Genomic DNA, 113762 nt, shown 5'->3' with positions numbered 1-113762 from the left:
CTGGGTGAGGCGGTCCAGGTCCTCGTCGACCGGGGGCGCGTCCGTCGAGGCGAAGGCGTCGAGCACGAAGCCCGCCAGCCGCGGGGAGAACACCGCGTCCCCCTCCTGCACCCGGAAGACCGAGTTCACCAGGTCGGTCCCGGTGATGGTCTTGGTGACGTACCCGCGCGCACCGCCCCGGATGACGCCGATGACGTCCTCGGCGGCGTCCGACACCGACAGGGCCAGGAACCGCACCGGGTTCTCGGCGGCCGCCATCAGCGGGGCGCAGCGCCGCAGCACCTCGACCCCGCCGCCGCCGGGCAGGTGCACGTCGAGCAGGACCACCTCGGGCCGGGTGGCGGTGATCACGGTGACGGCCTGGTCCACATCGGCGGCCTCGCCGACGACCTCGACCCCGGTCCGGGCGGTCTCGCCGATCTCGGCCTGCACGCCTGTGCGGAACATCCGGTGGTCGTCGACGAGCACCACCCGGACGTGCCTGCCCACTGCCGCGCTGCCGGTCGTCTCCTCGGTCATGCTGCGTTCGCCGCCCTCTCCATCTCCAGCTCGACTTCCGTGCCGCCGTCGGGCGCGGACCGCAGCCGTGCGGTCCCGCCGTTGCGCTGCATCCGGCCGATGATCGATTCTCGTACGCCCATGCGGTCGTCCGGTACCGCGTCGATGTCGAAGCCCGGCCCACGGTCCCGTACGGACACGAACACCGTCTGCCCCTCCACCTCGGCGTACACCTGCACCGGCCCGCCCTCGCCACCGTACTTGGCGGCGTTGACCATCGCTTCGCGCGCGGCCTGGATCTGTGCGCCCAGCCTTTCGTCGAGCGGGCAGTCCCCGACCACGACGACCTCGATCGGGACCCCGTGGTGGTCCTCGACCTCGGCGGCCGTCTTCTTGACGGCCTCCGCGAGGGTGGTGGGCTCCTCGGCCTCGTCCTTGCCGGTGCCCTCAGGCTTGTAGAGCCAGTTCCGCAGCTCCCGCTCCTGTGCGCGGGCGAGGCGGCGGACCTCGCCGACGTCCTCCGCGTTGCGCTGGATCAGGGTCAGGGTGTGCAGCACCGAATCGTGCACGTGGGCGGCGACCTCGGCGCGCTCCTGGGCGCGGATGCGCATCAGGCGCTCCTCGGAGAGGTCCTGGGTCATCCGGATCAGCCAGGGGCCGGCGAGCAGGGCTATGCCGACGAGGACGGCGAGGGCGGCGGTCAGCACGTTGCCGAGCTGGGCCGCCGAGCCGCGCACGACGATGAAGACGGTCAGGCCCACGCCGACCAGGGCGACCCCGGCGAAGCCGCGGGCGATCTGGAGCAGGCGCGCGTTGCGCCCGGCGGCGGCGCCCCAGTGGGCGCGGCGGGCATTGTCGGCCTGGCGCCATACGAGGACCACACCGGCGCCGACCAGCAGCGTCGGCCACACGTACCGGCCGGAGGTGCCGCCGAGCTGGACCTTGGAGATGAAGATGCCGGCGCCGATGCACAGGGCGATGAGGGCGGTGATCTGCCCCCGGTCCGGTTTGCGCAGGCGGCGGCTGCCATCGGCGAATGTCTCGAAGAAGGAGCGGTGTCCGGTGCGGCCGCCGATGCCCAGCGGTACGAAGACCCAGAACGCGGCATACAGCAGTACGCCCAGCCCGTCGCCCCACATGAACAGGCCGAGGAAGGCGAGCCGGACCCAGACGACCGGCAGCCCGAGGTGCCCTGCGAGACCGCGCGCGACACCGCCGAGCATCCGTCCGTCGGCGCTGCGGTAGAGCTTGCGCTGCGGCGGTTCGTCGGCGTCTGTCGTGTGCGGGGGACGGGGGGCGGTGGAGACGGGCATGCCATTGATGGTCACATGCGGGCCGGGTACGGGACATCAGGGCAGCCCCCCAGTTCCGTCGGGGGGATATCAGGGTTGCGCCAGGGTCGGGCCCGGTGCCGCGGGGCGCGGCGGGTTGTCACCATGGAGCCATGACCAAGCACGACTCCCCGCCTTCGCCGGCCGGTGCCACCGCGGCGCCGCCGCCCGGCGACCGGCCCGCAGACCGCGCCGCCGACCGGCCGCCGCTGCGCCGCAGCAAGCGCGACAAGGTCCTCGCGGGCGTGTGCGGCGGCCTCGGCCGGTACTTCGACCTGGACCCGGTGATCTTCCGGATCGTGCTCGGCGTCCTCGCGGGCACCGGCGGGGTCGGCCTGATCTTCTACGGCTTCGCGTGGCTGCTGCTGCCGGTGGAGGGCGAGGAGGACAGCGAGGCCAAGAAGCTGCTGACCGGCCGGGTCGAGGGGGCCACCCTCGCCGCGGTGTTCGCGGCCCTGGTGGGCTGCGCGCTGTTCCTGTCGATGCTGGACAACGGCGGGCTGGCCGTGTTCTCCGTCCTGGTCATCCTGGCCCTCGGCGGGGCCGGGTACTGGTCGCAGCGCCGCCGGAAGGCCGCCGCCCCCGAGGCCGAGCCGCAGGCGGTGCACCGGCCGGCCCCCGCCCCGCCGGAGACCCAGGCTCCGCCCGTGCCCGGCAGCCCGTCCTGGTGGCGGGACCCGCTGGTCAAGGACGGTACGACCGGCCCCGTGGGATCCACCGGGTACCTGTGGGGGCCGGACGATTCGGCCGATGCGAACGCCGCCCGGAACATCGGGGGCGGCCGCGGCGAGGACGCCCCCGAGCGGGCCGCAGCCCCGAGGCTCCCGCGCGGCGGCATCGGCGGCCGGGTGTTCGTCCTGGCCCTGCTGGCCGGGGGCGGCGTCACCGCCGCGGTCTGGCAGGGCAGCACCCTCTCGCACGCGCTGCAGTTGGGCCTGGCCTCGGCGCTCGCCGTGTTCGGGCTCGGCCTCGCGGTCAGCTCGGTCAAGGGCCGTACCGGCTTCGGCACCATCCTGCTGGCGGTGGTCACGGCCGGGCTGCTGGCCGGCGCCTCCGCGCTGCCGCGTGAGATCGGCACCGACTGGAAGTCCGTGGAGTGGCGGCCGGCCGCGGTGGCCGATGTCAGGCCCGTCTACGCGGCGGGCACCGGGCTGGCCACGCTGGACCTGAGCCGGCTGGACGTGCCGAAGGGCACCACGCTGTCCGTCCGGGCCTCCGTGGAGGCCGGCCGGCTCAAGGTGATCGTGCCCCGCGAGGTCACCGCGCAGGCCGACGTCTCGGTGAAGCTGGGCGACATCCACATGCCCGGGGAGACCAGCCAGGACGTACGGGTCAAGAGCGGCGGGGAAACCCGGCAGGCGACCTTGAAGCCGTCCGCCGGCACCGAGGCCGGGGGAACGATCGAGCTGGACCTGAGCGCAGGTTACGGACAGGTGGAGGTGGCACGTGCCGCGTCATGAGTTCCAGCCCGGACGGCTGCTGGCCGGCCTGATCCTGGTGGCCGCGGGCGTGCTGTATCTGCTCGACGCGACCGGGGAGGCGGACCTGCCCTGGTTCCTGGTCATCCCGATGACCATGGGCGGGCTGTGCCTGGCCGCGCTGGTGGGGATCGTGACCTATGCGATCCGGCGGGACCGGCGGGACCGGATCAGCGAGTCCAGCGAGAGATAGGGCGCCCCGGCCATGATCATCGGGATCCAGGCCATCAGGTACACCAGGTCGTTGCCGTAGTAGTACGGGCTCACCGGCCAGGACACCGTGAGCCACAGGCTGAGCGAGATCAGCGCTCCGCCGGCGGCCGCGACCCGGGTCAGCAGACCGGCCAGAACGCCGAGTCCCACCAGGAGCTCCCCGATGGCCAGCAACGCCCCGAAGCCGACGGGCGAGAGCAGCGCCCAGTCCACCAGGGCGGGGATCGCGGAGGTGTCGCGCACGCCGTGCATCTGCTCGCCGATGGAGCCGGTGCCGGAGGCGTGCAGGAACGCGGAGTCGGTCAGCTTGTCCAGGCCCGCGTAGGTGAAGGTCACGCCGAGGAAGATCCGCAGCGGCAGCAGGGCGTACCGGGCGGCCTGCTCCCGCAATCCGGACGGGCCGGAAGGACCGGCGGAACCGGAAGCGCCGGAAGAGCCGGCGGAAGGGACGTCAGTTCGGGTCACGTCCCATGTGTACCCCGGTTCACTCGGCCACGTCGATGGTGCAGCGGTTGGATTCCACTCCGGCGGCTGTCACCACCTGCACCTCGATGCGCCCGGGTTCCACTTCCGCCGGGACCGGCACGGTCAGGGTCGCGTCCGAGGGGTTGGTGAACCCGCCCGCGACCGGCACCAGCGGCACGTGCACGTGGACGGCCCCGACCCGTACGACCAGCCGGGCGAGCATCTCGGGGGTCTGCGCCCCGGGCGGCACGAAGCCCACCCCGCGGATCTCGATGTCGTCGCCGGGCCGGACGGCCGCGTCGAGGTCGCCCGGCTCCCGTCTGCGCACCACCGACAGGATCAGCGGACGGGTGACCTCCGCGTACTTCGCCGCCAGGTACACCGCCGCCGACAGGGCCACGAGCAGGGACAGTGCCCACGGCAGCCGCGGCAGCCGGTCCGGGAACCGGGCCATCGACACCGCCGCGAAGGCCAGCACCACCGTGGAGACCAGCACGTACTGCGCGTCCGGGAAGCTCCCCCGGCCCGCGTCGTCCGTCAGCAGGTCCACCCCGCGCGGCCGGTCCGCCGGCAGCTTCTGCATCCGCTGGCCCATGATCCGTACGGTGACCACCCGGCGCACCAGCACCGCCACGGCCGAGGTCAGCGCGACCACCGCCAGCAGCGGAAGCGCCCGTCCGAGCGCGAGCCCCGCGTACAGGGCCTGCCGCTCGGCGCCGGGCGGCGAGGCGGCGAGGCGCAGCGCGGGCAGCAGCGCGGCGAACGCCGTCAGCACCACCCAGGCGCTCGGCACCGCCTTCGAGGTGGACAGCCGGTTGTCCTCGCCGACCAGCGGGGCGAGCAGCCCGCCGCGCAGCGACTGGGCGCGGGCGGCGACCGTGAGCAGCCCGGCCAGGACCACCGCCGCGAGCAGCCCGGCGGTCCGCGCCGTGGACCAGCCGGTGCCGAGCGCGGTGCCGACCTGCACCAGCAGCAGCATCCCGGCGGCGATCCACACGGCGAGCACGGCCCGCCGCGAGAACAGGTACAGCCAGGAGTTGCCGGCTTCCCGGCCCCGGTCGGCGACCGTACGGGCCGACAGGGTCAGCTCGTCTGAGACCCACTGCCGGGACGCCCCTGCGGAGCGGGCCACCGCGGCCGGCAGCCCCTGGCCGGCGGCGAACTCGTCGCGCTTCTCGGTGAACGCGGCGACGGCGCGCCGGTGCCCCTCCTGCGCGCCGTGCGGGCAGTCGTCGCAGGTGCAGGCGCCGCCGTGGGTGCTTCGGGACATCTCTTGGACAGCCACGTGCGTGCCGCCTCTCTGAACTACGGTGCAATGCCAGCGAATTGTGCACCACTGCGGCAGTGCTCCGGATTGCGCACGATGTCAGAGCAGGTGATAAACCGTTCATGATGTTGACGCCACCCGCCCGGCCCGGTGTTTTCAGGGTGCGACGGTCTGCCAGAGCGGCTGGTAGCTGACCCAGGCGGCGAGATCCGAGCCGAAACGCTCCCGCGCGGCGAGGGCGGCGCGGTGGTCGATCGGCGCCGGCTTCCCGGCGGCCCGCGCGATCAGCTGCACCTGCGCCGCGCGCTCCGCCGCGATGAACCACCAGGCCGCCGCGTCCACCGAGTCGCCGACCGTCAGCAGCCCCCGGTTGCGCAGGACGAGCGCCTTGTACGCGCCCAGGGCGCGGGCGATCCGCACGGTGTCCTGCGGCCCGGCGAACCCGTCCAGGAGCGCGTGGTCCTCGTAGAAGGCGCAGGCCTCCTCGCTGATCGGGGCGAGCAGCTCGCCGAGCGCGGCCAGCGCCCTGCCGTACGGGGCGTGCGCGTGCACCACCGCCACCGCGTCGGGGCGGGCCCGGTGCACGGCCGCGTGCACGGCGAGGGCCAGCTCGTTGACCCGGCGCGCGCCCCGGCGCACACACCCGTCCCCGTCGACGAGCAGCAGGTCGTCGGCGCCGAGTGCGGACAGGGCCTGCCCGAACGGGTTCACCCAGTGGCAGTCCGCGAACTCCGGGTCCCGCACCGTGATGTGCCCGGCGACCCCGTCCTCGTACCCGAGGCGGCCGAACAGCCGCAGCGCCCCGGCGAGCCGCTCCTTGCGGTACGCGCGCTCCTCGGCCGGGTCGGTGTGGACGGGCGGCAGCGCGAACCGCAGCCGGTCCACCGGTACGGGCGCGGGCGCGGGCTGATCCGGCATGACCCCTCCTTCGGCTCGCCGCGCAAGGTACCGGCGGCCGCGCCAAGTGGCCATACACGCGGCGAAGCCGCCGCTCCCCGGGGGAACGGCGGCTTCGGCCACATGCGTGCGAAGGGTGGGGACTACTCCCACTCGATGGTGCCCGGGGGCTTGCTCGTGCAGTCGAGGACGACGCGGTTCACGTCCGGCACCTCGTTGGTGATGCGGGTGGAGATCCGCGCGAGCACCTCGTACGGCATGCGCGTCCAGTCCGCGGTCATCGCGTCCTCGGACGAGACGGGGCGCAGCACGATCGGGTGGCCGTAGGTGCGGCCGTCGCCCTGGACGCCGACGCTGCGGACGTCCGCGAGCAGGACGACCGGGCACTGCCAGATCTCGCGGTCCAGGCCGGCCGCGGTCAGCTCGTGGCGGGCGATGGCGTCGGCCTCGCGGAGCAGGTCCAGGCGCTCCTTGGTGACCTCGCCGACGATGCGGATGCCCAGGCCGGGACCCGGGAAGGGCTGGCGCTGGACGATCTCGTCGGGCAGGCCGAGCTCCTGGCCGACCATCCGGACCTCGTCCTTGAACAGCTGGCGCAGCGGCTCGACGAGCTCGAACTCGATGTCGTCGGGCAGGCCGCCCACGTTGTGGTGGGACTTGATGTTCGCGGTACCGGTGCCGCCGCCGGACTCGACGACGTCCGGGTACAGGGTGCCCTGGACCAGGAAGGCGACCGCGGGGCCGTCCTCCTGGAGGATCTCCAGCTGGGCCTGCTCGAAGACGCGGATGAACTCGCGGCCGATGATCTTCCGCTTGGTCTCCGGGTCGGAGACGCCGGCGAGCGCGTTCAGGAAGCGCTCCTGCGCGTCGACGACCTTCAGCCGCGCGCCGGTGGCTGCGACGAAGTCCTTCTCGACCTGCTCGGTCTCACCCTTGCGCATCAGACCGTGGTCGACGTAGACGCAGGTCAGCTGCGAGCCGATGGCCTTCTGGACGAGGGCCGCGGCGACCGCGGAGTCCACGCCGCCGGAGAGGCCGCAGATGGCGCGCTTGTCGCCGACCTGCTCGCGGATGGCCGCGACCTGCTCCTCGACGATGTTGCCGGTGGTCCAGGTGGGCTCCAGGCCGGCGCCGCGGTAGAGGAAGTGCTCCAGGACCTGCTGGCCGTGCGTGGAGTGCATCACCTCGGGGTGGTACTGCACGCCGTACAGCTTCTTCTCGTCGTTCTCGAAGGCCGCGACCGGGACGACGTTCGTCGACGCGGTGACGCTGAAGCCCTCGGGGGCGGCGGAGCAGGCATCGCCGTGGGACATCCACACCGACTGGTTCTCGGGGGTGCCCTCGAAGAGGGTGGAGCCGGCCTTGGAGACGGCGAGCGGCGTACGGCCGTACTCGCGGGCGCCGGTGTTGTCGACGGTGCCGCCGAGGGTGGTCGCCATCAGCTGGAAGCCGTAGCACATGCCGAAGACGGGGACCCCGGCACCGAAGAGCGCCTCGGCGTCGTCCAGGCGCGGGGCACCCTCCTCGTACACGGAGGACGGGCCGCCGGAGAGGATGATCGCCTTCGGGTCCTTGGCGAGCATCTCGGCCACCGGCATCGTGCTGGGGACGATCTCGCTGTAGACCCGTGCCTCGCGGACGCGGCGGGCGATGAGCTGGGCGTACTGGGCGCCGAAGTCGACGACGAGAACCGTGTCCGGGGCGCTGTCGTGGGCGGCGGAGGGTGCTTCTGGCACGGGGCGGCCTTCCGGCGGAAGAGGGTGGCTGTTCTGTCGATTCTACCGGTGGCGCCGGCTGCCACTTTGTCGCACCATCCGAGGCCCACGTCACGCGGGCGGCGGACGGGGCGTCTCACGATCCGGGCCGGGTTGGTCCGGATCGGGCCGGGGGGCCATAATCCGGTTCATGCGCAAGCAGCTGAGCTTCCTCTTTACCTATGGCACCGGCCGGTCCGGTCGCCATGGGTCCGTGTGATGCTCGCTTGAGCCGCTGACTTCCCAGAGCGCCCCGGTCCGACAGGACCGGGGCGCTCTGGCGTTTCCGCTCCTGCCGGTACGAACCACAGGAGTAAGAACATGACCGTGACCACCACCCCCGCGCAGCTGATCGCCGAGTCCCGCGAGCGGATCGACGCCATCGACGACCGGATCATCGGACTGATCCAGGAGCGGATGGCCGTCTCGACCGTCATCCAGGAGGCCCGGATCTCCTCGGGCGGCCGCCGGGTGCACCTCTCGCGCGAGATGGAGGTGCTCGGGCACTGGAGCGACGCCCTCGGCAAGCCGGGGACCACCCTCGCGATGACCCTGCTGGAGCTGTGCCGCGGCCGGGTCTGAGGACCGTGCCGGGCCTTACGCCTGTTCGTCACTCGTCCGGACCGTGACCGGCCCCGGCGCCCTTCGTTGGTGTGGATGGCCGCGTCAGCCAGGCGCGGGACCGCAGCACCACGCGTGGCTCTTCAGGAGCGATGAGACGTACGGCCCTTCGGGAGGTACGTCGTGGGACCTCGCTCCTTCGCGTGACCGGACGGCAGGGGACAGCAGCCCGGTCACCCCAAAAAAACGGCCGGCCCGGGGGACGCCCCGGACCGGCCGTTCCGTGTCTTCACCCCTCTACGCGGCCACGCGCTTACGCGTGCCCGCCGGAGCGGCGGCGCACCCCCACGTACAGCGCACCGCCGACTGCCACCGCACCCAGCGCGCCCAGCGCGATCGGGCCGACGGAGCTGCCGGTCGAGGCCAGGTTGCCGCCCGTACCGCCGGCGGCGGACACGGACGTGCTCGGCGAGGCCGACGCCGAAGCCGAGGCGGAGGCCGACGGGGACGGCGACGCGGAGGCCGAGCCGGACGGGCTCGGGCTCGTACCGCCCTTGACCTCGACCGCGAACACGGCCTTGGCGTTGGCCGCGACCGGGTCGAAGGAGAGCGGCTTGGTGCCGCCCGCGACCGGCTCGCCGACGGTGACCGAGCCCTTGGCGTCCGCCACGGCCTTCTCGATCTTCATCGTGAACCGGCCGGTGTACGCACCGGGGGCGTCCGCGAACAGCCCTCCGTCGCAGAAGTAGCGCGGCGCGCCCAGCTGGTCCGTACGGTCACTGCCGTCGGCGTTGACCGCGCGGCAGTTCGGGGGCACGCTCGTGACCTGCACGCCGGCCGGCACGACGATGTCGGTACGGGCCACGCTCTGGCCCGAGCGCAGGTGGCTGATCACGGCCGGGCCCTTGTTGCGGAAGCCGAGCTCGGCCGCGACCGTGTCGCCCACCTTGCCCGAGGGCGAGGCGGCGACCGCCTCGAAGTCGGCCCGGGCGCCCGTGGCGGTGAACTCGAAGCTGCGCTCGTTGTCGGCGGGGTTGAGGTCGGTGTCCTCGGCGCGCCGGGCGCTCCGCGGGTCCACGTTGGAGTCCGTGACCGGCACCGCGGCCGAGGCCTTGACGAGCTTCAGCGTCTTGCCGGTGGCCGGCTTGCCGTCGTTCGCGTCCTTGCCCGGCGCCGGGTCGGGGACGACCCCGTACCGCAGCCGGTCCTGGTAGGCGCGCTCGGTGGTCTTGAGGTGCAGCGGGGAGTCGGGGGCGAGCTGGTAGGACTCGCCCGGCAGGAACTCGCCCTCGACGCGGCAGACCGTGGTGGCGCCCATGCCGCCGTGGTCCTCACGCCGGCAGTTGTCGTACGCCTCCGCCGGCTCCACGCCTGCCGAGGCGTCCAGCTCCAGCGCGACCGACCGGGCGGGCAGCGTGCCCCGGTTCGCGAAGGCCAGCGGGAGGTCCTGCTGCTCGCCGGCCGTCACCTCGGACTTGAGCCTCAGCTCACCCAGGTGCAGGTCGGGGCCGCCGACGGTCAGCTTGGTGGTGACCGGCGTGACGCTCGCGCCCGCCACCTGGCCCTTGACCGCGATCTCGCCGCTCGTGCCGCTCTTGCTGCCCTTGGCGGCGGAGACCAGCAGGTCGAAGGTGTTGGCGTTCCCGGCGCCCCCGACCGACAGGCCCTGCTGCTTGCAGACGATCGCGGTGGCGCTCGTCGTGCAGTTCGGCCGGGGCTTGGCCGGGTCGAGCCGGACCGACGCCGCCCCGGCGTCCTTGGTCAGGTCGACGGTGACGGTGAACTCGCCCGGGAAGCTGTTCCCGGGGCCCACGTAGGCCAGCTCGTAGCGAAGGCTGCGCTCCTTCGGTGCGCCCGAGTCCGGGTACGGCTGGAGCACCAGGGCGGAGGGGCCGCCGAGGGGGAAGACCGGTTCCGCGGCGAGCGCGGGGGCGGCCGCGCCGAGGCTCAGCGCCGCCAAGCCCGTAGCGGCCAAAAGGGAGATGCGCTTGTCCATGAAGATCGAGACCGCCGAGTACGGGTCTCGGTTGCCCCCTCCGGAGGGTGACGGGCATCACATGCAACCATCCGGACTGATCACCTGTCACTTATGTACGCGGCGGCGGGTTCTGCGCTCGGAGGGGGAGCGCAGAACCCGCCGCCGCGACACGTGCCGGGCGGACCCGCGGGGCGGCCGTCAGGCCTTCTTCGGAACCTCCGGTACCGGCAGCAGCAACGGCAGCCGCAGCGCGCCGAAGGCCTCCTTCGGGACCGCCGGACGGGCCGGTTCCACCGCCGCCAGGCGGGTGTAGGCCGCGCCCTGCTCCGGCCGCGGGTCCCGATCGCCCTTGTTCGGCCAGTACGACATCGCCCGCTCCGCCTGCGCCGTGATCGTCAGCGACGGATTGACCCCGAGGTTCGCGGAGACCGCCGAGCCGTCCACCACCGAGATGCCCGGGTGCCCGTACAGCCGGTGGTACGGGTCCACCACGCCCTCCTCCGCGGAGGCGCCGATCGGACACCCGCCGAGGAAGTGCGCGGTCAGCGGGGTGCCCATCAGCTCCCCGATGTTGCTGCCGGGGAAGCCGTTGATCTCCTCGGCCAGCAGGGTGGCGGCCTCGGTGGCCTCCTTGATCTGGACCGGGTTCGGGGCGCCGTGCCCCTGGCGGGCGGTGAGCAGCCCCTTGCCGAGGCCACCGGGCTTGCGGTACGTCGTCAGCGAGTTGTCCAGCGACTGCATGACGAGCCCGATGATCGTCCGCTCCGACCAGCGCCGGTTGGAGAGCGAGCGCGCGAGCTGGACCGGGTGCCTGGCCGTCCGGGCGAACCAGGCCCGCACCCGGTGCCTGGAGTACGGCACCTGGAGGACCGTCATGAACCCCATGGCGTTGGAGCCCTTGCCGTAGCGGACGGGCTCGATGTGGGTGTCGGCGTCGGGGTGCACGGACGAGGTGATCGCGACGCCCCGGGTGAAGTCGGCCCGCTGCCCACTGCCGGGGCCGTGCCCGTGGCGCCTGCGGTAGCGGCGGTCGTCGGTCTGCGCGCCGACCAGCCCCTCGGAGTTGGTCCGGGTCAGCTCGCCGAGCCGGGCCGAGAGGCGCGGGAGCAGCCCGTTGTCCTTCATGGTGTGCAGCAGGGTCTGGGTGCCGTACGTGCCCGCCGCGACGACCACGTACCGGGCGCGCAGCTCCTTGGAGGCGCCCCGGCGGCGGGCGTCGGTGGGGACGGTGCGGATGCGGTACCCGCCGTCGCGGTGCTCGGCGAGCGCGGTGACGGTGGTCATCGGGTGGATGACGGCTCCGGCGCGCTCGGCGAGGTGGAGGTAGTTCTCGTTCAGGGTGTTCTTCGCGCCGTGCCGGCAGCCGGTCATGCACTCGCCGCACTCGGTGCAGGCCTTGCGGGCGGGGCCGACGCCTCCGAAGTAGGGGTCGGGGACCTCCTCGCCGGGGCGGGCCGTGAGGACGCCCCCGGCCTCGGCGTCCGCGCCGTCGCCGAAGAAGACGCCGACCGGGGCCATGTGGAAGGAGTCCCCGACACCCATCTTCTCGGCGGCGGCCTTCAGGTGGACGTCGGAGGGGGTCATCGTCGGGTTGAGGCGTACGCCCAGCATCCGCTTGGCCTGGTCGTAGTACGGGGCGAGTTCCTCGCGCCAGTCGGTGATGGACGCCCACTGCCGGTCCTCGAAGAAGGCGGTGGGCGGCACGTACAGGGTGTTGGCGTAGTTGAGCGAGCCGCCGCCCACCCCGGCGCCCGCGAGCACCATCACGTTGCCGAGCAGGTGGATCCGCTGGATCCCGTACAGCCCGAGGGCCGGGGCCCACAGGTAGTTCCGCAGGTCCCAGCTGTTGCGGGGCAGGCTCTCGCGGGTGAACCGGCGTCCCGCCTCCAGGACGCCGACCCGGTACCCCTTCTCGGTCAGCCGCAGCGCCGAGACCGATCCTCCGAAGCCCGATCCGATGACGATGACGTCGTAGTCGTACCCGTACCCGTGCTCGTTCTCGTCGGTGTTGTCCGACACTGCGGTGCCTCCCGGGCGGTGGTGCCTAACGGAATCGGAGCGTCTTCATGACCTTGAGGCTGCGGGTCATGAACGCCGCGTACTTCTCGTCGTCCATGCCCAGCGAGGGCGCCATCGGGAGCAGCCGCTGGTGGGCGACGGTCTGGGCCTCGGTGTACTTGAGGATGCCCTCGGAGCCGTGCCGGCGGCCGAGGCCGGAGTCCTTCATGCCGCCCATGGGCGCCTGGGCGCTGCCGTAGGCGGGGGCGTAGCCCTCGTTGATGTTGACGGTGCCGGTGCGCAGGCGGGCGGCGACGGCGTGGCCGCGGCGGGCGTCCTTGGTCCAGACGCTGGAGTTGAGCCCGTACGCGGTGGAGTTCGCCTGCGCGATCGCCTCGTCCTCGTCGGTGAACCGGTAGATCGAGACGACCGGGCCGAAGGTCTCCTCGCCGCAGACCGCCATCGGCGCCTCGACCCCGTCCAGGATGGTGGGCTCGTAGAAGAGCGGGCCGATGTCGGGGCGGGCGGTGCCGCCCGCGACCAGGGCGGCGCCCTTGGCGACGGCCTCGTCGACGTGCCGCTGCACGGTCTCCAGCTGGCGCTCGCCGACGAGCGAGCCCATGTCGGCGCCGTACGCGAGGGAGGCGCCGAGCCGCATGGCCTTCGTACGGGCGGCGAACCGCTCGACGAACGCGTCGGCGATCGAGGCGTGGACGTACAGCCGCTCGATGGAGATGCACAGCTGGCCGGCGGAGGAGAAGCAGGCGCGGACGGCGCCCGCGGCGGCCTTCTCGATGTCGGCGTCGGCGAGGACGAGCATGGCGTTCTTGCCGCCGAGTTCGAGGGTGACGCCGACCAGGCGGGCGGCCGCGCCCTGGGCGACCTCGCGGCCGGTGCGGGTGGAGCCGGTGAAGGAGACGTAGTCGGCGTGCCGGACCACCTCGGGGCCGACGACGGGTCCGTCACCGAGGACGATCTGGAAGACCTCGGCGGGCAGTCCGGCCTCGATCAGCAGGTCGCGGGCCCACAGGGCGGTGAGCGCGGTCTCGGTGTCGGGCTTCATGACGACGGCGTTGCCGGAGACGAAGGCGGGCAGCGCGTCGCCGACGGAGAGTTCGAGGGGGTAGTTCCAGGGGGCGATCTGGCCGACGACCCCGCGCGGCTGGCGCAGCTCGGTGACCTTGGTGAGGGTGGGGATGGCGCCCGTGTGGCCCTTGGGGCGCAGGTACGAGGGGGCCTTGCGGCCGTAGTGACGGGCGGCGACGGCGACCGCCTGGACCTCCTCGTGGGCGTGCAGACGGGCCTTGCCGGTCTCCAGCTGGATGAGGTCGAGCACCTCGGCCTGGCGGGCCAGGACCAGGTCGTGGAAGCGGAGCAGTACGGCGGCCCGCTTGCGTACGGGGACGGCGGCCCAGGCACCCTGGGCGGCGCGGGCCCGGTCGAAGGCCTCGGCGACGTCCTCGGGGGTGGCCTCGGGGAGGTCCGCCAGCTTCGCCCCGGTGAAGGGGCTGTGGTTGGCGGTCCGGCCGGAGCCGATCACTCCGCGGGTGAGCCGGGTGACCAGGTCGGGGGTCACCACGTCGGCCGCGGTGCGGGCACCGGCCGGGGCGGGGGCGACCGGGTTGGTGGGCTGCGGTGCGCTGCGGAGGGGGGCCGGGGCCTGCGAGTCCGTCATGGCGGTGAGCGTATTCCGCCCGGGGGGCTTTGGGTACCCGTCGGTAACCGGATTTTGCCATTTCTGCCAGCGATCGCTGGCAGGGTGCCGGAATCAGGGCTTCGCGGCGGGCGGCTTCCAGCCGCTCAGCACGACGTCGAACTGCTGCTCGGTCGTGGCCCAGTCGGCGACCGGGCTCGACATGTAGACCGCGTACTCCGTGCCGTCCGGGGCGACGTACATCTGCTCCTTCGCCCGGCGCGGACCCGGGTGGGTCTGCTTCTCCGTGTAGGTGAAGTCCCAGAGTGCGGCCCGGGTGCTGTCCCGGAAGGTGTTCTGGTTCAGCCGCACCTTCTTGTAGTCCGTCCGCTTCGCCACCTGCTTCTCCAGGTCGAGCAGGTGCGCGTACGGGTCCTGGTAGTCCGGGGTGGGGTCGGAGGCGATGCGGATGAAGTGCTTCCCGTCGTCGGGGGTGTAGTCGATCTGGTCGCCGTTCGCCTTGCGCGTCCAGCCTTCCGGGACGAACAGCGTGAAGCCGGCCAAGGGGTCGACGACCTTGGTGTACCCGGCGGGCGGGGCGGCATCGGCGACCCCGTCCTGCCGGTCGGGGGCGCTCGCGTTCTTGTCGGAGCCGCCGCCCCCCGCGTCGTCCCCGGTGATCTTCAGGACGCCGAAGACGGCGCCGCCGCCGACCAGCGCCGCCACGAGGGCGATGGCTGCGGCCCGCTTGATCCACCCGCCGCCCGGGGCCGCGGGTGCGGGGCCGGAGCCGGGCTGTTCGGGCAGGGCGGCGGTGCGGACCTGGTCGGGGGCCGGGGCGGGCGCCGCCTGCGGCTCCGTCTCCTCGGTGTCGGAGGCGTCGGCGAGTTCCTCCGGGGTCACCGCGCGCGTGGGCACGTACGCCTGCGCCGCCTTCGGCTGGCGGCCCTCCATGGCCTCGATCAGCATCCGCTCGGTCTCCTGCGCCGAGGGCCGCTCGTCGGGGTCCTTGCGCAGCAGGGCGGTGATGACCGGGCCCAGCGCGCCCGACTGGCGCAGCGCCGGCGGCTCGTCGTTGACGACGGCCTGGAGGCTGGAGATGGGCGAGGTGCGGCGGAAGGGCGAGCGCGCCTCGACCGCCGTGTACAGGGTCGCGCCGAGCGACCACAGGTCGGATGCGGTGCCGGGCGTTCCGCCGGTGACCCGCTCCGGGGCCAGGTAGTCGATGGAGCCGACGATCTCGCCGGTCCGCGTGATGGAGGAGTCGCCCTCGATCGCGGCGATCCCGAAGTCCGTGAGCAGGACCCGGCCGTCCTTGGCGAGCAGCACGTTGCCGGGCTTGACGTCCCGGTGCAGGACGCCGACCGCGTGTGCGGCGCGCAGCGCGCCCAGTACGTGGAGGCCGATCCGGGCCGCCTCGGGGGGCTCGATCCGCCCGGCCGCCTTGGCCGCGTCCGCGAGGGAGGGCCCGTCGATGTACTCCATGACGATCCACGGCCGGTCGTCGTGTTCCAGTACGTCGTGGACGACCACGACCGCCGGGTGCTGGATCCGGGCCGCGGCCCGGGCCTCCTTCTGGGTCCGGGCGTGCAGCACCTCCCGGTCGGCCTGGGCCACGTACAGACCCGCCGTCAGTTCCTTGACGGCGACGGTCCTGTGCAGCAGCTCGTCATGCGCGCGCCACACTTTGCCCATGCCGCCGCTGCCGATGGGCTCCACGAGCCGGTACCGGCCAGCGAGCACCGCGCCCGCACCTGTCTGCTGTTCCACGAAACCCCGCCACTCTGTGCACTTCGGGCCAGATTACGGAGCGCCCGGGGCTCCTGGAACCGTGAAGGCGCGGTTCCGGCAGCACTGTGACGCAATCGCCGTACTGAGTCACCGTCAGTCGGCCTCAACCGCCCGGTTTGTAACTCCCCGTGGCCTTCTCGAAGACCTCGGTGACCTTGCCTTCGCCGTCCTGCGGACCGGTCACCATGACGACGTGGTAGCTGCCGCCGAGCGCCACGACGAAATTCCGGGCAACGACGTTGCGGCCGGTGCCGTCGATCCACGTGTACCGGCCGGTGACGCGCAGCTGGTCGCCGACCTTGGTGGTCTTGACGTCGCCGCCGCTGGCCCAGGTGGAGGACCGGTACGGGGCCAGCTCCGGCTCCTTGTCCTTCTGGTACGTCGCCGGGTCGGGATTGCCGTCGACCTTGTCGCGGCCGGGGACGACGGTCAGGACGTACGGGCCGTCGGTGTACCGGACCTGCCCCGCCTCGTTCATCCCGCGCCGCTCCCAGCCGTTGGGAACGGCGATCTCGAAGTGCTCCGGGTCCTGCTGGGTGGTGTAGCCGGGGGGAGCGGAGGCGGGGGCGGCGGGGCTCTGGCTGGGCGAGGGCTTCGGCGACGCGGGGGCCGAAGGCGCCCGGGACGGGTCCTGCGTGGGGGACTTGGCGACGGCGGCCGGCTGCCGCCCGGACTCCTCGGGCAGGAAGAGGAGGGCGTAGGCGACCGCTCCGGCGAGCAGGACGAGGACGCCGAGGAGCAGGCTCCGCCCGAAGGCGCGGGGCTTGCGGGCGGCGGCGGGATTGCGGTGGCGGCCGTGCAGGTCGCCGCGCCGGCGCACGACGGGCAGCCGCGCGGGATCCGGCTCCGGCGCCGGGAGCGCGGTCGAGCCGCCGTCCGGCTCGGGGGCGGACCGTACGAGCGAGCGCAGCCAGCCGCGGAGCTCCTCGAAGTCGGGGCGCTCGGTGGGGTCCTGGCGCAGCAGCGACTCCACGACGGGGCGCAGCGGGCCGCACTCCTCGGCGAAGGCCGGGGGCTCGGCGCAGACCATGTCGACGAGCTCGGTGACGCTGTCCTCGGGGTACGGGGCGTGCCCCTGGACGGCGCGGTACAGCAGCGCGCCGAGCCCCCAGAGGTCGGTGGCGGGCCCTACGGGCGCGGCCAGCTGCCAGGGCCCGGTGACGGACCCGGCCTGCTCGGGAGCCCACCGCTCGGTGACGGCCCCGACGACGGCCATCCGGGTCAACCGGGCCCGCTCGGCCCCCAGTCCCCGAAGCCCGCCCTCGCCCCATCCCCCGCCCGGCGCCCCGGGCCGCGGGCCCCCCTCCGGCACGGGGTTCGCGGACCGGAGCCGGGCATCCGGCTGCCCGGGGATCCCGTACGGAGCCGGCCCCGCGGAGCCCTGCGGCCCGGCCGGGGCGGGAGGCGCGTACGGGGCGGGAGGCGCGAGCGGGGCGGCTTCCGGGCCTTCGGCGCCCTGGCCCCCACCCGGGCCGAGGCCCGCCCGGGCATCCGGCCGCCCGGGGAGTTCGTACGGGGCCGCGCCAGGCCCCTCGGCCCCGTGCCGCCTCGGGAGCGGGTACGCGGCCGTGTCCGGGGCGCCGGACCCGGACGGCAGGTACGAGGCCATGTTCGGGCTCTCGGCCCCGGTGCCGTGCGGCGGGGTCCGGCCGTCGAGGAGGGACGGGGCCGGGGCTTCGGCCCGCGGGGAGCGGGGGCCGCCGGGCCCACCGTGCTCGCCCGTGTGGAGGTGGGCGGCCGGGTCCGGGGCCTCGGCCTGGCGGTAGCCCTCGGGCAGGGCCAGTTGCGCGGGCAGCGCGGGACGGCCCGGCGCCGGGCCGGGCCGCGGCTCCGGCTCGGTCCTCGGCTCCGGCTCGGTCCTCGGCTCCGGCTCGGGCCCCGGGTCCGGCTCGGGCCGCGGCTCCCGGTTCGGCTCCCGCTCCGACCGCTCGGCGGGCGGAAGTGCGGCCTGCCGGCGCGGCGTGGCCCCGTGCCACGGCGCACTCGTACCGCTCTCCGGACCCCCGTACGGGTACGAGTACCCCTGCGGGAGGTTCGACCCCTGCGGCCTCGGCTCCGGCTCGGAGCCGCCCTTGCGCTGCTCGGTGACCCGCGCGGCGGCGGCCTGCGCCCCCGCCCGGTACGCGGCGATGGCCCCGGCGCGGGCGGCGGCCTTGAGGTCGGGCCGCTCCCCCGTCGCGCCGGGGCTGATGTGGTCGGAGTACCGCGGGCCGGTGTCGTACCCGGGCGCCACGAGCGGCGCGTAACCGCCCCCGCCCGGAACGCCGTCCACCCCGTCGGCCGCCGCCTCGCCCCGTACGGCCAACCCGGCGCCGGGCGCCGCGTCCCGCGACGCCGCGGGCGGCGCGACCCGCCCCGGGGCACCGCCCGAGGCGGCCGTATCCGGGAGCGCGGGCGGCACGCTCCGCCCCTGCGCCCCGCCGGGGTTCGGCTCCGCTCCGGGCGCCCCGGCCGGGTCCGGGCCGGCACCGGAACTCCGGCCCGTGGCCCAGCCCTTGACCGGCGGCGGGGTGTCCCAGGCCCCGGCACGGGGCTGCGCGGACTCCGCGGGGACCGGGTCGTAGCCGCACAGGGCGTCCTCCGCGGCGCCCGCCGCCAGGCCCGTCAGAACGACCCGGCCGTCATCGCATATCAACACGGTCCGGACCGTGATGTTCCGGTGCGTCCAGCCGTGCGCGTGCAGCACCCGCAGGGCGGTCAGTACGTCCGCCGCCACCTCCGCCGCCCGGTACGGGCTCAGCGGTTCCTCGGCGATGAGTGCGGCCAGCGGGCGCGCCGGCACCAACTCGCTCACTATCCACAGCGACCCGCCCTCGGCGAACACGTCGAAGACCTGGTCCAGCCGGGGATGGTCCGGTACGGACGCGGCCGCCTGCGCGGCGGCGATCGCCCGGCGCACGGCCGGGAGTTCTCCCATGGCGGCCGCCGCCGGAGGCCTCGGCGTCTCCCCGTCCAGCAGCTCGGCGTCCACGATCTCCGGTAACGGCACCTGCCGTACCAGGACTTCCTGTCCGCTGCGCGTGTCGAAGGCGCGGGTCTCGACCAGTTCGTACTCGTGCGACGGCGGCAGCGGCAGACGGTAGCGGTCGGCCAGGATCCGGCCCGCGTAGTCCTCCACTTCGCCTCCCCCGAGTGCCGGGGCGCACGTCCCCCATGGCCCCACTGCCACGATACGTCGCGCGGGCCGCCCGCGTCCCGGGGCTGGAAAGGCTCGTCACCCGTCAGTGCGAGGGCCGTCGTCCCGGTGGACCCGTCGGCGCGTCGCCCGCCGGCCCGGCGTGGCGGTTCAGCCCAGGGGCTGGAAGGTCTGGAACGCCGTGTTGCGCATCGTGGTGCACTCCGGGCCGTCCCACTGGTCGGCCGGGCAGCTGATCATGATGGCGTAGCCGTGCTTCGCGTCCACCTTGAAGCCGCGGTTGAGCACGCGGACCTTCATGCCCTTCTGCTCCCGCTCGAACTCCCAGTCCGCGACGGTCGGGTAGCCGTTGTACTCCGTCGTGTCGATCCGGATCGTGCGGTAGTTGGTGCTGGAGCTCGCCGTTCCGGCGACCGCCTCGGCCCATGCGGCGCGGGCGTCGTTGCCGGGGCTGGCGGTGTAGTCGACCTGGATGCGCGGGAAGCCGCCGTCGCGGCTGTATATCGCGCCGGAGTTCTCGCCGGCTATGCCCGTCACCTTGAAGCCCGACGGCATCGCCATCGAGAAGTGGAACCCCGGGTCCGTCACCTTCGTGTAGCCGTCGGGGAGCGCTGCTCCGGAACCGCCCGGAGCGGAGCCCTGGCCCTGGCTCTGGCCTTGTCCCTGGCTCTGCCCCTGCGCCTGGCCCTGCTGCCCGCCCGGGGACTGGCCCTGGCTCGGCTCGCCACTGGCACTGCCGGTGCCACCCTTGCCCGACGTGGCGTTGGTCGCGCCGGTCTTCGCGGACGGGGTGGGGTTCGGGCTGCCGGAGACCGTCGTACCCGGACCGCCCTTGCCCTCTTCCTTCTTCTTGTCCGCCGCGTCGTCACCGCTGAACGCGTACGCGATGAGCGAACCGATCACGGCGAGCGCGACGACCACACCCGCTATCGCGAGAGCGATCGTACGGCGGGACATGACGTCGGTCAGCGGCGCCGGGACCGGCGAGGGCCTGCCCGACACCGGCGCGGCGGCCGGGGACTCGGCCGCCGAGGCCGCCGTGGTCGCCGCCGCGGCGGCCGCCGCCTTGCGGGTCGCCTTCAGCGCGGCGCGGGCCCTTTCGCGCTGCTCGCGCTCCAGCCGCTCGCGCTCCTTCTTCTCCGCCTTCTCGGCGGCCCGTTCGGCCGCCTTCTCGGCGGTGGCCTTCGCCACGGCCTCCTTGGCGTCGGCCAGGGAGATCTGCCGGGTCTCCTCGACGGCCGGGGCGAGCACCGGGGCGGCCACCGGCTCCGGCGCGTTGACGACGGCGGTGAGCATCGCCCGCGCACGGTCTTCGTCGAGGCGGTGGGCCGGGTCCTTGGCCAGCAGGCCGTAGATGACCTCGGTCAGCGGACCGGCGTTCTTGGGCGGTTCCACCGGCTCGGTCATCACGGCGGTGAGGGTGGCGAGCGCGGAGCCCTTGTCGTACGGGGGCACGCCTTCGACGGCGGCGTACAGCAGGCCGCCGAGGGACCACATGTCGGCGGGCGGGCCCGGCTTCTGGCCGCGGGCGCGCTCGGGGGAGATGTAGGAGGGGGCGCCGACGAGCATGCCGGTCGAGGTGACGGAGGGGTCGCCCTCGACCTGGGCGATGCCGAAGTCGGTGAGGACGACGCGGCCGGTGCGGGCGATGAGCACGTTGGACGGCTTGACGTCCCGGTGCAGGATGCCCTGGCCGTGCGCGGCGCGCAGGACATCGAGGACGGCGAGGCCGACCTCGGCGGCGCGGTGGGGGGTCAGCGGGCCGTTCTCACGGATGAACTCGGCCAGCGAGGGGCCCTCGATGAGCTCCATGACGATCCACGGGCGGCCGTCCTCGTCGACGACGTCGAAGACGGTGACGGCGCCGCCGCTGCGGATGCGGGCGATGGCCTTGGCCTCGCGCAGGGTGCGGGTGATGAGGCGGCGCTTCTCGTCCTCGTCGACGCCGGTGCTGAAGCGCAGTTCCTTGACGGCGACGGTCCGGCCGAGGGTCTCGTCCTCGGCGCGCCAGACGGTGCCCATGCCGCCCTTGCCGAGCACTTCGCGCAGCCGGTAGCGCCTCGCGAGCAGGCGCCCCTCGTCCTGCCCGCCTTCGGCGGCCTTGGCGGCGGCGGCCTTGACGGCAGCGGCGACGGCGTCGGCCTTCTCGACGACGGGGTTGCCCGCGGGGGCCCTCTTCTCGTCCGCCGCCTCGGCGGACTTGCCGAGGTCCGGCTTCGCCGCGGCCGGGCGGGCGGGCTCCGTGTCCTGCGACGCGGCGGCTCTGCCCGCACCCGCCGCCGACTCCGCGACGCCGCCGACGGTCTTGGCCGGGTCGGCCTTGCCCATGTCGGCCTTGGCCGTGGCCGGCTCCTTGGCCTTCGGCTCCGCCGACACGGCAGCCGCCGCGGCGGACTTGCTCAGATCGGCCTTCGCCGCGGGCGGGCCGGCCGGCTTCGCGTCCGCCGGCGCACCGTCACCGGCGGCGCCCGGGTCGGACCCGCCTCCGTCGGCGGCACCCGCCGCAGGCTCGGCGTCCTCGATCGCCGCCGCGCCCGCGCCCGGTTCGGGCTTCGCGTCGTCAGGCTCCGCCGCGGGCGGGGCGGCAGGCTTCGCAGTGCCCGGCTTCACCGCCGACGGAACAGCCGACTCCGCCACAGGCGTGGCGGCAGGCTTCGCCGCTCGCGCAGCCTCCTGCTTCGCCGCAGGCGACTCGGCGGGCGACTCGGTGTGCTCCGGCTTCGACATGCGTCCCCTCTGCGATCGTGCCGCCTGCTGCCCCCGGGATCCCCGGTGGCCCGCTCCGGGAGAACCCGTGCGGTAACCCGCCCCGGCAGAACCTTCATTGTTCCTCACTCCGCAACGGACGGGCGCCCCGGGTCCGCGGTTCCCCCCTGCGCATCCCGGAGTTACAACGGAACGATGTCGGGAGCCCCCAACCGCGCCGCATCCGCCGTCTGGTCGTCCGGCTGACGCTGCGATTCCCGTTCCGCCTGCACCCGCTTCTCGTAGTGTTCCACTTCCTTCTCGATCTGCTGCTTGTCCCACCCCAGCACCGGAGCCATCAGTTCCGCGCACTCCCGCGCCGACCGCGTCCCCCGGTCGAACGTTTCGATCGAGATCCGTGTCCGCCGCGTCAGCACGTCGTCCAGATGCCGCGCCCCCTCGTGCGAGGCCGCGTACACCACCTCGGCCCGCAGGTAGTCGTCCGCCCCGCCCACCGGCTGCCCCAGCCCCGGGTCCACCGCGATCAGGTCCAGCAGTTCGTCCGTCATCGAGCCGTAGCGGTTCAACAGGTGTTCCACCCGCGCCACGTGAAGGCCCGTCCGGGCCGCGATCCCGGCCCGCCCGTTCCACAGCGCCCGGTACCCCTCGGCCCCCACCAGCGGCACGTCCTCCGTCACGCACTCCGCGACCCGCTGGTCCAGCCCGTGCACCGCCTCGTCGACCGCGTCCTTCGCCATCACCCGGTACGTCGTGTACTTGCCGCCCGCCACCACCACCAGCCCCGGCACGGGATGCGCCACCGTGTGCTCGCGCGAGAGCTTGCTCGTCGCGTCCGACTCGCCGGCCAGCAGCGGCCGCAGGCCCGCGTACACCCCTTGTACGTCGTCCCTCGTCAGCGGTACCGCCAGCACCGAGTTGACGTGCTCCAGCAGGTAGTCGATGTCCGCGCTCGACGCCGCCGGATGCGCCTTGTCCAGGTCCCAGTCCGTGTCCGTGGTGCCCACGATCCAGCTGCGGCCCCACGGGATGACGAAGAGCACGGACTTCTCCGTGCGCAGGATCAGGCCCGTCGAGGAGTGGATCCGGTCCTTCGGTACGACCAGATGGATGCCCTTCGACGCCCGGACGTGGAACTGCCCCCGCTCCCCGATCAGCGCCTGCGTGTCGTCCGTCCACACCCCGGTCGCGTTCACGATCTGCCGCGCGCGGATCTCGTACTCGCCGCCGCCCTCCACGTCCTGCACGCGCGCCCCGACGACCCGCTCACCCTCCCGCAGGAAGCCGACCACCCTCGCCCGGTTGGCGCACTGCGCCCCGTAGGCCGCCGCCGTCCGCACCAGCGTGGCCACGTACCGCGCGTCGTCCATCTGGGCGTCGTAGTACTGCAGCGCGCCCACCAGCGCGTCCTTGCGCAGCGCCGGCGCGACCCGCAGCGCGCGCTTGCGCGACAGGTGCCGGTGGACCGGCAGCCCCCGCCCGTGCCCGCTGGAGACCGACATCGCGTCGTACAGCGCGACGCCCGATCCGGCGTAGAGCCGCTCCCAGCCCTTGTGCTGGAGCGGGTACAGGAACGGCACGGGCTTCACCAGGTGCGGAGCCAGCCGCTCCAGCAGCAGGCCGCGCTCCTTCAGGGCCTCCCGTACGAGGGCGAAGTCGAGCATCTCCAGATAGCGCAGGCCGCCGTGGATCAGCTTGCTGGACCGGCTGGAGGTGCCGGACGCCCAGTCCCTGGCCTCCACCAGCCCCGTGGAGAGGCCTCTGGTCGCGGCGTCGAGCGCGGTGCCGGCGCCCACCACGCCCGCGCCCACCACCAGCAGGTCCAGTTCCCGCTCGGCCATCCGGGCGAGCGCCTCTTCACGCTGGACCGGCCCCAGTGTCGCTGTCCTCACGGCTGCCTCCCGTCGGTGCGGGTCGTTCCCGCTCGGTGCGGGTGACCCCGCTCACATCCCCCGCTCACGATTCTGACCCGCCGTACCGACATCAGCCACCGCCTGTGGACAACACAACGGCGACCATCACCCCGTAATACGACACATCGGTCATATATACGCCTAGTCTGACATCGCGCCAGCTCCACACTCCACCTGCTCGGTCCACAGGAGTTGCGCACCCAGCCCCCTCATGCATGTCAGGGAAGGGACGGCACCCCATGCCCGCAGATCTCGCCGTCATCGGACTCGGCCACCTCGGCCTCCCGCTGGCCCAGGCGGCCGTCGCCGCCGGAATCGAGACGGTCGGCTACGACAGCGGTCCGGCGACGGCCGCAGCCACGGGACCCACCGGGGCCACGGCCACCGCCACGGACTCCACCCTCACCGCCGCCGAGATCCGCCGCATGTCGGCCGCCGGCTTCCGGATCACCACCAACCCCGCCGAACTCGGCCGGGTCCGCACCGCCGTCATCTGCGCCCCCACCCAGCTCGGCGCCGACCGCGCGCTCGACCTCTCCGCCGTCGGCGAGGCGGGCCGCACGCTCGCCGCCCGGCTGCGCCCGCACACCACCGTCATCCTCGAATCCGCCGCCCACCCCGGCGTCACCGAGGACTACCTGCGCCCCATCCTGGAGGCCGGCTCCGGACTGCGCGCCGGCCGGGACTTCCACCTCGCCTACTCCCCCAGCCGCCTCGACCCCGGCAACCGGACGCACGGCATCGCCAACACCCCCAAGGTGATCGGCGGCCTCACCCCCGCCTGCACCGAGTCCGCGCACGCCTTCTACGCCCGCCTCACCGAGAAGGTGGTCCGGGCCCGCGGCCTGCGCGAGGCCGAGACCGTGCAGCTGCTGGAGACCAACTACCGGCACGTCAACATCGCCCTCATGAACGAGATGGCGGTGCTCTGCCACGACCTCGGCGTCGACCTCTGGGACGTCATCCGCTGCGCCGAGACCAAGCCGTACGGATTCCAGGCCTTCCGGCCCGGCCCGGGAGTCGGCGGCCGCAGCGTCCCCCTCGACCCCAACTACCTCCCCCACACCACCCGCACCCCGGGCCACCCCCTGCGCATGGTCGGCCTGGCGCAGGAGATCAACGGCCGGATGCCCCAGTACGTCATCCAGCGTTCGGCCACCCTGCTGAACGAGCACGGGAAATCGGCCCGCGGCGCCCGGGTCCTGCTGCTCGGGGTCACGTACAAGCCCGACCTCGGCGACCAGGAGGGCTCGCCGGCCCGCGAGATCGCCAGCCGGCTGCTCGACCTCGGCGCACTGGTCAGCTACCACGACCCGTACGTCGCCGGATGGCGCGTCAGGGACCGGCCCGTGCCCCGTGCCGAGTCGTTGTACGAGGCCGCCGCCAACGCCGATCTGACGATCCTGCTCCAGCACCACCGCACGTACGACCTCCAAGGCCTCGCGGTGAAGGCGCAGTTGCTGCTGGACACCCGCGGGGCCAGCCCTGCGGGGGCGGCGCACCGTCTCTGACGCCGCCGGACCACGCCCGACCACCCCCGACCACGCCGGGAAATCGCTTCAGCGGATGTCGGAACCGCCTGCTAGCCTGCGGCGACTTATCTCATCCATACGTCCCCGGCCGACCTCCGCGGACACCCGTATGCCCGAATCCCTGGGGGGGGATTTCCACCATGAGCCAGCACATCCAGCCGCCCGCGCCCGAGTCCGGCGCGCCCGTCGCGGCCCCCGCCGTCCCGTACCCCGCCGAGCCCGCCCGCACCGGCAACATCGGCCTGGGCATCGCCGCGGCCGTGGTCGCCGCCCTCGCCGCGGCCGCCGCCTACGGCGGGATCATGAACGCGATCGACCGCCAGGTCGGCTACGCGGCGGTCGGCGTCGGCCTGCTGATCGGCTTCGCCGCCGGCAAGCTCGGCGGCAAGAACCCGGTGCTCCCCGTGGTCGGCGCGGTCCTCTCCCTCGGCGCCGTCTACCTCGGCCAGCTGTTCTTCATCGCGCTGGCCCTGGCCGACTACGGCAACGTCGGCCTCGGCGAGGTCTTCGACAAGGCGGGCGTCGGCGGCCTGAACGACATCTGGCAGGAGGGCGCGGACGCGATGGACTACGCCTTCCTCGCCATCGGCGGCTTCGTGGCCTTCGGCGCCGCCAAGAAGGCCGGCGCCTGAGGCTCCGCCCGACGGACGACGCCGGCCCGGCCGCCGGGCCGCCCGGGGTCGCCGGCCTGCCCGCAGCCCGGCTTGCCGGGGAACGCCCCGTCCTCTCCGGGCAGGGCCTGAGCCGACGCCGAAGGGCCGGCTCCCCGATCCGGGGAGCCGGCCCTTCGTGTCGGCGTACGTGCGGTCAGCGGCGGTGCTGGGAGTCCGCGACCGTGACCTCCACGCGCTGGAACTCCTTGAGCTCGCTGTAGCCCGTGGTGGCCATCGAACGGCGCAGGGCGCCGAAGATGTTCATCGAGCCGTCCGGGGTGTGCGACGGGCCGGTGAGGATCTCCTCGGTGGTGCCGACCGTGCCCAGGTCGACCTTCTTGCCGCGCGGCACGTCCTCGTGGACGGCCTCCATGCCCCAGTGGTTGCCCTTGCCGGGAGCGTCGGTGGCACGGGCCAGCGGGGAGCCCATCATCACGGCGTCCGCGCCGCAGGCGACGGCCTTCGGGATGTCGCCCGACCAGCCCACGCCGCCGTCGGCGATGACGTGCACGTACCGGCCGCCGGACTCGTCCATGTAGTCGCGGCGGGCCGCGGCCACGTCCGCGACGGCGGTGGCCATCGGGACCTGGATGCCGAGCACGTTGCGCGTGGTGTGCGCGGCGCCGCCGCCGAAGCCGACCAGGACGCCCGCCGCGCCGGTGCGCATCAGGTGCAGGGCCGCGGTGTACGTGGCGCAGCCGCCGACGATGACCGGGACGTCGAGCTCGTAGATGAACTGCTTGAGGTTCAGCGGCTCGGCGGCGCCGGAGACGTGCTCCGCCGACACCGTGGTGCCGCGGATGACGAAGATGTCCACGCCCGCGTCGACGACGGCCTTGGAGAACTCGGCGGTGCGCTGCGGGGAGAGCGCGGCGGCGGTGACGACACCGGAGTCGCGGACCTCCTTGATGCGCTGCCGGATCAGGTCCGCCTGGATCGGGGCGGAGTAGATCTCCTGGAGGCGGCGGGTGGCGGCCTCCTCGTCCAGCTCCGTGATCTCGTCGAGCAGCGGCTGCGGGTCCTCGTAGCGGGTCCACAGGCCTTCGAGGTTCAGCACGCCGAGGCCGCCGAGCTCGCCGATGCGGATGGCGGTCTGCGGGGAGACGACCGAGTCCATGGGGGCGGCGAGGAACGGGAGCTCGAAGCGGTAGGCGTCGATCTGCCAGGCGATCGAGACCTCCTTCGGGTCCCGCGTACGCCGGCTCGGGACGATGGCGATGTCGTCGAACGCGTACGCCCTGCGGCCGCGCTTGCCGCGCCCGATCTCGATCTCAGTCACGTGTGGTGGCCTTTCCTCTGGGTCTGCCCGTCCAGTATCCCCGAACCCCGGCCCCCCGCGTTCCGGTGACCGCTGTACGGACGCAACGGAAAGGGGGCCGGTCCGGCCGGACCAGCCCCCTTCATGCGCTGTGGACTCAGCCCTTGCGGCTGTAGTTCGGCGCCTCGACGGTCATCTGGATGTCGTGCGGGTGGCTCTCCTTGAGGCCCGCCGACGTGATGCGGACGAAGCGGCCGCGGTCCTGGAGCTCCGGCACCGTGCGGCCGCCGACGTAGAACATCGACTGGCGCAGGCCGCCGACGAGCTGGTGCACGACCGCGGAGAGCGGGCCGCGGTAGGGGACCTGGCCCTCGATGCCCTCGGGGATGAGCTTGTCGTCGCCGCCCACGCCCTCCTGGAAGTAGCGGTCCTTGGAGAAGGAGCGCTGGTCGCCGCGGGACTGCATCGCGCCGAGCGAGCCCATGCCGCGGTACGACTTGAACTGCTTGCCGTTGATGAAGAGCAGCTCGCCCGGGGACTCCTCGCAGCCCGCGAGGAGCGAGCCCAGCATCACCGTGTCGGCGCCCGCGACGAGCGCCTTCGCGATGTCGCCGGAGTACTGCAGGCCGCCGTCGCCGATGACCGGGACGCCGGCCGCCTTCGCGGCGAGGGAGGCCTCGTAGATGGCGGTGACCTGCGGGACGCCGATGCCGGCGACGACGCGGGTGGTGCAGATGGAGCCGGGGCCGACGCCGACCTTGATGCCGTCGCAGCCGGCGTCGATCAGCGCCTGGGCGCCGTCGCGGGTGGCGACGTTGCCGCCGATGACGTCGACGGAGGAGTTCGACTTGATCTTGGCGACCATGTCGCCGACCAGGCGGGAGTGGCCGTGGGCGGTGTCGACGACGATGAAGTCGGCGCCCGCCTCGATCAGCGCCTGGGCGCGGTCGTACGCGTCACCGGCGACGCCGACCGCGGCACCGACCAGGAGGCGGCCGCCCTTGTCCTTGGCGGCGTTCGGGTACTTCTCGGCCTTGACGAAGTCCTTGACCGTGATGAGGCCCTTGAGGATGCCCGCGTCGTCGACCAGCGGAAGCTTCTCGATCTTGTGGCGGCGCAGCAGCTCCATGGCGTCCACGCCGGAGATGCCGACCTTGCCCGTGACCAGCGGCATCGGGGTCATGACCTCGCGCACCTGGCGGCTGCGGTCCGACTCGAAGGCCATGTCGCGGTTGGTGACGATGCCGAGCAGCTTGCCGGCCGTGTCGGTGACGGGGACGCCGGAGATGCGGAACTTCGCGCACAGCTGGTCGGCCTCGCCCAGCGTCGCGTCCGGGTGCACCGTGATCGGGTCGGTGACCATGCCGGACTCGGAGCGCTTGACCAGGTCGACCTGGTTGGCCTGGTCGGCGATCGACAGGTTGCGGTGCAGTACGCCGACGCCGCCCTGGCGGGCCATCGCGATGGCCATGCGGGCCTCGGTGACCTTGTCCATGGCGGCCGAGAGCAGCGGCACGTTCACGCGGACGTTGCGCGAGATGAGGGAAGAGGTGTCGATCGCGTCAGGCGACATGTCCGACGCGCCCGGCAGCAGCAGCACGTCGTCGTAGGTCAGTCCGAGCGTGGCGAATTTGTCGGGCACTCCGTCGGCGGTCATGACACCTTCCCAAATGGTCTTGCTCAGCGCGGATGTCCATGCTAACGGGATCCCGACGCGTCTCATTCCACGACCAAGGTCAAGGAGAAGTTTCGTCTGTTCCTACGAAACCTACTGCTCGGCGAGCGCGCGCAGCCGGCTGAGCGCGCGATGCTGGGCCACCCGCACCGCACCGGGGGACATGCCGAGCATCTGCCCGGTCTCCTCGGCCGTCAGGCCGACCGCCACCCGCAGTACGAGCAGCTCACGCTGGTTCTCCGGAAGGTTGGCCAGCAGCTTCTTGGCCCAGGCGGCGTCACTGCTCAGCAGTGCCCGCTCCTCCGGACCCAGCGAGTCGTCCGGCCGCTCCGGCATCTCGTCGGAGGGCACGGCCGTGCTGCCCGGGTGCCGCATGGCGGCCCGCTGCAGGTCGGCGACCTTGTGTGCGGCGATGGCGAAGACGAAGGCCTCGAAGGGCCGGCCGGTGTCCCGGTACCGCGGCAGCGCCATCAGGACGGCGACGCAGACCTCCTGCGCGAGGTCCTCCACGAAGTGGCGGGCGTCGCCCGGGAGCCGCGAGAGGCGGGCCCTGCAGTAGCGGATGGCCAGCGGGTGCACGAAGGCGAGCAGATCGTGCGTCGCCTGCTCGTCACCCTCGACCGCTCTGCGCACGAGCGCGCTGACAGCCCCGGCGCTGCCGCTCTTGGCGGCGCCGGTGGAGCCTGTGGCCGTGGGTGACCCCTGGGCCTCGTCGTCGCGCATCAATCCATGGTGCCTTGGCGCCGGAGCATTCGCGCCGCCACGGCCCGTGTTGTGCGTCGAAGCGTTATGAGCGGGTGCGCCTGAGCTCATCACTGCGCCCTCCCCTCCCGCTCGACCGAATACTCCCCGAGGCCCCATCCCAGAAAATGCGCCACACCTCAAGCATGCGGCATCGCGCGCGAAGCGACACGTCCCACGATTGTGCCCCGCCCATCCCCGGGTGCGCACCGGGTACGGGGGGGACGGGAACGGACGACGGCACTACGGGCACACGACGGGCATGCGCGGGGACGGCCGGGGCGGCCGAAGACAGCCGGTCGCGCGGCCTGCCGCCCCGCCCGCCGGTGGCGGACGGGACCGCTCTCAGCGTCCGGTCTGCGGTCTCGCGGTCAGCGGACCAGACCCCAGCGGAATCCGAGCGCCACGGCGTGCGCCCGGTCCGAGGCGCCCAGCTTCTTGAACAGCCGGCGGGCGTGCGTCTTGACCGTGTCCTCGGAGAGGAAGAGCTCGCGCCCGATCTCCGCGTTGGACCGGCCGTGGCTCATGCCCTCCAGCACCTGGATCTCGCGCGCGGTGAGCGTGGGCGCGGCGCCCATCTCGGCCGAGCGGAGCCGGCGCGGGGCCAGACGCCAGGTCGGGTCGGCGAGTGCCTGGGTGACCGTGGCCCGCAGTTCGGCGCGCGAGGCGTCCTTGTGCAGATAGCCCCGGGCGCCGGCGGCGACCGCGAGGGCCACCCCGTCCAGGTCCTCGGCGACCGTCAGCATGATGATGCGGGCGCCCGGATCGGCCGAGAGCAGCCGGCGCACCGTCTCCACACCGCCCAGCCCCGGCATCCGTACATCCATCAGAATCAGGTCGGAGCGGTCGGCACCCCAGCGGCGGAGGACTTCCTCGCCGTTGGCCGCCGTCGTCACACGCTCGACGCCGGGCACGGTGGCAACCGCGCGACGGAGCGCCTCTCGGGCAAGCGGGGAGTCGTCGCAGACGAGGACGGAAGTCATGACCGCCCTCCGCAGCTGCTGATGCGCGTCACCTTGAGCCTCCAGGCTGGTACGTATCGTCACCTGTGCGGTCGATGCCCCCGGACACCTGTCCGAGAACTTCTTGGTTCAACCGCCTTCGCACTCTCAACGATGGTCACTCGAAAGAGTTACGGGTCGGACGGACACCTTCGGCACTCTACGTGAGGAAGCGATCACGACGCGGGCGCCACTCTCGGCGTGTCCTCCATCTGGAGCTATGCCCTATTTGGCGGCTTTTCTTCCGTTTAGCACGTGTCTGAGGCTAGATTCCCAATGAGTCATATTTACATCTACTCCGACAGTAGGTGTGGAGACTTGGACCGTATCCGTCTCAGTACCGGCACCAAGAGGACTACCCATGGCAGATTTCTCCCGCCTCCCCGGACCGAACGCCGACCTCTGGGACTGGCAGCTGCTGGCCGCCTGCCGGGGGGTCGACAGCTCCCTCTTCTTCCACCCGGAAGGCGAGCGGGGCGCGGCGAGGAGTGCGCGCGAGGCCTCGGCTAAAGAGGTCTGCATGAGATGCCCGGTGCGCTCGGAATGCGCCGCGCACGCACTGGCCGTCCGCGAGCCCTACGGGGTGTGGGGCGGCCTCACCGAGGACGAGCGCGAAGAACTGATGGGACGCGCACGCCACCGCCTGATCCCCGCGTCGAGCACGATCGGACCCCTTCCGCCGCACTGATCCACGGTTCGCCGAAACGCCCGAAGGAACGTTTCCCCAGCCTGCACGCGGACCGGAACCGGCCCGGAACGTCACGCGATTGGCCGTACCGCCGTACGTCGAGCCGACGCCGTATGCCGTGCGGTCAACGCGTGGCGGCCCGCTCCAGTTCGGCCAGGGTCGCCGCCACGGCCGGTACGCGCGCCAGGTCGGGCAGGGTCAGCGCCACGACCTCCCGCTCCACCGCGGGCTCCACTGCCACCGTGCTCACGCCCTTGGCCCGTACGGACTCCACCGCCAGCTCCGGCAGTACGGCGACGCCCAGCCCGGCGCCGACCAGGCCGACCACGGCCGGGTAGTCGTCGGTCGCGAAGTCGATGCGCGGGGTGAAGCCCACCTCCTCGCACACCTCCACCAGATGGCGGCGGCAGCGCGGGCAGCCGGCGATCCAGGGCTCGTCGGCCAGTTCCGCCATGCCCACCCGCTCGGCCCCCGCCAGCCGGTGCCCCTCGGGGACCAGCCCGACGAGCCGGTCCGTGAGCAGCGGCCGCACCACGAGGTCCTCCCACTCGCCGTCGGAGGCCGAGCCGCCGGCCGAGGGGGAGGCCGAGCCGTACCGGAAGGCCAGCGCCAGATCGCAGTCCCCCTCGCGCAGCATCTCCACCGACCGCGGCGGCTCCGCCTCGACCAGCGAGATCCGGGTGCCGGGGTGCTCGGCGCGCATCGCGGCCAGCGCGGTCGGCACCAGCGTGGAGCTGCCGCTGGGGAAGGACACCAGGCGGACCCGGCCCGCGCGCAGCCCGGCGATGGCCGCGACCTCCTCCTCGGCGGCGGTCAGCCCGGCGAGGATCCCGGCGGCGTGCCGGACCAGGGCCGTACCGGCCTGGGTCAGCCGCATCTCGCGGCCGGCCCGGATGAGCAGCGGGGTGCCGGCCGACTGCTCCAGCGCCTTCATCTGCTGGGAGACGGCGGGCTGGGTGCAGCCGAGCTCGCGGGCGGCGGCGGAGAAGGACCCGGTGCCGGCGACGGCGCGCAGCACCCGGAGATGACGTGCCTCGATCATCCTTCGAGCATAAGCCCGACTTTGAGCCCGGCGCCAATATTCTCACGCCCCTTTGAGGGGGCTGGGTTACCGTGCTTCCCATGGCTCTGTTCCCCTCGGCTCCCCCGCACGTCGCCTCCGTGAACCTCGGCCGCGCGACGGCCGTCGACCACACCGACGCGGAGGGCGGGGTGACCGGTATCGGCAAGCGGCCCGTCCCCGGTCCGGTCCACGTGTTCCCGCCCGGGCCCAAGGGCGTCGGCGCGAGCGGCCTCGAGGGCGACGCCGTCTGCGACCTGCGCCACCACGGCGGTGACGACCAGGCCGTCTACGCCTACGCGCGCGAGGACCTCGACTGGTGGGAGGGCGAGCTGGACCGCGAGCTGCCCGCCGGGCTCTTCGGCGAGAACCTCACCACCTCCGGCATGGAGCTGACGGGCGCGCTGCTCGGCGAGCGCTGGCGGGTCGGTACGGGCGGGCTCGTCCTCGAGGTGGCGTCGGCCCGCATCCCGTGCCGCACCTTCCAGGGCGCGCTCGGCGAGAAGGGCTGGGTCAAGCGGTACACGCGGGCCGCGCGGCCGGGTGCGTACCTGCGCGTGGTCCAGGAGGGGCCGGTCTCCCCCGGCGACCCCGTCGAGGTCCTCCACCGCCCGGACCACGACGTGACGGTGGAGCTCTGGTTCCGGGCCTTCACCACCGACCGGTCGCTCCTCGCGCACACCCGGGCGGCGGGACCGGCGATGGCTCCGCAGTGGCACGAGGCGGCTCTCGCGCACCTGGAGAAGTACGGGCAGTAGTACGGAAGCAGGGGCGTACGCGGCCGGGAGCAGGGCGTTCGTAGCCGGAAGTAGCGGTTCCGCAGCGGGAAGCGACGGTTCGCGGCGCCGACGATCACGAAGGTGTACCGCCCGGCGGGCTCCCCTTGAGCTGTCGCCGGGGGCGGCTAGGTTGCGCTTATGACGACTGCGTTGATTACGGGATCCACGGCGGGCATCGGCGCCGCATTCGCCCGGCGGCTCGCCGCCCAGGGCCACAACCTCGTGCTGGTGGCCCGCGATGCGTTGCGGCTCGGCGAGCAGGCCACCGAGCTGCACGACCGGCACGGCATCGAGGCCGAGGTGCTGGCGGCCGACCTGTCCACCGACGAGGGCATCGCGGCGGTCGAGCGGCGTCTGGGCGACCGTACGCACCCGGTGGATCTGCTGGTCAACAACGCGGGCTTCGGCAACAAGGGCCGCTACCTCGAAGTCTCCATGGCCGACGAGCTGACCATGCTGAAGGTGCACATCGAGGCCGTCCTGCGGCTGACCTCGGCGGCCACCGGGTCGATGCGCTCGCGCGGCCGCGGCGGAGTCGTCAACGTGGCCTCGGTGGCGGCGTTCGTACCGCGCGGGACGTACGGGGCGAGCAAGGCCTGGGTCGTGCAGTTCACGCAGGGCGCGGCGCGGGACCTGTCCGGATCGGGCGTGCGGCTGATGGCGCTGTGCCCCGGCTTCGTCCGCACCGAGTTCCACGAGCGGGCCGGCATGGGCACGGACAACATCCCCAACTGGATGTGGCTGGACGCGGACAAGCTGGTGGCTGCGGCCCTGGACGACCTGGCGCGCGGGAAGACGGTCTCGATCCCGGATCCGCGGTACAAGGCGCTGATGGGCCTGGTGAAGCTGACCCCGCGCGGGCTGCTGGGCGGGGTGTCCTCGCGCACGGGCCGCAAGTACGGCCCCCAGTAGTCCGAGTGACTCGCGGGTAGGCCGGCTCCCAAACCGGCCGAACGGGTGAAATCTCCCTAAACTGGATACGTCCATCCAGCGCGGGAGTACGCCATGACATTCGTACAAATAGTCGATTACGAGACCAGCAGGCCCGAGGCAGTCAACGAGGTCATCGACCGGTACCTGGCGGAGACGAAGGGCAAGCGCACCGTGGCCCACACCGTGGTGGGCAAGGACCGGGAATCCGACACGCGCTACGTCGACGTCGTCGAATTCCCGTCGTACGAAGCGGCCATGAAGAACTCTCACCTCCCGGAGACGGACAGGATGTTCCAGGAGATGATGGCCCTCTGCGACGGGATGCCCCGGTTCACCAACCTGGACGTCGTCCGCGACGAGCACCTCAACGCGCTGCTCGCGAACCGCATGTACGAAGAGGTCGCGATGAAGGGCGACATGTCCGTCATCGACGAGATCTTCGCGGCGGACTACCGTGACCACGACATCAGCCGGCCCGAGGACAAGATCGGCCGCGACGGCATCCGCGAGGACGTACAGATGTGGCGCGGCGCCTTCGACCTCACCTTCACGCGGGATGCCCAGATGGCCCAGGAGGACTACGTCACCACGATGTGGACCTTCAACGGCAAGCACAAGGGCGAGTTCATGGGGATCGCCCCGACCGGCAAGGACTGCACGATGACCGGCACGACGGTCTTCCGGTGCGAGGACGGAATGATCAAGGAAGGCTGGTGGCACTACGACGCCATGCGCCTGATGAGGGAACTGGGCGCGATGTGACGGCACCCCGCCTACGGGAAGGCCCCGTTCCGCCGATGCGGAACGGGGCCTTCTCGATGTGGGGCGCGATCAGTGGCTGTGACCGTGACCGCCGTGGCCGTGACCGGAGTCGCCCTCGTCGTCGGCCGGCTTCTCGACGACCAGGGTCTCGGTCGTGAGCAGCAGGGAGGCGATGGAAGCGGCGTTCTCCAGCGCGGAGCGCGTGACCTTGACCGGGTCGATGACGCCGGCCTTGACCAGGTCGCCGTACTCGCCGGTGGCGGCGTTGAAGCCCTGGCCCTTGTCGAGCTCGGCGACCTTCGAGGTGATGACGTAGCCCTCGAGGCCGGCGTTCTCGGCGATCCAGCGCAGCGGCTCGACGGCGGCGCGGCGGACGACCGCGACACCGGTGGCCTCGTCGCCCGACAGGCCGAGGTTGCCCTCCAGCACCTTCACGGCGTGGACGAGCGCGGAGCCACCGCCGGAGACGATGCCCTCCTCGACCGCGGCGCGGGTCGCCGAGATGGCGTCCTCGAGACGGTGCTTCTTCTCCTTGAGCTCCACCTCGGTGGCGGCGCCGACCTTGATGACGCAGACGCCGCCGGCGAGCTTCGCCAGGCGCTCCTGCAGCTTCTCGCGGTCCCAGTCCGAGTCCGTGGACTCGATCTCGGCCTTGATCTGGTTGACGCGGCCGACGACCTCGTCGTGGCTGCCGCCACCGTCGACGATGGTCGTGTCGTCCTTGGAGATGGTCACGCGGCGCGCGGAACCGAGCACGTCCAGACCGGCCTGGTCGAGCTTGAGGCCGACCTCCTCGGCGATGACGGTGGCACCGGTGAGGGTGGCCATGTCCTGGAGCATCGCCTTGCGGCGGTCGCCGAAGCCGGGGGCCTTGACGGCCACCGCGTTGAAGGTGCCGCGGATCTTGTTGACGACGAGGGTGGAGAGCGCCTCGCCCTCGACGTCCTCGGCGATGATCAGCAGCGGCTTCGAGGCGCCGGCCTGGATGACCTTCTCGAGCAGCGGCAGGAGGTCCTGGATGGAGGAGATCTTGCCCTGGTTGATCAGGATATACGGGTCGTCGAGGACGGCCTCCATACGCTCCTGGTCGGTGACCATGTACGGCGAGAGGTAGCCCTTGTCGAAGGCCATGCCCTCGGTGAACTCCAGCTCCAGGCCGAAGGCGTTGGACTCCTCGACGGTGATGACACCGTCCTTGCCGACCTTGTCCATCGCCTCGGCGATGAGCTCGCCGACCTGCTGGTCCTGCGCGGAGAGCGCGGCCACGGCGGCGATGTCGGACTTGTCCTCGATCGGACGGGCGGTCGCGAGGAGCTCCTCGGACACGGCCTTGACCGCGGCGTCGATGCCCTTCTTCAGGGCGGCCGGGGAGGCGCCGGCGGCGACGTTGCGCAGGCCCTCGCGGACCAGCGCCTGGGCCAGCACGGTGGCGGTGGTGGTGCCGTCACCCGCGATGTCGTTGGTCTTGGTCGCCACCTCCTTCACGAGCTGCGCGCCCAGGTTCTCGTACGGGTCGTCCAGCTCGACCTCGCGGGCGATGGTGACACCGTCGTTGGTGATGGTGGGGGCGCCGAACTTCTTGTCGATGACGACGTTGCGGCCCTTGGGGCCGATCGTCACCTTCACCGTGTCGGCCAGCTTGTTGACGCCGCGCTCGAGGGCGCGACGGGCGTCCTCGTCGAACTTCAGGATCTTCGCCATGGGAGCGGTTCAGCCCTCTCGAAAACTCGGGTTTAACGAACTGCGCCCCTTGCCGCCCGGCAATCAGCGGGGTGACCAGGGGCGCAGCTCAAAGCAATGCTTCGGTGAATTACTTCTCGATGATCGCGAGCACGTCGCGAGCCGAGAGGACGAGGTACTCCTCGCCGCTGTACTTCACTTCGGTGCCGCCGTACTTGCTGTACAGCACGATGTCGCCGACGCTGACGTCCAGCGGGAGACGCTGGCCGTCCTCGAAGCGGCCCGGGCCCACGGCGAGGACGACGCCCTCCTGGGGCTTCTCCTTCGCGGTGTCCGGGATGACCAGGCCGGAAGCCGTGGTCTGCTCGGCGTCGAGCGGCTGGACCACAATGCGGTCCTCGAGCGGCTTGATGGCAACCTTGGAGCTGGTGGTCGTCACGATCCGACCTCCCCCTTCGGAGATCTCACGGGGCTAACTGTCTGGGTGGCGACCAGGTGGATCCGTCGTCGCGGGTGCCGGACCTGCCCGTCGCTGTGTTGGCACTCACCGGGGGCGAGTGCCAGGTGCGAGACTATTCCGGCGATTAGCACTCGGTCAAGCGGAGTGCCAACACGCTCCGCCCCGTTGTCCGGATCGGGGGGCTCCCCGGGCCCCGCGGCAGCCCTCCCCAAGCGCCGTCCGGGGACCCCGGGTGGGCGGTATGTGACAGTTGGGGCGTGCGGATACTTGTGGTCGAAGACGAAGAAGGCCTCGCCGAGTCACTGCGGCGCGGCCTCTCCGCCGAGGGGCACTGGGTCGACCTCGCCCACGACGGCCACCGCGGGCTGAACCTCGCCCGCACCGGCTCCTACGACGCCGTCCTGCTCGACCTGATGCTGCCCGGCCTCAGCGGGTACGAGATCTGCGCCCGCCTGCGGGCCGACGGCGACCCCACGCCCGTCCTCATGCTGACCGCCAAGGACGGCGAGTACGACGAGGCCGAAGGCCTCGACTCGGGCGCCGACGACTACCTCACCAAGCCGTTCTCGTTCGTGGTCCTCGCCGCCCGGCTCCGCGCCCTGGCCCGGCGGGCGGCCGCCACCGCCGACCCCCACCCCACCCTCCAGGCCGGGGACCTCGTCCTCGAACCCGCCGGCCGCCGCTGCCGCCGCGGCGTGCACGACATCGAGCTCACCGCCCGCGAGCTCGGCGTCCTCGCCTGCCTCATGGAGCAGCCCGGCCGGGCCGTCTCCAAGCAGGACATCCTGGACGAGGTCTGGGACACCCCGCACGCCATCGACCCGAACATCGTCGAGGTGTACGTCTCCTCACTGCGCAAGAAGATCGACGCCCCCTTCGGCCGCCGCTCGATCCTCACCGTCCACGGCACCGGCTACCGCATGGCCCCCGATGGCGGCTAGGGGGGCTCCGGCGGATCATGGCCGGGGCCGCCGGACACCCCCTGGGAGACGCCTCGCCGACCGGCCCGGCGTGCACCGCGAGACACTCCCCAGGACGAGCCCGGGACCGCTCCGCCGGCGTGCCGCACTGGCCGCCGCGCTCGCCATGGCCGCCGTGCTCGGCGCCGGCGGGCTCTGGCTGTACACCCTGCTCCGGGCCAACCTCCTCGACAACACCACCGGCCGCACCGAGCTCGCCGCCCGCAAGGTCGCCGCCCAGCTCGACGGCCACGCCTTCCCCGGCGGGCGGCTGCCCGCGCCGGAGAGCGGGGTGGACCTGGTCCTCGTACGGGACGCGCAGGGGCGGACCGTCGCCTCCACCGGGGACCTCGGGGACTCCCCCGACCTCGGCGGCCTGCGCCCGCCCGCACCGGGCGCGTCCGGCGAGGACTCCCGCTCCGCCGTGCTCCCGCCCGCGCGCCCCGGCGCGGAACGCCGCGCGGTGGTCGCGGTCGAGGCGCCGGGCGGGCACGAGGTGTACGCCGTCACCGTGCTCGGCGACGTGGACGACGCGACCCGCGCCATCGCCCTCGGCCTGCTGGCCGGCGCGCCCCCGCTGATCGGCTTCGCGGCGGCCCTCGCCCGGTGGGTGACGGGGCACGCCCTGCGCCCGGTCACCGCGATCCGGACCGAGCTCGCGGCGGTCACCTCCAGCGAGCTGGACCGCCGCGTTCCGGACCCCGGCGGGGCGGACGAGATCGCCCAGCTGGCCCGGACCGTCAACGACACGCTCGACCGGCTGGAGCGGTCCGACGCCCGGCAGCGGCAGTTCACCGCGGACGCCTCGCACGAACTGCGCAACCCGCTGGCCGCGGTCCGGTCCCGGCTGGAGGTGGCGCTGGCCCAGGGCCGCCCCGACCGGGAGTCGGTCGCGGCCGCGCTGGCCGATACCGAGCGGCTCCAGCGCATCGCGGCTGACCTGCTGCTGCTGGCCCGCCTCGACGGCGGCCCCGCACCCCGGACCGAGCCGGTGGACCTGGCGCTGCTGGCCGCGGAGGACCTGGCCCGGCGCCCGGACCCCCGGGTTCCGGTCCGGCTGGACGCGCGGGCGCCCGTACCGGCGTCCGGGGATCCGGCGCGGCTGGAGCGGGCGCTGGCCAACCTGGTGGACAACGCGCTGCGGCACGCCCGTACGGGGGTCGTCGTACGGGCGGCCACCGAGCCGGCGCGGCCGGGCGGCGGCTGCGCCTGGGCGGTGCTGGAGGTCGAGGACGACGGCCCCGGCATCCCGGCGGCGGACCGCGACCGGGTCTTCGAGCGGTTCGTCCGCCTGGACCCGGACCGCGGGCGCGCGGGCGGCGGTACGGGCCTGGGCCTGGCCATCGTGCGCGAGATCGCCCGCGCGCACGGCGGCGAGGCGCGGGCGCTGCCGTCGGGGGCGGGCGGCGGGCGCGGCATCCGCCTCGTCCTGCGCGTGCCGGTCGGCGGGCCGGCCCCCGCCCGTCCCTGAGAGCCGCGGGCCGCGGGCCCTGAACGGCGGGCCCTGGACGGCGGGTCCTGGACGGCGGGTCCTGAACGGCCCTTCAGGATCCTCAGGACTCCTTCAGGGCTCCTCCCCCACCATCGACTGGCATGAGCGCGCACCGGAGGAAGACCAGCCACCCCGTCCGCCGGCCCCGCCGGCAACGCCGTCCCCGCCGAATCGCCCGCACCCTGCTCGTCACCGCCTGCGCGCTGGCCGTCATGGCCGCCGCCGGCGCCTGGTACGTGTACCGGGACCTCGCCGGCAGCATCGGCAGCTCCAAGGCCCTGCAGGGGGCCGAGAAGTCGAAGTACGGGGACACCAACATCCTGCTGATGGGCCTGGACAGCCGCCGCGACCAGAACGGCGAGAAGCTGCCGGAGGAGGTCCTCGACAAACTGCACGCCGGCAGCTCCGACATCGGCGGCTACAACGCGAACACGCTGATCCTGCTCCACGTCCCCGGCGACGGCAGCCAGGCGAAGGCCTTCTCGGTCCCGCGCGACGACTTCGTCGAGATGTCGGGCGGGCCGGGCGCGCCGGGGCAGGGCAAGGACAAGATCAAGAAGGCGTACGGGCTGGCGAAGGCCAAGGAGGAGGAGCGGCTCTCGGCCCGGGGGGTCAAGGACCGGCGGCAGCTGGAGCGCGAGGGGCGGGAGGCCGGCCGCAAGGCGCAGATCGAGACGGTGCGGAACTTCCTGGGCGTCCCGATCGATCACTTCGCCGAGCTCAACCTGGCCGGTTTCTACCACCTGGCGGACGCGCTGGGCGGCGTGCCGGTGTGCCTGAAGAAGCCGGTGCAGGACAAGTACTCGGGCGCCGACTTCCCGGCGGGCCGCCAGACCCTGAACGGTCAGCAGTCCCTGGCCTTCGTACGCCAGAGGCACGGCCTGGACATGGGCGATCTGGACCGGACGAAGCGCCAGCAGGCCTTCCTGGCGGGTGCCACGCAGAAGCTGAACTCGGCCGGGACCTTCACCGATCCGGTCAAGCTGATGAAGCTGATCGACGCCGCGAAACAGGACGTGGTGACGGACGAGGGCTGGGATCTGATGTCGTTCGTGAAGCAGGCGAAGAACCTGTCCGGCGGGAAAGTGGCGTTCACGACACTGCCCGTCGAGCGGTTCGGAAGGAACCATGGCGAGGACATAAACGTCGTAGACGATATGAAGATAAAGCGCCTCATTGCCGAGCAGATCGGACCAGGGGCTTCCGCCTCCGCGTCCGCTCCGAGCCCGGGCGCGAGCCCCAGCGACGCGCCGGGGGCGTCTGCGGGACCGGGCGGCGCCGCCCCGGCCCCGGCCGGGAGCGGCAGCCCCGCCATCGAGGGTGGCGGCATCCCGTGCGTGGACTGAGGCCGCTCACGACGGCCGGCGCACGCCGCCGTACCGAGGCACTGCTCCTCGTCTTCGTCGTCGCCCTCACCGTCTTCGGGCACGCGAGCGCCGGCCTCGCGATGAACGGCGAGCTGCCCGCCAACCTCACCGGCTTCACGATCAGCATGACGCTGCTGGCACTGGTGGGGCACCTGGGCGTGCGCCGGTTCGCGGCGTACGCGGATCCGCTGATCTTCCCGCTCGCCATGCTGCTGTCGGGGCTGGGGCTGGTGCTGCTGCACCGGCTCGACCAGTCGTACATCGCGCGGTACGGCGGTGAGGCGAACGCGCCGGGGCAGTTGCAGTGGACGGTCATCGGCGTGGCCGCGTGCCTGGCGGTGGTGGCACTGCTGCGGGACCACCGGCTGCTCCAGCGGTTCATCTACATCACGATGGCGGTCGCGCTGGTGCTGCTGATCGCGCCTGCGTTCTTCGGCGCGGACACGTACGGGGCGAAGCGCTGGATCATCCTGTTCGGGTTCTCGCTCCAGCCCGGCGAGTTCGTGAAGATCATGATCGCGATCTTCTTCGCGGGCTATCTGGTCATCCACCGCGATTCGCTGGCCCTGACGGGCCGGAAGTTCCTGGGGATGCGGCTGCCGCCGATGCGCCAGCTCGGGCCGATCATCACGGTGTGGATCGTGTCGCTGCTGGTGCTGGTCTTCGAGCGGGACCTGGGTACGTCGCTGATCTTCTTCGGCGTGTTCGTGGTGATGCTGTACGTCGCCACCGAGCGCACGAGCTGGATCGTGACGGGCCTGCTCATGGCGGGGGTCGGGGCCTTCGTGGTCGGCTCGACGGAACCGCACGTCAAGGGGCGCGTGGCCGCGTGGCTGGAGCCGCTGTCGTACTACTGGAAGGAGCGGCCTCCGGGGGTCATCTCTGACCAGTCCGCACAGGCGCTGTTCAGCTTCGGCACGGGCGGCATGTCCGGGACGGGTCTGGGGATGGGCCACCCGGAGCTGATCGGCTTCGCGGGGCGCAGCGACTTCATCCTGACCACGGTGGGCGAGGAGCTCGGGCTGGCCGGGGTCATGGCGGTGCTGCTCCTGTACGCGCTGCTGGTCCAGCGGGGGCTGCGGATGGCGCTGGGCGCCCGGGACCCGTTCGGGAAGCTGCTGGCGGTGGGCCTGTCGTCGGCGCTGGCGCTCCAGGTCTTCGTGGTGGCGGGCGGCGTGACGGGCCTGATCCCGCTGACGGGCAAGGCGCTGCCGTTCCTGGCGAAGGGCGGCTCGTCCCTCCTGGCCAACTGGATCATGATCGCCCTCCTCCTGCGCATCAGCGACAGCGCGGAGCGCCAGCGCGAGGCCGACGCCAAGGGCCCGGTGGAAACGACGATCACCCCGGTGGTGGCCGCGGCGGGCTGAGGGGCGGTCCGGTGGGCAGCATCGTGCCCGCCGCGTTCGCCGACGTCCTGGAGGGCCGCGCGGGCTACAGGTAGTCCTCCAGGCGGCCTATGCGGTAGCCCTGTTCCTGGATGCGCTGGAGCATGCGGGTGGTCATCTGGATTTCCGTCGAGCCCTTGAGTTCGGAGGGGCCGCGGAAGTGGGCCAGGATGATGTCGCCCGGCTTGAGGGCGGAGCCCTCGGCGTACTGGAAGTTGTTGATCTGCATCGACACGCGCCACAGGATCACCTGCGAGATGCCGCATTCGGAGGCGGCCTTCAGGGTGTCGTCGTTGTAGTTGCCGTACGGCGGGCGGAAGCGGACCGGCTTGGCGCCGAAGCGCTTCTCCAGGTGTTCCTGCTGCCCGCATATCTCCTTCTTCTGCGCCGCGAAGGGCAGGGTCCGGAGGTTCGGGTGCGACAGGGTGTGGTTGTTGATCGTGCTGCCGGAGCCGTTGTCGCGGAGCTTCTCGAAGTGCCCGTAGTCCGAGGAGGCGATGTTGTCCGTCAGGAACATGCTGATCGGCAGCTTGAGGTCGGCCGCCATCTTCAGGAACTCGGGGTCCTTCTCCGCGCCGTCGTCGAAGGTCAGGAAGACGACCTTGTCGGCCGGCGGGACGGGTATTCGGTCCACCACCTGGGCCTTGCCCGGGGCCGCCGGGGCCAGGGAGGGCTTCAGGTCCGGCTTCGGGGCGAATTCCAGGGGGGCTTTGAGGCCCCACTTCTTGTAGGCCTCGTCGGCCGGGGTGGCCGCCGGCTGCGACGCGGCCGTCGTCGGCGGCCGCGTCGCCTCCGGCGTCTTGCCGCCCAGCCTCCCGGCCGGGTCCGCGCCGCCCCCGCACCCCGTCAGGGACAGCGCGAGCGCGCCGGCCGCCAGCGTTGCGACTGCCAACCGGCGCGCGTTCGTCACAAGTAGTCCTCCAGGCGAGCCACGGCGTACCCCTTGTCCGTGACGGTCTTCATGACATGACGGATCATGTCAGGCATCGTGCCCTTCCAGTCCTCCCGCCCTCGGAAATGAGTCAGGATGATGTCTCCAGGGTGGAGGTCGCGGTCCCATTCCCGCCAGTCCATGCGGTTCACGAAGGCCTCCGCGTTCCACAGCGGGACCGCCTTGATGCCGCAGGACTTCGCCGCGCGCAGCGTGTCCTGGTTGTAGTTGCCGTACGGCGGCCGGAACAGGGTCGGGCGCTTGCCGAACTGCTTCTGGATGGTGTCCTGCTGCCCGCAGATCTCCTCGCGCTGCTCCTCGTACGAGAGCGCCGGCATGTAGCGGTGGTTGAGCGTGTGGTTGTTCAGCGAGACGCCGGCGGCCTGCATCTGCTTGAAGTACGGGTAGTTGTCGCGGACGAGGTAGTCGCTGAGGAACGCCGTGTACGGGATCTTCAGCTCCTGCATCATCTTCAGGAACTCGGGGTCCTTCTCCGCGCCGTCGTCGATCGTCAGGAAGACGACCTTGTCCTCCGTGGGGACGGTGGTGAAGACGGGCGGGAGCTCGTCCTGGCCCTGCACCTCGAAGCCCTCGCGGGTGGTGATCTCCGGCTTCGTCTTCGGGGCGGCCGGTGCGGTCAGCGGCGGCTTGGCCAGTCTCCACTTCTTCGCCGCGGCGATCCGGGCCTGCTGGGCGGCCTTCTGCTGCTCGGCCGGGTTCGCGACCGCGCCCGCGGCGCCCGCGGGTGCGTCCGCGGCCTTGCCGCCCTTGCGGGCGGGAGCCGAGTCGGCGGCTGAGCCGCATCCCGTTCCGAGGGCGGCGACCAGCAGTGCGGCCAGTGCCACCCCGACGCGGCCGCGCGGACCCGCCGCGGACCGGTGACCATGAAGCGTCTTATGTTCCGTTTGTCCGACTAGCTGCATAGCAGCGCATCCTGGCACCCGCCACGCACGCCACCCGGACGACACCGCGCACCGCGCCGCCACGTTCCTCCGACCGGCCCACACGCACCCCCGCCGGCCGGGGAGCCGACAATGGAGGCGTGACCCCCGAAGACTTCGCCGCGCTCCTCACCCCCGAGGGCAGCGCCCTCCTCGACTCGCTCCGCGACCACGACCCGGCGCAGGAGCTCGCCGTCGCCACCCGGCTGCGCCGCGAGCACCCCGCCGCGCTGGTCTCCGCCGCCCTCGGGCAGGCCCGGCTGCGACAGCGCGCGGTGGCGAAGTTCGGGGCCGAGGACGCGTTCCGGATGTACTTCACGCCCGGCGGCGGCGAGATGGCCACCCGCGCCTCGGTGGCCTCGTACCGTGCCGGACGGCTCGCGGACCTCGGCGTGCGCAGCGTCGCGGACCTCTGCTGCGGGATCGGCGGGGACGCCCTCGCCCTGGCCCGGCTCGGCATCCGCGTCCTGGCCGTGGACCGCGACCCGCTGACCGTCGCCGTCGCCCGCGCCAATGCCGAGGCGCTGGGGCTGGCGGAGCTGATCGAGATCCGCGAGGCGGATGTGACCGACATCGACACCTCCGGGTACGACGCCGTCTTCCTCGATCCGGCCAGGCGCGGGGGCCGCGGCCGGATCTTCGACCCCGAGAGCTACTCGCCGCCGCTGTCGTGGGCCGTGGAGGCCGCCCGTACGGCCAAGTACGCCGCCGTCAAGATCGCACCCGGGATCCCGCACGAGGCCGTGCCGGCCGAGGCCGAGGCCGAGTGGATCTCGGACCAGGGGGACGTGAAGGAGGCCGTGCTGTGGTTCGGGACCGCGCCCGGCACCGTCCGCGCCACCCTGCTGCCGGGACCGCGCACCCTGCGGACCACCGATCCGCTGCCCGATCCCGAGGCCGGGCCGGTCGGCCGCTACCTCTACGAGCCCGACGGCGCCGTGATCCGCGCCCACCTCGTCGCCGAGGTCGCCGAGCAGCTGGGCGGCCGGCTCATCGACCCGACCATCGCGTACGTCACCGCCGACGAGCTGCGCGCGACGCCGTACGCCACCGCGTACGAGATCACCGACGTGCTGCCGTTCGGCCTCAAGAAGCTGAAGGCCCTGCTGCGCGAGCGCGGGGTCGGCATCCTGACCGTCAAGAAGCGCGGGTCGGCCATCGAGCCCGAGGAGCTGCGCAAGAAGGTCAAGCCGCAGGGGCCGCACTCCGCGACCGTCTTCCTGACCCGGGTCGCGGGCGCCCCGTCGATGCTGATCGGCTCGCCCGTCAGCGCGCCGTAGCGCCGCCGCCGCTGCCGCCCCGGAAGGCGCGCACCGCCCACCGGTAGTGCGCGCCGGCCTTGCCGAGGCCCAGCAGGCCGGTGATCCACAGGATCATGCCGAGGCCCATGTAGTACGTGACCTCCCCGTACGTGGTGACCCCCGGGCGGGCCGACGCCGCCGAGCCGAAGGTCACGTACAGCCCGAGCGCGCCCAGCGCGAAGGAGGCCAGCAGCCAGGTCAGGCTCAGCCCCGGGGCGCGGACCCGGGCGTCGGCGGCCGGGTCGCGGTCCGATTCGGCCCAGGCGCACAGCAGATGGTGGACCAGCCGGTCGCGCCGGGCGCCGCGGGCGAACCAGAACCCCGCCGGGATCAGCACGCCCGCGCCGAGCAGGCCGAAGATGAGGCCGAAGACGTACGAGAGCGGGTCGCCCGGCGTCTCGAAGGACATCAGGGCCATGGCCACGAAGGACCAGCCGAGCGCGAAGACGGCGGCGACGGCCCAGAGCAGCAGCAGCCTCCCCAGGCCCAGGCTGCGCCGGCCCAGGTCCTTCAGGAAGCGGGCGCGGTCGGCGCGTACGGCGTTCTCGTCCAGCCAGTCGCGCAAGTGGGCCGGAGGCGGTGGAGGCGGCAGGTCACGGCGAGGCATGCTCATGACGATAACGGCAGCGGGCCCGAGCCCCGCTCACGCGTCGCTGGAGCACGCCTCGCATATGTCAGGTCCCGCTGGTCTCCACCGACTCGAACCGCCAGCGGTGCACCGGACGGGTGATCAGATCGGCTGCGGGCTCCGGGAGTTCGGGCAGCTGCGCCGCCACACCCTCGGCCGCCTCCCACCAGGTGACGACCAGCACCCGGTCCTGCGGGGCCCGCAGGAGCTCGCGGCGCACCGGTTCGCGCTCCAGCACCTGCGAACGGGCCCACTCCAGCAGCTCGTTGCCCCGCCCGGCGGTGGCCCGGGCCTCCCACATCAGTGCGACGGTGCTCATCGGTAGAGGTTGTCCTTGCTCAACTCGTGCACGTGGTCGTGGTCGTGGGAGTGCGCATGGGCGGTACCCGGCACGTGCGGGTCCGTCACCGGCAGCGAGGAGTCCGCCGACAGGTCCCAGTCCGAGGCAGGCCGGTTCCGCTTGACCATCTCCGCACCCAGCGCCGCCACCATCGCGCCGTTGTCCGTGCACAGCTTCGGCCGCGGCACCCGCAGGATGATCCCCGCGTCGTCGCAGCGCTCCTGCGCCAGCGAGCGCAGCCGGGAGTTGGCCGCCACACCGCCGCCGATCATCAGGTGGTCGACGCCCTCGTCCTTGCAGGCGCGGATCGCCTTGCGGGTCAGCACGTCCACCACGGCCTCCTGGAAGGACGCCGCCACATCCCGCACCGGCACCTCCTCGCCCGCCTTCCGCTTCGCCTCGATCCAGCGGGCGACCGCCGTCTTGAGCCCGGAGAAGGAGAAGTCGTACGCCGCGTCGCGCGGCCCCGTCAGCCCGCGCGGGAAGTTGATCGCCTTCGGGTCGCCCTCGCGGGCGAGCCGGTCGATGACCGGGCCGCCGGGGAAGCCCAGCTGCAGCACGCGCGCGATCTTGTCGAAGGCTTCGCCCGCCGCGTCGTCGATGGTCGCGCCCAGCGGCCGTACGTCGGAGGTGATGTCCGGGGCGAGCAGCAGCGAGGAGTGGCCGCCGGACACCAGCAGCGCCATGGTCGGCTCCGGCAGCGGCCCGTGCTCCAGCTGGTCCACGCAGATGTGCGAGGCCAGGTGGTTCACCCCGTACAGCGGCTTGCCGAGTGCGTACGCGTACGCCTTGGCCGCCGAGACGCCCACCAGCAGGGCCCCCGCGAGGCCGGGACCCGCCGTGACGGCGATGCCGTCGAGGTCGCGGGCGCTGACCCCGGCCTCCTTCAGGGCGCGCTCGATGGTCGGGACCATCGCCTCCAGGTGCGCCCGGGAGGCCACCTCGGGCACGACGCCGCCGAAGCGGGCGTGCTCGTCGACGCTGGAGGCGATCGCGTCGGCCAGCAGGGTGGTGCCGCGGACCACGCCGACGCCGGTCTCGTCGCAGGAGGTCTCGATGCCGAGGACGAGCGGTTCGTCAGCCATTGCTCTCAGTGCTTTCAGTCGTCGCTTGTGCGGGGTCGGTCAGGCGCATCACGAGGGCGTCCGCGTTGCCGGGCTGGTAGTAGCCCCGCCGGAAGCCGATCGGCTCGAAGCCGAAGCGCTCGTAGAGCTTCTGGGCACGGGTGTTGTCCACCCGTACCTCCAGCAGCACCTCGGCGCACTCGAAGGCGGTGGCGGCGCGCAGCAGGTCGGTGAGGAGCCGGGCGCCGAGCCCGGTCCCCCACTGGTCGCGCGCGGCCGCGATGGTCTGTACGTCGGCCAGGTCACCGGCGGCGGCCAGTCCGGCGTAGCCGACGAGGCGGCCGGATCCACCCGCGGCGGAGCCGCTGTCGGACACGATTTCGGCGACCACGTAGCGGCGGGTGGCGTGCGGTCCGCGGGCGTGGGCGAGCTCGGACCAGAACATGCCCGCGGACCAGGCGTCCTCGGGGAACAGCTCGTGCTCCAGCTCCAGCACCGGCTCGATGTCCCACCAGCGCATCTCGCGCAGTACCGCTGTCGGTGCCGTCACTGCGGGGTGACCACCTTGTAGTTCTTGGGCACCTGTGCGTCGGGCCGGCGCAGGTAGAGCGGGGTCACGGGCAAGAACTCCGCCCCGGCGGCGAGCCGCTCGGCGGCCAGGGCCGCGAGCGCGGCCGCCGACTGGTGCTCGGGCTCGCGGGCGTCCGGGAAGACCTCGGGGTACAGGCGCGCGCCCTGGCCCACCGCGGGCACGCCCGCGACCCGCTCGGCGATGTCGGCCGGCCGGTCGACGGCGGGCTCGCCGACGCGCGTGCGCGGGTCCTCGTACCGGGCCCAGTAGACCTCCTTGCGCCGCGCGTCGGTTGCGACGGTGAAGGGGCCCTCGATCCCGGCGGCGCCCGCGGCGTACGCGAGCCCGTCGAGGGTGCACAGGCCGTGCACGGGGATGCCGAGCACGGTGGCGAAGGTGGAGGCGGTGACGAGTCCGACGCGCAGCCCGGTGTAGGGGCCGGGGCCGACGCCGACGACGATGCCCGTGAGGGCTTCGAGCTTCAGCCCGGCCTCCGCGAGGACCTTGTCGACGGAGGGCAGCAGGAGCTCCCCGTGGCGGCGGGCGTCGACCTGGTTCGACTCGGCGAGGACGGACTCGCCGTCGTGCAGGGCGACGGTGACGGCGGGCGTGGCGGTATCTACAGCGAGCAAGAGCACGCGAACAGCCTACGACTCCGGCGGCCCGGGCCCTCGCGGCCGGTCGCGGGGCACCCCGGCTGCTACCTTCGACCCAGGTATCGGCCGAGCTACGGGCCAGGGCGCGCAGGCGCTGCCCGGCAGGCGCTCCGGTCGAGGGGAAGCACGGGAGAGGTGGAGCAAGGTGGCACGCAGCAGCTCGGGAATCGTGGCCGGGCTCACCGTGGTGGCGATCGCCGCCGTCGGCTTCCTCGGTTACCAGGCCTCCGCGACCGCGCCCGCGCATCCCCCGAAGGCGTCGGCCCAGCAGCCCGCGGCCCCCTCCCCCGCCGCGTCCCCGCACGCGGCCGACCCGGCGAAGCCGGTGGCGGTGCCGGCCGAATCGGGCACCGGCTCGCGCGTCGTGTACTCGGTGGGCCAGAAGCGGGTGTGGCTGGTCGGCGAGAGCGGGGAGCCGAAGTCGTTCCCGGTCAAGCCCAGCACGGCGCACCCGAAGCCCGGCACGTACCTGGTGAACTCGCGCTCGGGCGCCGTCACCGGCTCGGACGGGGTGCCGATCGAACACGTCGTACGGTTCGCGACGGCGGACGGGGTCGTCGTCGGGTTCAGCTCCCGGGTGGACGGCCAGATGCCGGAGCCGGACCAGGGCAAGAAGACCGGCGGCATCCGGATGGCGCGAGCCGACGGCGATGCCATGTGGGGCTTCGCGACGATCAACTCGAAGGTCGTCGTCGTCCCCTGACCGACTGACCGACCGGGCCGACCGATTCGACGGGCCCGACGAACAGGCCTGACCGACGCCGCGGATTCACCCGTACGGGCTACCGCGCCGGGCAGGGCCCATCGGCACGCGGGTCTCTCAGGCCGCCTCGGACTCCGGGGCGGCCTGTTCGCGTACGGCCGGCGGGGCGGCCTCGGGTTCGTCCGACGCCTCCCGCACGGGAGGCGTCGAGACGGCGGTGGCGGCCGCGCCCGCGGCGAGCAGCGCCCCCATGGACACGACGGACGGGCGGGGGTCGCGCTGCACTCCTGCTGCGGACATGGCTCCTCCTGGCTTGGGCCGGCCCGTACTTAGGTAAACCTAACCAGCCCTCTGTACCATGTGACCACGCCGGACTCCATCGGCGCAATATCTTGCCGACGAGTTGTCGGTACGTTTTCCGGGACGGCGGGTCCGGGCATCAACTCCGGGTCCGCGGCTCCGGGCGGGCGGGCTACAGCGCCGCCAGCGCGCCCGGCGCCGACCAGCGCGCCCCGATCCCGCGCACCGAGACCTCCCGTACGTCGTCCAGGACCTCCTCGTGGCCGACCGCCCGCGCGATCACCACGTGCAGCCGGTCGTCGGAGAGCTCCTCGACCTTGCCGTCGCCCCATTCCACGACGACCACGGACTCGGGCAGCGAGACGTCGAGGTCCAGGTCCTCCATCTCGTCCAGGCCGCCGCCGAGCCGGTACGCGTCCACATGGACCAGCGCCGGCCCGCCGCGCAGCGAGGGGTGGACCCGGGCGATCACGAAGGTCGGCGAGGTCACGGCGCCCCGTACGCCCAGCCCCTCGCCCAGGCCCCGGGTCAGCGTGGTCTTGCCCGCGCCGAGCTCCCCGGTCAGCAGGACGAGGTCGCCCGGGCGGAGCAGGCCGGCGAGGGTGCGGCCCAGCTCCTGCATGGCCTCGGGCGAGCCGACGGTGATGCGCGCCTCGGCGGCGGCCGCCTCAGTTCCCTGCTGCGGTGCCTGACGGTGCGCTGCTCGTGGCGCTTCCAGCGGTACTTCTTCCATGCCCGCCAACGTTAGTCGCTGCGGGCACCGCACCCGTGCGCGCCAGCAGGTCGGTCAGCAGCCCGGTCACCGTGTCGGGGTATTCGAGCATCATCAGGTGCCCGGCGGACTCCAGGACCACGAGCTCGGCGGCCGGCAGCGCGTCCTTGATGGCCTGGCTGTGCGCGGCCGGGGTGACCATGTCGCGGTCGCCGGCGATGACGGTGACGGGGATGTCGGCGAACCGCTGCAGGGCGGCGCTCTTGTCGTGGATCTGGAAGGCCGGGTAGAACTCGGCGACCACGTCGATCGGGGTGGCCTCGATGAGCCGCTCGGCGAAGCGCGCGACGCCCGGGTCCACCTCGCGGGGAGCCCCGAACGAGTACATCTTGATCATGCCCGCGAAGAGGTCGGCGGTGGCGCGGCGGCCCTTCTCGACGAGCTCCACCTGCGAGCCGAGCGCCTTGAGCACCGGCGGCAGGATGCGGCGTACGGCGCCCATGCCGACCGAGGGCAGCCCGTACGTCACCTGGTCGAGGTGGCCGCTGGAGGTGCCGACCAGGGCCACGCCGATCACCCGGTCGCGGATCAGCTCCGGGAACTGCTCGGCCAGCGCCATGATCGTCATGCCGCCCATCGAGTGGCCCACGAGGACCAGCGGACCCTCGGGCGCGGCGGCGTCGATGACGGTCTTCAGGTCCCGGCCGAGCTGGTCGATGGTCACGCGCTCGCCGTCGGCCTGGGCGAAGCCGCGCGCGCTGCGGCCGTGGCTGCGCTGGTCCCAGTACACGGAGCGGACCAGTCCGCGCAGGGCGGAGCGCTGGAAGTGCCAGGAGTCCTGGGCGAGGCAGTAGCCGTGGCAGAACACGACGGTCGGCGCGGCCGGGTCCTTGCGGCGCAGCCGGCCCCGCTTCTTGGGGCCCTCGGGCGGCTCGTCGACCTCGTAGTGGAGCTCGGTGCCGTCCTCGGCGTAGCAGGCTCCCGGCGTCCCGCGCAGGGAGCCGTAGTCACCGGTGGCGTCCAGCGCGAGGCGCGCCTTGCGGCGCATGCCGCGCCCGACCGTGATCCGTTCGACCGCGACCCCGGCCGCCGCGCCTGCGGCTATCACGCCGATCGCGGCGCCGGCCCAGCCCGCCTTGCGCCAGTTCTCGCTCACGCCGTCCTCACTCAGCCATCAGCCGCCCAGGTAGACCCGGGGCACGCGCGCCCCGATACGGGTGACGATCTCATAGGCGATCGTGTGTGCCGCTTGAGCCCAGTCCTCGGCGGTGGGCTCGCCGTGCTCGCCGGTGCCGAAGAGGACGGCCTCGTCCCCGGCGCGTACCAGGTCAGCGCCCAGGTCGACGACGAACTGGTCCATGGCCACGCGGCCGGCGACGCGGCGGATCTTGCCGCCGACCGAGACGGGGCCGCTGCCGGAGGCGTGCCGCGGGATGCCGTCGGCGTACCCGGCGGGGATGAGGGCCAGGTTCGTCTCGGCCTCGGTGACGTAGTGGTGCCCGTAGCTCACGCCGTGGCCGGCGGGCACGGTCTTGACCAGCGCCACCGAGGCCTTGAGGGTCATGGCGGGGCGCAGGCCCAGCTCCTCGGCGGTGCCGAGCTCGGGGGCCGGGGAGACCCCGTAGACGGCGAGGCCGCAGCGCACGAGGTCGAAGTGGCTCTCGGGCAGGGTCAGGGTCGCGGGCGAGTTGGCGATGTGCCGGACCTCGGGCTCCACGCCCTCCTTCTCGGCGTACGCCAGCATCTCGCGGAAGGACGCCAGCTGGAGCGGGATGGAGGGGTGGCCCGGCTCGTCGGCGCAGGCGAAGTGCGACCAGAGGCCGGTGATCCTGACGGTGCCCTCGGCCTGGGCGGCGACGGCCGCGCCGACGAGCTCGGCCCAGTCGGCGGGCTGGCAGCCGCCGCGGCCGAGGCCGGTGTCGGCCTTGAGCTGGACCCTGGCGGTGCGGCCGGCGGCGAGGGCCGCCTTGCGCACTTCGTCGAGGGCCCAGATGCCGCTGACGGAGATGTCCACATCGGCTTCGACGGCCGCCTGCCAGGGCCCGCCGGGGGTCCACAGCCAGCACAGGATCGGTCCGGCGATCCCGGCGGCGCGCAGGGCGAGCGCCTCCTCGGGGGTGGCGGTTCCGAGCCAGGTGGCACCGGCGTCCTGGGCCGCGCGGGCGCACCGGACGGCGCCGTGGCCATAGGCGTCCGCCTTGACGACGGCCATCAGCTCGGCCCGGGGTGCCCGCGCGCGCAGGGCGCGTACGTTCGCCCGTACGGCGTCAAGATCGATCTCGGCGTACACGCGCGTCGGTGTCTCGTTCATCGCCCCCAGTCTCTCAGAGCGAGGCCGTGGCCTGCGCGACCGCCGTTCGCACGGCGACATATTGGATGTTTTTCACCCCTGATGACGTATCAAGGGCGGTCGGCCTCCTCGCGGATGCCGCGCCAGGCCTCCGGCAGGGACTCCGCGATCCGCTGGGCGAGGAGAGGGGCTCCGCAGGAGGCCCGGCGCCCCGCCAGCCCGTGCACGTACGCGGCCACCGCCGCGGCGTCAGGCGCTGCCAGGCCCGAGGCGAGCAGGGATCCCGCCAGCCCCGACAGGACGTCGCCGCTGCCCGCGGTGGCCAGCCACGGGGTCCCCGTCGGGTTGACCCGGACCGGGCCGCCCCCCGGGCGCGCCACCAGCGTGGTCGACCCCTTCAGCAGGGCCGTCGCCCCGTACCGCGCCGCGAGGGACCGTACGGACGACAGCCGGCCCGACTCCACCGCCGCCCGGTCCGTCCCGAGCAGCGCAGCCGCCTCCCCGGCGTGCGGGGTCAGCAGGGTCCCGGCCGGCCGGGCCCGCAGCACCGCCGGGTCCAGCCCGCGCAGCCCGTCCGCGTCCACCAGCACCGGCACCGGGTCGGCCAGGGCCTCGGCGACCTCCGCCGCCCGGCCCTCCCCCAGCCCCGGACCGACCACCCACGCCTGCACCCGGCCCCGCCCGATCAGCGTCTCCGGATAGCGCGCCAGCACCGCGTCCACCGCCGGGCCGACGTACCGAACGGCTCCCGCGCCGCCGTGCAGCGCCCCTGCGACGGCGAGCACCGCCGCGCCCGGGTACTGCACCGACCCGGCGACGATGCCGACCACGCCCCGCCGGTACTTGTCGCTCGACGCCGTCGGAGCCGGCAGCAGCGCCGCCACATCGGCGTGCTGCAGGGCCTCGGCGTCCGGGTCCGGCAGCGACAGCCCGATGTCCACCAAGCGCACCGCGCCGGTGCGCGAGGCCCCCGGGTCGATGAGCAGTCCCGGCTTGTACGCCCCGAAGGTCACCGTGACATCGGCGCGGACGGCCGCTCCGGCCACCTCGCCGGTGTCCGCGTCGACCCCGCTCGGGAGGTCCACCGCGACGACGACGGCGCCGTCCGGGATCCGCTCCACGAGCGCCGCGGCGGCCGGCCGGAGCCCGCCGCGGCCGCCGATGCCGACGAGCCCGTCCAGTACCAGGTCCGCCCGGCCGGGGACGGCCCGCGCGAGCCGGCCCCCGGCGGCCAGCAGGGCGGCCAGCCCGCCCGCGTGCACCCGCTCGGGATCCATCGGGACGGCCGTCACCCCGGCGCCGCGCCGGGCCAGGCGGGCGCCCGCGTACAGCGCGTCGCCGCCGTTGTCCCCGGGGCCGACGAGCAGCACGACGCGCGAGCCGTACACGCGGCGCAGCAGTCCCGCGCAGACGGCGGCCAGCCCGGCCGCCGCGCGCTGCATCAGGGCGCCTTCGGGCAGCCGGGCCATCAGCTCGCGCTCGGCGGCCCGCACGGTCTCCACGCTGTAAGCAGTACGCATGGGACCAGCCTGCCCGAAAAGGAGGCTCAGCCCTCGGCGATCACCACGGCCGAGGCGATGCCCGCGTCGTGGCTCAGGGAGATGTGCCAGGACTTCACGCCCAGTGCCACCGCCCTGGCCTCGACCGTCCCGGACACCCGCACCCGCGGCTGCCCGGTCTCCTCGACGTACACCTCGGCGTCGGTCCAGAGCATCCCGCCGGGCGCGCCGAGCGCCTTGGCGAGGGCCTCCTTGGCGGCGAACCGGGCGGCGAGCGAGGCGACCCCGCGCCGCTCGCCGCTCGGCAGCGTCAACTCGGAGTCGACGAAAAGCCGCTGCGCCAGTTGCGGTGTCCGGGCCAGCGACTCACCGAACCGCTCGATCTCGGCAACGTCGATTCCCACTCCGATAATCACAACGCCAACTCGCTTCGCTCACTCCACCGTTACCGACTTTGCGAGGTTACGCGGCTGGTCCACCTCGTTGCCCCGCGCGGTCGCGAGCTCACAGGCGAAGACCTGCAGCGGCACCGTCGCCACCAGGGGCTGGAGCAGCGTCGGCGTCGCCGGGATCCGGATCAGGTGGTCGGCGTACGGGACGACCGCGTCGTCGCCCTCCTCCGCGATGACGATGGTCCGCGCCCCGCGCGCCCGGATCTCCTGGATGTTCGACACGATCTTGTCGTGCAGCACGGAGCGCCCGCGCGGCGACGGCACGACCACCACCACCGGCAGGTCCTTCTCGATCAGCGCGATGGGGCCGTGCTTGAGCTCGCCCGCCGCGAAGCCCTCGGCGTGCATGTACGCCAGCTCCTTGAGCTTGAGCGCGCCCTCCAGGGCCACCGGGTACCCGACGTGCCGGCCCAGGAACAGCACGGTGTTCTTGTCCGCCAGCGAGCGCGCCAGCGCCCGGACCGGCTCCATCGTCTCCAGTACGGTGTCCACGGCCCCGGCGATGTCGGACAGTTCGCGGATCACCGCCTCGATCTCGTCGCCCCACTTAGTACCCCGCACCTGCCCGAGGTACAGCGCGACCAGATAGCAGGCCACCAGCTGCGTCAGGAACGCCTTGGTCGAGGCGACGGCCACCTCCGGACCGGCGTGCGTGTACAGCACCGCGTCCGATTCGCGCGGGATCGTCGACCCGTTCGTATTGCAGATGGCCAGCACCTTGGCGCCCTGCTCGCGCGCGTGCCGCAGCGCCATCAGGGTGTCCATGGTCTCGCCGCTCTGCGAGATCGCGACGACCAGCGTCCGCTGGTCCAGGATCGGGTCGCGGTAGCGGAACTCGCTCGCCAGCTCCGTCTCGCACGGGATGCGGGTCCAGTGCTCGATGGCCAGCTTCGCGATCATGCCCGCGTGGTAGGCCGTACCGCAGGCCACGATCACGACCTTGTCGACCTCCCTGAGCACCGAGACGGGGATGCGCACCTCGTCCAGGCTCAGCGAGCCGCTCGCGTCGATCCTGCCCAGGAGGGTGTCGGCGACGGCCTTCGGCTGCTCGGCGATCTCCTTGAGCATGAAGTAGTCGTACCCCCCCTTCTCGGCCGCCGAGGCGTCCCAGTCCACGTGGTACGCCCGCACCGACGCGGGCGCACCCGCGAAGTCGGTCACCGTGACCCCGTCGCGGCGGAGCTCGACGACCTGGTCCTGCCCCAGCTCGATCGCGGACCGGGTGTGGGCGATGAACGCGGCCACGTCCGAGGCGAGGAAGTTCTCGCCCTCGCCGACGCCCACCACCAGAGGGGAGTTCCGGCGAGCCCCGACCACCACGTCCGGGGCGTCGGCGTGCACCGCGACCAGCGTGAACGCGCCCTCCAGCCGTCGGCACACCTGCCGCATGGCCTCCGCGAGGTCCCCGCCGGCCCCGAACCGCTCGGCCAGCAGGTGGGCGACGACCTCGGTGTCCGTCTCGGACTCCAGCCGGTGCCCCCGCTCGGCCAGTTCGGCGCGCAGCTCGGCGAAGTTCTCGATGATGCCGTTGTGTACGACGGCCACCTTGCCCGCGTTGTCGAGGTGCGGGTGGGCGTTGACGTCGGTGGGCCCGCCGTGGGTGGCCCAGCGGGTGTGCCCGAGTCCCGTGGATCCGGCCGGCAGCGGATGCCCGACCAGCTCCTTCTCCAGATTGACCAGTTTTCCGGCCTTCTTGGCGCAGACCAGTCCCCCGTCCGCGAGCACGGCGACACCCGCCGAGTCGTAGCCGCGGTACTCCAGCCGCTTGAGTCCGGCGATGACCACATCGAGCGCCGACTGCGCTCCCACGTAACCCACAATTCCGCACATACGGCGCAGCGTACGCGGATGTCGGCTCCGTGCCCCGTACCTGAACAAGACGAAAAACCCGCCCCGGCGCATACGCCGGAGCGGGTTGACGCAGGTTTCGAACGGTCAGCCGAGCTTCTTGGCCTGGATCTCGACGACGGCCTTCGGCTGCTCGGCGGAGCCGCTCGGGCTCACGGCCGAGAAGGTGGCGATGATGTTGCCCTTGCGCACGACCACGAGCTCCGTGGAAGCCTTCTCGCCGTCCACGTCGGCCACCGCGGTGTAGGCGAGCGCCTCGTCGCCCGCGGTGACCGGGGCGCCCGGGACCACCTTGGAGATCTTGAGGGAGTCACCGTCCTGGCTGCCCGTGTAACCGCCGGCGCAGGCCGTGGCCGCTGCCTTGACGGAGGCGAAGACCGCGTCGGCGCTCTTGCCCTCGTACGAGGCGAGGGCGATGGACGTGACGGTGGCGCCCAGGACGTCGCCCACGGACTTCGGCTTGGCGACCGCCTTGGTGCCCGCCCTGCCCGCCGGGGTGCCGATCGGGGCCGAGCACTGCGCCTTGACCAGCGGCAGGCACTCGGGCTTGTCGCTCCCGGCACTGGCCGCCGCCGCGAGTTCGGCCGGGGTGGCCGCCCGGACCGCGTGGGTCGGCAGCTCGTCCTGCGTCACCAGCAGCGCGGCCAGCTCGGCGTCGGTCTTCGCCTTCGCCGCCGGCGCCGCCGACGTCGCCGCGCCGGAGGGGGTCGGCGTGGCGCCGCCCGCCTTGTCGTCCGCCTTGTCGGAACCGCAGGCGGCGGACAGCAGGACCAGGGACACCGCGGAAGCGGTCAGGACGGTACGACGGACAAGGGTGCTACGCACGAAGAATCTCCCCCAGAAACACACAACAACGAAAAAAGCGGCAGCCCGCAAAGGCCGCAACGCCCGGCAAATCTACGCGGCGATCCGATCAAGGCCGCCCCCTTTCCCGCGGCGCGCCGCCAATCGTGACCGGGGCGACACCCTCCGCACCCGCCGATGCCCCCGCCACGTGACCGACCCCACCACCCACAACCGCCCCCGAGCCACGACAATGGCCCTGTGATCACTTCGCCGCCACGAAGCACGCAGCCGGACAGCGCGACGGAGCGCCCCGGCCGTCCCGAGCGACCCCATCGCCGGGCCGAGGTCTCCCCGTACGTCGACCTCACCCGCGACGAGTGGAGCGCGCTGCGCGAGCGGACCCCGCTCCCCCTCACCGCCGAGGAGGTCGAGCGGCTGCGCGGTCTCGGCGACGTCATCGACCTCGACGAGGTCCGGGACGTCTACCTGCCGCTCTCCCGCCTCCTCAACCTCTACGTCGGCGCCACGAGCAACCTCCGCGGCACCCTCAACACCTTCCTCGGCGACGCCGGCAACGGCCACGGCGCCCAGCAGGGCACCCCCTTCGTCATAGGGGTCGCCGGCTCCGTCGCCGTCGGCAAGTCCACCGTGGCCCGCCTGCTCCAGGCCCTGCTCGCCCGCTGGCCCGAACACCCCCGCGTCGAGCTGGTCACCACCGACGGCTTCCTCTACCCCATGAAGGAGCTCCAGCGGCGCGGGCTGACCTCCCGCAAGGGCTTCCCGGAGTCGTACGACCGGCGCGCGCTCACCCGCTTCGTCGCGGACATCAAGGCGGGCAAGGACGAGGTCAGCGCCCCGGTCTACTCGCACCTGATCTACGACATCGTCCCCGGCGAGCAGCTCGTCGTACGCCGCCCGGACATCCTGATCGTCGAGGGGCTCAACGTCCTGCAGCCGGCCCTGCCCGGCACGGACGGCCGTACGCGCGTCGCGCTCGCCGACTACTTCGATTTCAGCGTGTACGTGGACGCCCGGCCCGAGGACATCGAGCGCTGGTACCTCAACCGGTTCCGGAAGCTGCGCGAGACCGCGTTCCAGAACCCGTTCTCCTACTTCCGCAAGTACACCCAGGTCTCCGAGGAGGAGGCCATGGAGTACGCGCAGACCATGTGGCGCACGATCAACAAGCCCAACCTCCTGGAGAACGTCGCCCCCACCCGCGGCCGTGCCACGCTCGTCGTCCGCAAGGGCCCGGACCACAAGGTCCAGAAACTCAGCCTCCGCAAGCTCTGATCCCCCGGCGACCGGGGTGCGGCCCTGCCGCACCTGCGGTTGATCACCCCGGCCGACCGGACCACGGCCGTGATCTCGGCGATCGAGCCGACCGCCGGCGGGTCGATCGCCGTCGAGGACATCGACCTGAAGGCGCTGTGGCGGACCCGGCGCGGCCGCCGGGTCCGCAGGCCGAAGACCTGAGCGGACCGGCCCCGAACGCCGTCGGCCCCGTCCTGGGGAATCCTCCTCAGGACGGGGCCGGCGTACGGGAACCGTGGCCGCTCTAGCCGAGCGCCGACTTCACGGCGTCCGCCAGCCGTCCGGCGACCGCGCGGGCCTGCTCGATGTCGGCGGCCTCGACCATCACTCGTACGAGCGGCTCGGTACCGGACGGACGGAGCAGTACGCGCCCGGTGGTGCCCAGCTCCCGCTCGGCGTCGGCGACGGCCGCGGCCAGCTCGCCGGAGGTCGCGACCCGGGACCTGTCCACGTCGGGAACGTTGATCAGCACCTGCGGCAGCCGCCGCATGACGCCCGCGAGCTCGGCGAGCGAGCGCCCCGTGGCCGCGACCCGCGCCGCGAGCAGCAGGCCGGTGAGCGTGCCGTCGCCGGTCGTGGCGTGGTCGAGGATGATCACGTGGCCCGACTGCTCGCCGCCGAGCGCGTAGCCGTGCTCCTTCATCGACTCCAGCACGTACCGGTCGCCGACACCCGTCTGCACGACCTCGATGCCTTCGCCCTCCATGGCCAGCTTGAAGCCGAGGTTCGACATCACGGTGCCGACGACGGTGTTGCCGCGCAGCTGGCCGGCCTCGCGCATGGCCAGGGCCAGCACCGCGAGGATCTGGTCGCCGTCGATCTCGGCGCCGGCGGCGTCGACCGCGAGGCAGCGGTCCGCGTCGCCGTCGTGCGCGATGCCGAAGTCGGCGGCGTGCTCGACCACGGCCTGCTTGAGGAGCTCCAGGTGGGTGGAGCCGCAGCCGTCGTTGATGTTGAGGCCGTCGGGCTCGGCGCCGATGGTGACGATCTCGGCTCCCGCCCGGGTGAAGGCCTCGGGCGACACGCGGGCGGCCGCGCCGTGCGCCTCGTCCAGGACGATCTTGAGTCCTTCGAGGCGGTTCGGGAGGACCCCGATGAGGTGGGCGACGTACTTGTCGAAACCCTCGTCGTAGTCGGAGACGCGGCCGACGCCGGCGCCGGTGGGCCGGTCCCAGGGGGCGCCGGTGCGGTGCTCCTCGTAGACGGCCTCGATGCGGTCCTCGAGCTCGTCGGCGAGCTTGTGGCCGCCGCGGGCGAAGAACTTGATGCCGTTGTCGGGCATCGCATTGTGGCTGGCGGAGAGCATCACGCCGAGGTCGGCACCCAGCGCACCGGTGAGATACGCCACCGCCGGGGTGGGCAGCACACCGACGCGCAGGACGTCCACGCCCGCGCTCGCGAGGCCGGCGACGACCGCCGCCTCCAGGAATTCGCCGGAGGCGCGCGGGTCGCGGCCGACGACCGCGGTCGCGCGGTGGCCCGCGAAGGTGCCCGCCTCGGCGAGTACGTGGGCAGCTGCCACGGAGAGACCGAGCGCGAGCTCAGCCGTCAGATCCGCGTTGGCGACGCCGCGTACACCGTCCGTCCCGAAGAGTTGTCCCACTGTTGTCCTCCCGAGTTCACACTTCGTTTGTGACCGCTTGTGACATGTATTTGCCGCTTGTGGCGGTAAACGAACCGCCCCGGCAGCACAGAGAGTGCTGCCGGGGCGGTTGTTGCTGAACAGCAGGCGCAGATTAACGCTTGCTGTACTGCGGAGCCTTACGGGCCTTCTTGAGACCGGCCTTCTTGCGCTCGACCGCACGGTCGTCGCGGGAAAGGAAGCCGGCCTTCTTCAGCGCCGGGCGGTTGTTGTCGACGTCCGCCTCGTTCAGGGCGCGCGCCACACCGAGGCGCAGGGCGCCGGCCTGGCCGGAGACGCCGCCACCCGAGATGCGGGCGATGATGTCGTAGCGGTTGTCCAGCTCAAGGAGCTTGAACGGCTCGTTGACTTCCTGCTGGTGCACCTTGTTGGGGAAGTAGTCCTCAAGGGTGCGACCGTTGATCTTCCACTTGCCGGTGCCCGGAACGATCCGGACGCGGGCGATGGCGTTCTTGCGACGGCCCAGGCCGGCGGCCGGCTGGGGGTCGCCGAAGCGGCCGGCAAGGGACTCGGAGGTGTAGTCGCCCTCGACGACGACCTCAGACTCGGTGGTGTACTCCTCGACGCCCTCGAACTCTTCGACGGGGGTCTCGGCGGTGGTCTCGGCCACGATGCTCCTCAGAATTTTCTACGTCTTAGGGGGTGGCCGGAACTACTGCGCGACCTGGGTGATCTCGAACGGCACCGGCTGCTGGGCAGCGTGCGGGTGCTGGTCGCCCGAGTAGACCTTCAGCTTCGAGAGCATCTGACGGCCCAGGGTGTTCTTGGGGAGCATGCCCTTGATGGCCTTCTCGACGGCCTTCTCCGGGTTGTTCGCCAGGAGGTCGTCGTAGCGCACGGAACGCAGACCGCCCGGGAAACCGGAGTGGCGGTACGCCATCTTCTGGGTCGCCTTGTTGCCGGACAGGTGAACCTTGTCGGCGTTGATGATGACGACGAAGTCGCCCATGTCCATGTGAGGCGCATAGGTCGGCTTGTGCTTGCCCCGCAGGAGGGTAGCGGCCTGGGTCGCCAGACGGCCGAGGACAACGTCCTGGGCGTCGATGACGAGCCACTGGCGCGAGATGTCGCCGGGCTTGGGGCTGAACGTACGCACGCGTATGCCTTCGCTTCTTCAGTGGTGGTATCCCAAGGGCGCAAGCCCCCACGGGAAGGTCCTGACAGGGTCACCACGGACGATCACGACAGCCCTCGTTCACATCAGGGACGCAACCCGTGTGAACCGCTGGTCATCGGTCCGGTGGACCGGCGCAAGGCCTTTCACGTGAGAATGAGAAAGCCAATACGCATAACAAACCAGCAGGGTACCCAAGCAGACCCGTACGGGTCAAAACGCGGTCCGCGATGCCGATTCTGCTGGCGTCGCGGCGCACTCCGGTTCGGTCCTGGGTAGGGACCCCGCAGTTGTTACTTGCCCAAGAGTAACCCGACCGGAGCGCAGCGCACGACGCACCAGCAGGATCGCGAGCCCGCACAGGGTGGCGCAGTCCTTGAAGGCGCGCCGCTTGTGGGCCAGTTCGGAGGGCCACGGGATCAGCGCAACCTGGGGCGTCAGGGCCAGCCAGAACCAGGGCGAGCGGGGCATCGACCCCGGCCGCACCGCCGAGGCCAGCAGCAGCGGAAGCACCACCAGCAGGTAGTGGTCGAAGGACGGCCGCGAGACCAGGAATGCGGTGAGCATCACCATGCAGGCCGTCTCCACGAGCCGCAGCTCCCCCGCGTCCGTCTCGTCCCCCGTGCGCCGCCACCGCGTCCAGGCGGCCCACAGCCCCGCCCCGGCCCCCGCGAAGGCCACCAGCACCGCCACCGGCTCCGGCACCCCCAGCCGGGGCAGCACCGCTATGGGAGAGGCGTCCCAGGGCAGCGCGTACGCGTCCTGCCCCTGGAACAGGAACGGCATGGTCTTGGTGAAGAACAGCATGGGGCTGGGCATCATCAGCGCCCCGAGCAGCGACACCCCGAGCGGCACCAGCACGGCCACGGCGAGCCCCCGCCACTGCCGGGCCAGTACGAAGACCAGCCCGATCGGCACCAGCATGGGCTTGCAGGCGATGGCCAGCCCCACCACCAGCCCGGCGGCCGCCCAGGACCGCCGGTGCGCGAGCAGCAGAGCGACCGGCAGCGCGGCCGCCGAGATCGCCGTCCAGTTGCCGATCAGCACGAGGTTCACGTACGGCTTGTAGGCCAGGGCCAGCACCGGGAACCCGACGACCGCGAAGCGCGAGCGCAGCGGCACCGAGAAGATCCGCAGCGCGGCCAGCCACCCGATGCCCAGCAGCCCGGACATCGCCACCGGCAGGCTCCAGCGCAGCACCGCCGTCGGCAGCAGCGCCTCGGGAACGGCCATCAGGACCGCGCTGGGCAGGTACAGGAAGCGCTTGTCCTCGTACGGCGACCCGCCGGCCAGCAGCGTCTGCGCCGCCTTCACCACGAAGGCGTTGTCGGAGCCCCAGTTCTCCCGCAGGCTCGTGGAGACGCAGACCCCCAGGACCACCGCGACGGAGACGAGCTGCCAGGGCCGGGACGCCGGCCGCAGCAGCCAGTCGAGCAGCCGGTTGGCGGGACCGCCGCTCCCCCGCTTCATGAGCCAGATGCCAGGCCGCAGGCCCACAACACCTCCCCCTCACTCCGGCCGAGGGGCCGGTCTCCCCCTAGCGCTTCCGCTCGACCCTACGTTCGTCCCGAACGGGCTCCTGAGACCCACCCCACCGCCGCCCTCGCACCCTTCGGCCCCGGTGGGCCTCAGGGGCTTCGGACGGCTGCGCCGGACTCCGTCCGTCGAACCGGGCCGAACACCCGTCTCAGCGGCGGCGCTCGACGCGCCGCTCGTCCCAGACGGGTTCCTGAGTCTCCCGCACAACACCGTCGGAACCGAAGACCAGGAAACGGTCAAATGTCCGAGCGAACCACCGGTCGTGCGTGACGCACAGCACAGTGCCTTCGTACGACTCCAGACCGTCCTGGAGGGCTTCCGCGGACTCCAGGTCCAGGTTGTCGGTCGGCTCGTCCAGGAGCAGCGCCGTGGTGCCCGCGAGCTCCAGCAGCAGGATCTGGAAACGCGCCTGCTGGCCGCCCGACAGCCGCTCGAAGGGCTGCTCCCCCTGGCGCTCCAGCTCGTACCGGCGCAGGACGGCCATGGCGGGGCCGAGCGGCTTCGCCGCCTCCGTCCACAGGATGTCGACGAGCGTGCGGCCGAAGAGCTCGGGGTGCGCGTGCGTCTGCGCGAAGTGACCGGCGACCACCCGGGCGCCCAGCTTGAAATCACCCGTGTGCTTGACGTCCTCGCCGGCCAGCAGCCGCAGGAAGTGCGACTTCCCGGAGCCGTTCGAGCCGAGCACGGCGACCCGCTCCCCGTAGAAGACCTCCAGCGAGAACGGCTTCATCAGGCCCGTGAGCTCGAGGTTCTCCACGGTCAGCGCGCGCACGCCGGTCCGCCCGCCCTTCAGACGCATCTTGATGTCCTGCTCGCGCGGCGGCTCCGGCGGCGGGCCGGCCTCCTCGAACTTCTGGAAGCGCGTCTGCATCGCCCGGTAGCGCGAGGCCATGTCGGGGCTGCTCGCCGCCTGGTTGCGCAGCCGCAGCACCAGCGCCTTCAGGCGGGCGTGCTCCTCGTCCCAGCGCCGCTTGAGCTCTTCGAAGCGCGCGAAGCGCTCCTTGCGGGCGTCGTGGTAGGTGTCGAAGCCCGAGCCGTGCACCCACACGTCCGTGCCCGTGGGGCTCGGCTCCAGGCTGATGATCTTCTCGGCGGCCCGGGACAGCAGCTCCCGGTCGTGCGATACGAACAGCACGGTCTTGCGGGTGGCCTTGAGCTGCTCCTCCAGCCACCGCTTGCCCGGGACGTCCAGGTAGTTGTCCGGCTCGTCGAGCAGCAGCACCTCGTCCGGCCCGCGCAGCAGCGCCTCCAGCACGAGCCGCTTCTGTTCGCCGCCCGACAGCGTGCGCACCTCGCGGAACTGCGCGGCGTCGTACGGGATGGCCAGGGCGGCCATGGTGCAGACGTCCCACAGGGTCTCGGCCTCGTAGCCCTGTACGTCGGCCCAGTCGCTGAGCGCCTGCGCGTACGCCATCTGGGCGGACTCGTCGTCCACCGTCATGATCAGGTGCTCGGCGTGGTCGACGGCCTTCGCGGCCTCCCGGATCCGGGGCTGGGCCACCGAGACCAGCAGGTCCCGTACGGTCGTCTCGTCCCGTACGGAGCCCACGAACTGCGACATCACGCCGAGGCCGCCGCTGACGGTCGTCCCGCCGCCGTGCGGCTGGAGGTCGCCGGAGATCAGCTTCAGCAGGGTGGACTTGCCGGCGCCGTTCGCCCCGACGAGGGCGACGACCGACCCCTCCCCCACGCGGAAGGAGACGTCGGGGAGCAGGACCCGCCCGTCGGGAAGGTAGTACTCCAGGTGGCTGGCTTCGAGATGTCCCATGCGGGGCATTGTCCAGGCCCGGCGCCGATACGCCCAAACGGATTGGGGCGGCGGTCGCCGGGGATCAGCAGCAGCCGGCGCCCGGGAGGGTGCGCATGTTGCGGGCCTCCTTGCTGCGGGCGGCCAGCAGCTCGTCCGCCGGGTAGCCGACCTCCTCCAGGGTGAGCCCGTGCGGCTTCACCACGTGCACCGAGGAGTCCCGTACGGCGGCCCGCAGGACCTTCCCCGGCCAGTCGGTCGGCCGGTGCCCGTCCCCGACGTGCAGCAGGGCGCCGACCAGCGAGCGGACCATGTTGTGGCAGAAGGCGTCGGCGCGGACCGTCGCGGTGACGATCCCGTCCTCGGCGCGCTCCCAGCCGAGCTGCTGGAGGGTGCGGATGGTCGTGGCGCCCTCGCGCTTCTTGCAGTACGCGGCGAAGTCGTGCTCGCCGAGCAGCGCGGCGGCGGCCTCGTTCATGGCGTCCACGTCGAGCGGCCACTGGTGCCACAGCACGTGCCCGCGGCGCAGCGGGTCCACGCCGCCCTGGTCGTCGCCGACGCGGTAGGCGTACCGGCGCCAGATGGCGGAGAACCGGGCGTTGAAGCCCTCGGGTGCCTCGGCGGCCTTCCACACCCGTACGTCGTGCGGCAGCCGGCCCGCGAGGCGGCGCAGCAGCTTGTCGTGGTGCTCGGCCCACACCTCGTCGCGCACGTCGAACTGCGCCACCTGCCCGCGCGCGTGCACGCCCGCGTCGGTCCGCCCGGCCACGGTCAGCTCGACCGGGTCCGGCAGCCGCATCACGGTCTGCAGGGCCGACTCCAGCTCGCCCTGGACGGTCCGCAGCACGCGCTGCTTCGCCCAGCCGGAGAAGTCCTTCCCGTCGTACGACAGGTCCAGCCGTACCCGGACGTGCCCGGGCTCCACCTCGTCACTCACGCGACAGATCCTCTCAGAAGCTCAAGAACGTCAGGAAACGCAGAACGGGCCCGCCCCGGGAAGGGGCGGGCCCGTTCAGAGCCGATCAAGCAAGCTCGATCCCGGAGCGGGATCAGGCCTCCTTGGTCTCCTCGGCAGCGGGAGCCTCGGCCACGGCCTCGGCGTCCTTCGCGGCGCGCTTGGTGGCGGCCTCGGCCTCACCAGTGGCCTGCTGGGCGACCGTGAGGGCCTCGACCAGCTCGATCACGGCCATCGGGGCGTTGTCGCCACGACGGTTGCCGATCTTGGTGATGCGCGTGTAACCACCGGGGCGGTTCTCGTAGCGCGGGGCGATCTCGGTGAACAGCGTGTGCACGATGCTCTTGTCCGTGATCGTCTGCAGCACCAGGCGACGGTTGTGGATGTCGCCCTTCTTGGCCTTGGTGACCAGACGCTCGGCGTAGGGACGCAGGCGGCGGGCCTTGGCCTCGGTGGTGGTGATGCGGCCGTGCTCGAAGAGCGCCTTCGCGAGGTTCGCGAGAAGGTGCTTCTCGTGCGCGGCGGAACCGCCCAGACGGGCACCCTTTGCGGGACGCGGCATGGTGTTACTCCTTCATTTCTGCACCGGCCGTGTCAGGTACCGGTGTCAGTTCCCCCGCGGCGGCTGCCACGGGAAAGTTCAACGGGTGCTGCTCAGTACTGCTCGGTCTCGACGAAACCGGCGTCCGCGTCGTCGTCGGCGCCGAAGGCGTCGGCGGCGGCGGTCGGGTCGAATCCGGGCGGGCTGTCCTTGAGGGCCAGGCCCATGCCGGCCAGCTTCGCCTTGACCTCGTCGATCGACTTCGCACCGAAGTTGCGGATGTCGAGCAGGTCGGCCTCGGAACGGGCGACGAGCTCACCCACGGAGTGGATGCCCTCGCGCTTGAGGCAGTTGTACGACCGAACGGTGAGCTCGAGCTCCTCGATCGGCAGCGCCAGGTCGGCGGCCAGGGCGGCGTCCGTCGGGGACGGGCCCATGTCGATGCCCTCGGCGTCGATGTTGAGCTCGCGCGCCAGACCGAACAGCTCGACCAGGGTCTTGCCTGCGGACGCCATGGCGTCGCGCGGGCGCATGGCCTGCTTGGTCTCGACGTCGACGATGAGCTTGTCGAAGTCGGTGCGCTGCTCGACTCGGGTCGCCTCGACCTTGTAGGTGACCTTGAGGACCGGGCTGTAGATGGAGTCGATCGGAATGCGGCCGATCTCCTGGCCCAGCTGCTTGTTCTGGACGGCGGAGACGTAGCCGCGACCGCGCTCGACGGTCAGCTCCATCTCCAGCTTGCCCTTGCCGTTGAGCGTGGCGAGGACCAGGTCCGGGTTGTGCACCTCGACACCGGCCGGGGGCGCGATGTCGGCAGCGGTGACCAGGCCGGGACCCTGCTTGCGCAGGTACATCACGACCGGCTCGTCGTGCTCCGAGGAGACGACCAGCTGCTTGATGTTGAGGATGATGTCGGTGACGTCTTCCTTGACACCGGGCACGGTGGTGAACTCGTGCAGGACGCCGTCCACGCGGATGCTGGTGACAGCGGCACCCGGGATCGAGGACAGGAGCGTGCGGCGCAGCGAGTTGCCGAGGGTGTAGCCGAAGCCCGGCTCGAGCGGCTCGATCACGAACCGCGAGCGGTACTCGTCGACGACCTCTTCGGTCAGCGAAGGACGCTGAGCGATAAGCATGTGTGTTCCTTCAGTCGTGGACGCCCACTATTTGACGCCCGACGGGTAAAGCCAGGTACTGCAAGGGTACGGGCGGCACGTCCCCCCGAAGGGGTTCGTACCGCCCGGACACTCAAAGACGCACAAGTGCGTCCGCTGCGTCAGACGCGGCGGCGCTTCGGCGGGCGGCAGCCGTTGTGCGGGGTGGGGGTGACGTCCTGGATCGAGCCGACCTCGAGGCCGGTGGCCTGGAGGGAGCGGATCGCGGTCTCGCGGCCGGAGCCCGGACCCTTGACGAAGACGTCAACCTTGCGCATGCCGTGCTCCTGCGCGCGGCGGGCGGCCGACTCGGCGGCCATCTGCGCGGCGAAGGGGGTGGACTTGCGCGAGCCCTTGAAGCCGACGTGGCCGGCGGAGGCCCAGGAGATCACGTTGCCCGAGGGGTCCGTGATCGAGACGATCGTGTTGTTGAACGTGCTCTTGATGTGGGCGTGCCCGTGAGCGACGTTCTTCTTTTCCTTGCGGCGCACCTTCTTGGCAGCGCCCTGACGACCCTTGGGGGGCATCTAAATCTCCTACGGGAGGTGGTCGGTCCTACAGCGCAAGACCGCTGAACAGGACTACTTCTTGCCCGGCTTCTTCTTACCGGCGATCGCGCGACGCGGGCCCTTGCGGGTACGCGCGTTCGTGCTGGTGCGCTGACCGTGCACCGGCAGGCCACGACGGTGGCGGATGCCCTGGTAGCACTGGATCTCGATCTTGCGGCGGATGTCGCCCTGGATCTCGCGGCGGAGGTCACCCTCGGTACGGAGGTTGGCGTCCACGTACTCGCGGATCTTGACGAGGTCCTCTTCGGCCAGGTCACGAACGCGGGTGTTCGGGTTCACGCCGGTGGAGGCGAGGATCTCCTTGGACCGGGTGCGCCCGATACCGAAGACGTAGGTGAGTGCGATCTCCACACGCTTTTCGCGCGGGATGTCAACACCGGAAACGCGTGCCATTCAATGGCTCCTGTGTGTTCGGGGGTCTTCCGCAGAACCATTCCCGACCGCCGACCACACCTGATGGGTGGTGGTACGTCCGGGTCCCCGGCCCCCGCCGGAGGTGCCGCCGGCCCCTCTCAGGGCTGGGCGGGCTCTGCGTATGTACGTTTTCTTACGTCGCGCGAAGAACTGCGTAGTGCAGGTCGGTCGGCGTGCGTCAGCCCTGGCGCTGCTTGTGGCGCAGGTTGTCGCAGATGACCATGACCCGACCGTGACGGCGGATCACCTTGCACTTGTCGCAGATCTTCTTGACGCTCGGCTTGACCTTCATGTTGGTGAGGTTCTCCGGGTCAGTGCCACCACCCGCGCCGGGACGAGATGTCCAGGCCGGAGTGAAGACAAGATCTACTTGTATCGGTAGACGATCCGGCCACGCGTCAGGTCGTACGGAGACAGCTCCACAACGACCCGGTCATCCGGGAGGATGCGGATGTAGTGCATACGCATCTTGCCGCTGATGTGCGCGAGGACCTTGTGACCGTTCTGCAGTTCCACCTTGAACATCGCGTTCGGGAGGGACTCGATCACGGTGCCCTCGATTTCGATGGCACCTTGCTTCTTGGCCACGCTTCGCCCTTCGAATCGGCTACCTTGATCAGCTCCCTGCCTTCGCATGAGGACATGCGGGTGCAAAGGAGCCGACGAGTCAGTCTACGTCAGGGCACCCAGAAAGACGAATCCGGAAAGTTTGCCCTACAGCGTAGATCATTAACCAAGAGGATCCGGCGCAGTGGTCACGCCGTACTCCGCCAGCTTCGCCTTGCCGCAGTCCGGGCTCGTCAGGACGATGGGCCCGGCCTCGGTCAGGGCGATGGAGTGCTCCCAGTGCGAGGACCAGGTGCCGTCCGTCGTGATGACCGTCCAGTCGTCCGCCAGCACCTCCGTCTGCGGGGTGCCCAGGGAGACCATGGGCTCGATCGCCAGGCAGACGCCCGGGACCAGCTTGATGCCCTTGCCGCGCTTGCGCGAGACGTAGTTCAGCAGGTGGGGGTCCATGTGCATCTCGGACCCGATGCCGTGGCCGCCGTAGTCCTCGATGATCCCGTACTTGCCGGTCGCCGGCCGCGGCTGGCGGCGGATGTAGCCCTCGATCGCCTTGGAGATGTCCACGAGGCGGTTGCCGAGCTTCATCGCGGCGATGCCGGCCCACATCGACTCCTCGGTCACCCGGGAGAGCTCGATGAGCTCAGGAGCGTGACCCGTGCCCACGAAGGCGGTGTACGCCGCGTCGCCGTGCCAGCCGTCGACGATGGCGCCGGCGTCGATCGAGATGACGTCGCCGTCCTTGAGGACCGTCTTGTCGTCCGGGATGCCGTGCACGACGACCTCGTTCACGGACGTGCAGATCGTCGCGGGGAAGCCGCCGTAGCCCAGGAAGTTCGACTTGGCCCCGGCATCCGCGATGACCTTGCGGGCCACCATGTCCAGATCCCGCGTCGTGGCGCCCGGTACGGCCGCCTCACGGGTCGCCGCGTGGATCGCGGCGACGACCAGCCCTGCCTCGCGCATCTTCGCGATCTGCTCGGGGGTCTTGATCTGGACCATGGGTAGTGCCTTCCACCTTCGGACTTCGGATCTGCGTTGTTCAGGTCGTCTCAACAGTAAGGCCGCGGGGTCCTGGGGACACCGCGGCCTTACTGCTCGTCACAAGGATCGCTACTTCTTGAGCGCGTCCATCGCACGCTGCGTGACGTCCGCGACCTCACCGAGGGCGGGGATGGTCACCAGCAGGCCCTGGGCCTTGTAGTAGTCGATGATCGGCTCGGTCTGCGTGTGGTAGACCTCGAGCCGGTTGCGGACCGTGGCCTCGGAGTCGTCGTCACGCTGGTACAGCTCGCCGCCGCAGGTGTCGCAGACGCCGTCGGCCTTCGGCGCCGCGTACACGACGTGGAAGACGTGCGCGGAGTCGTTCCGGCAGATCCGGCGGCCGGCGATGCGCTTGACGACCTCGTCCTCCTCGACCTCCAGGTCGAGGACGGCGTCCAGCTTCATGCCGGCCGTCTGCAGCATCCCGTCGAGCGCCTCCGCCTGGGAGACGTTGCGCGGGAAACCGTCCAGCAGGAAGCCGTTCACGGCGTCCGGCTGCTCCATGCGGTCCTTGGCCATGCCGATGGTGATCTCGTCGGGGACGAGGTCACCGGCGTCCATGAACGCCTTCGCGCGCTGGCCCAGCTCGGTGTTCTGGCTGATGTTGGCGCGGAAGAGGTCGCCCGTGGAGATGTGCGGGATCGACAGGTTCTTCGCAAGGAACGCGGCCTGCGTTCCCTTGCCCGCACCGGGCGGTCCGACGAGGACGATTCGCATCAGCGGAGGAACCCTTCGTAATTGCGCTGCTGGAGCTGGCTCTCGATCTGCTTCACGGTTTCCAGACCCACACCCACGATGATGAGGATGCTCGTCCCGCCGAACGGGAAGTTCTGGTTCGCTCCGAAGCCGGCCAACGCCATCGTCGGCACAAGAGCGATGAGACCCAGGTACAGCGACCCCGGCCAGGTGATCCGGTTGAGCACGTAGCTCAGGTACTCGGCGGTGGGTCGACCGGCGCGGATACCCGGGATGAACCCACCATACTTCTTCATGTTGTCTGCAACTTCCTCGGGGTTGAAAGAAATCGCCACGTAGAAGAACGCGAAGAAGACGATCAGGAGGAAGTAGGCCGCGATGTAGTACGGGTGGTCGCCCTTGACGAAGTGCTTCTGGATCCAGACGGCCCAGCCGGCGGTCGAACCGCTGAACTGCACGATCAGCGCCGGGATGTACAGCAGCGACGAGGCGAAGATGACCGGGATGACACCGGCCTGGTTCACCTTGAGCGGGATGTACGTCGAGGTGCCCCCGTACGCGCGGCGGCCGATCATGCGCTTCGCGTACTGGACCGGAATCCGACGCTGCGCCTGCTCCACGAAGACGACGAGCGCGACCATGGCCAGGCCGACGAGGATGACCACGCCGAACTCGACCCAGCCGTCGGCGATCTTGCCCTGGAGCTTGATCTGCCACAGGGCGCCCATGAAGCCGGCGGCGATCGAGATGAACATCAGGATCGACATGCCGTTGCCGATGCCGCGGTCGGTCACGAGCTCACCGAGCCACATGACGACGCAGGTGCCGGCGGTCATCGTGATGACCATGACGATGGTGGTGAAGATCGACCGGTTCGGGACGATCTGGCTGGCGACCTGGCAACCCTGGAAGAGGGCGCCAGTGCGGGCGGTGGCGACGAGGCCGGTGCCCTGCAGGATCGCGAGTGCGACCGTCAGATAGCGCGTGTACTGAGTGATCTTCGCGGTGCCGGACTGACCCTCTTTTTTGAGGTTCTCCAGCTTCGGGATGACCACGGTCAGCAGCTGCAGGATGATGCTCGCCGTGATGTACGGCATGATGCCGAGCGCGAAGATCGTGATCTGCAGCAGCGCACCGCCGCTGAACATGTTGACGAGACCGAAGAGGCTGTTGCTGCTCCCGGCCTGGTCGACACAGATCTGAACGTTCTTGTAGCTCACGCCGGGTACCGGGATGTGGGACCCGAGCCGGAACAGCACGATGATGCCGAGCGTGAAGAGCAGCTTCTTGCGCAGGTCGGGCGTCTTGAACGCCCGGGCGAACGCGGTGAGCACGGTGCCTCCTGCGACCCCCGCGCTACTGCGTCAGAGGTGACGGTCTGAGGGATCGACGAATACGTACAAGCAAAGGTGCAGGCCACCTTACCGGCGACTGCGCCCCCCGTGGAACGACCAACCGGGGATGCCCCATTTGTGAGGCATCCCCGGTCGGGTTTCTAGCTATCTGTCACCTGGTTCGTCTTAGACGAGCTCGGTGACGGTGCCGCCGGCAGCGGCAATCTTCTCCTTGGCGGAGGCGGAAACGGCGTCAACCGAGACCGTCAGCGCCACAGAGATCTCGCCCTGGCCCAGGACCTTGACGAGGCTGTTCTTGCGCACCGCGCCCTTGGCGACCAGGTCGGCCACCGTGACCTCTCCACCCTCGGGGTAGAGAGCGCCGAGCTTGTCCAGGTTGACAACCTGGAACTCGGTGCGGAACGGGTTCTTGAAGCCCTTGAGCTTCGGCAGACGCATGTGGAGGGGCATCTGCCCACCCTCGAAGCGCTGCGGGATCTGGTAACGGGCCTTCTGGCCCTTCGTACCACGACCGGCCGTCTTACCCTTCGACGCCTCACCACGACCGACACGGGTCTTCGCGGTCTTGGCGCCGGGGGCGGGACGGAGGTTGTGGGCCTTCAGCGGGCTGTTCTCAGCCATGATTAGTCAACCTCCTCAACCGTCACGAGGTGGCGGACGGTGTGAACCATTCCGCGGAACTCGGGGCGGTCCTCCTTGACGACCACGTCGTTCAGGCGCTTGAGCCCGAGCGAACGCAGTGTGTCGCGGTGGTTCTGCTTGCTGCCGATGTACGACTTCGTCTGCGTGATCTTGAGGCGGGCCATTAGACACCCGCCCCGGCACGTGCACGAAGGAGAGCCGCGGGGGCGACGTCCTCGAGGGGCAGACCACGGCGAGCCGCGATCTCCTCAGGACGCTGCAGGCCCTTGAGGGCCGCCACGGTCGCGTGCACGATGTTGATCGCGTTGTCGGAGCCCAGGGACTTCGACAGGATGTCGTGAACGCCGGCGCACTCCAGAACGGCGCGCACCGGGCCACCGGCGATAACACCGGTACCGGGGGAAGCAGGCTTCAGCAGGACAACGCCGGCCGCCTTCTCGCCCTGGATCGGGTGCGGGATGGTGCCCTGGATGCGCGGAACCTTGAAGAAGCTCTTCTTGGCTTCCTCGACACCCTTGGCGATGGCCGCGGGAACTTCCTTGGCCTTGCCGTAACCGACACCTACAGTGCCGTCACCGTCGCCCACCACGACCAGCGCGGTGAAGCTGAAGCGGCGACCACCCTTGACAACCTTGGCGACGCGGTTGATCGCGACAACGCGCTCAACGTAAGCGGTCTTCTCGGCGGCAGGGCCACCGTCGCGACCCTTCCGGTCCCGCCGCTCGCCGCCACCGGCACCGCTTCCGCGGCGCTGGGGTCCAGCCATTGGATTACCTCTCTCTGTTACGTCCGTGAGTCCCGGAACCGGGGCTTAGAACTTCAGCCCGGCTTCGCGGGCGGCGTCAGCCAGAGCGGCAATGCGCCCGGCGTATCGGTTGCCACCGCGGTCGAACACGACGGTCTCGACACCCGCGGCCTTGGCACGCTCGGCGACGAGCGCGCCGACAGCCTGGGCCTGCGAGCTCTTGTCGCCTTCGCCACCACGGATCGAAGCGTCCAGGGTCGACGCGGACGCCAGGGTGTGACCCTGGAGGTCGTCGATGACCTGAGCAACGATGTTGCGGTTGGAACGCGTCACGACGAGGCGCGGACGCTCCGCCGTACCCGAGACGTTCTTGCGGATGCGGATGTGGCGGCGAGCCTTGGCCGCGCGCTTGTACGCGTCGCCCTTGGCGATCTTCACACCGTATGCCATGGCTACTTACCAGCCTTTCCGACCTTGCGGCGGATGACTTCGCCGGCGTACTTGACACCCTTGGCCTTGTACGGGTCGGGCTTCCGCAGCTTGCGGATGTTGGCGGCGACCTCGCCGACCTTCTGCTTGTCGATGCCCTCGACCGAGAACTTGGTGGGCGACTCGACCTTGAAGGAGATGCCCTCGGGCGCCTCGATCAGGATCGGGTGGCTGTAACCAAGCTGGAACTCCAGGGAGGAGCCCTTCGCGGCGACGCGGTAACCGACACCGCTGATCTCGAGAGCCTTGACGTATCCCGTGGTCACACCGGTGATCATGTTCGCCACCAGCGTGCGGGACAGGCCGTGCAGGGCCTTGTTCTGACGCTCGTCGTTGGGGCGGGTGACGTTCAGAACGCCGTCCTCACCCTTGACGATCTCGATCGGCGCGGCGACGGTGTGCGAAAGGAGACCCTTGGGGCCCTTCACTGCGACCGTGCGGCCATCGATGGTGACGTCCACACCGGCGGGAACCTGGATGGGGAGCTTGCCGATTCGCGACATTGCTTTTCCTCCGTTCCCGACTACCAGACGTAGGCGAGGACTTCCCCACCTACGCCCTTCTTGCCTGCCTGCTGGCCGGTCAGGAGACCGTGGGACGTGGAGATGATCGCCACGCCCAGGCCGCCGAGGACCTTCGGCAGGTTGGTGGACTTTGCGTACACGCGCAGACCGGGCTTCGAGATCCGCTTGATGCCCGCGATGGAGCGCTCACGGTTCGGCCCGAACTTCAGCTCGAGGACGAGGTTCTTGCCGACCTCGGCGTCCTCGACCTTCCAGCCGGTGATGAAACCCTCCTGCTTGAGGATCTCCGCGATGTGCGACTTGATCTTGCTGTGCGGCATCACGACAGTGTCGTGGTACGCCGAGTTAGCGTTACGCAGACGGGTCAGCATGTCTGCGATCGGGTCAGTCATGGTCATGAAGTGGCCTTCGGCCTCTCTCGCCGGGGTTTCCTGTATGCGCCATCCCTCTCCCCACTCAGTGGCGGGACGGGTGCGGTGCGGGGACCTACGGCGTAGTAAGTCGTTATGGGCGGCGGACGCCCAACCACACAAGCCTAAGGCATGCGCGGCCGGGCACCCACCGTCCAGATGCTTACCGAGAGTGCCTGGTACTCCCCAAGTCCTTGCGGACGAGGGTGATTTACCAGGAGCTCTTGGTCACGCCCGGCAGCTCGCCACGGTGAGCCATCTCACGAAGGCAGACGCGGCACAGGCCGAACTTGCGGTACACGGAGTGGGGACGACCGCAGCGCTGGCAGCGGGTGTACGCACGCACACCGAACTTGGGCTTGCGGGCAGCCTTCGCGATGAGAGCCTTCTTCGCCATCTCGCTTACGCCTCCTTGAAGGGGAAGCCGAGGTGACGAAGGAGCGCGCGGCCCTCAGCGTCGTTGGTCGCCGTGGTGACCACGGTGATGTCCATACCCCGGGTACGGTCGATCTTGTCCTGGTCGATCTCGTGGAACATGACCTGCTCCGTGAGACCGAAGGTGTAGTTGCCACGGCCGTCGAACTGCTTCGGCGACAGACCACGGAAGTCACGGATACGCGGCAGCGCGAGCGACAGCGTACGGTCCAGGAACTCCCACATGCGGTCACCACGGAGGGTGACGTGGCAGCCGATCGGCTGACCCTCACGCAGCTTGAACTGCGCGATGGACTTGCGGGCCTTCGTGACGGCCGGCTTCTGACCGGTGATCGTCGTCAGGTCGCGGATGGCGCCGTCGATCAGCTTGGAGTCGCGGGCGGCGTCGCCCACACCCATGTTGACCACGATCTTCACGAGGCCGGGGATCTGCATGACGTTCTCGTACGAGAACTCTTCACGCAGCTTGCCCGCGATGTCCTCGCGGTACTTCGTCTTGAGACGCGGAGTGGTAGCCATCAGATGTCCTCACCCGTCCGCTTGGCAACGCGGATCTTGTTGCCCTCGTCGTCGAAGCGGAAACCGACGCGGGTAACGACCTTCTGGCCGTCCTTCTCCACAACCAGCTGAACGTTGCTGACGTGGATCGGCGCCTCGGTGATCACGATGCCACCGGTCTGCGAGCCACCAGCGGTCTGGCCGGCCTTGGTGTGCTTCTTGACCCGGTTGACACCCTCGACGAGGACACGGTTCTCAGTAGGGATGGCCTGAATGACCTTGCCCTGCTTCCCCTTGTCCTTACCGGTGATGACCTGGACCAGGTCGCCCTTCTTGATCTTCATGCTTACAGCACCTCCGGCGCGAGCGAGATGATCTTCATGAACTTCTTCTCGCGCAGCTCACGGCCCACCGGGCCGAAGATACGGGTGCCGCGAGGGTCGCCGTCGTTCTTCAGAATGACGGCGGCGTTCTCGTCAAAGCGGATGTACGAGCCGTCCTGGCGGCGACGTTCCTTGACGGTGCGAACGATGACCGCCTTGACGACGTCACCCTTCTTCACGTTGCCACCGGGGATCGCGTCCTTGACCGTGGCGACGATGACGTCACCGATGCCCGCGTAGCGGCGACCGGAACCACCGAGAACACGGATGCAAAGGATTTCCTTGGCACCAGTGTTGTCGGCGATACGCAGTCGCGACTCCTGCTGGATCACGTGTATCTCCTGTTTGTCTGCCGGTTCCCGGCGGGGGCTTCACTCCGAGGAGCGAGGCCCCCACCGAGCCTGGCGGAACTGACCTGAGGGAAACCCCTCAGGTGATTACTTGGCCTTCTCGAGGATCTCGACGATGCGCCAGCGCTTGCTCGCCGACAGCGGACGCGTCTCCATGATGAGGACGCGGTCGCCGACGCCGGCAGCGTTCTGCTCGTCGTGAGCCTTGAGCTTGTTCGTACGGCGGATGACCTTGCCGTACAGCGCGTGCTTGACGCGGTCCTCGACGGCGACGACGACGGTCTTGTCCATCTTGTCGCTGACGACGAGACCCTCACGGGTCTTGCGGAAGCCGCGGTCGTTCGTCTCAGTCACGTTCTTCTCGCTCATCAGGCGCTCTCCACCGTCTCGATACCGAGCTCACGCTCGTGCATCAGGGTGTAGATGCGAGCGATGTCCTTACGGACGGACTTGAGCCGGCCGTTGTTCTCCAGCTGACCCGTGGCCGCCTGGAAGCGGAGCTTGAACAGCTCCTCCTTGGCCTCGCGCAGCTTGCCAACGAGCTCCTCGTTGCCGAGCTCACGCAGCTCGGACGCCTTGGTTCCCGTCGCCATCACGACTCACCTGCCTCGCGCCGAACAATCCGGCACTTCATCGGAAGCTTGTGAGCAGCGCGGGTGAGCGCCTCACGAGCAATCTTCTCGTTCGGGTAGGACAGCTCGAACATGACCCGGCCCGGGTGCACGTTGGCGATCCACCACTCGGGAGAACCCTTACCGGAACCCATGCGGGTTTCGGCCGGCTTCTTCGTGAGCGGACGGTCCGGGTAGATGTTGATCCAGACCTTGCCGCCACGCTTGATGTGGCGGGTCATCGCAATACGAGCCGCCTCGATCTGGCGGTTCGTCACGTAGGCGGGGGTGAGCGCCTGGATGCCGTACTCGCCGAACGAGACCTCAGTACCGCCCTTGGCCATACCGCTGCGCTTCGGGTGGTGCTGCTTGCGGTGCTTGACCCTACGAGGGATCAGCATGTCGGTCAGGCCTCCGTTCCGGTGCTCTCGGCCGGAGCGGCGGCGGGAGCGTCGGCCTTGGGGGCCTCGGCACCAGCAGCCTGCTGCGGCTTGCGGCCACCACGGCCGCCGCGCTCGCCACCACGGCCACCACGGCCGGCGGGACGGTCGCCAGCGCCGGCGCCACGGGCCGGGCGGTTACCCGCACGGGCCGCAGCGTTCTCGGCGCGAACCTCGGCGATGTTCTTGACGTCGCCCTTGTAGATCCAGACCTTCACACCGATACGGCCGAAGGTGGTCTTGGCCTCGAAGAAGCCGTAGTCCACGTTCGCGCGCAGCGTGTGCAGCGGCACACGACCCTCGCGGTAGAACTCGGAGCGGGACATCTCGGCGCCGCCGAGACGGCCGCCACACTGGATCTTGATGCCCTTGGCGCCGGCCTTCATCGTGCCCTGCATGCTCTTACGCATGGCGCGACGGAAGGAGACGCGGGAGGAAAGCTGCTCGGCAACGGCCTGGGCAACCAGCTGAGCGTCGAGCTCGGGGTTCTTGACCTCGAGGATGTTCAGCTGGACCTGCTTGCCCGTGAGCTTCTCGAGGTCACCGCGGATGCGGTCGGCCTCGGCGCCACGGCGGCCGATGACGATGCCCGGACGAGCGGTGTGGATGTCCACACGCACGCGGTCACGGGTGCGCTCGATCTCAACCTTCGAGATGCCGGCGCGCTCCATGCCGGACGTCATCATCCGACGGATGGCGACGTCTTCCTTGACGTAGTCCTTGTACAGCTTGTCGGCGTACCAACGCGACTTGAAGTCGGTGGTGATGCCGAGCCGGAACCCGTGCGGGTTTACCTTCTGGCCCATTACCGGGAACCTTCCTTGCTGCTGACGACCACGGTGATGTGGCTGGTCCGCTTGCGGATCCGGTAGGCACGGCCCTGCGCACGCGGACGGAACCGCTTCAGGGTCGGGCCCTCGTCCACGAACGCCTCGCTGATGACCAGCGTGGAGGCGTCCGGGTGGTTGTAGTTGTGTGCGGCGTTGGCAATGGCGCTGTCCAGCACCTTGCTGACCGGCACGCTCGCGGCCTGCGGGGCGAAACGCAGGACCGCCTGAGCCTCCGTGGCATCCATGCCACGGATAAGGTCCACCACTCGGCGGGCCTTCATGGGCGTGACGCGGATGTACCGCGCCTGGGCCCTGGCTTCCATGGTTGTCCCTTCGGTGTAAGTCATAGTCGTAACCACCCCGCCTTTAGCGGCGCTTCGACTTCCGGTCGTCCTTGACGTGGCCGCGGAAGGTGCGAGTCGGCGAGAACTCGCCGAGCTTGTGGCCGACCATCGACTCGGTGACGAACACCGGGACGTGGGTCTTGCCGTTGTGCACCGCGATGGTGTGACCCAGCATGCTGGGGATGATCATCGAGCGACGGGACCAGGTCTTGATGACGTTCTTGGTGCCGGCTTCGTTCTGGACGTCCACCTTCTTTACGAGGTGGTCGTCGACGAAGGGCCCCTTCTTGAGACTGCGCGGCATCTAAACCCGCTCCTAGCGCTTCTTGTTCGTCTTGCGGCGGCGGACGATGTACTTGCTCGAAGCCTTCTTCGGCGAGCGAGTACGACCCTCCTTCTGACCCCACGGGGAGACCGGGTGGCGACCACCACTGGTCTTGCCCTCACCACCACCGTGCGGGTGGTCAACCGGGTTCATCGCGACACCGCGGACGGACGGGCGAACGCCCTTCCAGCGCATGCGGCCGGCCTTGCCCCAGTTGATGTTCGACTGCTCGGCGTTGCCGACCTCGCCGACCGTGGCGCGGCAGCGCGCGTCGACGAGACGGATCTCGCCCGACGGCATACGAAGGTGGGCCATCGTGCCCTCCTTCGCCAGCAGCTGCACGGAGGCACCGGCGGAACGGGCGAACTTGGCGCCGCCACCGGGACGGAGCTCGATCGCGTGGATCGTGGTACCGACCGGGATGTTGCGGAGTGCCAGGTTGTTGCCGGGCTTGATGTCGGCCGTCGGGCCGTTCTCAATCCGGTCACCCTGCTTCAGGTTCTTCGGCGCAATGATGTAGCGCTTCTCACCGTCGGCGTAGTGCAGGAGCGCGATGCGCGCCGTGCGGTTGGGGTCGTACTCGATGTGCGCGACCTTGGCCGGCACGCCGTCCTTGTCGTGACGACGGAAGTCGATCACGCGGTAGGCGCGCTTGTGACCGCCACCCTGGTGGCGAACAGTGATCCGACCGGTGTTGTTACGGCCGCCCTTGCTGTGCAGCGGGCGAACCAGCGACTTCTCCGGCGTGGACCGCGTGATCTCGACAAAGTCGGCGACGCTGGAGCCACGACGGCCCGGGGTCGTCGGCTTGTACTTGCGGATACCCATTTCTCAGTCCTCGTCCGATTCCGGACGACTAGACCTCCGTTAGGAGGCCTGGCCGCCGAAGATGTCGATTCGGTCGCCCTCAGCGAGGGTCACGATGGCGCGCTTGGTGTCAGCGCGCTTGCCGAAACCGGTCTTGGTGCGCTTGCGCTTACCCTGACGGTTGATCGTGTTGACCCCGGTGACCTTGACCCCGAAGACCGCCTCGACGGCCTGCTTGATCTGGGTCTTGTTGGAGCCGGGCGCGACGATGAACGTGTACTTGTTCTCGTCCAGCAGCGCGTAGCTCTTCTCCGAGACAACCGGCTTGATCAGCAGGTCGCGCGGGTCAGTGAAGGTCTTGCTGGTAACGGTCGCCTCAGACATCAGGCGTCGCTCCCTTCGGTCTCATCGGCCTTGGGGCCAGACACGAAGGACTCGAAAGCGGCCTGAGTGAAGACCACGTCGTCAGAGACGATCACGTCGTACGTGTTCAGCTGGCCCGGCTCCAGGATGTGAACCTGGGGCAGGTTGCGGGCGGACAGCCACGCGGCCTCGTCGGCGCGCTCGACGACCAGGAGCAGGTTCTTGCGCTCCGAGATCTTGCCGAACAGCGTCTTGGCGGCCTTCGTGGAGGCGGCACCCTCGACCACGCCGGTGACGACGTGGATGCGGGAGTGACGCGCACGGTCCGAGAGGGCACCGCGGAGGGCGGCGGCCTTCATCTTCTTCGGGGTCCGCTGGGAGTAGTCACGCGGCTGCGGGCCGTGGACGACGCCACCGCCGACGAACTGCGGAGCGCGGGTCGAACCCTGACGGGCGCGGCCGGTGCCCTTCTGGCGGTACGGCTTGCGGCCACCACCACGGACTTCGCCGCGACGCTTGGTCTTGTGCGTGCCCTGACGGGCAGCAGCCAGCTGAGCGACAACGACCTGGTGGATCAGCGGAACGCTGGTCTTGGCGTCGAAGATCTCCGCGGGGAGCTCGACGGTACCGGCCTTGTCGCCTGCCGGCGAAAGGATGTCAATGGTGCTCATTACCTCAAGCCCCCTTGGCCGCGGTACGGACCAGGACGAGGCCGCCGTTCGGACCGGGGACTGCGCCCTTGATGAGGAGCAGACCCTTCTCCGCGTCAACCGCGTGGATGGTCAGGTTCTGGGTGGTGACACGCTCGTTGCCCATGCGACCGGCCATGCGCATGCCCTTGAAGACACGCCCAGGGGTGGCGCAGCCACCGATCGAACCGGGGGAGCGGTGCTTGCGCTGCACACCGTGACCGGCGCCGAGGCCCCGGAAGTTGTGCCGCTTCATGACACCGGCGAAGCCCTTGCCCTTGCTGTTGCCCGTGACGTCAACCTTGACGCCGGACTCGAACACCTGGGCGGTGATCTCCTGGCCGAGCGTGTACTCGCTGGCGTCGGAGGTGCGGAGCTCCACCAGGTGGCGGCGCGGGGTCACGTCGGCCTTGGCGAAGTGGCCCTTGAGGGGCTTGTTCACCTTGCGCGGGTCGATCTCGCCGAAGGCGATCTGGACCGACTCGTAGCCGTCGATGTCGTTCGTACGGACCTGGGTAACGACGCAGGGCCCGGCCTTGACAACGGTCACCGGGACGACACGGTTGTTCTCGTCCCAGACCTGGGTCATGCCGAGCTTCTCGCCCAGGACGCCCTTGATCTGCTTTGCCATCTTCTCGACGCCTCTCAGAGCTTGATCTCGATGTCAACGCCGGCCGGAAGGTCCAGGCGCATCAGCGAGTCAACGGTCTTGGGCGTCGGGTCGAGGATGTCGATCAGGCGCTTGTGCGTGCGCATCTCGAAGTGCTCGCGCGAGTCCTTGTACTTGTGCGGCGACTTGATGACGCAGTACACGTTCTTCTCAGTGGGCAGCGGCACCGGGCCTGCGACCGACGCACCAGTGCGGGTCACCGTCTCGACGATCTTCTTCGCCGAGGAGTCGATGACCTCGTGGTCGTAGGCCTTGAGCCGGATGCGGATCTTCTGTCCCGCCATGGCTACTCCGTAGTCCTGTCTGTTGTGGAAACGCTCTGGCCCTCGGCCGGCTGTGGATCTCTCCACCGCTTCTCTCCGACCCACGCGGTCGGGCGTGTCGCACTCCCTCTACAGAAAATTCCCATACGGAAATTCCCTCGTCCAAGGGGGTGCGGCCCAAGGCCGCGGTTCGGGGGAGAAACACCCACCGAGCGCCTGGCGAACACCGTGCTGACGCTTCCCAGAAGATTCCCGTACGTCCGCCCCATTGCTGCCCCGAGAGGCAGGTGAAGGCGACGAGTACTGTGGGACTCGCTTCCGGTCCTCCCGGCGGGAGGCGCGCAGCATCGGCACTCAGCCGAGCAACTTGAGTAGTCTGCCATACAAGACACGTACTGCGCCAATCGGGCCGAAGAGAATACCCCTCCCCGGTGAGTGGTCAAACCGCGCCACGCACTGGGACGGCCCGGGCCCCGCTTGGGGTCCGCCCGGGCCGGCCCACGGGCCTCAGGTACGCGAAAGAGTGCCGCAGCCCTCCGGCACACCGGAGTCGATGGCCTTGCTCCGGTCGTACGGGTCCACGGGCGTGCCCGAGGGCGCGGGACCGGTCCGCGCGTCGTCGGAGAAGACGGGGTGCAGGTATCCGTCGTAGACATCGCAGGCGCTGTTCGCGAGGTCGACGTTGTACTTCTCCAGCCAGATCTTGCCGACGGTGGCCTGCCACTTGCGCGGGTCGGCGACCGAGAAGGTGATCTCGCGCCGCACGATCGTGCGCTCCACCTCCTGCGCGCCCAGCTGCGCCTTCACCAACGGGTAGACGAAGGTGTAGTCGGCCAGCACGTTGGCCTGGCCGCCCTCCTGGCCGGGCTCCACCCACATCCGGCCGCGGACCTTGACCACGTCGCCCGCGGGCTTCAGCTCGGTCGGCTTGACCCGGGTGAACAGGTGCAGCGGGTCGTTCTCCTTCGTCGGAGCCGTCAGCGAGCCCTCCACGCGGCTCAGCTCGTCCTTCAGCTTCGGGTCGAGCAGCTCCAGCGCCGCCGCGGGCCGCTCCCCGCGCAGGGTCGCCGGGTCCAGGTTGGCCGAGACCAGGAACTGCTTGGCCTTCTCCAGCGCGTCGGCGACCTGCTCCTTGCTCATCCCGCCGACGGCCTGGGCCTCCGGGACCTCGATCCCGGCCGCCCCGTCGGCCCACTGGAGGGCCGGGGAGCCCTTGAAGGGCTCCTTGAGCGTCGGCCGGTCCGGGTCGACGGCCGAAGGCGGGGCGCCGGGCCGGGCGGTCTCGGCGGGCAGCGGCTCATGGGCCTTGTCGTTCCGCTCGGCCTTCCCGGTGACCTTGTCGATGACCAGCTCCGGGCGTACGGCGATCAGCGCGAGGGCCGCGATGAAGACCACCGCCGCCGCGGCCTTGAGCCGCCGCTTGCCCCTCCCCCGCCCCTGCATCTCCTGCCAGGCCGGGCCGGTGCGCCAGCCCGGCGGCTCGGCGGACCCGGCGCGCAGCCGCTCGGTGACCATGCGGGCGCGGGCGGAGGGCTCCTGCGGGGCCTCGCCGGCGCCCGCCTGGGCCTGCTCCATGAACCGGGCCCACTCCTCGTCGGAGAGCGCCGGTCCGTCGTTGTCGTTGCCGTTCTTTCCCATGTCCCACCCCTGGAATGTCCGGGGCCCCCAGGACCAGGTCCTGGGGGCCCCGCTGAAACGTTACTGCCGGTAGCTGAAGCAGCCCGTGACGTCCGCGCTCCGATGCGCCCGTACGGGCCGTCGTCACGGAAACGGCCCGCCGGGGGCCGGCGGGCCGCCCGCGGTCACTTCTTCCGGGCGTCCTGCCCTGTCCGGTCGGCGTCCTTGCGGGCCTGCCGCTCGGCCTCGGCGTCGCGCTCGATGTCCGCCCGCGAGCGCACACGCTTGGGCGCCTCCATCCCGCAGACGGCGGGCCAGTCGTCGGCCACGATGCCGGCACACCAGATGAAGTTCTGGATGGGTCCGGGCTTCCAGTCGTCCTTCTCGATGTCCCAGCAGTCCTCGCGCGGCGAGAAGCGCGGGCAGCTGCCGTCCCGCTGCTTGATGACGTGGGCGCGGTACGCGTCGATGCCCATCGAGTCGACGTCGGACGAGGGCATGTAGCGGTTGACGGACCAGGACGCGCCCATGGTCGCGAAGAGCGCGACCACGCACACCATCCCGGCGGCCAGCTGGCGGACCACCCGCGGCGGAATGACCCGGGCGGGCCCGGCCGCGGGAGCGGATCCGGAATCGGCAGCGGAACCGGACCCGGACCCGGCGGCCCGCGGGCGCAGCGTGCGCTCGATCCACCCGGATCCCCGGTCGACCACGGCCATCATGCCGAGCACGGCCAGGATCATCAGGCAGTACATGATGATCCACGTGGTGCGCGGGTAGAGCTGGATGGCCTTGTCCTGGGCCATGTGCCCGGCGAACCAGAAACGGGCGAGCCAGGCGCCGGCCAGGACCGCCGCCGCCGTGCGCACCATGATGTTGCGCATCCCGAGGCCGAGGCCGAGGCCCACCCCGAACAGCAGCAGCAGGGCGAACCCGCTCTGGCCCGCCATCTCGCCGGCCACCGGCCAGGTCTGGTACGTCAGGGTCCCGGAGCGGTCCGAGACCCAGCCGAGGACGTACCCGGGGTCCGCGTACACGGCGAGGAAGGCGTAGCGGTCGGGGTTCTCCGAGCCCAGCCGGGCCATCTGGTAGAGCAGCGGAGCGCCGACCACGCCGGCCGAGAGCAGCGTGACCCCTATGTAGATACCCGCCTTCTTGGCCGTGGCCGCGCCCTGGCGCCACGGGAAGAAGAACAGCGCGGCCACGAGCGCGCCCGGCGCGGCCCAGATGTACCAGCCGGAGTACCAGAGGAACAGCGCGCCGAAGGTCACGCCGAGGACGAGGGCGCGCACCACCAGGTGCCGCGTGCCGCGCCGCCCGGCGAGGCGCATCTCGCGCAGCCAGTATCCGAGCAGCGGCAGCAGCACGATCATGACGATGTGGCTGTACGGGCGGATCGGGTCGAGGAAGACCACCGCGGCCGGGACCGCGATCAGCAGCGCCCAGAAGGGCCGCAGCAGTATCCGCCAGGCGAGGTAGGCCATCGGGCCGGCCACGGCGGTGAAGAAGATCTGGAGGTCGTGCAGGGCGAAGCCGGTCTCGCCGCGGCCGTTGTAGCGGATCTTCGCCCAGAGGGCCATCAGGGCCGGGAAGGCGGGCGGGTAGATGCCCGACATCCCCTTGTGGTGCAGGAACGAGTTGGCCATGTCGATCAGGACGCCCGGGTCGCCCTCCTGGCCGCCGAGCGGATGCGGCGTGCCGTGCAGGGCGACGACGACCCCGCCGGCGATCACGCCGGTGGCCAGGCCCGCCAGGGCGGCGCAGACCAGACGCTTGACCAGCCGGTGACGCCGGGCCGGTCCCCGGTGGGCGGTGTACAGGAGCAGCCCGAGCAGCGGCAGCCCGATGACCGCGGCGTACATCTGGAGCGTGGCGAGGCCGCTGACCTGGCCGAGGCGCACGATCGGGTTCACGTCGATCCGGCGGCTCAGCAGCATGTAGCCGAGGGCGGCCGTGAGGCTGACGACGCCCTCGGCGACGGCGAGCACGCGGCGTCCGGACGTCCGGGGGCGGCGGGCCGTCGAAGAGGAGGAGACCGGTCCGGCGTCCGGGGTCCCGGTACCGGTCCGGCTGTGCGCCGTGCCGGTTGTTCCGACGACCTCGGGGGCCAGGTGTGTCATCTCAGTCCAATTCGGTCGCGGGTGTCACCGCGGGGCGGGGCCCGTCGGCCGCTGTCTGTCGTGCTCCGGGGTCAGTCTCCGCGCTGACCTGCGGTGAATGCGTGCTTGGCGAGCGTACGGAGGCCCTCGCGGTGCCCGCGGAGCAGCGCGCCGGGGAGCATCGTGATGGCGTGGAAGCGGGAGGCGCTGTGGAAGCGCGCGGCGCGCGCGGCCTTGGGCCAGCCCCGGGCGTCCATTCGGTCGGCCACCGCGGAGAAGTACCGCTCGGCCTCGGTGAAGCGGGTACCGGAGAAAGCCTGCACCGAGGACTCGCTGACCGCGTGGCGGCGGTACTTGAACACCGTCGTGGACTCGTCGATCAGCATCTGTTCGCCGAGTTCGAGGAGGTCGACCACCAGGGCCAGGTCCTGGATCACGGAGTACTCGTCGCGGAAGTTGACCCCGCGCAGGGCCTCGCCGCGCCAGCAGATGGACGGGAAGTACAGCCAGTTCCCGCGCAGCACGCTGGCGGCCAGCTCCTCGCCGCCCATCAGACGCCGGCCCTTGACCTGCGGCGCGTACAGCCGCCGCTTGGTCTGGTCGGCCAGCCCGTACGCGACCTGGCCGGTGCCGTCGATCACCTCGACGCCGGGCTGGACCATGCCGATGCCCGGGTTGTCGGCGATGAGACCGCGGACGGTCTCCAGGTAGTGCGGGTGCAGCAGGTCGTCGCAGCCCATGATGACGACGTGGTCGGCCTCGGAGAGCCGTACGCACTTCTGGAAGTTCTTGGTGATGCCGAGGTTCTGCTCGTTGCGGGTGTAGTGCACCCGCTCGTCGCCGAGGGCCTCGAACCAGCCCGGGACGTCCGGCTCCTTGCCGTCGTCGATGACGACGAGGCGGAAGTCCCGGTCCGTCTGGGCCAGGACGCTGCGGACGGCGTCCTGCATCAGCTGCACGTCCCCGTAGTAGGGGAGCATGAAGTCGAAGGTCACCACAGGACGTCAGGCCTTCACGGAGTCGGAGTCGGCGGGCTCGGGCTTCGCCTCGGCGACGACCGCCTCGGCCACGACCGCTTCGGCCACGACGGGGGCGACGGCCGAACCCAGGCGCGCGTCGTTGTGGCGGGCGCCCTCGGCCAGGGCCACGGTCCGGGCCAGGTCGGTGATCTTCTTCTCCAGCGAGCGGAAGCGGAGGAAGGTGTTGAGGGTCAGGAAGCCCATCGCGAGCACCATGACGTACAGCACCAGGTCGGTACCGCGGCCGACGCCGAGCTGGTGCGCCAACCACGTGACGTCCGTCGGGCGGAGCACGGCGTACACGTTGACGATGACGAACAGCGAGAACGCGATGCGCTTCCAGGCGCGGTTCTTCGCCTGGCCCCACGTCCGTATGAACATGAGGGCCATCGACACCGAGCCCGCGATGAGCAGCAGCTGGATCCAGAAGTACTTCATCAGCGGCTTCGCTCCCGCATCGTGATGTCAAAGATGATGTTGACGCCGTTGATCAGGGACTGACCCTTGGCGCGCGAGTACTCGGTGTAGAGGATGTCCACCGGGACCTCGGTGACGCGCAGGCCGGACCCGGCCAGGAAACCGACGATCTCCGAGGCGTGCGCCATGCCGTTCATGGTGATGTTCAGCTGCTCGGCGGCCTTGCGGCTGAGCACGCGCAGACCGTTGTGCGAGTCGGTGAGCTTCAGCTTGCGCGCGGTCGGGCTGACCGACGCCGCCGTACGCAGCACCACGCGCTTGATCCACGGCACTTGGCCGTTCTGCTCGATGAAGCGCGAGCCGAGGACCACGTCGGCCTCGTCGTCGCGCAGCACCTGGACCATCTTCTCGACGTCGTGCGTCTGGTGCTGGCCGTCCGCGTCGAAGGTCGCGAAGTAGCGGGCACCGGGCTGCGCGAGGGCGTACTTGAGGCCGGTCTGGAGGGCGGCGCCCTGGCCGAGGTTGACGGGGTGGCGCACGAGGTGGGCGCCGGTCGTCACGATGTGCTCGGCCGAGTTGTCGGAGCTGCCGTCGTCCACGACGACTATGTTCGGGAAGGTCTCACGTGCTCCCTCGACCACATCGGCGATCACCTGGCCCTCGTTGTAGGCCGGGATGACCAGCCAGACGTCGTCGTATTGGGACACGGTAGCTCCAGCGGAATGTGGCACGTGCGCGTGCGCGGTGATCGGTGGGACGTCGGAAGCCGGCATGGTCACTCCCCGACCGCTCCGGCGCCCAGTGGGCTTGCGGCGACCTTGTGCCCCGGTCCTTCGGTCGCGCCCGGAGCCGCTCCGGGGAACCTCAGCCTCAGCACCGCCAGCATACCGAGCACGGTGGCGAGAGAGCCGAGAGCGTAGGCCAGGATGACGCGGAGTGCCACTTCGCCCGGTGCGAAGGTGACACCGACGAGGACGACGGTGCCGGCGGCCCAGCAGAGCAGTTGCAGGTTGTGCCGCTTGAATACCATCAGCGCCTGACCGAGGACCATCGCGAACATGTACGCCACGGTGCCGGCGGACAAAAGGAAGAAGTCGGCACGGCCCAGTACGGGTCCGGCGTCGAACAGGACCTTGATCAGCCACGGGCCGAGCACGGTCGCGGGTACTCCCCCGAGCAGGCCGAGCGCCCCGACGACCACGCCGATCCGGCGCAGCATCGCGGAGAACGCCGCCCGGTCGCCGGCCGTGTAGGCGGCGGTCAGCCCGCCGAGCAGCGAGGCCTGCAGCGAGCCGAAGACGAACAGCGGCACCCGGGCCAGGACCAGCGCGTTGAGCAGTGCCGCGATCAGCACGCTGTCGGTGGGGGCGAGCAGCTTGGTGCTCATCACCGCGGCGTTGACGACGACCTGGGACAGCAGGGTCGAGCAGATCAACAGGCCGAGTCCGGCGGTCAGTTCCCGCCAGGCGATCTCCTCGCCGGGCTCCACGGCGCGCAGCAGCGCCGGCAGGGTGACCAGCGTCGCGGCGATCGGCGCGACGGCCAGGACCAGGCTGAAGGCGAGCGCCGAGTGCAGCCCGGCGACCGCGCAGCCGAAGGCGAGGGCGATGCGCAGCCCGCCGTCGACGGCCAGCTGGGTGCCGTACGCGCCGAACCGGCCGAGGCCGGCCAGGACCCCGCGGGTCAGGTAGCAGACGGCCATGCCCGTGAACGCGCCGCCGAGCGCCGCCACCAGGCCGCGGTCGCCGCGGAACAGCAGGTCCGCGATCGGGCCCGCGCCGACGGCGAGGACGAGCAGGGTCGCGCCCAGGATCCCGGCGGTCAGCAGCGTGGCCCGGCGCAGCACGGGAGCCGCTCCCTGGCCGTGCACCACGCGGGCGGCGACGATCCGGGTGAGCTCCTGCTCGATGGGGAAGAAGATGCCGAGGCCGAGCGCCATGACGATCGTCCACAGCACCGAGACGTTCGCCATGGCGTCCGTGGACAGGCTGTGGCCGGCCACGCCCAGGTGGACGTAGGAGGCCGCACCGAGCACGACAGTGCCGCCGGCCACCGCGACGGTGCCCGGCGGCAGCGCCGCGGTGAGCCTGCTCAGCAGGGACTTCATCCCGTACTGCCGTTCCTGGCCGCAGCGGCCAGAGCGCTGAACGCGGGGGTGGCCAGGGCCTGGGCGAGCTGCTCGCGCCAGTCGGCGAGCGGGGCCAGGCCCGCCCCTTCCTCCCAGGCGTCGTGCCCGAGCACGCTGAACGCGGGGCGGGCGGCGGGGCGTACGAACGCGGCGGAAGTGGTCGGCCGGATGCGCTCCGGGTCGAGCCCGCTCAGCCGGTACGTCTCGCGGGCCAGCCCCATCCAGGTGGTCCGGCCGCTCGCGGTGCCGTGGTAGACCCCGCCCATGGCCAAGCCCTTCAGCGCGGCCAGGCCGAGCTCGACCAGCCGGCGGGCCAGCGCGTAGGACCAGGTCGGCTGGCCGTGCTGGTCGTCGACGACGTCGAGGGTCTCCCGCTGGGCGGCCAGCTTGAGCATGGTGGCGACGAAGTTCGGACCGTGCTCGCCGTACAGCCACGCGGTCCGGACGATGTAGCCGTCCTGCGGCAGCAGTTCGGCGACGGCCTGCTCGCCGAGCAGCTTGGAGCGCCCGTACGCGTTGAGCGGCCCGGTCTCGGCGTCCTCGCGGTACGGCTCCGTGGCGTCGCCGGGGAGCACGTAGTCGGTGGAGACGTGCAGCAGGCGTACGTGGGCGGCGGCGCAGGCCTCGGCGAGGACGCGCACACCGGTGCCGTTGACGGCGGCGGCGGCGTCCTCGGCGGTCTCGGCGCCGTCGACGTCGGTCCACGCGGCGCAGTTCACGACCACGGTGACGCCCTCGACCGCCGCGCGGACCGCGGCCGGGTCGGTGATGTCGAGGTCGGCGCGGCGCAGGCCCACGGCCTCGATCCCGGCGTCCTTCAGGACGGCCAGGACGTCCTGGCCGAGCATCCCGGCGGCGCCGGTGACGAGCCAGCGTCCGGCTCGCGGGTTCGCGCTCACTTCTGCAGGGCCGCCTTCGCCTTCAGCGGCTCCCACCAGGCGCGGTTCTCGCGGTACCAGTCGATGGTGGCCTTGATGCCGTCCTCGAAGGTGACCTGCGGGGCGTAGCCGAGCTCCGAGCCGATCTTGCTGATGTCGATGGAGTAGCGGAGGTCGTGGCCCTTGCGGTCCTCGACCCGCTCGACCATGTCCCAGCCGAGCCCGGCCGCGTCGAGCAGTACGCCGGTGAGCTCCTTGTTGGTGAGCTCGGTTCCGCCGCCGATGTTGTAGACCTCGCCGGCGCGGCCCTTGCGCATGGCCAGGTCGATGCCGCGGCAGTGGTCGGAGACGTGCAGCCAGTCGCGCACGTTGCCGCCGTTGCCGTACAGCGGGACCTTCTTGCCGTCCATCAGGTTCGAGACGAACAGCGGGATGACCTTCTCCGGGAACTGGTAGTGCCCGTAGTTGTTGGAGCAGCGCGTGACCACGACGTCCATGCCGTGCGTCCGCGCGTAGGCCAGGGCCAGCAGGTCGGACGAGGCCTTGGAGGCGGAGTACGGGGAGTTCGGCACCAGCGGCCACTCCTCGGTCCAGGAGCCCTCGCTGATCGAGCCGTACACCTCGTCGGTGGAGATGTGGACGAAGCGGCCGACGCCGTGCTTGCGGGCGGCGTCGAGGAGTACCTGCGTGCCCACGACGTTCGTCATCACGAACGGGCCGGCACCGGCGATCGAGCGGTCCACGTGGGACTCGGCGGCGAAGTGCACCACCACGTCGTGCCCGGGCATCACCTGGTCGACGGCCTCGGCGTCGCAGATGTCGCCCTTGACGAACTTGTAACCGGGGTGGTCGGCGACGGGCGCGAGGTTCGCCTCGACGCCCGAGTAGGTCAGCTTGTCGAAGACCGTGATCTGGGCCGATGCGTCTGCACCGAGCTGCTGCCGGACGAATTCTGAACCGATGAAGCCGGCGCCGCCGGTCACAAGGATGCGCATAATACGAAGAGTCTAGCCGCTCGTACACCATCCACCCGGCCCGCGCCGCGGCGCCCTCCGCGCTCTCGCATAGGGTTGGGCCCATGCGTGGAATTCTCTTGGCCGGTGGCACCGGATCCCGACTCTGGCCGCTGACCCGGGCAGTCTCGAAGCAGCTGCTCCCCGTCTTCGACAAGCCGATGATCTACTACCCGCTCTCCACCCTGGTCATGGCCGGAATCAGCGAGATTCTCGTCATCACCACGCCGGAGGACCGTGCGCAGTTCGAGCGACTGCTCGGCGACGGCTCCCAGTTCGGCATCCGGCTGGAGTACGCGGTCCAGGAGCGCCCCGAGGGCATCGCCCAGGCGTTCGTGCTCGGCGCCGACTTCATCGGCGACGAGTCCGTCGCCCTGATCCTCGGCGACAACATCTTCCACGGCAGCGGCCTCGGCACGCGCCTGGCGGAGCACACCGACTCCAAGGGCGGCCGGGTCTTCGCGTATCCGGTGGCCGACCCGACCGCGTACGGCGTGGTCGAGTTCGACGAGAACGGCCAGGCCATCTCCATCGAGGAGAAGCCGGTCAAGCCCAAGTCCCGCTACGCGGTGCCGGGTCTGTACTTCTACGACAACCGCGTCGTGGAGATCGCCCGCGGTCTGAAGCCCAGCGCGCGCGGCGAACTGGAGATCACCGCGGTCAACGACGCGTACCTCCAGGCCGGTGAGCTGAATGTCACCATCCTCGACCGCGGCACCGCCTGGCTGGACACGGGGACCTTCGTCTCCATGGTCCAGGCCTCGGAGTTCGTCCGCGTGATCGAGGAGCGCCAGGGCTTCAAGATCGGCTGCATCGAGGAGGCGGCCTGGCGGGCCGGCCTGATCGACTCCGCGCAGCTGCGCGAACTGGCCCAGCCGCTGCTCAAGAGCGGTTACGGCGACTACCTGATCGCTCTGCTCGAAGAGGAGTCCTCCCGGTGAAGTTCCGCCAGCTCTCGATAGAGGGCGCCTACGAGATCACCCCGCAGCTGCACGGCGACCCGCGCGGCCTGTTCACCGAGTGGTACCGCTTCGACAAGCTGTCCGAGGTCGTCGGCCACCCGCTGAACCTGGCGCAGGCGAACCTCTCGGTGTCCTCGCGCGGCGTGGTCCGCGGCATCCACTTCGCCGACGTGCCGCGCGGCCAGGCCAAGTACGTGTCCTGCGTACGCGGCGCCGTGCTCGACGTCATCGTGGACCTGCGGGTCGGCTCCCCGACCTTCGGCCGCTGGGAGGGTGTCCGCCTGGACGACGTGGACCGCCGCGCTGTCTACATCCCCGAGGGCCTGGGCCACGGATTCTGCGCGCTGAGCGACGACGCCACGCTGTCGTACCTCTGCTCGGAGACGTACAACCCGACCGGCGAGCACTCGGTCCACCCGCTCGACGCGGACCTGGGCATCGAGTGGCCGGCGGACGTGCCGCTGCTGTCCGCCCGCGACGAGGCCGCGCCGACGCTGGCCGAGGCGATCGGGTCGGGCCTGCTGCCGGACTACGCCGCCTGCAAGGAGTTCACCGAGTCCCTGCGCGTGACCGGCTGACGGCTCCCCCGCAGGGCACGAGAGAGGGCCGCACCCCGTGATCGGGGGTGCGGCCCTCTTCCGTATGCCGTACGCACGTGCCGCACGTACCGCACGTCCGTACGACGAAGGGCCCCTCCCCCGCCGCCGAAGCGGTGGGGAAGGGGCCCTTCTGTCAAACATGGTGCCCGCTCGCGCGAGCTACCAGGTCAGAGCACGAATTACTTCGTGATCTTGATGACCTGGCCGGCGCCGACCGTACGACCACCCTCACGGATGGCGAACTTCAGGCCCTCCTCCATGGCGACCGGCTGGATCAGCGCGACCGTCATCTCGGTGTTGTCGCCCGGCATGACCATCTCCGTGCCGGCCGGCAGGGTGACGACACCCGTGACGTCCGTGGTACGGAAGTAGAACTGCGGGCGGTAGTTGTTGAAGAACGGGGTGTGACGGCCACCCTCGTCCTTCGACAGGATGTAGGCCTGGGCCTCGAACTCGGTGTGCGGCGTGACCGAACCGGGCTTGATGATGACCTGGCCGCGCTCGACGTCCTCGCGCTTGATGCCACGGAGGAGCAGACCGACGTTCTCACCGGCCTGGCCCTCGTCGAGCAGCTTGCGGAACATCTCGATGCCGGTGACCGTGGTGGTGGTCTTGGCTTCCTTGATGCCGATGATGTCGACGGTCTCGTTGACCTTCAGGACACCACGCTCGATACGGCCGGTGACGACCGTACCGCGACCGGTGATCGTGAAGACGTCCTCGACGGGCATGAGGAACGGCTTCTCGGTGTCACGCGGCGGGGTCGGGATGGCCTCGTCGACGGCGGCCATGAGGCCGAGGAGCTTCTCGCCCCACTCCTTGTCGCCCTCGAGCGCCTTCAGCGCGGAGACGCGGACGACCGGCAGGTCGTCGCCCGGGAACTCGTACTCGGAGAGCAGCTCACGGACCTCGAGCTCGACGAGCTCCAGGATCTCCTCGTCGTCCACCATGTCGGCCTTGTTCAGGGCGACGACGATGTACGGAACGCCGACCTGGCGGGCCAGGAGCACGTGCTCCTTGGTCTGCGGCATCGGGCCGTCGGTGGCGGCGACCACGAGGATGGCGCCGTCCATCTGCGCGGCACCGGTGATCATGTTCTTGATGTAGTCAGCGTGACCCGGGCAGTCGACGTGGGCGTAGTGACGCGCCTCGGTCTGGTACTCGACGTGCGCGATGGAGATGGTGATACCGCGCTGGCGCTCCTCAGGAGCCTTGTCGATCTGGTCGAAGGCCGAGGCCTCGTTCAGGTCCGGGTACGCGTCGTGCAGCACCTTGGTAATGGCGGCCGTGAGGGTCGTCTTACCGTGGTCAATGTGACCGATGGTGCCGATGTTGACGTGCGGCTTAGTCCGCTCGAACTTCGCCTTCGCCACGGGGTCCTCCTGGAGAGTGGTTCTGTACGCCTTACTCATCGGCGCCAGGTGATCTTTGCTGGAAAGCCGGTCCCTCCGGGGCAACGGAGGGTTACTCCTGTTGCCCCAGAGGCTCCGGTGACAAGCCTAAAGCGTGTACTCGGAAGAGTTACTCGCCCTTGGCCTTCGCGATGATCTCCTCGGCGACGTTCCGGGGAACCTCGGCGTAGGAGTCGAACTGCATCGAGTAGCTGGCGCGACCCGAGGTCTTGCTGCGGAGGTCTCCGACGTAGCCGAACATCTCCGAAAGCGGCACGAGGCCCTTCACGAGACGCGCTCCGTGACGCTCCTCCATGGCCTGGATCTGGCCACGGCGGGAGTTGATGTCACCGATGACGTCGCCCATGGACTCCTCGGGCGTGGTGACCTCAACGGACATCATCGGCTCGAGCAGCACGGGGGAAGCCTTGCGCGCGGCCTCCTTGAAGGCCTGCGAACCGGCGATCTTGAAGGCGAGCTCCGAGGAGTCGACCTCGTGGTAGCCACCGTCGAGAAGAATGACGCGGACGCCGGTCATCTCGTAGCCGGCCAGGATGCCGAACTGCATGGCCTCCTGCGCACCGGCGTCGACCGAGGGGATGTACTCCCTCGGGATGCGGCCACCGGTGACCTTGTTCACGAACTCGTACGCCGGACCATCGGCGTCCGTGATCGGCTCGATCGCGATCTGCACCTTGGCGAACTGACCGGTACCACCGGTCTGCTTCTTGTGGGTGTAGTCGTGACGCTCGACGGTCTTGCGGATCGTCTCGCGGTACGCGACCTGCGGCTTGCCGACGTTGGCCTCGACCTTGAACTCGCGCTTCATACGGTCGACCAGCACCTCGAGGTGCAGCTCGCCCATACCGCCGAGGATGGTCTGGCCGGTCTCCTCGTCCGAGTGAACGTGGAAGGAGGGGTCCTCCTCCGCGAGACTCTGGATGGCGACACCCAGCTTCTCCTGGTCACCCTTGGACTTGGGCTCGATGGCGACCTGGATGACCGGAGCCGGGAAGTCCATGGACTCCAGGATCACGGGTGCCTTGTCGTCACACAGCGTCTCACCGGTGGTGGTCTGCTTCAGGCCCATGACGGCGACGATGTCACCGGCGCCCACCGCGGCGATCTCTTCACGCTTGTTCGCGTGCATGCGGTAGATCTTGCCGATGCGCTCCTTCTTGCCCTTGACGGAGTTCAGCACCGAGGTGCCGGCCTCCAGGCGGCCCGAGTAAACCCGGACGAAGGTGAGCTTCCCGAGGTGCGGGTCGCGCATGATCTTGAACGCCAGCGCCGCGAGCGGCTCCTCGTCGGACGGCTTGCGCTTCACGACGGTCTCGGCGTCACGGACGTCGTGGCCCTCGATGGCCTCGATGTCCAGCGGCGACGGGAGGTAGCGGATGACAGCGTCGAGCAGGGGCTGAACGCCCTTGTTCTTGAACGCCGTGCCACAGAACACCGCGGTGATCGTGGGCTCGCCCTTGCCCTTGCCGGAGCCGAGGATGATGCGACGGACGGCGGCGTGCAGCTGCTCCACGGACGGCTCGTCGCCGTTCAGGAAGAGCTCCATGATCTCGTCGTCGTTCTCGGCGACGGTCTCGACCAGCTTGCCGCGCCACTCTTCAGCGGCCTCGGCGTGCGTGGCCGGGATGTCGACGATGTCGTACATCTCGCCCTTGGTCGCCTCGGCGGACCAGACGAACGCCTTCATCGTGACGAGGTCGACGACACCCTGGAAGTCGGCCTCGGCACCGATGGGGAGCTGCATGACGATCGGAACCGCACCGAGGCGGTCCTTGATCATGTCGACGCAGCGGTGGAACTCGGCGCCGGTGCGGTCGAGCTTGTTCACGAAGCAGATGCGCGGCACGCCGTAACGGTCGGCCTGACGCCACACCGTCTCCGACTGCGGCTCCACACCCGCGACACCGTCGAACACGGTGACGGCACCGTCGAGGACGCGGAGCGAACGCTCCACCTCGACCGTGAAGTCCACGTGACCCGGGGTGTCGATGATGTTGATGGTGTGGTCGACGTCCTCGAGCGGCCAGTGGCAGGTCGTCGCGGCAGACGTGATCGTGATGCCGCGCTCCTGCTCCTGCTCCATCCAGTCCATCGTGGCAGCGCCGTCGTGGACTTCACCGATCTTGTAAGACACACCGGTGTAGAACAGGATGCGCTCGGTGGTGGTCGTCTTGCCCGCGTCGATGTGAGCCATGATGCCGATGTTGCGCACCTTGGCCAGGTCAAGCGAAGTGGTAGCCATATCGGCTCAGTCTTCTCTCGGTCTCGATGTGGGTTGGGACTACCAGCGGTAGTGCGCGAAGGCCTTGTTGGACTCGGCCATCTTGTGCGTGTCCTCACGCTTCTTGACGGCCGCACCGAGGCCGTTCGAGGCGTCGAGGAGCTCGTTCATGAGGCGCTCGGTCATGGTCTTCTCACGACGGGCGCGGGAGTAACCCACGATCCAGCGCAGCGAGAGGGTCGCGGCGCGACCGGGCTTGACCTCGATCGGCACCTGGTACGTGGCGCCACCGACACGGCGGGACTTGACCTCGAGGGACGGCTTGACGTTCTCGAGCGCGCGCTTCAGCGTGATGACCGGGTCAGCGCCGGTCTTCTCGCGGAGGCCTTCCATGGCGCCGTAAACGATGCGCTCGGCGGTGGAGCGCTTGCCGTTCAGGAGGATCTTGTTGATGAGCGACGTCACCAGAGGAGATGCGTAGACCGGGTCGATGATGACCGGGCGCTTCGGGGCGGGGCCCTTACGAGGCATTCTTACTTCTCCTTCTTGGCGCCGTAGCGGCTGCGGGCCTGCTTGCGGTTCTTGACAGCCTGCGTGTCAAGCGCACCGCGGATGATCTTGTAACGAACACCCGGCAGGTCCTTCACACGGCCACCACGCACGAGCACGATCGAGTGCTCCTGCAGGTTGTGTCCCTCACCCGGAATGTAAGCGGTGACCTCGATGCCGGAGGTCAGACGCACACGCGCGACCTTACGGAGCGCCGAGTTCGGCTTCTTCGGGGTGGTCGTGAACACACGCGTGCAGACGCCACGGCGCTGGGGCGAAGCCTCAAGCGCGGGCGTCTTCGTCTTCTCGACCTTGTCCTGCCGGCCCTTACGGACCAGCTGCTGGATCGTAGGCACTACTTCTCCGGTTTCTGTGTGCCGTGTAGTGAAGCTAACCTGGAACTTTGCCGACCCACGCGGTCGGGTGTGTCGGATCCGGCGGGACTCCGCGCAAGCACGGAAACGCATGGATCGCGGTGGCTGATCCGGCTCTCATGCGGTTGATGGACACGCACAGGAGCCCAGGCACACCCCAGGCACAAGGTCTGAGCGTACCTACCGCATCCCATCCGGTCAAAACAAAGGCCCGCGCGGGGCGAGCGCGATATCGCCGCCGGTCATGTGCCGCTTGGGCGAGACCGCGGTGTGGCCCTGCCGACTCGCGCATGTGGTAAAGGCGTGCTAAGCGGAGCGGGACGGGGCGGCCGCCCCAGCGAACTAAACTGCCCCAGCGATTCACTTGATTCGTCCCGAAACGGCACAGGCGTCCACAGGCGTCCACGGGCATCCACGAGCACTCAGGGAGCGGGACATTGCGGACGGTCACCTCGGAGACGACGGCGACGGACCGTCCGGCCCTACCGTCTCCCCGCCGCGGGCCCCTGCGGCTCGTCCGCGTGCCCGCCCGTCTGCGCGGCCGCCTGTACGGGCCCCTGCTCGCGTTCCTGATCACCTCGGCCGCGTTCTGCTCGGCCTGGGCCGCCCGCGGCACCTACCCCTTCGGCAACACCGGCCGGGCCATCAACGACCAGGCCAACCAGTACGTGCCCTTCCACCGCGCCCTGTGGGACCTGGCCCACGGACAGTCCGCCGGTGACGTGCTCTTCACCTGGCGCGGAGGCTTCGGCCAGCAGTTCCTGTCCGACTACTACACGTACCTCGGCAACCCGTTCTCCTGGCTGGCCGTCCTGGTCCCGCGCGACCACGTCGACCTCGCCGTCTTCGCGATCAGCCCGATCACCATGGGCACCGCCGCCGCCGTCATGACGGTCTACCTCGGCAAGCTCCACCCAGGCCCGTGGTGGCAGCGCGGGGTGCTCGGCGCCTGCTACGGGCTCTGCGGCTGGGCGCTCAGCGACGCCTCGTACATCCCGATGTGGCTGTGGGGCCTTGTCGCCCTTCCGCTGCTCGGCATCGCCGTCGAGTGGTGCCTGGAGGAGCGCCGCTGGACGGGCGCGGCGCTGTTCGTCGCGCTCGCCTGGTTCGGAAACTTCTACACCGCGATGATGGCCACGATGGCCGCCTGCGTACTGCTCGCCATCCGCCTGATCACCCGGGACATGACCGGCCGGCAGCGGCTGCGCGCCGTGTGGCGGGCCGGGGCGGCCGCCGGGACGGGCATCCTGCTGACCCTCCCGCTCCTGCTGCCGTCGTTCCTCTCCAGCGGCTCCGCCCAGCCCACCCAGGCCGGGGCCTTCGAGCCCGTACGGATCGAGCTGTTCCTCGCCGGGATGCTCCCCGCCACGCACCTGTGGGGCGGCCGCCCCAGGCTGTACGTGGCCTCGCTGGGCCTGATCCTCGCCGGATCGTTCCTGTTCAACGCCGCCATCGCCCGCCGGACCCGCCTGGTGTGGGCGGCGGCGACCCTGCTCGTCGTCGCCTCGTTCCAGTTCCCGCCGACCCAGTACGCGTGGCACGGGCTGGCGGTGCCGAACGGCAACCCGTACCGCGAGGCCTTCGTCTTCAGCGGCATGGTGGTGGTCCTGGCCTGGCTGGCCCTGGCCCACCGCCCGCGCCCGCTGCACGTGGCGCTGACGGCCGCCCTGCTGGTGGCGGCCACCTTCGTGCTGCGCCGCGCCGACGACTTCGGCGGCTGGACCTGGCCGGCGGTGCTGGTGGGCGGAGCCGTATCCGTACTGGCCCTCGTCCTCCTCGCCCTGGGCGAGAAGCGGCGGTACCTGATCCCGGTGGCCGCGGTCCTCATGGTCGGCGTGGTCTTCGCGGAGTCCACGGTGGCGGCCGCCGGTGCGGACTCCCGCCGCAGCCGCGAACGCTGGGCGAAGCCGGTCGCCACCTCGAACCGCTCGATCGACGCGCACTTCGACGCCGTCCGCCAGGTGGACGGCTGGCCCGCGTACCGGACCGACTCCGGCGCGCCGCAGAGCTCGTACAACGACGCCCTCGCCCTGCGCGCGGAAGGTCCGCAGTACTACAGCAGCTACCTGCCGGAGGCCACCTACCAGGCCCTGGAGCCCCTCGGCTACGGCTTCAAGAACGACGGCCGGACCTTCTTCGGCGCCGACGACCCGGTGCTCGACGCGATCTTCTCGATCGGCGCCCGGGTCCGCCCGGGGGCCGATCCGGGCAGCTGGACGTCCACGCGCTTCGCGGCCCCTCCCCTGGTGACGCTCCGCACCGGGCCCTACACCTCTCCCAACCCGGCGGACAGCGTCTACGCCCGGCAGGAGAACGTCCTCGGCGCCACCGTCCACCAGGTCCCGCAGGTCACCCGCGGGGGCACGGCCACGGAGCAGACGTACGAGGCCCGGTGCACCCCGGGCTCCGAGGCGTACTGGTACTCCCCGCAGATCTACGGCACCCTCACCCACGCCGGCACGTCCCGCCCCCTGGAGGACCGGATGACCGGGGTGATCAGGCTGGGCGAGGTCCCCGCGGACGGCAGGGTGGCGGTGTCGGTCCGTACCCGGACCGAGGACGCGACGGCCGGCGAACACCCCGTCGGCTGCCTCGACCGCGCCGCCCTGGACAGGGCGATCACCTCGCTGAAGTCCACCGGTGCCACGGAGGTCACCGCGGGCGGCCACTCCATCGGGGCCACCCTCCCGAAGGGCGCCACGGGCACGGCCGTCTTCGCGATGACGGCCGTCCCGGGCTGGCAGTGCACGGCCCCGGTGAAGAGCTTCCACGGCCTGGTCTCGGTGGACCTCCCCGCGGGCACCGACAAGGTCTCCTGCACCTTCACCCCCAAGGGCCTCACCCCCGGCCTCGCCGCGGCCGCCCTGGCCCTCCTGACCCTCGCATCGGTCACCCTCACCACCCACCGCCGCCGGCGGCGCGCCTGACGGTGCCGCCCAGGGCCCCGGGGCATCCCGCCGGGGCCGGAACACGAAGAAGCCCCCCGCCTCTCCTCACGGAGCAACGGGGGGCTTCCTTCATACGAGCTGTCAGCCGTTGTACGGGCCGTAGTCGTAGTCCTCCAGCGGGACAGCCTGGCCGGAGCCGGTGCCGAAGGGCGAGTAGTCGATGTCGTCGTAGCCGACGGCCGAGTACATCGCGGCCTTCGCTTCCTCGGTGGGCTCGACCCGGATGTTGCGGTAGCGGGCGAGGCCCGTACCGGCCGGGATGAGCTTACCGATGATGACGTTCTCCTTGAGGCCGATGAGGCTGTCGGACTTGGCGTTGATCGCCGCATCCGTCAGGACTCGGGTCGTCTCCTGGAAGGAGGCGGCCGACAGCCAGGATTCCGTCGCCAGCGAGGCCTTGGTGATACCCATCAGCTGCGGACGGCCGGAGGCGGGGTGACCGCCCTCGGTGACCACACGACGGTTCTCGGTCTCGAACTTCGAGCGCTCGACGAGCTCGCCCGGCAGGAGCTCCGCGTCGCCGGACTCGATGATCGTCACGCGGCGGAGCATCTGCCGGATGATGATCTCGATGTGCTTGTCGTGGATCGACACGCCCTGCGAGTTGTAGACCTTCTGGACTTCGCCGACCAGGTGGACCTGGACGGCACGCTGGCCGAGGATGCGCAGCACGTCGTGCGGGTTGGTGGCACCCGCGGTGAGCTTCTGGCCCACCTCGACGTGGTCGCCCTCGTGCACGATGACCTTGGCGCGCTTCGAGATCGGGAACGCCGTCTCGTCGCTGCCGTCGTCGGGCGTGATGACGATCTTCTTCGTCTTCTCGGTCTCCTCGATCCGCACGCGGCCGGCGGCCTCGGAGATCGGGGCGACACCCTTCGGCGTACGGGCCTCGAAGAGCTCGACGACACGCGGCAGACCCTGCGTGATGTCGTCACCGGCCACACCACCGGTGTGGAAGGTACGCATCGTCAGCTGGGTGCCGGGCTCACCGATGGACTGGGCGGCGATGATGCCGACCGCCTCACCGATGTCGACCAGCTTGCCGGTGGCGAGCGAGCGTCCGTAGCAGAAGGCACAGGTGCCGACCGCGGACTCACAGGTCAGGACCGAGCGGGTCTTGACCTCCTCGACGCTGTTGGCGACCAGGGCGTCGATCAGGACGTCACCGAGGTCGACGTTGGCCGGCGCGATGACCTTGCCGTCGATGACGACGTCCTCGGCCAGCATGCGGGCGTAGACGGACGTCTCGACGTCCTCGGCCTTGCGCAGCACGCCGTCCTCGCCGCGAACGGCGATCTTCAGCTTCAGGCCGCGCTCGGTGCCGCAGTCCTCCTCGCGGATGATCACGTCCTGCGAGACGTCCACCAGACGACGGGTCAGGTAACCCGAGTCGGCGGTACGCAGGGCGGTGTCCGCCAGACCCTTACGGGCACCGTGCGTGGAGATGAAGTACTCCAGAACGGTGAGGCCCTCACGGAAGGACGCCTTGATCGGACGCGGGATGGTCTCGTTCTTCGCGTTCGACACCAGACCACGCATACCGGCGATCTGTCGCATCTGCATCATGTTTCCTCGGGCACCCGAGTCAACCATCATGAAGATGGGGTTCGTCTTGGGGAAGTTCGCGTTCATCGCCTCGGCAACCTCGTTGGTCGCCTTGGTCCAGATCGCGATGAGCTCCTGCGTGCGCTCGTCCTTGGTGATCAGACCGCGCTCGTACTGCTTCTGGACCTTCTCGTCCATCGCCTCGTAGCCCGCGACGATGGCCTTCTTGGCCTCGGGCACGACGACGTCGGAGATGGCCACGGTGACGCCCGAACGGGTCGCCCAGTGGAAGCCGGCCGCCTTCAGGTTGTCGAGCGTCGCCGCCACGATGACCTTGGGGTAGCGCTCCGCCAGGTCGTTGACGATCTCGGAGAGCTGCTTCTTGCCCACCGAGTAGTCGACGAACGGGTAGTCCTCGGGCAGCAGCTCGTTGAAGAGCGCGCGGCCCAGCGAGGTCTTCAGACGGAAGCTGTCGCCCGGCTGGAACTCCTGCTCGCCCTCTTCGGCGACCGGCGCCACCCAGCCGCGCGGCGGGATGGTGCCCACCGGGAAGCGGATGTCGACGGACGACTGCAGCGCGAGCTCGCCGTTGTCGAACGCCATGGTCGCCTCGGCCGTGGAGCCGAACGCGCGGCCCTCGCCCTTGGTGTCACGGAGCTCACCGTCGGTGGTCAGGAAGAACAGACCGAGGACCATGTCCTGGGTCGGCATCGTGACCGGACGGCCGTCGGCCGGCTTGAGGATGTTGTTCGAGGACAGCATCAGGATGCGGGCCTCGGCCTGCGCCTCCGCGGAGAGCGGCAGGTGCACGGCCATCTGGTCACCGTCGAAGTCCGCGTTGAACGCGGTGCAGACGAGCGGGTGGATCTGGATGGCCTTGCCTTCGACCAGCTGGGGCTCGAAGGCCTGGATGCCGAGGCGGTGCAGCGTGGGCGCACGGTTCAACAGAACCGGGTGCTCGGCGATGACCTCTTCGAGCACGTCGTACACGACCGTGCGGCCGCGCTCGACCATGCGCTTCGCCGACTTGATGTTCTGCGCGTGGTTCAGGTCGACCAGGCGCTTCATCACGAACGGCTTGAAGAGCTCCAGCGCCATGGCCTTGGGCAGACCACACTGGTGCAGCTTCAGCTGCGGACCGACGACGATCACGGAACGCGCGGAGTAGTCCACGCGCTTGCCGAGGAGGTTCTGACGGAATCGACCCTGCTTGCCCTTGAGCATGTCGCTCAGGGACTTCAGCGGACGGTTGCCGGGACCGGTCACCGGACGACCACGACGACCGTTGTCGAAGAGGGCGTCCACGGCCTCCTGGAGCATGCGCTTCTCGTTGTTCACGATGATCTCGGGGGCACCGAGGTCGAGAAGGCGCTTCAGGCGGTTGTTGCGGTTGATCACGCGGCGGTACAGGTCGTTCAGGTCGGAGGTCGCGAAGCGGCCACCGTCCAGCTGCACCATCGGACGAAGGTCCGGCGGGATGACCGGCACGCAGTCCAGAACCATGCCCTTGGGCTTGTTGCTGGTCTGCAGGAACGCGGAGACGACCTTGAGGCGCTTGAGCGCACGGGTCTTCTTCTGGCCCTTGCCGGTACGGATGATCTCGCGGAGGCGCTCGGCCTCTTCGTCGAGGTCGAAGGACTCCAGGCGCTTCTGCAGCGCCGCGGCACCCATGCAACCGTCGAAGTACGTGCCGAAGCGGTCGCGCAGCTCGCGGTAGAGCAGCTCGTCGCCCTCGAGGTCCTGGACCTTGAGGTTCTTGAAGCGCGCCCACACCTCGTCGAGGCGGTCGATCTCGCGCTGGGCGCGGTCACGGAGCTGCTTCATCTCGCGCTCGGCACCCTCGCGCACCTTGCGGCGCACGTCGGCCTTGGCACCCTCGGCCTCGAGCTCGGCCAGGTCGGTCTCGAGCTTCTTGGCACGGCCTTCGAGGTCCGCGTCACGGCGGTTCTCGATCTGCTGGCGCTCGACGGAGACGTGGGCCTCCAGCGACGGGAGGTCGCGGGTGCGGCGCTCGTCGTCCACGAACGTGATCATGTACGCGGCGAAGTAGATGACCTTTTCGAGGTCCTTCGGCGCGAGGTCCAGCAGGTAGCCCAGGCGCGACGGGACGCCCTTGAAGTACCAGATGTGGGTGACGGGAGCGGCAAGCTCGATGTGGCCCATCCGCTCACGACGCACCTTGGCGCGCGTGACCTCGACGCCACAGCGCTCACAGATGATGCCCTTGAAGCGGACACGCTTGTACTTGCCGCAGTAGCACTCCCAGTCCCGGGTCGGACCGAAGATCTTCTCGCAGAAGAGTCCGTCCTTCTCGGGCTTGAGGGTGCGGTAGTTGATGGTCTCCGGCTTCTTGACCTCGCCGTGGGACCAGGTTCGGATGTCGTCCGCGGTGGCAAGGCCGATCCGCAGCTCGTCGAAGAAGTTGACGTCGAGCACTGTGCGTCAATCCCTCTTTCGGGGTCGAGTCTCAATCATGGTCTGAACGGTCCCGGGGATGACGGGGGGCTCTTGAGCGAGCCCCCCGTCAGGCCCGTCAGACCTCTTCGACGCTGCTCGGCTCACGCCGGGACAGGTCGATACCGAGCTCCTCCGCCGCGCGGAAGACGTCCTCGTCGGTGTCGCGCATCTCGATGGACATGCCGTCCGAGGACAGCACCTCCACGTTGAGGCAGAGCGACTGCATTTCCTTGATGAGCACCTTGAAGGACTCGGGAATGCCCGGCTCGGGGATGTTCTCGCCCTTGACGATGGCCTCGTAGACCTTCACGCGGCCGGTGACGTCGTCGGACTTGATGGTCAACAGCTCCTGGAGGGCGTAAGCGGCGCCATAAGCCTCGAGCGCCCACACCTCCATCTCACCGAAGCGCTGGCCACCGAACTGCGCCTTACCACCCAGCGGCTGCTGCGTGATCATCGAGTACGGACCGGTCGACCGCGCGTGGAGCTTGTCGTCGACCAGGTGGTGGAGCTTGAGGATGTACATGTACCCGATGGAGACCGGGTCGGGGAACGGCTCACCGGAGCGGCCGTCGAACAGACGCGCCTTGCCGGACGGGAGGACCAGGCGGTCCCCGTCGCGGTTCGGGATCGTGTGCTCGAAGAGGCCGGCGAGCTCGTCCTCGCGGGCACCGTCGAACACGGGGGTGGCGACATTGGTGCCGGGCTCGACGCGGTCGGCGCCGATGACCTTCAGACGCTCGGCCCACTCCTCGCCGAGGCCGGAGACGTCCCAGCCGCGGCTGGCGAGCCAGCCGAGGTGGATCTCCAGGACCTGTCCCGGGTTCATTCGGGACGGGACACCCAGCGGGTTCAGGATGATGTCGACCGGCGTGCCGTCCTCAAGGAAGGGCATGTCCTCGATCGGAAGGATCTTGGAGATGACACCCTTGTTGCCGTGGCGGCCGGCGAGCTTGTCACCGTCGGTGATCTTGCGCTTCTGGGCGACGTAGACGCGGACCAGCTGGTTCACGCCCGGGGGAAGCTCGTCGCCCTCCTCGCGGTCGAAGACGCGGACACCGATGACCTTGCCGATCTCACCGTGAGGAACCTTGAGCGAGGTGTCACGCACCTCGCGGGCCTTCTCACCGAAGATCGCGCGGAGCAGGCGCTCCTCCGGCGTCAGCTCGGTCTCACCCTTGGGCGTGACCTTGCCGACGAGGATGTCGCCGGCGACGACGTCCGCACCGATGCGGATGATGCCGCGCTCGTCGAGGTCGGCGAGGACCTCCTCGGAGACGTTCGGGATGTCCCGGGTGATCTCCTCGGGGCCCAGCTTGGTGTCACGGGCGTCGACCTCGTGCTCCTCGATGTGGATCGAGGAGAGGACGTCGTCCTGCACGAGGCGCTGCGACAGGATGATCGCGTCCTCGTAGTTGTGGCCTTCCCACGGCATGAACGCGACGAGCAGGTTCTTGCCGAGGGCCATTTCGCCCTCTTCGGTGGCCGGGCCGTCGGCGAGGACCTGGGCCTCGACGATCCGGTCACCCTCGTTGACGATGACCTTCTGGTTGACCGAGGTGCCCTGGTTCGAGCGGGAGAACTTGGCGACGCGGTACGTGGTGTACGTGCCGTCGTCGTTGGCGACGGTGATGTAGTCGGCCGAGACCTCCTGGACGACACCGTCCTTCTCCGCCTTGATCGAGTCGCCGGCGTCGACCGCACAGCGGTACTCCATGCCGGTGCCGACGAGCGGGGCCTCCGCCTTGATGAGCGGAACGGCCTGGCGCATCATGTTCGCGCCCATGAGGGCACGGTTGGCGTCGTCGTGCTCGAGGAAGGGGATCATCGCGGTCGCGACGGACACCATCTGGCGCGGGGAGACGTCCATGTAGTCGACGTCGTCGCCGGCGATGTAGTCGATCTCGCCGCCACGACGACGCACCAGCACGCGGTTCTCGGTGAAGCGCATGTCCTCGGACAGGCCGGCGTTGGCCTGGGCGATGACGAAGCGGTCTTCCTCGTCCGCGGTCAGGTAGTCGACCTCGTCGGTGACGACGCCCTCGACGACCTTGCGGTACGGGGTCTCCACGAAACCGAACGCGTTGACGCGACCGTAGGAGGCGAGCGAGCCGATCAGACCGATGTTCGGGCCTTCAGGGGTCTCGATCGGGCACATGCGGCCGTAGTGCGACGGGTGCACGTCACGGACCTCGAAGCCGGCCCGCTCACGGGACAGACCACCGGGACCCAGAGCCGAGAGACGACGCTTGTGCGTCAGACCCGACAGCGGGTTGTTCTGGTCCATGAACTGCGACAGCTGGCTGGTGCCGAAGAACTCCTTGATGGAGGCGACGACCGGCCGGATGTTGATCAGGGTCTGCGGCGTGATCGCCTCGACGTCCTGCGTGGTCATCCGCTCGCGGACGACGCGCTCCATACGAGCCAGACCCGTGCGGACCTGGTTCTGGATGAGCTCGCCGACGTTGCGCAGACGACGGTTGCCGAAGTGGTCGATGTCGTCGGTCTCGACGACGATCGAACGGCCCGACTCACCGGTCGTGTCGGTCTCGCCCGCGTGAAGCTTCACGAGGTACTTGATCGTCGCGATGATGTCGTCGGTGGTGAGCACACCGGCGTCCAGCGGCTCGTCGGCGCCGAGCTTCTTGTTCACCTTGTAGCGGCCGACCTTCGCGAGGTCGTAGCGCTTCGGGTTGAAGTAGAGGTTCTCGAGCAGCGTCTGAGCGGCCTCGCGGGTCGGCGGTTCGCCCGGACGCAGCTTGCGGTAGATGTCGAGCAGCGCGTCGTCCTGACCCTGGGTGTGGTCCTTCTCCAGGGTGGCGCGCATGGACTCGTACTCGCCGAACTCCTCGAGGATCTGCTCGGTGGTCCAGCCGAGAGCCTTCAGGAGGACGGTGACGGACTGCTTGCGCTTGCGGTCGATGCGGACACCGACCATGTCGCGCTTGTCGATCTCCATCTCGAGCCAGGCACCCCGGGACGGGATGATCTTGGCGGCGAAGATGTCCTTGTCGGACGTCTTGTCGATGGAGGAGTCGAAGTAGACACCGGGGGAACGGACGAGCTGCGACACCACGACACGCTCGGTGCCGTTGATGACGAAGGTGCCCTTGTTGGTCATGAGCGGGAAGTCGCCCATGAAGACCGTCTGAGACTTGATCTCTCCGGTCTCGTTGTTCGTGAACTCGGCGGTGACGAACAGCGGCGCCGCGAACGTGAAGTCGCGGTCCTTGCACTCGTCGACAGAGTTCTTCGCCGGCTCGAAACGGTGGTCGCGGAAGGTCAGCGACATCGACCCGGAGAAGTCCTCGATCGGCGAGATCTCCTCGAAGATCTCTTCCAGACCGGACTTGGTGGGGACGTCCTGTCCACTCTCAAGCGCCGACTCGACGCGAGACTTCCAGGCGGCGTTCCCGAGCAGCCAGTCAAAGCTCTCGGTCTGCAGCGCCAGGAGGTTCGGAACCTCGAGGGGCTCCTTGATCTTTGCAAAGGAGATGCGCAGCGGGGCGGTGCTGGCACCGGTGTTCGTATTGGTCGAGGCGTTGCGCGAGGCGGCCAAGAGGGGGTCCTTCCGAGGGCTCGGACTCACTACGCGCGTACCGGTCCCAGCTGACACAGAAGACGGCCCGCCTGATTCGGTCGAAAAGACCTGGTCAGGGCGTATCGATCAAGTGTGCTCGAGCGTGGGCATGCCCCTGGCGACGGGCAGGGGGCAGCTAACAGGCAGCGCAAAGGGTCAGTGTAGCCACTTGGCTCACTGATGTCCAGACCAGGTTTCCGGAAACCGGCAACAGGCCTTCCCCATGTCGTTTAAACCAACCCTGCGACCCTGCGTCCAACACGCGGCTCTCGTGGCTCTCGCACACAGAGCGCGTATCAGTACTGCCCTCTTCGTAGTCGATCCATGCCTCGGATCTTCGATCCGTGCCGCGGATCTCGGACCGGTCCTGCACGGGGCCGATCGATCCCACAACGGGACTGAGAATTGCGCGCCGCGTGCCGTTCGTCAAGGCCCCCTGCTCCGTGCGGATCAGCTCCGGACCCGGCTTCGGGGCAACGATGATCACCCTACTCCCCAACGAGACCAGGGCAAGTCAGGCACTGCGGGTACGCCAAAGGGCGACCACCCTTACGGGTGATCGCCCTTGGTCGAGGCCCCAGGAGGGCCTCAGAGGTGTTACTTGACCTCGACAGCCGCGCCGGCACCCTTGAGGGACTCGGCGGCCTTGTCAGCGGCCTCCTTGGTGACCTTCTCGAGGACGGGCTTCGGGGCGCCGTCCACGAGGTCCTTGGCCTCCTTGAGGCCCAGGGAGGTCAGCTCACGCACGACCTTGATGACCTGGATCTTCTTGTCGCCGGCACCGGTGAGGATGACGTCGAACTCGTCCTGCTCCTCGGCGGCCTCAGCGGCAACCGGGGCACCCGGACCGGCAACGGCGACGGCCGCGGCGGCGGTGACGTCGAACTTGTCCTCGAACGCCTTCACGAACTCGGAGAGCTCGATGAGGGTCATCTCCTCGAACTGGGCGAGGAGGTCGTCCTGAGAGAGCTTCGCCATGATGGGCGATCCTTCCACTAATTCGGCAGGTGCCGGATGTATATAGAGGCGGGCGTAACGGCCCGCTACGACCCACGCACTAGGCGGCGTGGATCAATGCGCGAGCCGAATTACTCGGCACCGCCCTGCTCGGCGAGCTTGACGCGAAGCGCTTCCGCGGTGCGGACGAACTTCGACGGCAGCGCCTGGAAGAGCGAGGCAGCCTGAGACTGCTTGCCCTTGAACGCGCCGGCCAGCTTGCTGAGCAGAACCTCGCGGGACTCGAGGTCCGCAAGCTTCTTGATCTCATCGGCGGTGAGCGCCTTACCATCAAGGACACCCGCCTTGATGATGAGGTTCGGGTTGTCCTTGGCGAAGTCACGCAGGCTCTTCGCCGACTCCACCGGGTCACCGGTGATGAAGGCGACCGCGGTCGGACCAGCGAAGTGCTCGTCCAGCGCGGTGATCCCGGCCTGGTTGGCCGCAATCTTGGTCAGCGTGTTCTTCACCACGGCGTACTGGGCGTTCTCACCGAGAGAGCGACGCAGCGTCTTGAGCTGCGCGACGGTGAGACCCCGGTACTCGGTCAGCACGGCGGCGTTCGAGCTCTGGAACGCGTCCTTGAGCTCGGCTACCGCGGCAGCCTTGTTGGGCGTCGGCATAGTGCGTTCGCCTCCTTCCGGGTGATGAGGACCGCTCAGAAGGGGCTGACATACGAAACGCCCCGGCGCAGGCGCCAGGGCGTAGCTCAACCAGAACGAGTTCTGGGAACATTCCAAGGTCACCTGCGCAGGACGTCCGCAATTGGCGGATCCTTCGGCCGCCGCACCCTTACGGGCACGACAACGACCAGCGGTCTTTGGCTTCTCCGGAAGAGTACGTGAACCGGCCGAGCCAAGGCAAATCGCCTCGGGAGCGCCCGGCGGAACCCCGGGGCCGACCGGCCCCGCCGGGCCGCCACACGCCGGTTGGCGCCCTGTCCGGGACATGGGGCCCGGAACACGGAAAACGGGCCCCTCGCCGCCCTGTGAAGGGGGCGAGGGGCCCGTTTCAGCCACTCAGGTGAGCCGGGGGCTCAGCGGAGCTCAGACAGCGGCCGGGTCTTCCTCGACGAGGAGGTTCCGGGTGCGGTTCGAGTCCAGCTGGATGCCGGGGCCCATCGTGGTGCTCAGGGCGGCCTTCTTGATGTAGCGGCCCTTCGCGGCGGACGGCTTCAGACGAAGGATCTCGTCCAGGGCCGCACCGTAGTTCTCGACCAGCTGCTCATCGGAGAAGGAGACCTTGCCGATGATGAAGTGCAGGTTCGAGTGCTTGTCGACACGGAACTCGATCTTGCCACCCTTGATCTCGGTGACAGCCTTGGCAACGTCCATGGTGACGGTGCCGGTCTTCGGGTTCGGCATCAGGCCACGGGGACCGAGCACGCGGCCGAGGCGGCCGACCTTGCCCATGAGGTCCGGAGTGGCGACAACCGCGTCGAACTCGTTCAGGCGGTTGCCCTTGGCGATCTCGTTGATCAGCTCGTCATCGCCGACGATGTCGGCGCCGGCGGCTTCCGCGGCCGCTGCACGGTCACCGGTCGCGAAGACCAGGACCCGGGCGGTCTTGCCGGTGCCGTGCGGGAGGTTCACGGTGCCACGGACCATCTGGTCGGCCTTGCGCGGGTCGACACCCAGGCGGAAGGCGACCTCGACGGTGCTGTCGAACTTGGTCGCGGAGGTCTCCTTGGCGAGACGGACGGCCTCGAGCGGGGCGTACTGCTTCTCCCGGTCGACCTTGGCGTCCGCAGCGCGGAGAGTCTTGCTGCGCTTCACTTCTGCTCCTGTTTTTCGGCTTCAGGCATGGAGTCGTGGTGCGGACCAGCGCTTGGCCCTACCACTGGTGGTGCTGGGGGGTGGCTGGATCAGCCTTCGACCGTGACGCCCATCGAACGCGCGGTGCCGGCGATGATCTTCATCGCGGCGTCGACGTCGTTGGCGTTGAGGTCGGGCATCTTCAGCTCGGCGATCTCGCGGACCTGGGCGCCGGTGAGCTTGGCGACCTTGGTCTTGTGGGGCTCGCCGGAGCCCTTCTCGATGCCCGCGGCCTTCAGGATGAGGCGCGCGGCCGGCGGAGTCTTGGTGATGAAGGTGAAGGAGCGGTCGTCGTAGACCGTGATCTCCACCGGCACGACCATGCCACGCTGCGACTCGGTCGCGGCGTTGTAGGCCTTGCAGAACTCCATGATGTTGACGCCGTGCTGACCGAGCGCGGGGCCGACCGGCGGAGCCGGGTTGGCCGCACCGGCCTTGATCTGGAGCTTGATAAGCCCCGTGACCTTCTTCTTCTTGGGAGGCATTGCTCTCTCCGGGTCCTAGTGAGAGTTTTTCGCCGCCAATCCGGTCATCCGGATGGAGGCATACCGCACCACGATAACGGGTATCGGAGCGGGGCTAAAAACCGAGCAGGTCAGACCGCCCTTCACGGGGCGATCTGACCTGTCCGGAAGCGTTGGCTCAGAAGATCGTCAGTTCTTCTGGATCTGGTCGAAGCTGAGCTCGACCGGGGTCTCGCGACCGAAGATCTCGACGAGCCCCTTGACCTTCTTCGAGTCGGGGTTGATCTCGTTGATGGTCGCCTGCAGCGTCGCGAACGGGCCGTCGGTGACGGTGACCGAGTCGCCGACCTCGAAGTCCAGGACCTCGATGGTGCGCTTGACCGCGGGGGCCGGCAGACCGGCGTCCTCGGCGGCCTGCTTGGCGGCCTTCTCCTGCGCCTCCGGGGCGAGCATCTTGACGATCTCGTCCAGCGTCAGCGGGTACGGGTCGTACGCGTTGCCGACGAAGCCGGTGACACCGGGGGTGTTGCGGACGACGCCCCAGGACTCGTTCGTCAGATCCATGCGGACGAGAACGTAACCGGGCAGCTTGTTCTGCCGGACGTTCTTGCGCTCGCCGTTCTTGATCTGGACGATCTCTTCCTCGGGCACCTCGGCCTGGTAGATGAACTCCTCGACGTTCAGCGAGACGGCGCGCTGCTCCAGGTTGGCCTTCACGCGCTTCTCGTAGCCCGCGTAGGTGTGGATCACGTACCACTCGCCGGGCAGGAGGCGCAGTTCGTCGCGCAGGGCCTGGACGGGGTCGACGGGCTCGGCGTCGGCGGCCTCCTCCGCTTCCTCGTCGGCCTCGACCTCGTCCTGGACGTCGCCGGCCTCGGCGGTGACGGCATCCTCGTCGGCGTCGCCGGCCTCGGCGTCGTCCGCGACCTCGTCAGCCTCGTCCTCGACGTGGAGCGCTGCCTCTTCGGCGGCGACGCCGGCCTCGGCGTCGGCCAGCTCGGCCTCGTCCGGGTCCACAGCGTCTGCCGCCTCGACGATGTCGAGCGCGTCCTCGACGGACTCGACGGAGTCGGGGCTCGCGTTCAGGTTCGGGTCAGACACGGTGGCTGCTTCTTCCTGGATACAAAAGGTGGTCGAACATGCGAAAACGGGCGGCACCCATCAAGGCGCCGCCCTCCGCGGGGATCAGCCGAAGACGAACTTGATGGCTTCCTGAAGCCCATAGTCAATCACGGTCACCAGACCGATCATGATGACGACGAAGACAATCACCACGGTGGTGTACGTCGTGAGCTGATTGCGCGTCGGCCAGACGACCTTGCGGAGTTCCGCGATGATCTGGCGGTAGAACAGCGCGAGCCGACCCAGAGGACCCTTCTTCCCGCGCTTGCCGCCCTTGCGGGCCTTCTTCTCGCGGGTGTCATCCTCGGCGTCAGGCATGTCGATGGAGCCCAGGGCGTCCGTCACGTCTCTCACCTGAATCCGGGTCGTGGCCGTAGCCGCGCCCGGTTGCGCCGCACGGCGTTGCATCGAAGTACGTACCTGCGCACACGTCCGAGAAGGAGTGTGGAGCAGGGCCGGAGGGACTCGAACCCCCAACCGCTGGTTTTGGAGACCAGTGCTCTACCAATTGAGCTACGACCCTTTGTTGCGTCCCCCAACCTACCGCATCCAGACGGGTGCACGGAGTGCTCACGCTCTGGAGTGACCGGCAGGGGCCAACGACAGGTGAGTGTACGGGTTCCTGGACCTGACGTCGAACGTAGCCCTGGACCTGACATCCGACGGAGCACATTCCCAAGCCGTCCGTCCGATGACTGAAACGGCGTGCGGGGCCTCTGAGGCGTCTGGGACGATTGGCCTCATGACCTCTGAAACGCCTTCCACCGAGCGCCGTGTCTCCGCCCGCATCGGCGCCATTTCCGAGTCCGCCACCCTCGCCGTGGACGCCAAGGCCAAGGCCCTCAAGGCCGCCGGGCGCCCGGTGATCGGCTTCGGCGCCGGCGAGCCCGACTTCCCGACCCCCGACTACATCGTCGAGGCCGCGGTCGAGGCCTGCCGCAACCCGAAGTACCACCGCTACACGCCGGCCGGCGGTCTGCCCGAGCTGAAGTCCGCGATCGCCGCGAAGACGCTGCGCGACTCCGGCTACGAGGTGGACGCGTCGCAGGTCCTGGTGACCAACGGCGGCAAGCAGGCGATCTACGAGGCGTTCGCCGCGATCCTGGACCCGGGTGACGAGGTCATCGTCCCTGCCCCGTACTGGACCACCTACCCCGAGTCGATCCGCCTCGCCGGCGGTGTCCCGGTCGAGGTCGTCGCCGACGAGACCACCGGCTACCGCGTCTCCGTCGAGCAGCTCGAGGCCGCCCGCACCGAGCGCACCAAGGTCGTCCTCTTCGTCTCCCCGTCGAACCCGACCGGAGCCGTGTACTCCGAGGCCGACGCGGAGGCCATCGGCCGCTGGGCCGCCGACAAGGGCCTGTGGGTCCTGACCGACGAGATCTACGAGCACCTGGTCTACGGCGAGGCCAAGTTCGTCTCCCTGCCGGCGATCGTCCCCGAGCTCGCCGACAAGTGCATCATCGTCAACGGCGTGGCCAAGACGTACGCGATGACCGGCTGGCGCGTGGGCTGGATCATCGGCCCGAAGGACGTGGTGAAGGCCGCGACCAACCTGCAGTCGCACGCCACCTCCAACGTCTCCAACGTGGCCCAGGTCGCGGCGCTCGCCGCCGTCTCCGGCAACCTGGACGCCGTCCACGAGATGCGCACGGCCTTCGACCGCCGCCGCCAGCTGATCGTGCGGATGCTGAACGAGATCGACGGCGTGTTCTGCCCGACCCCCGAGGGCGCGTTCTACGCGTACCCGTCGGTCAAGGAGCTCCTCGGCAAGGAGATCCGCGGCAAGCGCCCGCAGACCTCCGTCGAGCTGGCCGCGCTGATCCTGGACGAGGCCGAGGTCGCGGTCGTCCCGGGCGAGGCCTTCGGCACCCCCGGCTACCTGCGCCTGTCGTACGCCCTGGGCGACGCGGACCTGGTCGAGGGCGTGTCCCGCATCCAGAAGCTCCTGGCCGAGGCCAAGGCCTGAGGCTGCCCTCGGAACGGTGAAAGGCGGTGGGGCGGGACCCGTACGGTTCC

At 70.4% G+C, this 113762-nt stretch carries 110 protein-coding genes, 1 tRNA gene and 1 pseudogene (1 of these 112 running past the window's edge); 20 read left to right on the top strand and 92 right to left on the bottom strand.

Annotated elements, in window-relative coordinates:
* Window positions 1–519 carry the 5' portion of a response regulator transcription factor gene (locus ACFXGI_RS23060; protein ID WP_030864264.1) on the bottom strand. It extends 177 nt beyond the left edge of the window, so only the first 519 of its 696 coding nucleotides appear in the window; it begins with the start codon at window positions 517–519; the stop codon falls past the left edge of the window.
* A complete protein-coding gene (locus tag ACFXGI_RS23055) occupies window positions 516–1811 on the bottom strand; it encodes a PspC domain-containing protein (protein ID WP_384709674.1) in 1296 nt (431 codons plus the stop codon). Before ACFXGI_RS23055 ends, ACFXGI_RS23060 begins: the two co-directional genes overlap by 4 nt.
* Before the next feature lie 131 nt (window positions 1812–1942).
* Here ACFXGI_RS23055 and ACFXGI_RS23050 point away from each other — a divergent pair, with 131 nt between their 5' ends.
* Both ACFXGI_RS23050 and ACFXGI_RS23045 read left to right on the top strand, forming a co-directional pair.
* Entirely contained in the window at window positions 1943–3289 is a 1347-nt protein-coding gene (locus tag ACFXGI_RS23050) for a PspC domain-containing protein (protein WP_384709671.1), read from the top strand.
* Window positions 3276–3500 carry a hypothetical protein gene (locus tag ACFXGI_RS23045; protein ID WP_030864274.1) on the top strand — a complete coding sequence of 75 codons (225 nt, stop codon included), beginning with the start codon at window positions 3276–3278 and terminating at the stop codon, window positions 3498–3500. The genes ACFXGI_RS23050 and ACFXGI_RS23045 overlap by 14 nt, the downstream gene beginning before the upstream one ends.
* Here the strand turns inward: ACFXGI_RS23045 and ACFXGI_RS23040 are convergent.
* From ACFXGI_RS23040 to guaA, 4 genes are all read right to left on the bottom strand, one after another.
* Window positions 3446–3985, bottom strand: a complete 540-nt coding sequence (locus ACFXGI_RS23040; protein ID WP_384709667.1) for a DoxX family protein — start codon at window positions 3983–3985, stop codon at window positions 3446–3448. The genes ACFXGI_RS23045 and ACFXGI_RS23040 overlap by 55 nt on opposite strands.
* A 19-nt stretch (window positions 3986–4004) precedes the next feature.
* Complete coding sequence (locus tag ACFXGI_RS23035) at window positions 4005–5255, bottom strand: hypothetical protein (RefSeq protein WP_384709664.1); 1251 nt, start codon at window positions 5253–5255, stop codon at window positions 4005–4007.
* Window positions 5256–5408: 153 nt separating this feature from the next.
* Entirely contained in the window at window positions 5409–6170 is a 762-nt protein-coding gene (locus tag ACFXGI_RS23030; protein ID WP_384709661.1) for a class II aldolase/adducin family protein, read from the bottom strand.
* A 122-nt stretch (window positions 6171–6292) separates the two neighbouring features.
* Window positions 6293–7885 carry a glutamine-hydrolyzing GMP synthase gene (gene guaA, locus ACFXGI_RS23025; RefSeq protein WP_384709658.1) on the bottom strand — a complete coding sequence of 531 codons (1593 nt, stop codon included), beginning with the start codon at window positions 7883–7885 and terminating at the stop codon, window positions 6293–6295.
* 303 nt (window positions 7886–8188) lie between these two features.
* Between guaA and ACFXGI_RS23020 the strand changes: the two are divergent.
* Window positions 8189–8485: pseudogene (locus tag ACFXGI_RS23020) on the top strand (chorismate mutase); the annotation flags it as partial.
* A 292-nt stretch (window positions 8486–8777) separates the two neighbouring features.
* On the opposite strand, the gene ACFXGI_RS23015 reads toward ACFXGI_RS23020, so the two are convergent.
* The 7 genes from ACFXGI_RS23015 to ACFXGI_RS22985 form a co-directional block, all read right to left on the bottom strand.
* Window positions 8778–10460 carry a peptidase gene (locus ACFXGI_RS23015; protein WP_384709655.1) on the bottom strand — a complete coding sequence of 561 codons (1683 nt, stop codon included), beginning with the start codon at window positions 10458–10460 and terminating at the stop codon, window positions 8778–8780.
* Window positions 10461–10640: 180 nt separating this feature from the next.
* Window positions 10641–12461, bottom strand: a complete 1821-nt coding sequence (locus ACFXGI_RS23010) for a GMC oxidoreductase (protein WP_384709652.1) — start codon at window positions 12459–12461, stop codon at window positions 10641–10643.
* 25 nt (window positions 12462–12486) lie between these two features.
* Window positions 12487–14115, bottom strand: a complete 1629-nt coding sequence (locus ACFXGI_RS23005; protein WP_384709649.1) for a succinic semialdehyde dehydrogenase — start codon at window positions 14113–14115, stop codon at window positions 12487–12489.
* Between the two features lie 93 nt (window positions 14116–14208).
* Complete coding sequence (locus tag ACFXGI_RS23000) at window positions 14209–15843, bottom strand: serine/threonine-protein kinase (protein WP_384709646.1); 1635 nt, start codon at window positions 15841–15843, stop codon at window positions 14209–14211.
* Between the two features lie 124 nt (window positions 15844–15967).
* Window positions 15968–18982 (bottom strand): serine/threonine protein kinase, encoded by a 3015-nt coding sequence (locus ACFXGI_RS22995; protein WP_384709643.1) that lies wholly within the window; start codon window positions 18980–18982, stop codon window positions 15968–15970.
* A gap of 168 nt (window positions 18983–19150) precedes the next feature.
* Entirely contained in the window at window positions 19151–21727 is a 2577-nt protein-coding gene (locus ACFXGI_RS22990) for a serine/threonine-protein kinase (RefSeq protein ID WP_384709640.1), read from the bottom strand.
* A gap of 161 nt (window positions 21728–21888) precedes the next feature.
* Window positions 21889–23595 (bottom strand): glycerol-3-phosphate dehydrogenase/oxidase, encoded by a 1707-nt coding sequence (locus tag ACFXGI_RS22985; RefSeq protein WP_384709637.1) that lies wholly within the window; start codon window positions 23593–23595, stop codon window positions 21889–21891.
* A 260-nt stretch (window positions 23596–23855) separates the two neighbouring features.
* On the opposite strand from ACFXGI_RS22985, the gene ACFXGI_RS22980 reads away from it, so the two are divergent.
* Window positions 23856–25127 carry a nucleotide sugar dehydrogenase gene (locus ACFXGI_RS22980; RefSeq protein WP_384709634.1) on the top strand — a complete coding sequence of 424 codons (1272 nt, stop codon included), beginning with the start codon at window positions 23856–23858 and terminating at the stop codon, window positions 25125–25127.
* 161 nt (window positions 25128–25288) lie between these two features.
* Window positions 25289–25780 carry a hypothetical protein gene (locus ACFXGI_RS22975; RefSeq protein WP_384709632.1) on the top strand — a complete coding sequence of 164 codons (492 nt, stop codon included), beginning with the start codon at window positions 25289–25291 and terminating at the stop codon, window positions 25778–25780.
* A gap of 175 nt (window positions 25781–25955) precedes the next feature.
* Here the strand turns inward: ACFXGI_RS22975 and ACFXGI_RS22970 are convergent, their stop codons facing one another.
* From ACFXGI_RS22970 to ACFXGI_RS22955, 4 genes are all read right to left on the bottom strand, one after another.
* A complete protein-coding gene (locus tag ACFXGI_RS22970; RefSeq protein WP_030864311.1) occupies window positions 25956–27080 on the bottom strand; it encodes a GuaB3 family IMP dehydrogenase-related protein in 1125 nt (374 codons plus the stop codon).
* Between the two features lie 136 nt (window positions 27081–27216).
* Window positions 27217–28716 carry an IMP dehydrogenase gene (gene guaB / locus ACFXGI_RS22965; RefSeq protein ID WP_384709629.1) on the bottom strand — a complete coding sequence of 500 codons (1500 nt, stop codon included), beginning with the start codon at window positions 28714–28716 and terminating at the stop codon, window positions 27217–27219.
* Window positions 28717–28827: 111 nt separating this feature from the next.
* On the bottom strand, window positions 28828–29457 hold the full coding sequence (locus ACFXGI_RS22960; RefSeq protein WP_384709626.1) for a sigma-70 family RNA polymerase sigma factor: 630 nt from the start codon (window positions 29455–29457) through the stop codon (window positions 28828–28830).
* 389 nt (window positions 29458–29846) lie between these two features.
* Window positions 29847–30458, bottom strand: coding sequence for a response regulator transcription factor (locus tag ACFXGI_RS22955; protein WP_003948568.1), 612 nt, complete (start codon window positions 30456–30458; stop codon window positions 29847–29849).
* A gap of 379 nt (window positions 30459–30837) precedes the next feature.
* Here ACFXGI_RS22955 and ACFXGI_RS22950 point away from each other — a divergent pair, with 379 nt between their 5' ends.
* Complete coding sequence (locus ACFXGI_RS22950; RefSeq protein ID WP_030864318.1) at window positions 30838–31164, top strand: WhiB family transcriptional regulator; 327 nt, start codon at window positions 30838–30840, stop codon at window positions 31162–31164.
* Between the two features lie 124 nt (window positions 31165–31288).
* Here the strand turns inward: ACFXGI_RS22950 and ACFXGI_RS22945 are convergent, their stop codons facing one another.
* Window positions 31289–32206: a LysR family transcriptional regulator gene (locus ACFXGI_RS22945; RefSeq protein WP_384709624.1), complete on the bottom strand. Its 918-nt coding sequence runs from the start codon at window positions 32204–32206 to the stop codon at window positions 31289–31291.
* A gap of 80 nt (window positions 32207–32286) precedes the next feature.
* On the opposite strand from ACFXGI_RS22945, the gene ACFXGI_RS22940 reads away from it, so the two are divergent.
* The 3 genes from ACFXGI_RS22940 (at window position 32287) to ACFXGI_RS22930 (ending at window position 34698) form a co-directional block, all read left to right on the top strand.
* Window positions 32287–32982 carry an MOSC domain-containing protein gene (locus tag ACFXGI_RS22940; RefSeq protein WP_384709621.1) on the top strand — a complete coding sequence of 232 codons (696 nt, stop codon included), beginning with the start codon at window positions 32287–32289 and terminating at the stop codon, window positions 32980–32982.
* Between the two features lie 159 nt (window positions 32983–33141).
* Complete coding sequence (locus tag ACFXGI_RS22935; RefSeq protein ID WP_384709618.1) at window positions 33142–33915, top strand: SDR family NAD(P)-dependent oxidoreductase; 774 nt, start codon at window positions 33142–33144, stop codon at window positions 33913–33915.
* A gap of 93 nt (window positions 33916–34008) precedes the next feature.
* A complete protein-coding gene (locus ACFXGI_RS22930; RefSeq protein ID WP_384709615.1) occupies window positions 34009–34698 on the top strand; it encodes an ester cyclase in 690 nt (229 codons plus the stop codon).
* Window positions 34699–34767: 69 nt separating this feature from the next.
* On the opposite strand, the gene groL is transcribed toward ACFXGI_RS22930, so the two are convergent.
* On the bottom strand, window positions 34768–36399 hold the full coding sequence (gene groL / locus ACFXGI_RS22925) for a chaperonin GroEL (protein WP_384709612.1): 1632 nt from the start codon (window positions 36397–36399) through the stop codon (window positions 34768–34770).
* Between the two features lie 109 nt (window positions 36400–36508).
* Window positions 36509–36817 (bottom strand): co-chaperone GroES, encoded by a 309-nt coding sequence (gene groES, locus ACFXGI_RS22920; protein WP_030154760.1) that lies wholly within the window; start codon window positions 36815–36817, stop codon window positions 36509–36511.
* 278 nt (window positions 36818–37095) lie between these two features.
* On the opposite strand from groES, the gene ACFXGI_RS22915 reads away from it, so the two are divergent.
* The 4 genes from ACFXGI_RS22915 to ACFXGI_RS22900 all read left to right on the top strand — a co-directional run bounded on the left by ACFXGI_RS22915 (window position 37096) and on the right by ACFXGI_RS22900 (window position 42023).
* Entirely contained in the window at window positions 37096–37779 is a 684-nt protein-coding gene (locus tag ACFXGI_RS22915) for a response regulator transcription factor (RefSeq protein ID WP_384709608.1), read from the top strand.
* Between the two features lie 70 nt (window positions 37780–37849).
* Window positions 37850–39268 carry a sensor histidine kinase gene (locus ACFXGI_RS22910; protein WP_384709605.1) on the top strand — a complete coding sequence of 473 codons (1419 nt, stop codon included), beginning with the start codon at window positions 37850–37852 and terminating at the stop codon, window positions 39266–39268.
* A gap of 122 nt (window positions 39269–39390) precedes the next feature.
* Window positions 39391–40635, top strand: a complete 1245-nt coding sequence (locus tag ACFXGI_RS22905) for an LCP family protein (protein WP_384709602.1) — start codon at window positions 39391–39393, stop codon at window positions 40633–40635.
* Entirely contained in the window at window positions 40623–42023 is a 1401-nt protein-coding gene (locus ACFXGI_RS22900) for an FtsW/RodA/SpoVE family cell cycle protein (protein ID WP_384709599.1), read from the top strand. Before ACFXGI_RS22905 ends, ACFXGI_RS22900 begins: the two co-directional genes overlap by 13 nt.
* Window positions 42024–42087: 64 nt before the next feature.
* Here ACFXGI_RS22900 and ACFXGI_RS22895 read toward each other — a convergent pair whose 3' ends face one another.
* Both ACFXGI_RS22895 and ACFXGI_RS22890 read right to left on the bottom strand, forming a co-directional pair.
* Entirely contained in the window at window positions 42088–42933 is an 846-nt protein-coding gene (locus ACFXGI_RS22895) for a polysaccharide deacetylase family protein (RefSeq protein WP_384709596.1), read from the bottom strand.
* A gap of 14 nt (window positions 42934–42947) precedes the next feature.
* Window positions 42948–43895, bottom strand: a complete 948-nt coding sequence (locus ACFXGI_RS22890) for a polysaccharide deacetylase family protein (RefSeq protein WP_384709593.1) — start codon at window positions 43893–43895, stop codon at window positions 42948–42950.
* A gap of 119 nt (window positions 43896–44014) precedes the next feature.
* Here ACFXGI_RS22890 and ACFXGI_RS22885 point away from each other — a divergent pair, with 119 nt between their 5' ends.
* On the top strand, window positions 44015–45193 hold the full coding sequence (locus tag ACFXGI_RS22885) for a methyltransferase domain-containing protein (RefSeq protein WP_384709590.1): 1179 nt from the start codon (window positions 44015–44017) through the stop codon (window positions 45191–45193).
* On the opposite strand, the gene ACFXGI_RS22880 is transcribed toward ACFXGI_RS22885, so the two are convergent.
* From ACFXGI_RS22880 to tsaB, 5 genes are all read right to left on the bottom strand, one after another.
* Window positions 45180–45821, bottom strand: coding sequence for a hypothetical protein (locus tag ACFXGI_RS22880; protein WP_384709587.1), 642 nt, complete (start codon window positions 45819–45821; stop codon window positions 45180–45182). The genes ACFXGI_RS22885 and ACFXGI_RS22880 overlap by 14 nt on opposite strands.
* 67 nt (window positions 45822–45888) lie before the next feature.
* On the bottom strand, window positions 45889–46161 hold the full coding sequence (locus ACFXGI_RS22875; protein ID WP_384709584.1) for a hypothetical protein: 273 nt from the start codon (window positions 46159–46161) through the stop codon (window positions 45889–45891).
* Window positions 46158–47267, bottom strand: a complete 1110-nt coding sequence (tsaD, locus tag ACFXGI_RS22870; RefSeq protein ID WP_384709581.1) for a tRNA (adenosine(37)-N6)-threonylcarbamoyltransferase complex transferase subunit TsaD — start codon at window positions 47265–47267, stop codon at window positions 46158–46160. The genes ACFXGI_RS22875 and tsaD overlap by 4 nt, the downstream gene beginning before the upstream one ends.
* Entirely contained in the window at window positions 47260–47796 is a 537-nt protein-coding gene (gene rimI, locus ACFXGI_RS22865; RefSeq protein WP_384709578.1) for a ribosomal protein S18-alanine N-acetyltransferase, read from the bottom strand. Before rimI ends, tsaD begins: the two co-directional genes overlap by 8 nt.
* Window positions 47793–48455: a tRNA (adenosine(37)-N6)-threonylcarbamoyltransferase complex dimerization subunit type 1 TsaB gene (tsaB, locus tag ACFXGI_RS22860; RefSeq protein WP_384709575.1), complete on the bottom strand. Its 663-nt coding sequence runs from the start codon at window positions 48453–48455 to the stop codon at window positions 47793–47795. The genes rimI and tsaB overlap by 4 nt, the downstream gene beginning before the upstream one ends.
* Before the next feature lie 163 nt (window positions 48456–48618).
* Here tsaB and ACFXGI_RS22855 point away from each other — a divergent pair, with 163 nt between their 5' ends.
* A complete protein-coding gene (locus ACFXGI_RS22855; protein WP_384709572.1) occupies window positions 48619–49176 on the top strand; it encodes a hypothetical protein in 558 nt (185 codons plus the stop codon).
* Window positions 49177–49293: 117 nt separating this feature from the next.
* Here ACFXGI_RS22855 and ACFXGI_RS22850 read toward each other — a convergent pair whose 3' ends face one another.
* The 8 genes from ACFXGI_RS22850 to ACFXGI_RS22815 all read right to left on the bottom strand — a co-directional run bounded on the left by ACFXGI_RS22850 (window position 49294) and on the right by ACFXGI_RS22815 (window position 57102).
* Complete coding sequence (locus ACFXGI_RS22850; RefSeq protein ID WP_384709570.1) at window positions 49294–49476, bottom strand: hypothetical protein; 183 nt, start codon at window positions 49474–49476, stop codon at window positions 49294–49296.
* A gap of 172 nt (window positions 49477–49648) precedes the next feature.
* Window positions 49649–50209 (bottom strand): tRNA (adenosine(37)-N6)-threonylcarbamoyltransferase complex ATPase subunit type 1 TsaE, encoded by a 561-nt coding sequence (tsaE, locus tag ACFXGI_RS22845; RefSeq protein WP_384709567.1) that lies wholly within the window; start codon window positions 50207–50209, stop codon window positions 49649–49651.
* Window positions 50145–51344: an alpha/beta fold hydrolase gene (locus ACFXGI_RS22840; RefSeq protein WP_384709564.1), complete on the bottom strand. Its 1200-nt coding sequence runs from the start codon at window positions 51342–51344 to the stop codon at window positions 50145–50147. The genes tsaE and ACFXGI_RS22840 overlap by 65 nt, the downstream gene beginning before the upstream one ends.
* Window positions 51345–51362: 18 nt before the next feature.
* A complete protein-coding gene (alr, locus tag ACFXGI_RS22835) occupies window positions 51363–52499 on the bottom strand; it encodes an alanine racemase (RefSeq protein WP_384709561.1) in 1137 nt (378 codons plus the stop codon).
* A gap of 89 nt (window positions 52500–52588) precedes the next feature.
* Window positions 52589–53998, bottom strand: a complete 1410-nt coding sequence (locus ACFXGI_RS22830; RefSeq protein ID WP_384709559.1) for an NAD(P)H-hydrate dehydratase — start codon at window positions 53996–53998, stop codon at window positions 52589–52591.
* Window positions 53999–54024: 26 nt separating this feature from the next.
* Window positions 54025–54393, bottom strand: a complete 369-nt coding sequence (locus ACFXGI_RS22825; protein ID WP_384709556.1) for a holo-ACP synthase — start codon at window positions 54391–54393, stop codon at window positions 54025–54027.
* A gap of 18 nt (window positions 54394–54411) precedes the next feature.
* Entirely contained in the window at window positions 54412–56259 is a 1848-nt protein-coding gene (gene glmS / locus ACFXGI_RS22820) for a glutamine--fructose-6-phosphate transaminase (isomerizing) (RefSeq protein ID WP_384709553.1), read from the bottom strand.
* 105 nt (window positions 56260–56364) lie between these two features.
* Window positions 56365–57102 carry a hypothetical protein gene (locus tag ACFXGI_RS22815; RefSeq protein WP_384709550.1) on the bottom strand — a complete coding sequence of 246 codons (738 nt, stop codon included), beginning with the start codon at window positions 57100–57102 and terminating at the stop codon, window positions 56365–56367.
* A gap of 219 nt (window positions 57103–57321) precedes the next feature.
* Here ACFXGI_RS22815 and coaA point away from each other — a divergent pair, with 219 nt between their 5' ends.
* Window positions 57322–58356, top strand: a complete 1035-nt coding sequence (gene coaA / locus ACFXGI_RS22810) for a type I pantothenate kinase (RefSeq protein WP_030864396.1) — start codon at window positions 57322–57324, stop codon at window positions 58354–58356.
* Window positions 58357–58621: 265 nt separating this feature from the next.
* Here coaA and glmM read toward each other — a convergent pair whose 3' ends face one another.
* The 44 genes from glmM to rfbB form a co-directional block, all read right to left on the bottom strand.
* On the bottom strand, window positions 58622–59980 hold the full coding sequence (gene glmM, locus ACFXGI_RS22805) for a phosphoglucosamine mutase (RefSeq protein ID WP_384709547.1): 1359 nt from the start codon (window positions 59978–59980) through the stop codon (window positions 58622–58624).
* A gap of 133 nt (window positions 59981–60113) precedes the next feature.
* The gene (gene rpsI / locus ACFXGI_RS22800) at window positions 60114–60629 is read right to left on the bottom strand and encodes a 30S ribosomal protein S9 (RefSeq protein ID WP_030864407.1); all 516 of its coding nucleotides are present in this window, start codon (window positions 60627–60629) and stop codon (window positions 60114–60116) included.
* A gap of 42 nt (window positions 60630–60671) precedes the next feature.
* The gene (gene rplM / locus ACFXGI_RS22795) at window positions 60672–61115 is read right to left on the bottom strand and encodes a 50S ribosomal protein L13 (protein ID WP_384709543.1); all 444 of its coding nucleotides are present in this window, start codon (window positions 61113–61115) and stop codon (window positions 60672–60674) included.
* 231 nt (window positions 61116–61346) lie between these two features.
* Window positions 61347–62603, bottom strand: a complete 1257-nt coding sequence (locus ACFXGI_RS22790; protein ID WP_384709540.1) for a glycosyltransferase family 87 protein — start codon at window positions 62601–62603, stop codon at window positions 61347–61349.
* Between the two features lie 217 nt (window positions 62604–62820).
* Window positions 62821–64440 (bottom strand): ABC-F family ATP-binding cassette domain-containing protein, encoded by a 1620-nt coding sequence (locus ACFXGI_RS22785; RefSeq protein WP_384709537.1) that lies wholly within the window; start codon window positions 64438–64440, stop codon window positions 62821–62823.
* A gap of 64 nt (window positions 64441–64504) precedes the next feature.
* Entirely contained in the window at window positions 64505–65356 is an 852-nt protein-coding gene (truA, locus tag ACFXGI_RS22780) for a tRNA pseudouridine(38-40) synthase TruA (RefSeq protein ID WP_384709534.1), read from the bottom strand.
* A 112-nt stretch (window positions 65357–65468) separates the two neighbouring features.
* Window positions 65469–65936, bottom strand: a complete 468-nt coding sequence (rplQ, locus tag ACFXGI_RS22775; protein ID WP_030298228.1) for a 50S ribosomal protein L17 — start codon at window positions 65934–65936, stop codon at window positions 65469–65471.
* A gap of 92 nt (window positions 65937–66028) precedes the next feature.
* Complete coding sequence (locus tag ACFXGI_RS22770) at window positions 66029–67051, bottom strand: DNA-directed RNA polymerase subunit alpha (protein WP_008739666.1); 1023 nt, start codon at window positions 67049–67051, stop codon at window positions 66029–66031.
* Between the two features lie 140 nt (window positions 67052–67191).
* Window positions 67192–67596: a 30S ribosomal protein S11 gene (gene rpsK, locus ACFXGI_RS22765; RefSeq protein ID WP_003956432.1), complete on the bottom strand. Its 405-nt coding sequence runs from the start codon at window positions 67594–67596 to the stop codon at window positions 67192–67194.
* A 54-nt stretch (window positions 67597–67650) separates the two neighbouring features.
* Window positions 67651–68031 (bottom strand): 30S ribosomal protein S13, encoded by a 381-nt coding sequence (rpsM, locus tag ACFXGI_RS22760; protein WP_007265919.1) that lies wholly within the window; start codon window positions 68029–68031, stop codon window positions 67651–67653.
* A 199-nt stretch (window positions 68032–68230) separates the two neighbouring features.
* On the bottom strand, window positions 68231–68344 hold the full coding sequence (gene rpmJ, locus ACFXGI_RS22755; protein ID WP_003956441.1) for a 50S ribosomal protein L36: 114 nt from the start codon (window positions 68342–68344) through the stop codon (window positions 68231–68233).
* A gap of 74 nt (window positions 68345–68418) precedes the next feature.
* On the bottom strand, window positions 68419–68640 hold the full coding sequence (infA, locus tag ACFXGI_RS22750) for a translation initiation factor IF-1 (RefSeq protein WP_003956442.1): 222 nt from the start codon (window positions 68638–68640) through the stop codon (window positions 68419–68421).
* A 141-nt stretch (window positions 68641–68781) separates the two neighbouring features.
* Window positions 68782–69618: a type I methionyl aminopeptidase gene (gene map / locus ACFXGI_RS22745; protein WP_030154708.1), complete on the bottom strand. Its 837-nt coding sequence runs from the start codon at window positions 69616–69618 to the stop codon at window positions 68782–68784.
* Window positions 69619–69729: 111 nt separating this feature from the next.
* Entirely contained in the window at window positions 69730–70377 is a 648-nt protein-coding gene (locus tag ACFXGI_RS22740; RefSeq protein WP_327133219.1) for an adenylate kinase, read from the bottom strand.
* Window positions 70377–71690, bottom strand: coding sequence for a preprotein translocase subunit SecY (secY, locus tag ACFXGI_RS22735; protein ID WP_384709530.1), 1314 nt, complete (start codon window positions 71688–71690; stop codon window positions 70377–70379). The genes ACFXGI_RS22740 and secY overlap by 1 nt, the downstream gene beginning before the upstream one ends.
* A 186-nt stretch (window positions 71691–71876) precedes the next feature.
* The gene (gene rplO, locus ACFXGI_RS22730; RefSeq protein WP_030154704.1) at window positions 71877–72332 is read right to left on the bottom strand and encodes a 50S ribosomal protein L15; all 456 of its coding nucleotides are present in this window, start codon (window positions 72330–72332) and stop codon (window positions 71877–71879) included.
* Window positions 72333–72334: 2 nt separating this feature from the next.
* Window positions 72335–72517, bottom strand: coding sequence for a 50S ribosomal protein L30 (gene rpmD, locus ACFXGI_RS22725; RefSeq protein WP_005313525.1), 183 nt, complete (start codon window positions 72515–72517; stop codon window positions 72335–72337).
* Entirely contained in the window at window positions 72517–73119 is a 603-nt protein-coding gene (rpsE, locus tag ACFXGI_RS22720; RefSeq protein ID WP_384709527.1) for a 30S ribosomal protein S5, read from the bottom strand. The genes rpmD and rpsE overlap by 1 nt, the downstream gene beginning before the upstream one ends.
* 45 nt (window positions 73120–73164) lie before the next feature.
* Window positions 73165–73548: a 50S ribosomal protein L18 gene (gene rplR / locus ACFXGI_RS22715; protein WP_030008471.1), complete on the bottom strand. Its 384-nt coding sequence runs from the start codon at window positions 73546–73548 to the stop codon at window positions 73165–73167.
* Between the two features lie 2 nt (window positions 73549–73550).
* On the bottom strand, window positions 73551–74090 hold the full coding sequence (gene rplF, locus ACFXGI_RS22710) for a 50S ribosomal protein L6 (RefSeq protein WP_384709524.1): 540 nt from the start codon (window positions 74088–74090) through the stop codon (window positions 73551–73553).
* 20 nt (window positions 74091–74110) lie between these two features.
* Window positions 74111–74509 (bottom strand): 30S ribosomal protein S8, encoded by a 399-nt coding sequence (rpsH, locus tag ACFXGI_RS22705; RefSeq protein WP_007265911.1) that lies wholly within the window; start codon window positions 74507–74509, stop codon window positions 74111–74113.
* Between the two features lie 223 nt (window positions 74510–74732).
* A complete protein-coding gene (locus ACFXGI_RS22700; protein ID WP_003956452.1) occupies window positions 74733–74918 on the bottom strand; it encodes a type Z 30S ribosomal protein S14 in 186 nt (61 codons plus the stop codon).
* Window positions 74919–74923: 5 nt separating this feature from the next.
* Entirely contained in the window at window positions 74924–75475 is a 552-nt protein-coding gene (gene rplE / locus ACFXGI_RS22695; protein WP_030154702.1) for a 50S ribosomal protein L5, read from the bottom strand.
* A complete protein-coding gene (gene rplX, locus ACFXGI_RS22690; RefSeq protein WP_266626434.1) occupies window positions 75475–75798 on the bottom strand; it encodes a 50S ribosomal protein L24 in 324 nt (107 codons plus the stop codon). The genes rplE and rplX overlap by 1 nt, the downstream gene beginning before the upstream one ends.
* A 2-nt stretch (window positions 75799–75800) precedes the next feature.
* Window positions 75801–76169 (bottom strand): 50S ribosomal protein L14, encoded by a 369-nt coding sequence (gene rplN / locus ACFXGI_RS22685; protein ID WP_008739701.1) that lies wholly within the window; start codon window positions 76167–76169, stop codon window positions 75801–75803.
* A gap of 105 nt (window positions 76170–76274) precedes the next feature.
* On the bottom strand, window positions 76275–76556 hold the full coding sequence (gene rpsQ, locus ACFXGI_RS22680) for a 30S ribosomal protein S17 (RefSeq protein WP_235484793.1): 282 nt from the start codon (window positions 76554–76556) through the stop codon (window positions 76275–76277).
* Entirely contained in the window at window positions 76556–76780 is a 225-nt protein-coding gene (gene rpmC / locus ACFXGI_RS22675) for a 50S ribosomal protein L29 (protein WP_008739703.1), read from the bottom strand. Before rpmC ends, rpsQ begins: the two co-directional genes overlap by 1 nt.
* The gene (gene rplP, locus ACFXGI_RS22670; RefSeq protein ID WP_112447745.1) at window positions 76780–77199 is read right to left on the bottom strand and encodes a 50S ribosomal protein L16; all 420 of its coding nucleotides are present in this window, start codon (window positions 77197–77199) and stop codon (window positions 76780–76782) included. The genes rpmC and rplP overlap by 1 nt, the downstream gene beginning before the upstream one ends.
* Before the next feature lie 5 nt (window positions 77200–77204).
* The gene (gene rpsC, locus ACFXGI_RS22665) at window positions 77205–78044 is read right to left on the bottom strand and encodes a 30S ribosomal protein S3 (protein WP_007265905.1); all 840 of its coding nucleotides are present in this window, start codon (window positions 78042–78044) and stop codon (window positions 77205–77207) included.
* Window positions 78044–78391 carry a 50S ribosomal protein L22 gene (rplV, locus tag ACFXGI_RS22660; protein WP_384709519.1) on the bottom strand — a complete coding sequence of 116 codons (348 nt, stop codon included), beginning with the start codon at window positions 78389–78391 and terminating at the stop codon, window positions 78044–78046. Before rplV ends, rpsC begins: the two co-directional genes overlap by 1 nt.
* Window positions 78392–78434: 43 nt before the next feature.
* On the bottom strand, window positions 78435–78716 hold the full coding sequence (gene rpsS, locus ACFXGI_RS22655) for a 30S ribosomal protein S19 (RefSeq protein ID WP_008739713.1): 282 nt from the start codon (window positions 78714–78716) through the stop codon (window positions 78435–78437).
* Between the two features lie 12 nt (window positions 78717–78728).
* Entirely contained in the window at window positions 78729–79565 is an 837-nt protein-coding gene (gene rplB, locus ACFXGI_RS22650) for a 50S ribosomal protein L2 (protein WP_112447748.1), read from the bottom strand.
* A 39-nt stretch (window positions 79566–79604) separates the two neighbouring features.
* Entirely contained in the window at window positions 79605–79928 is a 324-nt protein-coding gene (rplW, locus tag ACFXGI_RS22645; protein ID WP_030154694.1) for a 50S ribosomal protein L23, read from the bottom strand.
* A complete protein-coding gene (rplD, locus tag ACFXGI_RS22640; RefSeq protein ID WP_030008466.1) occupies window positions 79928–80578 on the bottom strand; it encodes a 50S ribosomal protein L4 in 651 nt (216 codons plus the stop codon). The genes rplW and rplD overlap by 1 nt, the downstream gene beginning before the upstream one ends.
* Window positions 80579–80582: 4 nt before the next feature.
* Entirely contained in the window at window positions 80583–81227 is a 645-nt protein-coding gene (rplC, locus tag ACFXGI_RS22635; protein ID WP_008739720.1) for a 50S ribosomal protein L3, read from the bottom strand.
* Between the two features lie 14 nt (window positions 81228–81241).
* Window positions 81242–81550: a 30S ribosomal protein S10 gene (rpsJ, locus tag ACFXGI_RS22630; protein WP_003948644.1), complete on the bottom strand. Its 309-nt coding sequence runs from the start codon at window positions 81548–81550 to the stop codon at window positions 81242–81244.
* Window positions 81551–82036: 486 nt separating this feature from the next.
* Complete coding sequence (locus ACFXGI_RS22625) at window positions 82037–83167, bottom strand: hypothetical protein (protein ID WP_384709514.1); 1131 nt, start codon at window positions 83165–83167, stop codon at window positions 82037–82039.
* Between the two features lie 164 nt (window positions 83168–83331).
* On the bottom strand, window positions 83332–85266 hold the full coding sequence (locus tag ACFXGI_RS22620; protein ID WP_384709511.1) for a hypothetical protein: 1935 nt from the start codon (window positions 85264–85266) through the stop codon (window positions 83332–83334).
* Window positions 85267–85337: 71 nt separating this feature from the next.
* Window positions 85338–86240 carry a glycosyltransferase family 2 protein gene (locus tag ACFXGI_RS22615; RefSeq protein WP_384709508.1) on the bottom strand — a complete coding sequence of 301 codons (903 nt, stop codon included), beginning with the start codon at window positions 86238–86240 and terminating at the stop codon, window positions 85338–85340.
* A gap of 9 nt (window positions 86241–86249) precedes the next feature.
* Entirely contained in the window at window positions 86250–86702 is a 453-nt protein-coding gene (locus tag ACFXGI_RS22610) for a DUF2304 domain-containing protein (protein ID WP_384709505.1), read from the bottom strand.
* Entirely contained in the window at window positions 86702–87388 is a 687-nt protein-coding gene (locus ACFXGI_RS22605) for a glycosyltransferase family 2 protein (RefSeq protein ID WP_384709502.1), read from the bottom strand. Before ACFXGI_RS22605 ends, ACFXGI_RS22610 begins: the two co-directional genes overlap by 1 nt.
* 68 nt (window positions 87389–87456) lie before the next feature.
* Complete coding sequence (locus tag ACFXGI_RS22600) at window positions 87457–88788, bottom strand: lipopolysaccharide biosynthesis protein (protein ID WP_384709499.1); 1332 nt, start codon at window positions 88786–88788, stop codon at window positions 87457–87459.
* Window positions 88785–89708: a dTDP-4-dehydrorhamnose reductase gene (rfbD, locus tag ACFXGI_RS22595; RefSeq protein WP_384709496.1), complete on the bottom strand. Its 924-nt coding sequence runs from the start codon at window positions 89706–89708 to the stop codon at window positions 88785–88787. Before rfbD ends, ACFXGI_RS22600 begins: the two co-directional genes overlap by 4 nt.
* On the bottom strand, window positions 89705–90682 hold the full coding sequence (gene rfbB / locus ACFXGI_RS22590) for a dTDP-glucose 4,6-dehydratase (RefSeq protein WP_384709493.1): 978 nt from the start codon (window positions 90680–90682) through the stop codon (window positions 89705–89707). Before rfbB ends, rfbD begins: the two co-directional genes overlap by 4 nt.
* Window positions 90683–90765: 83 nt before the next feature.
* Between rfbB and rfbA the strand changes: the two genes are divergently transcribed.
* Both rfbA and rfbC read left to right on the top strand, forming a co-directional pair.
* Window positions 90766–91641: a glucose-1-phosphate thymidylyltransferase RfbA gene (gene rfbA / locus ACFXGI_RS22585; protein WP_384709490.1), complete on the top strand. Its 876-nt coding sequence runs from the start codon at window positions 90766–90768 to the stop codon at window positions 91639–91641.
* On the top strand, window positions 91638–92240 hold the full coding sequence (gene rfbC / locus ACFXGI_RS22580; RefSeq protein WP_384709487.1) for a dTDP-4-dehydrorhamnose 3,5-epimerase: 603 nt from the start codon (window positions 91638–91640) through the stop codon (window positions 92238–92240). The genes rfbA and rfbC overlap by 4 nt, the downstream gene beginning before the upstream one ends.
* A 200-nt stretch (window positions 92241–92440) precedes the next feature.
* On the opposite strand, the gene tuf is transcribed toward rfbC, so the two are convergent.
* From tuf to rpsL, 4 genes are all read right to left on the bottom strand, one after another.
* Window positions 92441–93634, bottom strand: coding sequence for an elongation factor Tu (gene tuf, locus ACFXGI_RS22575; RefSeq protein ID WP_362634987.1), 1194 nt, complete (start codon window positions 93632–93634; stop codon window positions 92441–92443).
* 148 nt (window positions 93635–93782) lie between these two features.
* A complete protein-coding gene (gene fusA, locus ACFXGI_RS22570) occupies window positions 93783–95915 on the bottom strand; it encodes an elongation factor G (protein WP_266664768.1) in 2133 nt (710 codons plus the stop codon).
* 39 nt (window positions 95916–95954) lie between these two features.
* The gene (rpsG, locus tag ACFXGI_RS22565) at window positions 95955–96425 is read right to left on the bottom strand and encodes a 30S ribosomal protein S7 (RefSeq protein WP_330298073.1); all 471 of its coding nucleotides are present in this window, start codon (window positions 96423–96425) and stop codon (window positions 95955–95957) included.
* Window positions 96426–96427: 2 nt separating this feature from the next.
* On the bottom strand, window positions 96428–96799 hold the full coding sequence (gene rpsL, locus ACFXGI_RS22560) for a 30S ribosomal protein S12 (protein WP_007265893.1): 372 nt from the start codon (window positions 96797–96799) through the stop codon (window positions 96428–96430).
* 539 nt (window positions 96800–97338) lie between these two features.
* Between rpsL and ACFXGI_RS22555 the strand changes: the two genes are divergently transcribed.
* Complete coding sequence (locus ACFXGI_RS22555) at window positions 97339–99744, top strand: YfhO family protein (RefSeq protein WP_384709482.1); 2406 nt, start codon at window positions 97339–97341, stop codon at window positions 99742–99744.
* A gap of 102 nt (window positions 99745–99846) precedes the next feature.
* Here the strand turns inward: ACFXGI_RS22555 and ACFXGI_RS22550 are convergent, their stop codons facing one another.
* From ACFXGI_RS22550 to ACFXGI_RS22510, 9 genes are all read right to left on the bottom strand, one after another.
* A complete protein-coding gene (locus ACFXGI_RS22550) occupies window positions 99847–103746 on the bottom strand; it encodes a DNA-directed RNA polymerase subunit beta' (RefSeq protein WP_384709479.1) in 3900 nt (1299 codons plus the stop codon).
* Between the two features lie 97 nt (window positions 103747–103843).
* A complete protein-coding gene (gene rpoB, locus ACFXGI_RS22545; RefSeq protein WP_384709476.1) occupies window positions 103844–107326 on the bottom strand; it encodes a DNA-directed RNA polymerase subunit beta in 3483 nt (1160 codons plus the stop codon).
* Window positions 107327–107944: 618 nt separating this feature from the next.
* Window positions 107945–108325 carry a 50S ribosomal protein L7/L12 gene (gene rplL / locus ACFXGI_RS22540; protein WP_384709473.1) on the bottom strand — a complete coding sequence of 127 codons (381 nt, stop codon included), beginning with the start codon at window positions 108323–108325 and terminating at the stop codon, window positions 107945–107947.
* A gap of 110 nt (window positions 108326–108435) precedes the next feature.
* The gene (rplJ, locus tag ACFXGI_RS22535) at window positions 108436–108966 is read right to left on the bottom strand and encodes a 50S ribosomal protein L10 (RefSeq protein ID WP_008739730.1); all 531 of its coding nucleotides are present in this window, start codon (window positions 108964–108966) and stop codon (window positions 108436–108438) included.
* Window positions 108967–109389: 423 nt separating this feature from the next.
* Complete coding sequence (rplA, locus tag ACFXGI_RS22530) at window positions 109390–110118, bottom strand: 50S ribosomal protein L1 (RefSeq protein WP_053682631.1); 729 nt, start codon at window positions 110116–110118, stop codon at window positions 109390–109392.
* A gap of 89 nt (window positions 110119–110207) precedes the next feature.
* Window positions 110208–110642: a 50S ribosomal protein L11 gene (rplK, locus tag ACFXGI_RS22525; protein WP_008739735.1), complete on the bottom strand. Its 435-nt coding sequence runs from the start codon at window positions 110640–110642 to the stop codon at window positions 110208–110210.
* Between the two features lie 168 nt (window positions 110643–110810).
* Window positions 110811–111722 carry a transcription termination/antitermination protein NusG gene (nusG, locus tag ACFXGI_RS22520; protein WP_384709469.1) on the bottom strand — a complete coding sequence of 304 codons (912 nt, stop codon included), beginning with the start codon at window positions 111720–111722 and terminating at the stop codon, window positions 110811–110813.
* An 84-nt stretch (window positions 111723–111806) separates the two neighbouring features.
* The gene (gene secE, locus ACFXGI_RS22515; RefSeq protein WP_054222545.1) at window positions 111807–112088 is read right to left on the bottom strand and encodes a preprotein translocase subunit SecE; all 282 of its coding nucleotides are present in this window, start codon (window positions 112086–112088) and stop codon (window positions 111807–111809) included.
* A gap of 105 nt (window positions 112089–112193) precedes the next feature.
* Window positions 112194–112266, bottom strand: a tRNA-Trp gene (locus ACFXGI_RS22510).
* Between the two features lie 219 nt (window positions 112267–112485).
* On the opposite strand from ACFXGI_RS22510, the gene ACFXGI_RS22505 reads away from it, so the two are divergent.
* Window positions 112486–113712, top strand: a complete 1227-nt coding sequence (locus ACFXGI_RS22505) for a pyridoxal phosphate-dependent aminotransferase (RefSeq protein WP_384709465.1) — start codon at window positions 112486–112488, stop codon at window positions 113710–113712.
* The last annotated feature ends 50 nt before the right edge of the window (window positions 113713–113762 follow it).

The organism is Streptomyces sp. NPDC059355, from assembly GCF_042752335.1.
Classification (GTDB): Bacteria; Actinomycetota; Actinomycetes; order Streptomycetales; family Streptomycetaceae; genus Streptomyces.
The sequence above is the reverse complement of the archived record's forward strand: the minus strand, read 5'-3'. Positions and strand labels throughout refer to the sequence as shown.

Coding starts and splice junctions, on each gene's coding strand:
- ACFXGI_RS23050 (WP_384709671.1), top strand. CDS start 1,943: ATGACCAAGCACGACTCCCCGCCTTCGCCGGCCGGTGCCACCGCGGCG.
- rplR (WP_030008471.1), bottom strand. CDS start 73,548: ATGGCATACGGTGTGAAGATCGCCAAGGGCGACGCGTACAAGCGCGCG.
- tsaD (WP_384709581.1), bottom strand. CDS start 47,267: ATGGCTGACGAACCGCTCGTCCTCGGCATCGAGACCTCCTGCGACGAG.
- ACFXGI_RS22625 (WP_384709514.1), bottom strand. CDS start 83,167: ATGGGAAAGAACGGCAACGACAACGACGGACCGGCGCTCTCCGACGAG.
- ACFXGI_RS22700 (WP_003956452.1), bottom strand. CDS start 74,918: ATGGCGAAGAAGGCTCTCATCGCGAAGGCTGCCCGCAAGCCCAAGTTC.
- guaB (WP_384709629.1), bottom strand. CDS start 28,716: ATGACCGCCGACGGAGTGCCCGACAAATTCGCCACGCTCGGACTGACC.
- rplL (WP_384709473.1), bottom strand. CDS start 108,325: ATGGCGAAGCTCTCTCAGGACGACCTCCTCGCCCAGTTCGAGGAGATG.
- tsaE (WP_384709567.1), bottom strand. CDS start 50,209: ATGGAAGAAGTACCGCTGGAAGCGCCACGAGCAGCGCACCGTCAGGCA.
- ACFXGI_RS22990 (WP_384709640.1), bottom strand. CDS start 21,727: ATGTCGAAGCCGGAGCACACCGAGTCGCCCGCCGAGTCGCCTGCGGCG.
- ACFXGI_RS22600 (WP_384709499.1), bottom strand. CDS start 88,788: ATGAAGTCCCTGCTGAGCAGGCTCACCGCGGCGCTGCCGCCGGGCACC.
- rplD (WP_030008466.1), bottom strand. CDS start 80,578: ATGAGCACCATTGACATCCTTTCGCCGGCAGGCGACAAGGCCGGTACC.
- ACFXGI_RS22950 (WP_030864318.1), top strand. CDS start 30,838: ATGGCAGATTTCTCCCGCCTCCCCGGACCGAACGCCGACCTCTGGGAC.
- ACFXGI_RS22875 (WP_384709584.1), bottom strand. CDS start 46,161: ATGAGCACCGTCGCACTGATGTGGGAGGCCCGGGCCACCGCCGGGCGG.
- ACFXGI_RS22930 (WP_384709615.1), top strand. CDS start 34,009: ATGACATTCGTACAAATAGTCGATTACGAGACCAGCAGGCCCGAGGCA.
- ACFXGI_RS23055 (WP_384709674.1), bottom strand. CDS start 1,811: ATGCCCGTCTCCACCGCCCCCCGTCCCCCGCACACGACAGACGCCGAC.
- rpsM (WP_007265919.1), bottom strand. CDS start 68,031: ATGGCACGCGTTTCCGGTGTTGACATCCCGCGCGAAAAGCGTGTGGAG.
- rpmJ (WP_003956441.1), bottom strand. CDS start 68,344: ATGAAGGTCAAGCCGAGCGTCAAGAAGATCTGCGACAAGTGCAAGGTG.
- rplF (WP_384709524.1), bottom strand. CDS start 74,090: ATGTCGCGAATCGGCAAGCTCCCCATCCAGGTTCCCGCCGGTGTGGAC.
- fusA (WP_266664768.1), bottom strand. CDS start 95,915: ATGGCTACCACTTCGCTTGACCTGGCCAAGGTGCGCAACATCGGCATC.
- rpsH (WP_007265911.1), bottom strand. CDS start 74,509: ATGACCATGACTGACCCGATCGCAGACATGCTGACCCGTCTGCGTAAC.
- ACFXGI_RS22620 (WP_384709511.1), bottom strand. CDS start 85,266: ATGACACACCTGGCCCCCGAGGTCGTCGGAACAACCGGCACGGCGCAC.
- rplJ (WP_008739730.1), bottom strand. CDS start 108,966: ATGCCGACGCCCAACAAGGCTGCCGCGGTAGCCGAGCTCAAGGACGCG.
- rplB (WP_112447748.1), bottom strand. CDS start 79,565: ATGGGTATCCGCAAGTACAAGCCGACGACCCCGGGCCGTCGTGGCTCC.
- ACFXGI_RS22770 (WP_008739666.1), bottom strand. CDS start 67,051: ATGCTTATCGCTCAGCGTCCTTCGCTGACCGAAGAGGTCGTCGACGAG.
- ACFXGI_RS22955 (WP_003948568.1), bottom strand. CDS start 30,458: ATGACTTCCGTCCTCGTCTGCGACGACTCCCCGCTTGCCCGAGAGGCG.
- groL (WP_384709612.1), bottom strand. CDS start 36,399: ATGGCGAAGATCCTGAAGTTCGACGAGGACGCCCGTCGCGCCCTCGAG.
- ACFXGI_RS22940 (WP_384709621.1), top strand. CDS start 32,287: ATGGCTCTGTTCCCCTCGGCTCCCCCGCACGTCGCCTCCGTGAACCTC.
- ACFXGI_RS22785 (WP_384709537.1), bottom strand. CDS start 64,440: ATGGGACATCTCGAAGCCAGCCACCTGGAGTACTACCTTCCCGACGGG.
- ACFXGI_RS22740 (WP_327133219.1), bottom strand. CDS start 70,377: ATGCGAATCGTCCTCGTCGGACCGCCCGGTGCGGGCAAGGGAACGCAG.
- ACFXGI_RS22880 (WP_384709587.1), bottom strand. CDS start 45,821: ATGCCTCGCCGTGACCTGCCGCCTCCACCGCCTCCGGCCCACTTGCGC.
- ACFXGI_RS23035 (WP_384709664.1), bottom strand. CDS start 5,255: ATGTCCCGAAGCACCCACGGCGGCGCCTGCACCTGCGACGACTGCCCG.
- glmS (WP_384709553.1), bottom strand. CDS start 56,259: ATGTGCGGAATTGTGGGTTACGTGGGAGCGCAGTCGGCGCTCGATGTG.
- rplQ (WP_030298228.1), bottom strand. CDS start 65,936: ATGCCGCGTCCCGCAAAGGGTGCCCGTCTGGGCGGTTCCGCCGCGCAC.
- ACFXGI_RS22905 (WP_384709602.1), top strand. CDS start 39,391: ATGAGCGCGCACCGGAGGAAGACCAGCCACCCCGTCCGCCGGCCCCGC.
- ACFXGI_RS22980 (WP_384709634.1), top strand. CDS start 23,856: ATGCCCGCAGATCTCGCCGTCATCGGACTCGGCCACCTCGGCCTCCCG.
- ACFXGI_RS23030 (WP_384709661.1), bottom strand. CDS start 6,170: ATGCCGGATCAGCCCGCGCCCGCGCCCGTACCGGTGGACCGGCTGCGG.
- alr (WP_384709561.1), bottom strand. CDS start 52,499: ATGAACGAGACACCGACGCGCGTGTACGCCGAGATCGATCTTGACGCC.
- rpsQ (WP_235484793.1), bottom strand. CDS start 76,556: ATGAGCGAGAAGAACGTGACTGAGACGAACGACCGCGGCTTCCGCAAG.
- ACFXGI_RS22890 (WP_384709593.1), bottom strand. CDS start 43,895: ATGCAGCTAGTCGGACAAACGGAACATAAGACGCTTCATGGTCACCGG.
- rpmD (WP_005313525.1), bottom strand. CDS start 72,517: ATGGCCCGCCTCAAGATCACGCAGACGAAGTCGTACATCGGCAGCAAG.
- rpsS (WP_008739713.1), bottom strand. CDS start 78,716: ATGCCGCGCAGTCTCAAGAAGGGGCCCTTCGTCGACGACCACCTCGTA.
- ACFXGI_RS22850 (WP_384709570.1), bottom strand. CDS start 49,476: ATGTCCGCAGCAGGAGTGCAGCGCGACCCCCGCCCGTCCGTCGTGTCC.
- rpsC (WP_007265905.1), bottom strand. CDS start 78,044: ATGGGCCAGAAGGTAAACCCGCACGGGTTCCGGCTCGGCATCACCACC.
- rplK (WP_008739735.1), bottom strand. CDS start 110,642: ATGCCTCCCAAGAAGAAGAAGGTCACGGGGCTTATCAAGCTCCAGATC.
- ACFXGI_RS23015 (WP_384709655.1), bottom strand. CDS start 10,460: ATGGACAAGCGCATCTCCCTTTTGGCCGCTACGGGCTTGGCGGCGCTG.
- rpsE (WP_384709527.1), bottom strand. CDS start 73,119: ATGGCTGGACCCCAGCGCCGCGGAAGCGGTGCCGGTGGCGGCGAGCGG.
- rpsK (WP_003956432.1), bottom strand. CDS start 67,596: ATGCCCCCCAAGGGTCGTCAGGGCGCTGCCAAGAAGGTGCGCCGCAAG.
- rpsG (WP_330298073.1), bottom strand. CDS start 96,425: ATGCCTCGTAAGGGCCCCGCCCCGAAGCGCCCGGTCATCATCGACCCG.
- ACFXGI_RS22960 (WP_384709626.1), bottom strand. CDS start 29,457: ATGCGCGACGACGAGGCCCAGGGGTCACCCACGGCCACAGGCTCCACC.
- ACFXGI_RS22945 (WP_384709624.1), bottom strand. CDS start 32,206: ATGATCGAGGCACGTCATCTCCGGGTGCTGCGCGCCGTCGCCGGCACC.
- ACFXGI_RS22830 (WP_384709559.1), bottom strand. CDS start 53,998: ATGCGTACTGCTTACAGCGTGGAGACCGTGCGGGCCGCCGAGCGCGAG.
- ACFXGI_RS23005 (WP_384709649.1), bottom strand. CDS start 14,115: ATGACGGACTCGCAGGCCCCGGCCCCCCTCCGCAGCGCACCGCAGCCC.
- map (WP_030154708.1), bottom strand. CDS start 69,618: ATGGTCCAGATCAAGACCCCCGAGCAGATCGCGAAGATGCGCGAGGCA.
- rplP (WP_112447745.1), bottom strand. CDS start 77,199: ATGCTGATCCCTCGTAGGGTCAAGCACCGCAAGCAGCACCACCCGAAG.
- rfbA (WP_384709490.1), top strand. CDS start 90,766: ATGCGTGGAATTCTCTTGGCCGGTGGCACCGGATCCCGACTCTGGCCG.
- rpsJ (WP_003948644.1), bottom strand. CDS start 81,550: ATGGCGGGACAGAAGATCCGCATCCGGCTCAAGGCCTACGACCACGAG.
- rplX (WP_266626434.1), bottom strand. CDS start 75,798: ATGAAGATCAAGAAGGGCGACCTGGTCCAGGTCATCACCGGTAAGGAC.
- rplW (WP_030154694.1), bottom strand. CDS start 79,928: ATGTCTGAGGCGACCGTTACCAGCAAGACCTTCACTGACCCGCGCGAC.
- rplC (WP_008739720.1), bottom strand. CDS start 81,227: ATGGCAAAGCAGATCAAGGGCGTCCTGGGCGAGAAGCTCGGCATGACC.
- ACFXGI_RS22935 (WP_384709618.1), top strand. CDS start 33,142: ATGACGACTGCGTTGATTACGGGATCCACGGCGGGCATCGGCGCCGCA.
- rpmC (WP_008739703.1), bottom strand. CDS start 76,780: ATGGCGACGGGAACCAAGGCGTCCGAGCTGCGTGAGCTCGGCAACGAG.
- rplO (WP_030154704.1), bottom strand. CDS start 72,332: ATGGCTGAGAACAGCCCGCTGAAGGCCCACAACCTCCGTCCCGCCCCC.
- ACFXGI_RS22975 (WP_384709632.1), top strand. CDS start 25,289: ATGAGCCAGCACATCCAGCCGCCCGCGCCCGAGTCCGGCGCGCCCGTC.
- rplV (WP_384709519.1), bottom strand. CDS start 78,391: ATGGAAGCCAGGGCCCAGGCGCGGTACATCCGCGTCACGCCCATGAAG.
- ACFXGI_RS22505 (WP_384709465.1), top strand. CDS start 112,486: ATGACCTCTGAAACGCCTTCCACCGAGCGCCGTGTCTCCGCCCGCATC.
- ACFXGI_RS22610 (WP_384709505.1), bottom strand. CDS start 86,702: ATGAAGTACTTCTGGATCCAGCTGCTGCTCATCGCGGGCTCGGTGTCG.
- ACFXGI_RS22790 (WP_384709540.1), bottom strand. CDS start 62,603: ATGAAGCGGGGGAGCGGCGGTCCCGCCAACCGGCTGCTCGACTGGCTG.
- rfbB (WP_384709493.1), bottom strand. CDS start 90,682: ATGCGCATCCTTGTGACCGGCGGCGCCGGCTTCATCGGTTCAGAATTC.
- rplE (WP_030154702.1), bottom strand. CDS start 75,475: ATGGCTACCACTCCGCGTCTCAAGACGAAGTACCGCGAGGACATCGCG.